The 115,343-nt window shown below is 39.1% G+C and carries 110 protein-coding genes, 2 pseudogenes and 3 other annotated features (2 of these 115 only partly in view); of the genes and pseudogenes, 22 read left to right on the plus strand and 90 right to left on the minus strand.

All coding sequences use genetic code 11. From position 1 onward, the window contains the following. The 3 genes from polX to zapA all read right to left on the minus strand — a co-directional run. Positions 1–1,592: the 5' portion of a DNA polymerase/3'-5' exonuclease PolX gene (polX, locus tag ACQKEV_RS10600; protein WP_427445213.1), read on the minus strand. Its footprint begins 109 nt before the window's first position; 1,592 of the gene's 1,701 nt are visible here — the first part of the coding sequence; it begins with the start codon at positions 1,590–1,592; its stop codon lies off the left edge, out of view. 157 nt (positions 1,593–1,749) lie between these two features. Beyond that, a complete protein-coding gene (locus tag ACQKEV_RS10605) occupies positions 1,750–2,289 on the minus strand; it encodes a CvpA family protein (RefSeq protein ID WP_427445210.1) in 540 nt (179 codons plus the stop codon). A gap of 4 nt (positions 2,290–2,293) precedes the next feature. Further along, the gene (gene zapA / locus ACQKEV_RS10610; protein ID WP_427445209.1) at positions 2,294–2,554 is read right to left on the minus strand and encodes a cell division protein ZapA; all 261 of its coding nucleotides are present in this window, start codon (positions 2,552–2,554) and stop codon (positions 2,294–2,296) included. Between the two features lie 90 nt (positions 2,555–2,644). On the opposite strand from zapA, the gene rnhC reads away from it, so the two are divergent. Next, positions 2,645–3,580 carry a ribonuclease HIII gene (rnhC, locus tag ACQKEV_RS10615; protein WP_427445208.1) on the plus strand — a complete coding sequence of 312 codons (936 nt, stop codon included), beginning with the start codon at positions 2,645–2,647 and terminating at the stop codon, positions 3,578–3,580. A gap of 173 nt (positions 3,581–3,753) precedes the next feature. On the opposite strand, the gene pheT is transcribed toward rnhC, so the two are convergent. The 3 genes from pheT to ACQKEV_RS10630 all read right to left on the minus strand — a co-directional run bounded on the left by pheT (position 3,754) and on the right by ACQKEV_RS10630 (position 8,320). Further along, complete coding sequence (gene pheT, locus ACQKEV_RS10620) at positions 3,754–6,165, minus strand: phenylalanine--tRNA ligase subunit beta (protein WP_427445205.1); 2,412 nt, start codon at positions 6,163–6,165, stop codon at positions 3,754–3,756. A gap of 12 nt (positions 6,166–6,177) precedes the next feature. Beyond that, entirely contained in the window at positions 6,178–7,215 is a 1,038-nt protein-coding gene (gene pheS / locus ACQKEV_RS10625; protein WP_427445203.1) for a phenylalanine--tRNA ligase subunit alpha, read from the minus strand. A gap of 42 nt (positions 7,216–7,257) precedes the next feature. After that, positions 7,258–7,499 (minus strand) — a binding site (T-box leader). A 50-nt stretch (positions 7,500–7,549) separates the two neighbouring features. Further along, entirely contained in the window at positions 7,550–8,320 is a 771-nt protein-coding gene (locus tag ACQKEV_RS10630; protein WP_427445201.1) for a TrmH family RNA methyltransferase, read from the minus strand. Positions 8,321–8,413: 93 nt separating this feature from the next. Here ACQKEV_RS10630 and sspI point away from each other — a divergent pair, with 93 nt between their 5' ends. After that, positions 8,414–8,623 carry a small acid-soluble spore protein SspI gene (gene sspI / locus ACQKEV_RS10635; RefSeq protein ID WP_424471273.1) on the plus strand — a complete coding sequence of 70 codons (210 nt, stop codon included), beginning with the start codon at positions 8,414–8,416 and terminating at the stop codon, positions 8,621–8,623. A 201-nt stretch (positions 8,624–8,824) separates the two neighbouring features. Here the strand turns inward: sspI and ACQKEV_RS10640 are convergent, their stop codons facing one another. From ACQKEV_RS10640 to ACQKEV_RS10680, 9 genes are all read right to left on the minus strand, one after another. Beyond that, positions 8,825–9,271, minus strand: a complete 447-nt coding sequence (locus tag ACQKEV_RS10640) for a small multi-drug export protein (RefSeq protein ID WP_427445198.1) — start codon at positions 9,269–9,271, stop codon at positions 8,825–8,827. Then, positions 9,271–9,768, minus strand: a complete 498-nt coding sequence (locus ACQKEV_RS10645; RefSeq protein ID WP_427445196.1) for a hypothetical protein — start codon at positions 9,766–9,768, stop codon at positions 9,271–9,273. The genes ACQKEV_RS10640 and ACQKEV_RS10645 overlap by 1 nt, the downstream gene beginning before the upstream one ends. Next, positions 9,768–9,974, minus strand: coding sequence for a helix-turn-helix transcriptional regulator (locus tag ACQKEV_RS10650; RefSeq protein ID WP_427445194.1), 207 nt, complete (start codon positions 9,972–9,974; stop codon positions 9,768–9,770). Before ACQKEV_RS10650 ends, ACQKEV_RS10645 begins: the two co-directional genes overlap by 1 nt. A gap of 131 nt (positions 9,975–10,105) precedes the next feature. Further along, positions 10,106–11,071, minus strand: coding sequence for an ornithine carbamoyltransferase (gene argF / locus ACQKEV_RS10655; protein WP_427445193.1), 966 nt, complete (start codon positions 11,069–11,071; stop codon positions 10,106–10,108). 142 nt (positions 11,072–11,213) lie between these two features. Next, positions 11,214–11,846, minus strand: a complete 633-nt coding sequence (locus ACQKEV_RS10660; protein WP_427445191.1) for a hypothetical protein — start codon at positions 11,844–11,846, stop codon at positions 11,214–11,216. Between the two features lie 542 nt (positions 11,847–12,388). Then, on the minus strand, positions 12,389–13,327 hold the full coding sequence (locus ACQKEV_RS10665; protein WP_427445189.1) for a hypothetical protein: 939 nt from the start codon (positions 13,325–13,327) through the stop codon (positions 12,389–12,391). Positions 13,328–14,149: 822 nt separating this feature from the next. Continuing rightward, the gene (locus tag ACQKEV_RS10670; RefSeq protein ID WP_427445187.1) at positions 14,150–14,887 is read right to left on the minus strand and encodes a CsxC family protein; all 738 of its coding nucleotides are present in this window, start codon (positions 14,885–14,887) and stop codon (positions 14,150–14,152) included. A 371-nt stretch (positions 14,888–15,258) separates the two neighbouring features. Beyond that, positions 15,259–15,396 carry a hypothetical protein gene (locus ACQKEV_RS10675; RefSeq protein WP_427445185.1) on the minus strand — a complete coding sequence of 46 codons (138 nt, stop codon included), beginning with the start codon at positions 15,394–15,396 and terminating at the stop codon, positions 15,259–15,261. A gap of 44 nt (positions 15,397–15,440) precedes the next feature. After that, entirely contained in the window at positions 15,441–15,734 is a 294-nt protein-coding gene (locus tag ACQKEV_RS10680) for a transposase (RefSeq protein ID WP_427445182.1), read from the minus strand. A 167-nt stretch (positions 15,735–15,901) separates the two neighbouring features. Between ACQKEV_RS10680 and ACQKEV_RS10685 the strand changes: the two genes are divergently transcribed. Further along, entirely contained in the window at positions 15,902–18,292 is a 2,391-nt protein-coding gene (locus tag ACQKEV_RS10685; protein WP_427445179.1) for a BC_2427 family protein, read from the plus strand. Positions 18,293–18,440: 148 nt separating this feature from the next. On the opposite strand, the pseudogene ACQKEV_RS10690 reads toward ACQKEV_RS10685, so the two are convergent. The 4 genes and pseudogenes from ACQKEV_RS10690 to ACQKEV_RS10705 form a co-directional block, all read right to left on the minus strand. After that, positions 18,441–18,644: pseudogene (locus ACQKEV_RS10690) on the minus strand (ornithine carbamoyltransferase); the annotation flags it as partial. Positions 18,645–18,821: 177 nt separating this feature from the next. Continuing rightward, positions 18,822–19,160, minus strand: a complete 339-nt coding sequence (locus ACQKEV_RS10695; RefSeq protein WP_427445176.1) for a hypothetical protein — start codon at positions 19,158–19,160, stop codon at positions 18,822–18,824. A gap of 410 nt (positions 19,161–19,570) precedes the next feature. After that, positions 19,571–19,882, minus strand: a complete 312-nt coding sequence (locus tag ACQKEV_RS10700) for a hypothetical protein (protein ID WP_427445174.1) — start codon at positions 19,880–19,882, stop codon at positions 19,571–19,573. Between the two features lie 139 nt (positions 19,883–20,021). Further along, positions 20,022–20,141 carry an IS3 family transposase gene (locus tag ACQKEV_RS10705; RefSeq protein ID WP_427457877.1) on the minus strand — a complete coding sequence of 40 codons (120 nt, stop codon included), beginning with the start codon at positions 20,139–20,141 and terminating at the stop codon, positions 20,022–20,024. On the opposite strand from ACQKEV_RS10705, the pseudogene ACQKEV_RS10710 reads away from it, so the two are divergent. Further along, positions 20,119–20,939: pseudogene (locus ACQKEV_RS10710) on the plus strand (transposase); the annotation flags it as partial. The gene ACQKEV_RS10705 and the pseudogene ACQKEV_RS10710 overlap by 23 nt on opposite strands. Positions 20,940–21,067: 128 nt before the next feature. On the opposite strand, the gene ACQKEV_RS10715 reads toward ACQKEV_RS10710, so the two are convergent. From ACQKEV_RS10715 to ACQKEV_RS10725, 3 genes are all read right to left on the minus strand, one after another. Then, positions 21,068–21,379, minus strand: a complete 312-nt coding sequence (locus ACQKEV_RS10715) for a hypothetical protein (RefSeq protein ID WP_427445168.1) — start codon at positions 21,377–21,379, stop codon at positions 21,068–21,070. Between the two features lie 300 nt (positions 21,380–21,679). Then, entirely contained in the window at positions 21,680–22,768 is a 1,089-nt protein-coding gene (locus tag ACQKEV_RS10720) for a M42 family metallopeptidase (protein ID WP_427445165.1), read from the minus strand. A gap of 71 nt (positions 22,769–22,839) precedes the next feature. Then, positions 22,840–23,325, minus strand: a complete 486-nt coding sequence (locus ACQKEV_RS10725; protein WP_427445162.1) for a dUTP diphosphatase — start codon at positions 23,323–23,325, stop codon at positions 22,840–22,842. Between the two features lie 98 nt (positions 23,326–23,423). Between ACQKEV_RS10725 and ACQKEV_RS10730 the strand changes: the two genes are divergently transcribed. Continuing rightward, positions 23,424–23,810: a sigma-w pathway protein ysdB gene (locus ACQKEV_RS10730; protein ID WP_427445160.1), complete on the plus strand. Its 387-nt coding sequence runs from the start codon at positions 23,424–23,426 to the stop codon at positions 23,808–23,810. Between the two features lie 251 nt (positions 23,811–24,061). Here the strand turns inward: ACQKEV_RS10730 and ACQKEV_RS10735 are convergent, their stop codons facing one another. From ACQKEV_RS10735 to citZ, 24 genes are all read right to left on the minus strand, one after another. After that, complete coding sequence (locus ACQKEV_RS10735; protein WP_427445157.1) at positions 24,062–24,343, minus strand: DUF1294 domain-containing protein; 282 nt, start codon at positions 24,341–24,343, stop codon at positions 24,062–24,064. A 292-nt stretch (positions 24,344–24,635) separates the two neighbouring features. Further along, entirely contained in the window at positions 24,636–24,995 is a 360-nt protein-coding gene (gene rplT, locus ACQKEV_RS10740) for a 50S ribosomal protein L20 (RefSeq protein WP_427445155.1), read from the minus strand. Between the two features lie 45 nt (positions 24,996–25,040). Next, on the minus strand, positions 25,041–25,241 hold the full coding sequence (rpmI, locus tag ACQKEV_RS10745) for a 50S ribosomal protein L35 (protein ID WP_016426709.1): 201 nt from the start codon (positions 25,239–25,241) through the stop codon (positions 25,041–25,043). Between the two features lie 29 nt (positions 25,242–25,270). Next, positions 25,271–25,777: a translation initiation factor IF-3 gene (infC, locus tag ACQKEV_RS10750; protein WP_269925484.1), complete on the minus strand. Its 507-nt coding sequence runs from the start codon at positions 25,775–25,777 to the stop codon at positions 25,271–25,273. Positions 25,778–26,093: 316 nt separating this feature from the next. After that, positions 26,094–28,016 (minus strand): threonine--tRNA ligase, encoded by a 1,923-nt coding sequence (gene thrS / locus ACQKEV_RS10755; RefSeq protein WP_427445151.1) that lies wholly within the window; start codon positions 28,014–28,016, stop codon positions 26,094–26,096. Positions 28,017–28,072: 56 nt separating this feature from the next. Continuing rightward, positions 28,073–28,306 (minus strand) — a binding site (T-box leader). 59 nt (positions 28,307–28,365) lie between these two features. Beyond that, positions 28,366–29,109: an ABC transporter ATP-binding protein gene (locus ACQKEV_RS10760; protein ID WP_427445148.1), complete on the minus strand. Its 744-nt coding sequence runs from the start codon at positions 29,107–29,109 to the stop codon at positions 28,366–28,368. 1 nt (position 29,110) lies between these two features. Beyond that, positions 29,111–30,742 (minus strand): ABC transporter permease, encoded by a 1,632-nt coding sequence (locus ACQKEV_RS10765; protein ID WP_427445145.1) that lies wholly within the window; start codon positions 30,740–30,742, stop codon positions 29,111–29,113. 73 nt (positions 30,743–30,815) lie between these two features. After that, a complete protein-coding gene (locus ACQKEV_RS10770; RefSeq protein WP_427445143.1) occupies positions 30,816–31,883 on the minus strand; it encodes an extracellular solute-binding protein in 1,068 nt (355 codons plus the stop codon). Positions 31,884–32,134: 251 nt separating this feature from the next. Further along, positions 32,135–33,076, minus strand: a complete 942-nt coding sequence (gene dnaI / locus ACQKEV_RS10775; protein ID WP_427445140.1) for a primosomal protein DnaI — start codon at positions 33,074–33,076, stop codon at positions 32,135–32,137. After that, positions 33,063–34,466 carry a replication initiation and membrane attachment family protein gene (locus ACQKEV_RS10780; RefSeq protein WP_427445137.1) on the minus strand — a complete coding sequence of 468 codons (1,404 nt, stop codon included), beginning with the start codon at positions 34,464–34,466 and terminating at the stop codon, positions 33,063–33,065. Before ACQKEV_RS10780 ends, dnaI begins: the two co-directional genes overlap by 14 nt. A gap of 21 nt (positions 34,467–34,487) precedes the next feature. Further along, positions 34,488–34,958 carry a transcriptional regulator NrdR gene (gene nrdR, locus ACQKEV_RS10785; RefSeq protein WP_427445135.1) on the minus strand — a complete coding sequence of 157 codons (471 nt, stop codon included), beginning with the start codon at positions 34,956–34,958 and terminating at the stop codon, positions 34,488–34,490. A 119-nt stretch (positions 34,959–35,077) separates the two neighbouring features. Next, on the minus strand, positions 35,078–35,461 hold the full coding sequence (gene speD, locus ACQKEV_RS10790; protein WP_016426700.1) for an adenosylmethionine decarboxylase: 384 nt from the start codon (positions 35,459–35,461) through the stop codon (positions 35,078–35,080). A 225-nt stretch (positions 35,462–35,686) separates the two neighbouring features. Then, positions 35,687–36,709 carry a glyceraldehyde-3-phosphate dehydrogenase gene (locus ACQKEV_RS10795; protein WP_427445131.1) on the minus strand — a complete coding sequence of 341 codons (1,023 nt, stop codon included), beginning with the start codon at positions 36,707–36,709 and terminating at the stop codon, positions 35,687–35,689. 126 nt (positions 36,710–36,835) lie between these two features. Next, the gene (gene coaE / locus ACQKEV_RS10800) at positions 36,836–37,426 is read right to left on the minus strand and encodes a dephospho-CoA kinase (protein ID WP_427445129.1); all 591 of its coding nucleotides are present in this window, start codon (positions 37,424–37,426) and stop codon (positions 36,836–36,838) included. Positions 37,427–37,441: 15 nt separating this feature from the next. Continuing rightward, positions 37,442–38,314, minus strand: a complete 873-nt coding sequence (gene mutM, locus ACQKEV_RS10805; protein ID WP_427445126.1) for a bifunctional DNA-formamidopyrimidine glycosylase/DNA-(apurinic or apyrimidinic site) lyase — start codon at positions 38,312–38,314, stop codon at positions 37,442–37,444. Positions 38,315–38,326: 12 nt separating this feature from the next. Beyond that, positions 38,327–40,951, minus strand: a complete 2,625-nt coding sequence (polA, locus tag ACQKEV_RS10810) for a DNA polymerase I (RefSeq protein WP_427445123.1) — start codon at positions 40,949–40,951, stop codon at positions 38,327–38,329. A 264-nt stretch (positions 40,952–41,215) separates the two neighbouring features. Next, positions 41,216–42,199 (minus strand): protease modulator HflC, encoded by a 984-nt coding sequence (gene hflC / locus ACQKEV_RS10815; protein ID WP_427445120.1) that lies wholly within the window; start codon positions 42,197–42,199, stop codon positions 41,216–41,218. Then, positions 42,199–43,158, minus strand: a complete 960-nt coding sequence (gene hflK / locus ACQKEV_RS10820) for an FtsH protease activity modulator HflK (RefSeq protein WP_427445118.1) — start codon at positions 43,156–43,158, stop codon at positions 42,199–42,201. The genes hflC and hflK overlap by 1 nt, the downstream gene beginning before the upstream one ends. Positions 43,159–43,420: 262 nt before the next feature. Then, positions 43,421–44,965 (minus strand): two-component system histidine kinase PnpS, encoded by a 1,545-nt coding sequence (pnpS, locus tag ACQKEV_RS10825; protein WP_427445115.1) that lies wholly within the window; start codon positions 44,963–44,965, stop codon positions 43,421–43,423. Continuing rightward, positions 44,962–45,675: a response regulator transcription factor gene (locus ACQKEV_RS10830; RefSeq protein ID WP_427445113.1), complete on the minus strand. Its 714-nt coding sequence runs from the start codon at positions 45,673–45,675 to the stop codon at positions 44,962–44,964. Before ACQKEV_RS10830 ends, pnpS begins: the two co-directional genes overlap by 4 nt. 54 nt (positions 45,676–45,729) lie before the next feature. Continuing rightward, positions 45,730–46,206, minus strand: a complete 477-nt coding sequence (locus tag ACQKEV_RS10835; protein WP_424472676.1) for a MaoC/PaaZ C-terminal domain-containing protein — start codon at positions 46,204–46,206, stop codon at positions 45,730–45,732. 109 nt (positions 46,207–46,315) lie between these two features. After that, a complete protein-coding gene (gene mdh, locus ACQKEV_RS10840; protein WP_427445109.1) occupies positions 46,316–47,254 on the minus strand; it encodes a malate dehydrogenase in 939 nt (312 codons plus the stop codon). Between the two features lie 138 nt (positions 47,255–47,392). Beyond that, on the minus strand, positions 47,393–48,661 hold the full coding sequence (icd, locus tag ACQKEV_RS10845) for an NADP-dependent isocitrate dehydrogenase (protein ID WP_427445106.1): 1,269 nt from the start codon (positions 48,659–48,661) through the stop codon (positions 47,393–47,395). Between the two features lie 133 nt (positions 48,662–48,794). Continuing rightward, complete coding sequence (gene citZ, locus ACQKEV_RS10850) at positions 48,795–49,910, minus strand: citrate synthase (RefSeq protein WP_427445104.1); 1,116 nt, start codon at positions 49,908–49,910, stop codon at positions 48,795–48,797. Between the two features lie 263 nt (positions 49,911–50,173). Between citZ and ACQKEV_RS10855 the strand changes: the two genes are divergently transcribed. Further along, positions 50,174–51,133, plus strand: a complete 960-nt coding sequence (locus tag ACQKEV_RS10855; RefSeq protein ID WP_427445101.1) for an AI-2E family transporter — start codon at positions 50,174–50,176, stop codon at positions 51,131–51,133. Here ACQKEV_RS10855 and ACQKEV_RS10860 read toward each other — a convergent pair. The 8 genes from ACQKEV_RS10860 to ACQKEV_RS10895 all read right to left on the minus strand — a co-directional run bounded on the left by ACQKEV_RS10860 (position 51,120) and on the right by ACQKEV_RS10895 (position 61,289). Continuing rightward, complete coding sequence (locus ACQKEV_RS10860; RefSeq protein WP_427445098.1) at positions 51,120–51,503, minus strand: FxsA family protein; 384 nt, start codon at positions 51,501–51,503, stop codon at positions 51,120–51,122. The genes ACQKEV_RS10855 and ACQKEV_RS10860 overlap by 14 nt on opposite strands. 98 nt (positions 51,504–51,601) lie before the next feature. Then, on the minus strand, positions 51,602–53,362 hold the full coding sequence (gene pyk / locus ACQKEV_RS10865) for a pyruvate kinase (protein ID WP_427445095.1): 1,761 nt from the start codon (positions 53,360–53,362) through the stop codon (positions 51,602–51,604). Between the two features lie 20 nt (positions 53,363–53,382). Further along, the gene (gene pfkA / locus ACQKEV_RS10870; protein ID WP_427445092.1) at positions 53,383–54,342 is read right to left on the minus strand and encodes a 6-phosphofructokinase; all 960 of its coding nucleotides are present in this window, start codon (positions 54,340–54,342) and stop codon (positions 53,383–53,385) included. Positions 54,343–54,437: 95 nt separating this feature from the next. After that, positions 54,438–55,391, minus strand: coding sequence for an acetyl-CoA carboxylase carboxyl transferase subunit alpha (gene accA / locus ACQKEV_RS10875; protein ID WP_427445090.1), 954 nt, complete (start codon positions 55,389–55,391; stop codon positions 54,438–54,440). A gap of 1 nt (position 55,392) precedes the next feature. Further along, entirely contained in the window at positions 55,393–56,253 is an 861-nt protein-coding gene (accD, locus tag ACQKEV_RS10880; RefSeq protein WP_427445088.1) for an acetyl-CoA carboxylase, carboxyltransferase subunit beta, read from the minus strand. Continuing rightward, entirely contained in the window at positions 56,250–56,897 is a 648-nt protein-coding gene (locus ACQKEV_RS10885; protein ID WP_427445085.1) for a FadR/GntR family transcriptional regulator, read from the minus strand. Before ACQKEV_RS10885 ends, accD begins: the two co-directional genes overlap by 4 nt. 358 nt (positions 56,898–57,255) lie before the next feature. Then, positions 57,256–60,333, minus strand: coding sequence for a DNA polymerase III subunit alpha (gene dnaE, locus ACQKEV_RS10890; protein WP_427445083.1), 3,078 nt, complete (start codon positions 60,331–60,333; stop codon positions 57,256–57,258). 20 nt (positions 60,334–60,353) lie between these two features. Further along, the gene (locus tag ACQKEV_RS10895; RefSeq protein ID WP_427445081.1) at positions 60,354–61,289 is read right to left on the minus strand and encodes a DHH family phosphoesterase; all 936 of its coding nucleotides are present in this window, start codon (positions 61,287–61,289) and stop codon (positions 60,354–60,356) included. Between the two features lie 94 nt (positions 61,290–61,383). Here ACQKEV_RS10895 and ACQKEV_RS10900 point away from each other — a divergent pair, with 94 nt between their 5' ends. Beyond that, the gene (locus tag ACQKEV_RS10900) at positions 61,384–61,692 is read left to right on the plus strand and encodes a YtpI family protein (protein WP_427445079.1); all 309 of its coding nucleotides are present in this window, start codon (positions 61,384–61,386) and stop codon (positions 61,690–61,692) included. Between the two features lie 35 nt (positions 61,693–61,727). On the opposite strand, the gene ACQKEV_RS10905 is transcribed toward ACQKEV_RS10900, so the two are convergent. Both ACQKEV_RS10905 and ACQKEV_RS10910 read right to left on the minus strand, forming a co-directional pair. Beyond that, on the minus strand, positions 61,728–63,035 hold the full coding sequence (locus tag ACQKEV_RS10905; RefSeq protein WP_427445077.1) for a DRTGG domain-containing protein: 1,308 nt from the start codon (positions 63,033–63,035) through the stop codon (positions 61,728–61,730). 108 nt (positions 63,036–63,143) lie between these two features. Continuing rightward, a complete protein-coding gene (locus ACQKEV_RS10910; protein ID WP_427445075.1) occupies positions 63,144–63,824 on the minus strand; it encodes a metal-dependent hydrolase in 681 nt (226 codons plus the stop codon). A gap of 106 nt (positions 63,825–63,930) precedes the next feature. Here ACQKEV_RS10910 and ACQKEV_RS10915 point away from each other — a divergent pair, with 106 nt between their 5' ends. Next, positions 63,931–65,028, plus strand: coding sequence for a M24 family metallopeptidase (locus ACQKEV_RS10915; RefSeq protein WP_427445073.1), 1,098 nt, complete (start codon positions 63,931–63,933; stop codon positions 65,026–65,028). A 121-nt stretch (positions 65,029–65,149) separates the two neighbouring features. Here ACQKEV_RS10915 and ACQKEV_RS10920 read toward each other — a convergent pair whose 3' ends face one another. Beyond that, positions 65,150–65,401, minus strand: coding sequence for a hypothetical protein (locus ACQKEV_RS10920; RefSeq protein ID WP_427445071.1), 252 nt, complete (start codon positions 65,399–65,401; stop codon positions 65,150–65,152). Between the two features lie 209 nt (positions 65,402–65,610). Continuing rightward, positions 65,611–66,729, minus strand: coding sequence for an alanine dehydrogenase (gene ald / locus ACQKEV_RS10925; protein WP_427445069.1), 1,119 nt, complete (start codon positions 66,727–66,729; stop codon positions 65,611–65,613). Positions 66,730–66,909: 180 nt separating this feature from the next. On the opposite strand from ald, the gene ACQKEV_RS10930 reads away from it, so the two are divergent. Together ACQKEV_RS10930 and ACQKEV_RS10935 are read left to right on the plus strand one after the other, a co-directional pair. Next, positions 66,910–68,217, plus strand: coding sequence for a purine-cytosine permease family protein (locus ACQKEV_RS10930; protein ID WP_427445067.1), 1,308 nt, complete (start codon positions 66,910–66,912; stop codon positions 68,215–68,217). Between the two features lie 94 nt (positions 68,218–68,311). Beyond that, positions 68,312–68,761, plus strand: a complete 450-nt coding sequence (locus ACQKEV_RS10935; protein WP_427445065.1) for a universal stress protein — start codon at positions 68,312–68,314, stop codon at positions 68,759–68,761. A gap of 177 nt (positions 68,762–68,938) precedes the next feature. Here ACQKEV_RS10935 and ACQKEV_RS10940 read toward each other — a convergent pair whose 3' ends face one another. The 6 genes from ACQKEV_RS10940 to sppA all read right to left on the minus strand — a co-directional run bounded on the left by ACQKEV_RS10940 (position 68,939) and on the right by sppA (position 73,928). Next, a complete protein-coding gene (locus ACQKEV_RS10940) occupies positions 68,939–69,088 on the minus strand; it encodes a hypothetical protein (RefSeq protein ID WP_093268153.1) in 150 nt (49 codons plus the stop codon). 373 nt (positions 69,089–69,461) lie between these two features. After that, positions 69,462–70,661, minus strand: a complete 1,200-nt coding sequence (locus ACQKEV_RS10945) for an acetate kinase (RefSeq protein WP_427445063.1) — start codon at positions 70,659–70,661, stop codon at positions 69,462–69,464. 63 nt (positions 70,662–70,724) lie between these two features. After that, positions 70,725–71,654 carry a class I SAM-dependent methyltransferase gene (locus tag ACQKEV_RS10950; RefSeq protein ID WP_427445061.1) on the minus strand — a complete coding sequence of 310 codons (930 nt, stop codon included), beginning with the start codon at positions 71,652–71,654 and terminating at the stop codon, positions 70,725–70,727. A gap of 109 nt (positions 71,655–71,763) precedes the next feature. Beyond that, positions 71,764–72,270, minus strand: a complete 507-nt coding sequence (tpx, locus tag ACQKEV_RS10955; RefSeq protein ID WP_427445059.1) for a thiol peroxidase — start codon at positions 72,268–72,270, stop codon at positions 71,764–71,766. 37 nt (positions 72,271–72,307) lie between these two features. Next, positions 72,308–72,901 (minus strand): RDD family protein, encoded by a 594-nt coding sequence (locus tag ACQKEV_RS10960; protein WP_427445057.1) that lies wholly within the window; start codon positions 72,899–72,901, stop codon positions 72,308–72,310. 13 nt (positions 72,902–72,914) lie between these two features. Beyond that, positions 72,915–73,928, minus strand: a complete 1,014-nt coding sequence (sppA, locus tag ACQKEV_RS10965; RefSeq protein WP_427445054.1) for a signal peptide peptidase SppA — start codon at positions 73,926–73,928, stop codon at positions 72,915–72,917. 108 nt (positions 73,929–74,036) lie between these two features. Here sppA and ACQKEV_RS10970 point away from each other — a divergent pair, with 108 nt between their 5' ends. Continuing rightward, positions 74,037–74,837, plus strand: coding sequence for an NAD kinase (locus ACQKEV_RS10970; RefSeq protein ID WP_427445051.1), 801 nt, complete (start codon positions 74,037–74,039; stop codon positions 74,835–74,837). A 196-nt stretch (positions 74,838–75,033) separates the two neighbouring features. On the opposite strand, the gene rarD is transcribed toward ACQKEV_RS10970, so the two are convergent. The 6 genes from rarD to ezrA form a co-directional block, all read right to left on the minus strand. Next, positions 75,034–75,948: an EamA family transporter RarD gene (gene rarD, locus ACQKEV_RS10975; RefSeq protein ID WP_427445046.1), complete on the minus strand. Its 915-nt coding sequence runs from the start codon at positions 75,946–75,948 to the stop codon at positions 75,034–75,036. A 129-nt stretch (positions 75,949–76,077) separates the two neighbouring features. Continuing rightward, positions 76,078–77,649: an acyl-CoA synthetase MbcS gene (gene mbcS / locus ACQKEV_RS10980; protein WP_427445044.1), complete on the minus strand. Its 1,572-nt coding sequence runs from the start codon at positions 77,647–77,649 to the stop codon at positions 76,078–76,080. A 282-nt stretch (positions 77,650–77,931) separates the two neighbouring features. Continuing rightward, positions 77,932–78,132: a small, acid-soluble spore protein, alpha/beta type gene (locus ACQKEV_RS10985; RefSeq protein WP_427445042.1), complete on the minus strand. Its 201-nt coding sequence runs from the start codon at positions 78,130–78,132 to the stop codon at positions 77,932–77,934. Positions 78,133–78,273: 141 nt separating this feature from the next. After that, the gene (gene thiI, locus ACQKEV_RS10990) at positions 78,274–79,476 is read right to left on the minus strand and encodes a tRNA uracil 4-sulfurtransferase ThiI (RefSeq protein WP_427446238.1); all 1,203 of its coding nucleotides are present in this window, start codon (positions 79,474–79,476) and stop codon (positions 78,274–78,276) included. A gap of 6 nt (positions 79,477–79,482) precedes the next feature. Further along, positions 79,483–80,616: a cysteine desulfurase family protein gene (locus ACQKEV_RS10995; RefSeq protein WP_427446236.1), complete on the minus strand. Its 1,134-nt coding sequence runs from the start codon at positions 80,614–80,616 to the stop codon at positions 79,483–79,485. Between the two features lie 128 nt (positions 80,617–80,744). Beyond that, complete coding sequence (gene ezrA / locus ACQKEV_RS11000) at positions 80,745–82,445, minus strand: septation ring formation regulator EzrA (RefSeq protein ID WP_427445040.1); 1,701 nt, start codon at positions 82,443–82,445, stop codon at positions 80,745–80,747. A gap of 147 nt (positions 82,446–82,592) precedes the next feature. On the opposite strand from ezrA, the gene hisJ reads away from it, so the two are divergent. Together hisJ and ACQKEV_RS11010 are read left to right on the plus strand one after the other, a co-directional pair. Next, entirely contained in the window at positions 82,593–83,390 is a 798-nt protein-coding gene (gene hisJ / locus ACQKEV_RS11005) for a histidinol-phosphatase HisJ (protein ID WP_427445037.1), read from the plus strand. A gap of 26 nt (positions 83,391–83,416) precedes the next feature. Then, positions 83,417–83,896: a GAF domain-containing protein gene (locus ACQKEV_RS11010; RefSeq protein WP_427445035.1), complete on the plus strand. Its 480-nt coding sequence runs from the start codon at positions 83,417–83,419 to the stop codon at positions 83,894–83,896. A 275-nt stretch (positions 83,897–84,171) separates the two neighbouring features. Here the strand turns inward: ACQKEV_RS11010 and megL are convergent, their stop codons facing one another. Beyond that, the gene (gene megL / locus ACQKEV_RS11015; protein WP_427445033.1) at positions 84,172–85,389 is read right to left on the minus strand and encodes a methionine gamma-lyase; all 1,218 of its coding nucleotides are present in this window, start codon (positions 85,387–85,389) and stop codon (positions 84,172–84,174) included. 344 nt (positions 85,390–85,733) lie between these two features. On the opposite strand from megL, the gene rpsD reads away from it, so the two are divergent. Then, positions 85,734–86,336 (plus strand): 30S ribosomal protein S4, encoded by a 603-nt coding sequence (gene rpsD, locus ACQKEV_RS11020; protein WP_427445031.1) that lies wholly within the window; start codon positions 85,734–85,736, stop codon positions 86,334–86,336. 108 nt (positions 86,337–86,444) lie between these two features. Here the strand turns inward: rpsD and ACQKEV_RS11025 are convergent, their stop codons facing one another. Continuing rightward, positions 86,445–87,536, minus strand: coding sequence for a serine hydrolase domain-containing protein (locus ACQKEV_RS11025; protein WP_427445029.1), 1,092 nt, complete (start codon positions 87,534–87,536; stop codon positions 86,445–86,447). Between the two features lie 743 nt (positions 87,537–88,279). Beyond that, the gene (locus ACQKEV_RS11030; protein WP_427457880.1) at positions 88,280–89,179 is read right to left on the minus strand and encodes a LysR family transcriptional regulator; all 900 of its coding nucleotides are present in this window, start codon (positions 89,177–89,179) and stop codon (positions 88,280–88,282) included. A gap of 378 nt (positions 89,180–89,557) precedes the next feature. Between ACQKEV_RS11030 and ACQKEV_RS11035 the strand changes: the two genes are divergently transcribed. From ACQKEV_RS11035 to ACQKEV_RS11045, 3 genes are all read left to right on the plus strand, one after another. Next, positions 89,558–90,103: a cysteine hydrolase family protein gene (locus ACQKEV_RS11035; protein WP_427446234.1), complete on the plus strand. Its 546-nt coding sequence runs from the start codon at positions 89,558–89,560 to the stop codon at positions 90,101–90,103. A 123-nt stretch (positions 90,104–90,226) separates the two neighbouring features. After that, complete coding sequence (locus ACQKEV_RS11040; RefSeq protein WP_427445027.1) at positions 90,227–91,042, plus strand: cobalamin-binding protein; 816 nt, start codon at positions 90,227–90,229, stop codon at positions 91,040–91,042. A 116-nt stretch (positions 91,043–91,158) separates the two neighbouring features. Next, complete coding sequence (locus ACQKEV_RS11045) at positions 91,159–91,302, plus strand: hypothetical protein (protein WP_427445025.1); 144 nt, start codon at positions 91,159–91,161, stop codon at positions 91,300–91,302. A 21-nt stretch (positions 91,303–91,323) separates the two neighbouring features. Here ACQKEV_RS11045 and tyrS read toward each other — a convergent pair whose 3' ends face one another. Further along, a complete protein-coding gene (tyrS, locus tag ACQKEV_RS11050) occupies positions 91,324–92,589 on the minus strand; it encodes a tyrosine--tRNA ligase (RefSeq protein ID WP_427445023.1) in 1,266 nt (421 codons plus the stop codon). Between the two features lie 51 nt (positions 92,590–92,640). After that, positions 92,641–92,839, minus strand: a binding site (T-box leader). 106 nt (positions 92,840–92,945) lie between these two features. On the opposite strand from tyrS, the gene ACQKEV_RS11055 reads away from it, so the two are divergent. Then, positions 92,946–95,882: a transglycosylase domain-containing protein gene (locus ACQKEV_RS11055; RefSeq protein ID WP_427445021.1), complete on the plus strand. Its 2,937-nt coding sequence runs from the start codon at positions 92,946–92,948 to the stop codon at positions 95,880–95,882. A 294-nt stretch (positions 95,883–96,176) separates the two neighbouring features. Here ACQKEV_RS11055 and acsA read toward each other — a convergent pair whose 3' ends face one another. Then, positions 96,177–97,895 carry an acetate--CoA ligase gene (gene acsA / locus ACQKEV_RS11060; RefSeq protein WP_427445019.1) on the minus strand — a complete coding sequence of 573 codons (1,719 nt, stop codon included), beginning with the start codon at positions 97,893–97,895 and terminating at the stop codon, positions 96,177–96,179. Between the two features lie 171 nt (positions 97,896–98,066). Here acsA and ACQKEV_RS11065 point away from each other — a divergent pair, with 171 nt between their 5' ends. From ACQKEV_RS11065 to ACQKEV_RS11075, 3 genes are read left to right on the plus strand one after another with little or no spacing between them, the layout of a single operon-like run. Continuing rightward, positions 98,067–98,699: a GNAT family N-acetyltransferase gene (locus ACQKEV_RS11065; protein WP_427445017.1), complete on the plus strand. Its 633-nt coding sequence runs from the start codon at positions 98,067–98,069 to the stop codon at positions 98,697–98,699. A gap of 22 nt (positions 98,700–98,721) precedes the next feature. After that, complete coding sequence (locus tag ACQKEV_RS11070; RefSeq protein WP_427445014.1) at positions 98,722–99,369, plus strand: acetoin utilization AcuB family protein; 648 nt, start codon at positions 98,722–98,724, stop codon at positions 99,367–99,369. Next, positions 99,339–100,520: an acetoin utilization protein AcuC gene (locus ACQKEV_RS11075; RefSeq protein WP_427445011.1), complete on the plus strand. Its 1,182-nt coding sequence runs from the start codon at positions 99,339–99,341 to the stop codon at positions 100,518–100,520. The genes ACQKEV_RS11070 and ACQKEV_RS11075 overlap by 31 nt, the downstream gene beginning before the upstream one ends. A gap of 40 nt (positions 100,521–100,560) precedes the next feature. Here ACQKEV_RS11075 and ccpA read toward each other — a convergent pair whose 3' ends face one another. From ccpA to ACQKEV_RS11135, 12 genes are all read right to left on the minus strand, one after another. Then, positions 100,561–101,559, minus strand: a complete 999-nt coding sequence (gene ccpA, locus ACQKEV_RS11080; protein WP_427445009.1) for a catabolite control protein A — start codon at positions 101,557–101,559, stop codon at positions 100,561–100,563. Positions 101,560–101,678: 119 nt separating this feature from the next. After that, a complete protein-coding gene (locus tag ACQKEV_RS11085; protein ID WP_427445006.1) occupies positions 101,679–102,764 on the minus strand; it encodes a bifunctional 3-deoxy-7-phosphoheptulonate synthase/chorismate mutase in 1,086 nt (361 codons plus the stop codon). A gap of 213 nt (positions 102,765–102,977) precedes the next feature. Beyond that, positions 102,978–103,544 carry a YtxH domain-containing protein gene (locus tag ACQKEV_RS11090; RefSeq protein ID WP_427445004.1) on the minus strand — a complete coding sequence of 189 codons (567 nt, stop codon included), beginning with the start codon at positions 103,542–103,544 and terminating at the stop codon, positions 102,978–102,980. A gap of 12 nt (positions 103,545–103,556) precedes the next feature. Next, positions 103,557–104,042, minus strand: a complete 486-nt coding sequence (locus tag ACQKEV_RS11095) for a DUF948 domain-containing protein (RefSeq protein WP_427445002.1) — start codon at positions 104,040–104,042, stop codon at positions 103,557–103,559. A 150-nt stretch (positions 104,043–104,192) separates the two neighbouring features. Continuing rightward, positions 104,193–105,488: a UDP-N-acetylmuramate--L-alanine ligase gene (murC, locus tag ACQKEV_RS11100; RefSeq protein ID WP_427444999.1), complete on the minus strand. Its 1,296-nt coding sequence runs from the start codon at positions 105,486–105,488 to the stop codon at positions 104,193–104,195. Between the two features lie 141 nt (positions 105,489–105,629). Further along, the gene (locus ACQKEV_RS11105) at positions 105,630–108,137 is read right to left on the minus strand and encodes a DNA translocase FtsK (protein WP_427444997.1); all 2,508 of its coding nucleotides are present in this window, start codon (positions 108,135–108,137) and stop codon (positions 105,630–105,632) included. Positions 108,138–108,253: 116 nt separating this feature from the next. Beyond that, positions 108,254–108,859 (minus strand): YtpR family tRNA-binding protein, encoded by a 606-nt coding sequence (gene ytpR, locus ACQKEV_RS11110; protein WP_427444995.1) that lies wholly within the window; start codon positions 108,857–108,859, stop codon positions 108,254–108,256. Continuing rightward, positions 108,856–109,671, minus strand: coding sequence for a DUF1444 family protein (locus ACQKEV_RS11115; RefSeq protein ID WP_427444992.1), 816 nt, complete (start codon positions 109,669–109,671; stop codon positions 108,856–108,858). The genes ytpR and ACQKEV_RS11115 overlap by 4 nt, the downstream gene beginning before the upstream one ends. Before the next feature lie 73 nt (positions 109,672–109,744). After that, complete coding sequence (locus ACQKEV_RS11120; RefSeq protein WP_427444989.1) at positions 109,745–110,059, minus strand: thioredoxin family protein; 315 nt, start codon at positions 110,057–110,059, stop codon at positions 109,745–109,747. A gap of 13 nt (positions 110,060–110,072) precedes the next feature. Beyond that, positions 110,073–110,591: a hypothetical protein gene (locus tag ACQKEV_RS11125; protein WP_427444986.1), complete on the minus strand. Its 519-nt coding sequence runs from the start codon at positions 110,589–110,591 to the stop codon at positions 110,073–110,075. Positions 110,592–110,656: 65 nt separating this feature from the next. Further along, positions 110,657–111,187 (minus strand): DUF84 family protein, encoded by a 531-nt coding sequence (locus tag ACQKEV_RS11130; protein ID WP_427444985.1) that lies wholly within the window; start codon positions 111,185–111,187, stop codon positions 110,657–110,659. Between the two features lie 66 nt (positions 111,188–111,253). Continuing rightward, entirely contained in the window at positions 111,254–112,327 is a 1,074-nt protein-coding gene (locus ACQKEV_RS11135; RefSeq protein ID WP_427444983.1) for a M42 family metallopeptidase, read from the minus strand. Positions 112,328–112,496: 169 nt separating this feature from the next. On the opposite strand from ACQKEV_RS11135, the gene ACQKEV_RS11140 reads away from it, so the two are divergent. Then, positions 112,497–112,811, plus strand: a complete 315-nt coding sequence (locus ACQKEV_RS11140; protein ID WP_269925431.1) for a hypothetical protein — start codon at positions 112,497–112,499, stop codon at positions 112,809–112,811. A gap of 228 nt (positions 112,812–113,039) precedes the next feature. Here ACQKEV_RS11140 and ACQKEV_RS11145 read toward each other — a convergent pair whose 3' ends face one another. From ACQKEV_RS11145 to ACQKEV_RS11155, 3 genes are all read right to left on the minus strand, one after another. Then, positions 113,040–113,888: a YtnP family quorum-quenching lactonase gene (locus ACQKEV_RS11145; protein ID WP_427444980.1), complete on the minus strand. Its 849-nt coding sequence runs from the start codon at positions 113,886–113,888 to the stop codon at positions 113,040–113,042. 83 nt (positions 113,889–113,971) lie between these two features. Further along, positions 113,972–114,628, minus strand: coding sequence for a tRNA (guanosine(46)-N7)-methyltransferase TrmB (trmB, locus tag ACQKEV_RS11150; RefSeq protein ID WP_427444977.1), 657 nt, complete (start codon positions 114,626–114,628; stop codon positions 113,972–113,974). Positions 114,629–114,697: 69 nt separating this feature from the next. After that, positions 114,698–115,343, minus strand: partial view of a diacylglycerol/lipid kinase family protein gene (locus tag ACQKEV_RS11155; protein ID WP_427444975.1) — the 3' portion only. The gene runs 275 nt beyond the window's last position; the window shows 646 of its 921 coding nt (coding positions 276–921); its start codon lies beyond the right edge, outside the window; its stop codon occupies positions 114,698–114,700.

A 115,343-nucleotide genomic window follows, 5' to 3' on the forward strand; every position in this document is an offset into this window, starting at 1 on the left:
TGATCCATGCTGTGTGCATCGGTATTAATGGCAATCGGTACATTCAGCTTTTGTGCTTCCTCTAAATATTCAGTCGCCAAATCCAAGCGATGAGGGTTTGCATTCAACTCAAGGATTTTCCCATATTCCGCAGCCCATTTAATTAGCTGATGGACATCAGGATCATAGCCGTTTCGTTGTCCGATGATACGACCCGTCGGATGCGCAATCATATCAACATGAGGATTTTTCATGGCCGTTAATAATCGTTCCATGATTTTTTCCTGCGGTTGGCTAAAGCTTGAATGAATGGAGGCAATAACAAAGTCCAGTTCCGCAAGTAATTCGTCATCAAAATCAAGGGAACCGTCAGGCAGGATATCCATTTCAGTTCCAGCCAATAATTTAATGTTCGGATATGTTTTTTGAATTTCTTTTATTTCAGCCATTTGCTGACGCAAGCGTTCAGGAGATAATCCGTTTGCGACACGCAAATAATGAGAGTGATCGGTGATGGCAATATGTGTGTACCCTTTAGCAAGGCAAGATTCGATCATTTCACTTAATGAATGCGCACCATCTGACCACGTTGTGTGCATATGCAAATCAGATTGAATGTCATTCACATCAATAAGTGTTTTCAATTCCTCTTGACGGTCAAACTCCCTAGAATCTTCTCGAACAGGTGGCGGAAAATAAGGAAGGCCAAAATGAGCGAAGAAATCTTTCTCAGACTCAAATGTTTGATTCGACCCATCTTCTTGTTCCACTCCATACTCACTGATTTTCTTTCCTTGCGCTTTCGCGATCTGACGCAACTTCACATTATGGTCTTTCGAGCCTGTAAAATGGTGCAAAGCTGTCGTGTATGCTGCGGGTTCAACCAGACGGAAATCTACATCAATTAATTCTTCATAATCAATCGTAACGGAAACTTTTGTGTCTCCAGCGGCAATAATTTCAGATACGGGCAATGCTTTCAATAAAGTTTCCCGAACCGTAACCACATCCTTGGTCGCGATAATGAAATCAAGATCTTTGCTCGTTTCTTTCACACGTCTGAAACTACCTGCCACAGAAAATCGATCTATTTCCTTGATTCCACTTAATACAGCTTCGATTATAGTTACAGCGGTTTCTAGACGCCATATCGGCAAACGGTCCGGTCTTGAATCGAATTGTTCCAATTCTTTTAGGATTTTTTCTTCCGTCTTAGCTCCGAAACCGGCAAGTGAACGAACTTTTCCTTCGTCACACGCTTGTTTCAACGACTCAGCAGAATCTACCCCTAGTTCCTGGTATAGCTTGGCTATTTTCTTCCCACCGAGACCAGGCAATTTCAACAAAGGCAATAGACCACTTGGTACTGACTCTTCCAATTCCTGCAAGACGGTTGATTTCCCCGATTCAATTAAGTCCTCGATTACCGCAGCCGTCCCTTTTCCGATGCCTTTAATTTTCGTGACATCATCCATTTCGGCAAGACTTCTTGCATCCAGTTCAAGTGCTTGAGCAGCTTTTCGGAATGCTGATACTTTAAAAGGATTTTCTCCTTTCAGTTCCATATATAAAGCAATTTTCTCTAAAGTTTTAATGATGATTTTTTTATTCATGTGTATCCCCTCGTCCCCTGTCAGATTGGTTCACAAACACGTATGCTTGTTCATGAAATAGCAGAATGAGTTTATTACAAATGTATAGATGATCGCTTGAAAACTATTTAAATAAGAAGGGCTTTAAAAAAACTTCTCTCAGGAAGAGAGAAGTCACTTATTCAGTATAGATATACCACCAGTTTTTAACCGTTTCTGATAAAAATGGTGTGTTTTTAAGCATAGATTCCGCTAAATTTGAATGCTCAATCAAATTCTGGAAAGGAGCAATTGGCAATAGAGCGACAACATAAATTAATATAAACAACAATATGTAAAATTCGATGAAGCCCAAAATTGCACCAGCAATTCTACTAATAAATCCTAGTACGGGTAAGTATGAAAGAAAATCAAACATGGATGCGACCAACTGTAATGCAAATTTCACAACAAAAAAGATGAGTGCAAATGCAATTAACTGATAAAACGTTTGATCCAGATCCAATTTGTCGATTGCAAATGTCAGCCTTGAACTTGAGTCGACAGTCGGATATGGAATCCACAGCACAAATTTTTCAGCGAGTGGTTTATAATAGGAGTAGGCCACGATGAGCGCAATTATGAATCCAGTCATATGGATCAATTGGACGATTAATCCTCGTTTTGCACCTACAAAAATTCCTGCTGCTAATAATACTAAAATAATTATATCTAACATGTATTCAACCCTTTAACGTTTTAATTTCTTCTTCCAGTTGTTCTACTTGTTCTTTTAATTTAACATATTCATGAACTGTGTTGACCGCAGTTAGTACCGCCAACTTAGAACTATCTAATGAGGGATTGTGCGAATTGATTTCTCGCATTTTATCGTTAACCATTGAGGCAATGAGACGCATATGACCGCTCGTTTCCGAACCAACCATTTTATACGTCTGTCCATATATATCTACTGAAACTCGTATTTTATGTTGCTCTGACAATGGTTACCCTCCCCATCAAAAATCCTATAAATTATCATACCATGAAATACCTGTACATGTGAATAAGTAGCCACAGAAAGGAAAGTGTTCATGTCCAACGAAGTTCTTCAACTATCTCCTACTCAATTAAAAGAAGTATTTTCCCACTATGCTAATAATAGAATCGAGCGTAACGCGCCAGGCGTCGTCTTCGCAGCTAAACTAGCAGACACTTCTATTACCGCCTATAAATCTGGAAAAGTTTTATTTCAAGGCAGTGGATCTACACGAGAAGCGATGCGCTGGGGGACATTAAATGAGAAAGCAGGTAAGAAAGTGAGTTCCGCAAAAGGAGACATATTGCCTGAAGGATTCGCATCGAAATCCGTGATTGGTTCTGATGAAACCGGAACCGGAGATTTCTTTGGACCGATGACGGTCGCTGCTTGTTACGTACCTGCCGATAAAATCGAGCTGATTCAGTTCCTTGGTGTGAAAGATTCAAAAATGCTGACGGATGACCTTATGCGTAAAATCGCTCCCGATTTAAAAAATGCTTTGACACATAGTATCTTGATTCTTGGCAACGAAAAATATAACACGGTACAGGCTAAAGGTTGGTCACAAGGGAAAATAAAAGCCTTGTTACATAACCAAGCGTTGAAGCATGTGCTTTCAAAAATTGCTCCTGAAAAACCAGAATACATCCTAATCGATCAGTTTGCCGAACGTGGAATTTACTACAATCACGTGAAAGCAGAAAAAGAAATCATCCGTGAAAATGTTCTCTTCTCAACTAAAGCGGAACAATTGCATGTTTCCGTAGCAGCAGCTTCCATATTGGCACGCGTCGCGTTTCTAGAAGAAATGGATAAACTCAGTGTCAAAGCTGGAGTGACCATTCCAAAAGGGGCAAGCTCCAAAGTGGATGAAGTCGCAGCCCGTATTTACTTGAGCAAAGGCGAGGAATTTCTGTCATCCATTACGAAAAAACATTTCGCGAATACGGGGAAAGCGATGGCGATTGCAAACAAGAAAAGATTTTAATCGGCTTGAAAGGTCTTTTAATCGGCATGGGGTGACTTTTAATCAGCATGCACGTCCGTTTAATCGGCATGAAATACCATATAATCGGTTTCACCCATTTTATTCCATTATCACATACGAAAAAGAGGTAGATTCTAAAGTGCCAAGCACTGTCGAATCTACCTCTTCTCTATTTATCCTCGAAGCTGTGCATTGCCTTCTTCTTCAAGTGCTTTAAGTACTTTCGAATGAGCTTTTACGACTTCTTCGTCTGTTAATGTACGTTCTGGATCTTCGTAAGTCAGTGAGAATGCCACGGATTTTTGACCCGCTTCCATTTTCTCTCCTTCGTATAAATCGAAGACGCGAACATCTTTCAGTAACTTGCCACCTGCTCTACGGATAATCTGTTGTAACTCACCTGCAGCTTGCGTGCGGCTTACCACTAATGCGATATCACGTGAGATGGATGGGAAACGCGGAACTGACGTATATAGTAATGGCTCTAATGAGAAATTCAGTAACTTCGCCAAGCTCATTTCCATTACATACGTTTCTTTCAAATCGCGTTTCTTTTGTTCGGTTGGATGTAATTGACCAACCACACCAACTACTTCATCAGCAAGTTTGATGGATGCTGTTCGCCCAGGATGTAATCCATCCTTTTGAGATTGTTCAAACGTAACAAGATGATCTAATCCAAGCTTCGCAAACAATCCTTCGATGATTCCTTTTAATACAAAGAAATCGACTGTTTTGCGTTCGCCTTGCCAGCTATGGTCAAGCCATTTGCCAGTCATGACTGCCGCTACGTGTTCTTCTTCGTGTGGAAGACCTTCAGACGTTTCACCAAGGAATACTGAACCCGTTTCAAACAAAGTCACGGAATCCGCTTTGCGCGCGACGTTGTAGCTTGCCGCTTCCAATAAATGCGGAATTAATGATTGACGTAATGTGCTGCGCTCTTCGCTCATTGGCATCAATAGTTCTGTTACAGGTGCTGTCTCAAGAGCAAAACGCTGTGCCAATTCTTTTGACGTCAGTGAGTACGTAATTGCTTGGTGCAAGCCTGCACCTTCCAGGAAGGTACGGACAATGCGACGTTGTGCTTGATAAGGTGTCAATCCACCCGGAGTCGATTCCCCTTCAGGAAGAGTCATCGGAATATCATCATAACCGTAAATACGGGCAATTTCTTCTATAATATCTTCTTCAATTTGAATATCTTGGCGACGCGTCGGAGCTTTAATATAAAGCAAGCCATTCGCTGCTTCGAAATCAAATTTCAAACGGCTTAAAATAGATGTCATTTCTTCCAGAGAAATTTTCATCCCTAAACGGTTGTTGATGAAGTCAGGTGATACGATGACTTCTTTTTGAGTTTTATCCAACTCATCAAACTTCACGCTTCCTTGCAGCACTTCTCCACCTGCAAGCTCCGCAATCAGTTGAGCCGCACGTTCTGCAGCTGCTTCCACGCGGTTTGGATCCACACCTTTTTCAAAGCGAGAACTCGCATCACTACGCAGGTTGTGATCTTTTGAAGTTTGACGGACAGAAGCGGGTTTGAAATAAGCGGACTCAATGACTACTGTTGTCGTGCCATCATGTACTTCTGAGTTAGCTCCACCCATGACGCCTGCGATTGCTACTGATTCTTGACCATTTGTGATGACTAAATGATGCGCTTGTAATTCGCGTTCCTGATCATCCAGTGTCGTTATTTTTTCGCCTGCACGAGCTGCTCTGACAACGATTTCTCCCGTTTGTAAACGGTCGTAATCAAATGCGTGAAGTGGTTGACCGTATTCCATTAGTACATAGTTCGTTACATCAACAACATTGTTATGAGGACGTACACCTGCAGCCATCAAACGTTGTTGTAACCATAATGGCGACTCACCGATGACAACGTTCTTCACGACTTTTGCCACGTACATAGGATTCGCATCCACGTCTTCCACGCGAAGTTTCAGAACGTTTTCAGCTACTTCATTTGAAGATGAATAGTTAATCTCAGGATACTTCATATCTTCAGAAAGAATAGCTCCGACTTCGTATGCCACGCCTAACATGCTCATCGCATCCGCGCGGTTAGGTGTCAAGCCTAATTCCAGAACTGTATCGTTTAAACCTAAAATTTCAAGTGCATCCGCGCCTGCTTGTGTATCTGCAGGTAAAACGTAAATGCCTTCAGCATATGCTTTTGGTACAAGCTTTCCTTCAATTGCAAGTTCCTGAAGGGAACAAATCATCCCGTTCGATTCTTGGCCACGAAGTTTCGCTTTTTTGATTTTCATGCCACCAGGTAAAACAGCTCCTGGGCGAGCGACAATGACTTTTTGACCTGCTGCGATATTCGATGCGCCACAAATAATTTGTGTCACTTCTTCTCCGACATTCACTTGGCAAATCGATAATTTATCTGCTTCTGGATGCTTACCGCATTCTAATACATGGCCTACTACTACGTTTGTCATGCCGTGGGAACGGTCGATAACTGCATCGACTTCGATTCCTGAACGTGTTATTTTTTCAGCGAGTTCAGCCGGAGCCAACCCTTTTGTATCAATATAATCTGCTAGCCATTTTGTAGAAACGAGCATGTGATCTCCTCCTTACACTTCCGTCCGGTGGAATTGCGAAACGAATCGCACATCATTTGTATAGAAATGACGAATGTCTTCCACTCCATATTTCAACATCGCAATACGTTCCGGTCCCATACCGAATGCAAATCCTGACAGACGCTTCGAATCATATCCTGCCATTTCCAATACATTCGGATGTACCATACCGGCACCTAAAATTTCGATCCAACCTGTCTTTTTACATACGTTACATCCACTGCCGCCGCATTTGAAACAAGAAATATCCATTTCAACCGAAGGCTCTGTGAATGGGAAGAAACTTGGACGTAAACGAATTTCACGATCGTCTCCAAACATTTTCTTCGCAAAAACGGATAACGTTCCTTTTAAATCACTCATGCGAATATTTTCACCAATAACAAGTCCTTCAATCTGAGTGAATTGATGAGAGTGTGTCGCATCGTCACTATCACGACGATACACTTTACCCGGACAAATAATTTTAATGGGTTCTCCACCTTTTGCTTCCATCGTGCGTGCTTGCACTGGGGATGTATGAGTACGTAGTAAAATATCTTCTGAAATGTAGAATGAATCTTGCATATCGCGAGCTGGATGTCCTTTTGGCAAGTTCAATGCTTCGAAGTTGTAGTAATCCTTTTCAACTTCAGGACCTTCTGCAATTTCATAGCCCATGTTGATGAACAGGTCTTCGATTTCTTCCACTACACGAGTTAATGGATGATGATTTCCTGTTTTTACAGGACGACCTGGTAATGTCACATCAATGGATTCATTTTCAAGTTGTTGTTGAATGGCAGCGTCTTCTAAAATAACGAGTCGCTCATCGAGTACTACCGTTACTTCTTCACGGACGACATTGACCAAAGCACCCATTTTTGGACGTTCTTCAGCTGGCAGTTTACCCATGCCTTTTAACAAATCGGTAATCGGCCCTTTTTTCCCTAAATACGCAACACGTACGTCTTGCAATTCTTTTACAGTTGAAGCGGCTTGGATTTTACTAATCGCTTCATCTTTCAATTGTTGTAATTGTTCTTGCATGTGTACATCTCCTTCCAAAAAATAAAAAAACCCCGCCCCTATAAAAGGGACGAGGAACATTTTCGCGGTACCACCCTGATTACTACGCTGAGTATCCAGACGTAATCACTTCATTGAATTAACGGCTCTTCACCGGCGCACCTTTACAGCATATAGCATATGCTGGTCCTGATGGCAGCTAACGGGGTGAACTTCGATGAATCTTTACTGTTTGCACTCACAGTCTTGATGCAAACTTCCTGAAATAAAGGATTTCATGTACTCTTCCCGATCACAGCTTTTACATGTATCGAATTAGTATCTATTATACGCACGATTTACTTTTTCATCAACTTCAATTTGCTTGAGGAATTAATGAATACAAAAGAATTCCGGTTGCAACTGCTACGTTTAAAGATTCTGCCTGTCCAAGCAGTGGGATTTTTAGGTTCGTATCTGTCTGAACAAGAAGCTCTGGCGACAGACCACTGCCTTCATTGCCCATGATTAAAGCAAATTGCCCTTGAGGTTGAACTTGGTTGTATAACACCGATTCGTCCAAGGAGGTGCCATAGACAGGAATTCCCTGATCTTTACATGTTTGAATCCACTGTGATAAATCACCTTTTACAATCGGAATATGGAAGTGCGAACCTTGACCGGAACGAACCGTTTTTGGATTATAAGCATCAGCAGAACCTTTCCCCAAAATGATGGCATCCATTCCAGCAGCATCTGCAGTCCGAATCATCGTACCGACATTACCTGGATCTTGGACAGCATCAACCAAAAGAAGTTTTTTCCAAGTTTGTTGTTGCTCCAACGTTGCCAGCTGTTGGCTGCAATGAGCGTAAATTCCTTGAGAGTGCTCTGTTTCGGCAATATCTTTCGCAATATCCATTGTGACTTCGATGATGTCTACATCATCGACATTCCAGTCAGTAGGAATCGTCGTACCTTCTCTAACAATAATTGCTAAAACATTTGCTTTATTTTTCAATGATTCTTCAACCAAATGGAAGCCTTCAACTAAAAACTCACCTGATTTATCACGTTCTTTTCGAACTGAAACGAGTTTTTTCCAATGTTTAACTTGTGTATTTTGTGATGATTCAATACGTTTCATCGATAGTTATACCGCCTTTTTCTTTTTAGTGTATCAAATTCATGTATAAGTGGCGATAGTAGCGGACAAAATGAGGTGTGAGGAGGAGAGATTATGAACTTTCAAATTCGAGATGCAATTACCGCCAACATGGTTGGCAATAGTGCTACTGAGATTCGTGAAGTCGTAGAAGATGCCATCAAACGAGGCGAAGAACATTTACTCCCGGGACTTGGTGTATTTTTCGAAAAATGGTGGAAAACAGCTGGTGAACCAGAAAAAGAATCAGTATTAAAAAACTTGGAACAATCTTTCCAAGGATAAGAAATTGGCAGGGACTGCCACTTCGCTTTCCGTGGGCTTGGCTTCAGCCACCTACGGGGGTCTTCAGCTCAAGCTATTCCCACAGGAGTCTACGTGGCGGTCCCTGCCTTACATTCATTATGAGTATGCGTTATTAAAAAAGTCTCCTTTATATATATAGGGAGATTTTTTATTTCGTAAAAGCATTTGAAACTAAGTCTTTCATATCTCACGGACAAAGAAATCAAAGCCCATGGCTGTCAACATTCCAAAGACCACTGCCCAGACTGCAATGCTGATTACTGACCAAATGGTAGTTTGTCGTTTGGTGGCACCGAGTGTCATGCCAATAAATGCCGCAATATGAGTCCCAATTAAAATGGGCCCAAGCATTAACATTTCAGGAAGACCATATTTATTCCATATTCTCTTCGCACGTTCACTGCGCTTGGACTCTTTCCCTTCTTTCCCTTCATTTCTTTTAGCCAGCCAACTCCTGAACTGATCATACCCAATAATTAAAGCCATCACTGTTACCATATTTCCGATGAAACCAATGACGACCACCCAAATAGGTTTTAATCCTGACATAATACCGAGCGGAATGACCAATGCCATTTCAAGCCAAGGAATTGCCGCTCCCAAAAACACTAAAAAATATTCCCACATCATTCTTCCTCCTCTAGGCGTTTTCGTACCTCCATGTAATAGATGAAGTATTGCATCAAGGCAAGAAACAAAATGCTGACAATCATCCAAAATCTAGATAGGTCAAATACTAGGAAAATCATCGCTATAAATGGTAGTGCCCAAGCAAAGAACGTATACACTTTTTGAGCAGCAATTCTCGTTATATGAACCATGCCTTCGTCTTGTTCCAAATATTCCAATGGACGAATCTGTAACAATGAGATTTTTTGCGTTGGGTTTTGTTTATTATGTTTGGAGATTTTCATGAAAAAAATAACCAATAAAAATAAGGTTAAGAAAAGTGTGCTAAACAAAGCTACTGACTCCAATGGAGGAAACTGTAGTGAGTAACTGAATTCATCAGGAGTATTAACTAGCTCGCTCGTAGCGCCTGTTAGACCGAATGCCATAATTCCAAACAACACAATAAACGCCATTTGCCATAATGGATATTGAACGCGAAAATCTTTTTTCATTATAATTTCTCCTCTTCCAACCAAAATAATTGGTCTACAGTTATTTGAAACTCTCTAGCGATTTTCAAGGACAACGTAATTGATGGGGAAAAATCTCCTTTTTCAATAAAACCAATCGTTTGTCTTGTTACCCCCACTCGTTCAGCAAGCTCCCCTTGCGAAAAACCAAATCGCGCACGAAGCTCTTTGACTCGGTTTTGTAGCATACCTTTCACCTCATCGTGTTATGTATTATATTCATAATGTAAACTATAGTTAACATTTAGTAAAGTATTATTAACATTATATATTTGTTCCACAAAAAAATTCCTGAACAATTATTCAGGAATTTTCTAAATTAAGATAAGATTGATGCCAAAATGGCTTTTTGTGCATGCAGTCGGTTTTCCGCTTGTTCAAATACTGCTGAATGCGGACCATCGATGATGGATGTTGCCACTTCTTCTTCACGATGTGCTGGCAAACAGTGTAAGAACAAATAATCCGATTTTGCATGCATCACAAGATCATCATTTATTTGATACCCTTTGAATGCTTGAAGTCGCGCAGTTGTTTCTTCTTCCTGGCCCATGCTAGTCCACACATCGGTATATATGACATCGGCGTTTTTAACAGCTACAATTGGATCGTTTGTTGTCATGATATTTGTGCCATTTGAAACTGCCAGTTTTTGAGCCTTTTTTAGAATATTTTCATCTATTTCAAAACCTTTAGGTGTTGCAATTGATACTTCAATCCCTAAATGAGCGCAGGCAATTAAAAGTGAATTCGCTACATTATTTCCATCTCCGACATAAGCAAGTTTTAGCCCTGGTAAATAGCCTTTCACTTCATGTATCGTCAGCACATCCGCTAACGCTTGACATGGATGGTAAAGATCTGTTAATCCATTAATGACAGGAATGTTTGCCGCATCCGCTAGTTCTTCGACCATTTTATGTGAGTGGGCACGAATCATAATGCCGTCCATGTAACCTGATAACACTTTTCCAGTATCCGATATAGGCTCCCCACGACCGATCTGCAAGTCTCTCGCATGCATATACATTGCATGACCACCTAACTGATTGATTCCAACTTCAAATGAAATACGCGTTCTAGTTGAGTGTTTTTCGAAGATGAGACCAACCGTTTTTCCATCAAGCAGTGGAGGATGTAAATTATTTTTAGCGAGACTCTTTAGGCTTGTTGCTAAATCTAACAATTGCTTTACTTCTATTGATGTAAAGTCGAGCCAAGTTAACAAATCTTTACCTTTCAAACTTTCCACCACTTCAAGATTTACGTATTCTAATAACTTCATAAATATTCACCTCTTATTATAATTATGTATACGTCATTATATGTTTGAATACTTATAAATACAAGTGAATATTTATTAGGGACTTAAATAAGAAAAAAGGCAACTTGATTACAAGTCACCTTTTTCTACATTATTGCTTTGATTAGCTATAACGTACAGCTGTTAAAGTACTTTGGCCAAAAAGGAAAATATCCACGAAGCCTTCTAGGCGTTGAATTCTCACCGTATAAGTCACGTTGCGAATGTCATTTGGTTCTACCACTACATGCGCAAATGGCTCTTGAGTAATATCGTTATTCCCTTCTTCATGGACTTCGAATAATTGTGTGTAGACGATGTTACTCAATCCATTTTCTCTTGTTCGAAGTATCGTGATTAACATTGTGACATCTTCATCTGAGTCATTATCCAGTCCAATAATACCACTTAAAGAAATTCTGTCTCCAGCCTTTACTTTATTGAATTCTGCCTGCAGCACTGCAATTGGATCTCCAAAGATTTCAACATTCAAGTTCGAGATATCAAACTGGAATTCCACTTTGTCGCCTTTATCTTTGTCATGCTTGTCGTCATGGTCCTTGCCTTTTCCATGGTCATCATCTTTTTTATCATTACCACAGTTAACATTGATATTGATATCTGAGCACTTGAAACAGTTACTCTCGTGCTTCTCATCCTCATGCTTTCCTTTGCAATCTACTTCAACTTCACGACAACGCCAACACTCACAGCCTTCTAGTTTTCTCCATTTTTTCTTGTTGTATCCCATATTCATTTTCACCTCCTGTCGTCCGAATGTCTAGAGAATCTCTCTCCTTCCAATTCGTAATTTGCCTTACATCTATAACTTATTAAGAGAGTGAAATATTCTCTAGGCAGCAGGGATTGATTGATTGTTTTTTTCTATTTTTTCGTTTTTTTATAAGAGTGATTTTGCAGTTATGACTGGCATTTACATAGTTTAATGGCTTAGTTTTAATGCAAGTGTGCATATTAAAAACCTGATTCGAAGAGTAATTAAAGTTATCAACTAAATCAATTTCATAATTCTGAGCCCATGCGGCTCTAAGTGTACTGTCGCTACTAAGAAAACTACGTTAGGTGTAGTTACTTTTAAGCTTAAAAAAAGTATTTGATATTATATGTTTGTATAAAAAAAGAAAACGTCTCATATTAAGACGCTTTCTCTCATACTTCAATTATTAAATAAAACTAATTTTAACGTCTGTCTCGCTAAAGATATGTCTGTTGAAAAAGATTCTAATTCAACTGTATAAATTATTTCACAACTATCATTCTTTTGCTACGTTTGATGTCTTAGTCCCGCTGCTTACCAAATCCAACAATATCGTCTAATCTAATAAAGTATTTTTGGAATTCTTCAAGTAAAATATCACTTGTATTACTAAATACTTGTACTGGTTCATATGTTGAATAATTCCTCGTTGGAACCAATACTACAAACTCCTTTTTCACATCTTGCACTGTTCCTTCAGTATGCGTTGTATCTTTTGTAAAGATGACCACACGTCTGCCGATAAAGTCATCTAACTTTTCATTCAATGCTCCGTGAAAGTGACAGTCATCTTGCCATTTCTTTTCGTGGCAGTTACATTTCTGTTCGTGGTAGTCATCTTTCCATTTCTCTTCGTGACAGTTCCATTTCTTTTCGTAATGGTCATCTTGACATTCTATTTTAAGCTCTACTTCACAACACTTGAAACATTTACATTCTTCTCTATTTTCCCATTTTTTTTCTGAACATTCTTTTTTCCAAGGATCTTTACATTCGATTTTAAGCTCTACTTCACAACACTTGAAACATTTACATCCTTCTCTTTTTTCCCATTTCTTGTCTGGACATTCTTTTTTCCAAGGATCTTTACATTCGATTTTAAGCTCTACTTCACAACACTTGGAACATTTACATCCTTCTCTTTTTTCCCATTTCTTTTCTGGACATTCTTTTTTCCAAGGATCTTTACATTCGATGTTAAGCTCTACTTCACAACACTTGAAACAATTACATCCTTCTCTTTTATCCCATTTTTTTTCTGGACATTCTTTTTTCCAAGGATCTTTACATTCGATTTTAAGTTCTACTTCACAACACTTGAAACATTTACAACCTTCTATTTTTTCCCATTTCTTGTCTGGACATTCTTTTTTCCAACTATCTTTTTTACGCTCTACTTCACAACACTTGAAACATTTACATCCTTCTCTTTTTCCACATTTCTTTGGGTAAAATCTCATATTTGATTGCACCTCCTTTCACTTGGGGTTTTTAGTAAACTCAACATTCTTGTTCACCTAAATCCGTAATTTGCCTTATATCTATAACATATTAAGTGAAAGGAAAAGACTCTAGGCAAATTGTAGTTTAATAGATTTTTTCTAATAATTAAGGTTTTCGGTGATTTATGGAAACAGTGGTTCCCGTATTTCATCATATTTTTGAGTGAGATTCCTTAAAAAAGTGCTTATTAAAAGCGTAGCCAGAAGACTACGCTTACTTGGTAAATGTAATTTTGACTCATTCTCTTAAAGGGTCCTTGGGCTGAAGGGAACAGATGATGTCTATGTTCAAGTTATTATGTTCAACCAAAATCTGTAGAGGCCCTTTGCCAAACTGGTTCTCTTGTACCGCTTTCAACTAAAAAGCCGGTTTATACGAAATGGTTCTATCTGACACGCTCTTCACATTTGGATTCGGCTCTAAGCGTTGTATTTGTTTTTCTGTTTATAGATTCTTTCCCATGCTGAACCCTCCGTCCAGGTCTTTTTCTTGATTAAATAGGGAATATAGAAAAATCCATAGAAAAACCCCGAACCAAGGACTTTTTTCAAAGTTCCCGAGATTCGGGGTACAGGTCAAGCTAGATAGTGGTCTATATTGAGGAATTGTAATTACAGTTATGAGAGGTATCGTCAACATTTCGGAAAATTCCCCCGTTAAGGAATTTTGGATCATTTTCAGTTGTGTTGTATCTGAAAAAGGTAATGTGTTGAACCAAATTACTCTTAACGTGGTTTTTTTCGACTTGCTGGCTAGTACCCCGATGAGGGATTTAAACTTTAGTCTAAAGAATTAATTCGAATTTGTCGTAATTGTAATACTTTTACAGTAAGGTCACATACAATTTTTTCGCGTAAATGACAAAACGTTTCATCCGTATCTACAGGACAAGGAGAAAAATCAAGTTCAAAGAATTTTGCACTAACTAACTCTCCATATGGTTGCTCATTATAATAAACACTATTTTCAAAGAAGTATTTATCTAGGCGTGGAATCTCGCTGTTATTAGGATTAACAAATCGAGATCTGCTTTCTGAGGATGCACCTAAAATTGGGAAAGTGATAAAATCGTGACACTTGAGGTCTGCATATCCAGAAAATGGAACATTAACAATTTTATCACGAATTACTCCATCACAACTCCCTGTTGCATATTCTATATCTTTACGAATAAATCCTGCTATAAATAATTTAGCCCTTGTTACATTACGGACACCTGGGCATAATTCTGTCTCATCAAAGTCTACAGGGACAAGTTTACATTGCGTTAGAAATACATCTTTGTACACTCTTTTAATTTCGCTTGCAGCTGGACTAAGTTCAAGATTTGTTTCTACACAGATTTGAATTGTAGTCTCTGCTATTACAGCTGGCACTTTAATAATTGGCTTATAACCACAGCCCAGGACACAAGGTTCTGCTTTTTCATCGGTAAAGGGTGTTAGTGGCGTTGCCGTTACCTGACATGGAATACCAATGGGACAATCCCCATTATTTGTATTATTTTGTTGACTCATCAAAACTTCCTCCGTTCATTCTTTTCAATTTTTTCACACATTACATTCTTAAAATATGTTGCAAAGGCATTAGTGAATGGACATATATAATAGGTATATCAATCATTTTTTGGTTTTGGTGCAGAAAGAAGTTGATGTATTAGGTCTTAATAGCATGTTAACCAAAGTAAACTAAGCTAATTAAGGGAATAGTTTTCTCAACGTAAAAGCCGGTTCTCATATTGAAATCCGGTTTTTTTGAGTGGGTGCTCAGTCTGACTTTTTTGCAATGACATCGGAAAAATGGAAGTTGACGTCTGAAAAATGCGGCGCCACGTCTGAAAAATGGGTCCCTAAGACTAAAACGACTAGAACTACCCTATAACGTCATACTATGGTTCCAGGAGGTGGCGTAAATAGCGATTCGGTTCTTTCAGGAAATCTGCTGTTAAACGAACATGCTCCACTTCATCAAAAGTAGTGGGTGTTAGTTCATTTTCGTTAATTAAATCTTGCCTGGAACAAATCAAGAAAACTTTCTCCATACGATCTCTTATCTAAGCCTTCATGTAATCTAAGAAAAAGCTTTTCGCCCCTTGAAGAAGTGTGATTGTTGGCGTGCAATCCGGGAAAGGTCTTTCTGCACATCTTTACGAATGAGTTGCAAGGCTTCTGTTTCGTACCAATTCACATGGAAATAATTAGCAATCCGAATGGCGGATGGATGGAACGCCTTGATGAAAATATGGTAGGCTTTTGCCAAACGAATGACAACAGCCACAGGTTGAAAATCCATGCAATGCGGGTGCTCTTGATAATAAGTTCGCAAATCTTCCAGCTTTCGACCAGGGATGACATGGGGTTTCAATTGATAAAGTTTTGTTTTTACAATTGCGATATCCTTTTTCTTTTCCTAGATTCCATTTAGTTTACATATCTACAGCTTGTAAGAATTTTCAGGATCATATAGTAACAAAATCGGAGCGAACTCATTTAATATATACAGGACCAATTCGTGTGGTTAAGGAGGGTATAATGAAAATTCCATGGGTCAACTATGAAGATGCACAGAAAATAAATTTTAAACAAAAAAATGTATTTACTTTTTCTGCTGCTCCCGATTTTCACCATATAAACGAGGAGGGTATAACTAAAACACCATGGATCAACTATGAAGATATGCAAAAAATAAATGTAAAACAAAAAAACGTATTTACTTTTTCTGTTTTTCCCGATTCTCACCATATAAAAGAAGAGAGTACTGAAAACAATGATGATATTTATGAATCAGATGCTAAGCCATGCTCTTTTGAAACAGTCGAAAAAAATGATTTAGGTGTAACTTTTAAAAGGAAGAAAAGATCTAAACTACGCAAAAAATGTAAACATTATAGAAAGACTACAGAAAACAGAGCTGATATTTACAAATCGGATACTAAACCAGGCTCTGTTGACACAGTCCAAAAAAATGATTTAGATGGAACTTTTAAAAGGAAGAAAAGGTCTAAATTACGCAAAAAATGTACTCTTTCTAGAAAAAATACAGAAAACAGAGATGATATTTGCGAATCAGATACTAAACCAGGCTCTGTTGACACAGTCCAAATAAATGATTTAGGTGTAACTTTTACATGGAAGAAAAGGTCTAAATTACGCAAAAAATGTACTCTTTCTAGAAAGAGTACGGAATACAGAGATGATATTTGCGAATCAGATACTAAACCAGGCTCTGTTGACACAGCCCCAATAAATGATTTAGGTGTAACTTTTACATGGAAGAAAAGGTCTAAATTACGCAAAAAATGTACTCTTCCTAGAAAGAGTACAGAATACAGAGATGATATTTGCGAATCACATACTAAACCAGGCTCTGTTGACACAGTCCCAATAAATGATTTAGGTGTAACTTTTATTTGGAAGAAAAGGTCTAAATTACGCAAAAAATGTACTCTTTCTAGAACGAGTATAGAAAACAGAGATGATATTTGCGAATCACATACTAAACCTGGCTCTGTTGACACAGTCCCAATGAATGATTTTGGTGTAACTTTTATTTGGAAGAAAAGGTCTAAATTACGCAAAAAATGTACTCTTTCTAGAAAGAGTATAGAAAACAGAGATGATATTTGCGAATCAGATACTAAACCTGGCTCTGTTGACACAGTCCCAATAAATGATTTAGGTGTTACTTTTATTTGGAAAAAAAGGTCTAAATTACGCAAAAAATATACTCTCTCTAGAAAGAGTATTTTATTCGAAAAATACAGTATCGGGAACGACCATACAGATGGCACACATGATGAACATGATGATGATTATGAAACCCATCATGATTATGGGCTTAATAAACATGCAGGTTTACGCCCAAAGACTATAAAAATTCCATTCTCCACTTTTGCAAAAACTCATAAATCCCCTCATCCTCCTATCTTTGGCAGCACAATTTCTGCTACTGCACTTGAGCATAATCTCCAAATAGATGATGTGTCAGAACGGGTGACTGCTCCACACCCTGATCATGATGACCAAACGGAAACTGTGTTAGGACGGGAGGTAGTGTCTCGGTCTGAGTACAATCTCCAAGTGGATGATGTTTCGAAAAGGGATGCTCCTGAAGATAATTTAGTTGATGGAATTAAAAATAATCTTGAAACCGAAAATGTAAATAAAAAAAGTTATGCTAATGATCATCATAGATATACAGGAGTACGCTCAAGGGCTATAAAAATTCCGATTTCCACATTTGCAGAAATTGATAATTTCCTTCATCCTCCTATCTTTGGCAGTACGACTCAAAATACATTTAAATTTAAAGTCCCATACAACAAACAAATTCCCCAATTAGATACAAAAATATTTGATACTATTACTTATTATCATGAACAGCCATATTGTCATTTAGTTGGCTTTAAATCACATGAGATCATATTTTTAACTGACCCTGATCATGCTTATCGTCCGAAGTCGAAAGTGGATACTGATAATAATCGATCAGTTGTGGTTCCGATACATGATTCACTTTCTATGAAAAATAATACTTGTCATTCTCATGCGGTCAGAGTCCCAGTTATAGTAGGAGAATATAACATTGAAATCTGTTTGGAAGAAGATGTTCTATTTGAAGAAAAAATCTATAAAGTAAAAGAAATTTCTAAAGAAGTGGTATTGACAAATTGCAAGTTTGTACCAGCTGATTTCTCTCATTCGACTGTTGATGGGGTAAGTAAAGCATTAAGAGGAAAACTATTTATAGAAGGATATATCTATCAAAATATTGAATATATTGTTGTTCAAAATGAAAATGAAAAATCCATGCCAAAGGAATTAGAAACTTTTTTTCATCCACTACATCAAAAAATTGTTTTAGATTTAATTGTACAATTACTTCAAGTACAAAAAGTTACAATGGGACAAAAAGAGATATAGGGACCCTATACGGAGGGTTTGGAGGTTAAATCATTTTATTACGATCCAACGGGGTACCGTTGGCTGATTTGGGCGATTGCCCGCGGTCTTAATCTTAGCCTCACAGAGCACATCTTTACGATCGTAAAGGTGTGCTCACTTGTTTGGCTATGCCTACTTCAAATGAAATGCGCGTAAGGGTTGAATGCTTTTCAAAAATGAGACCCACCGTTTTTCCTGCAAGCAATGGTGGATGCACGCCATTTCGGGCTAAACTCTTCAATTTCACTGCTAACTCTAACAATTTCTTTACTTCTTTAGATGAAAAATCAAACCAAGTTAATAAGTCTTTTCCTATCGAAATCAAATTCAATCAATCGTGATCAAGAGGTCTGTTTATCAATAAATCAACCATAAATTAACAAAATACCTTCCGAGTTAACAACTCGGAAGGTATTTTGTCTAAAGTCTGGACCGACACTAATAATTTAGTGTCGGTGCAAATTAGGTTAGTCTACTAGAACTAATCCCTCTTTCTTTTTGAAGATAGTTAACAGTTTGTAAGAGTGTAAGTGATTGTATCATCAGCATCCGTATCCGCTGTAAATGCAACAATTTTAAAGCCATCTTTAAAAAGGCAGTGTAGTGCAGTATTAGCATTTAAACCCGGTGTTAGCAAAGAAAAACACTCCACATTGCCGGCAGCTTGAAAGTACGAAATAGTGTAGAGCGGATTATTATTAATGGTTAAAGTAACCGTACCGCATTCAAAACAGTCATCTTTTTTTCTTTTTTCACTAAAGTCATCTTTTTTTCTTTTTTCACCACAGCAATCATGTTTTCTTTCATCACAGCAATCATGTTTTTTTGGAGAATAATAGTCAGACATTATAACACCTCCTTTCATTGTTTTTATAGTATATTAAGTTTTTCATAAAGAGAGAGGGCGAATGATTAGATATATACAAAACTTTTCTTATCTAGCTTGCAAGGTAGAGTGGGGTGCTAACTAGTATGTCAACACTAAATCATACAATATTGTTAAGGACTAATGCTCACTTTTGCTGCCATGAATCTAAAGAAGATGGCCACCTGGACTTGGGGAAGTCCAGAAATGGCACAAAACCTACCTCTAAGAGGTCTGTTTATCAATAAATCAACCATAAATTAACAAAATACCTTCCGAGTTAACAACTCAGAAGGTATTTTGTCTACAGTCTGGACCGACACTAATAATTTAGTGCCGGTCCAAATTAGGTTAGTCTACTAGAACTAATCCCTCTTACTTTTTGAAGATAGTTAACAGTTTGTAAGAGTGTAAGTGATTGTATCATCACCATCCGTATCCGCAGTAAATGCAACAATTTTAAAGCCGTCTTTAAAAAGGCAGTGTAGTGCAGTATTAGCATTTAAACCCGGTGTTAGCAAAGAAAAACACTCCACATTGCCGGCAGCTTGAAAGTACGAAATAGTGTAGAGCGGATTATTATTAATGGTTAAAGTAACCGTACCGCATTCACGACAGTGATCTTTTTTTCTTTTTTCACCACAGCAATCATGTTTTCTTTCATCAAAGCAATCATGTTTTTTTGGAGAATAATAGTCAGACATTATAACACCTCCTTTCATTGTTTTTATAGTATATTAAGATTTTCATAATGAGAGAGGGCAAATGATTAGATATATACAAAACTTTTCTTATCTAGCTTGCAAGGTAGAGTGGGGTGCTAACTAGTATGTCAACACTAATTCATACAATTTTGTTTAGAACTAAGTTTCTGTATGCAACTAGACTTGAATAGCTCAATGAGCTATTCGACCGTTTATTGTTGTACCAATTCACGTAAGAACATATATTTATTGATTCCACGCATGTAAAAGCAAGTGCCAATAAGCGTAAATGTTGTTCGCAAAGAAACGAAAGTCTATCAAGCTCGGCTAAAGGAAGAAATCAACGGGGACCGAGAAGAACATGGAAAAAAACCATTTCCACCCGATAAGTTCGAGAAGAAAGAATATAAGAAAATCAAAGAAAGCACGACGGATCCAGAGAGTGGTTATTATGTGAAAGATGAGCGAACGAAGCAGTTTGCGTATTCTTTCCATGCAGCCTCAGATCGGAATGGCTTTATATTGGGAACCATTGTTACTCCCGGCAATATTCATGACAGTACGATGTTTGAACCTTTACTTAATAAAGTCACTAATAACGATAGAAAACCTGTTGCTGTGTCCCGAAGGACAAGTGTTAAAATACAGCACAACTACAAAAGAAGGATATCGTCAGTACTTCTCTAATCCTGTTCAATGCATGGATTGCCCACTCTTGCCTCAATGCACACAAAGTCAAAAAAAGCAGAAGCTCATTCAACGACATGTCTGGGAAGATTACTTTGAAGAAGCTGAACACCCTCGGCATACAGAATTAAATAAAATGATTTATGCACAGCGCAAAGAAACGATTAAACGTGTTTTTGCGGATGCGAAAGAAAAGCATGAGATGCGTTGGACAACTTTAAGGGGACTTAAAAAATTGTCTATTCAGGCGATGCTCACTTTTGCTGCCATGAATCTAAAGAAGATGGCCACCTGGACTTGGGGAAGTCCAGAAATGGCACAAAACCTACCTCTAAGAGGTCTGTTTATCAATAAATCAACCATAAATTAACAAAATACCTTCCGAGTTAACAACTCAGAAGGTATTTTGTATACAGTCTGGACCGACACTAATAATTTAGTGCCGGTCCAAATTAGGTTAGTCTACTAGAACTAATCCCTCTTACTTTTTGAAGATAGTTAACAGTTTGTAAGAGTGTAAGTGATTGTATCATCACCATCCGTATCCGCAGTAAATGCAACAATTTTAAAGCCGTCTTTAAAAAGGCAGTGTAGTGCAGTATTAGCATTTAAACCCGGTGTTAGCAAAGGAAAACACTCCACATTGCCGGCAGCTTGAAAGTACGAAATAGTGTAGAGCGGATTATTATTAATGGTTAAAGTAACCGTACCGCATTCAAAACAGTCATCTTTTTTTCTTTTTTCACCACAGCAATCATGTTTTCTTTCATCAAAGCAATCATGTTTTTTTGGAGAATAATAGTCAGACATTATAACACCTCCTTTCATTGTTTTTATAGTATATTAAGATTTTCATAATGAGAGAGGGCGAATGATTAGATATATACAAAACTTTTCTTGTCCAGCTTGCAAGGTAGAGTGGGGTGCTAACTAGTATAAACACTAGTATTTCAACGAGACGGGTTTTGTTGATTACTTCTTGGATATTGTACTGTTTACGCAAGTTCTTATTCCATCTGAAACCGCACGCTTACTGCTTCATTAATTTAGGTAAATTGATAGTCAACATAAAAAAAGCACCGCCTAAGCGATGCTTTTTTGAACCCTAGTTTATTCAAATATAATTTTGTTCACTGTATCACGGTCAAGTTTTTTGATTACCGCTACAATTAATTTCACTGCATTTTCATAATCATCACGGTGTAAAATACCTGCATGAGAATGAATATAGCGAGTTGCAATTCCGATAGCTAATGAAGGAACACCGTTTGCTGTCAAATGAATCGCTCCTGCATCTGTTCCGCCTCCAGGAATAGATTCAAACTGATAGGGAATATTATTTTCTTCGGCAGTATCTACCACTAAATCTCGAAGTCCTTTGTGAGAAACCATGGAAGCATCAAACAATACCAATTGTGGACCTGCACCCATTTTGCTAGTCGATTCTTTTGATGTAATCCCTGGTGTGTCACCAGCAATACCAACATCAACTGCAAAACCGATATCCGGCTTGATTTTCGCTGCTGCTGTTCGTGCACCACGTAATCCAACTTCTTCTTGAGCAGCTCCTACACCATAGACAATGTTTGGATGCTTCTCATCCTTTAATGCTTTCAGAACATCAATTGCGATTGCACAACCAATACGATTATCCCAAGCTTTTGCCAAAAGCAATTTTTCGTTGTTCATTACAGAGAATTCGAAGTATGGGGTTACCATATCTCCCGGTAATACGCCCCACTCCATAGCTTCTTCTTTCGACGAAGCACCGATATCAATAAACATGTCTTTGATATCAGCCGGTTTATTGCGAGCTTCAGGTGATAAGATATGTGGTGGTTTCGATCCAATGACACCAGTAATAGATTCACCTTTACGCGTCACAATAGTTACACGCTGAGCAAGCATAACTTGTGACCACCAGCCACCAACCGTTTGGAATTTCAAGAAACCTTTATCATCAATTTGAGTGATCATGAACCCGACTTCATCTAAGTGACCGGCTACCATGATTTTCGGGCCGTCCGCGTCTCCTACTTTTTCAGCAATTAAACTGCCGAGGTTATCTGAATCCATTCGGTCAGCAAATGGCTCTATGTATTTTCTCATAACATCACGTGCTTCACGTTCATTCCCAGGTATTGCTTTTGCATCTGTTAAATCCTTCAGCATAGTAAGTGTTGCATCAAGTTTCGTCATTCTTTCGTCCTCCTAAATATGCTCTAACTATCTTATTATAATGGAAACGTATTCAGTTTTCAAAATATTCTTTAATAACCAGAACGCTGACGTTCGTAATTTTTTTCATTCTTATCAATATATGCTTGTACGATTTGAAGATGTGTAAAACCGAGTGATGCTCCAATAGCCCCATACCATTTCCACACATCTTCATATAGGGGTCTGGTTGGATCCTGCAGAAATTGTTGAATAGATGCATGTGTTTTTAAAAATAAATGAGTCAGGGAACCCGCTTTTTCCTCAATAGGCCATCTATCTAAATCATCCAATTGTTTTTCAATGCCGAGAGACAGTAAGAAATGAACGGAATCTACGTATTCTTCCAAAATCGTTTCCTTATCAGATGCCCCTTTTGCACTCCAAAATTTAAAGCAACGCGTTTCATTCGCCAATTCAGCGAGTTCGACTAATAACGCTAACCCTTTTTCAAGAAATACATCATGAGATATATTTTTCTCCGTTTGAATATATGTATCGAGTGCTTTTTGCATTGTAAATAACTGCTGTAATTCCATATCAAATACCTCCACAAAAAAATTTGAACAATCTTGAAACCAAAGTATTTGTTCATCCGTATACCATAGTAACACGTCTGCCCAAAGGGGGTTCCATTTTGATCATCTTATTGATTCGATTTCTGATTGTCGCACTTATTGTCTATTTGTTTTACCGTGGACTTGTTTACTTAATGGATCCTAAGCGAAAACTTGATGATGCGTACGAAAAAGGTGCTTACTATTTTTACGATGATGTGAAAAATGTGCGGAAAAATTTCTTTATCTCATTTAAAGGTGCTTTATTTGAAGGAGAGAAATATCTTGGTACTACGGGTGATGCCTTCGAGGTCGTGTCCATATTTGTGTGGGTTAAAGATTCAATGAAACTGCAAGGATTCACTCGGGACGATTTTTTATTTCTTGAAAAAGAAATTCTCATGAACTACCCAGAAGCAGATATCAGCTGGAAAAATCCAATCGAAAAATTGATAAAGAACCAATAAGAATGACCCGACATGAAAAATTCATGTCGGGTTTTTGTTTGGAACTTATTAAGTTAATTGTGGGTTGCACTGGTCTATTCTTTGTTCTAGTCGTTCTATTCGCGATTTCGTCTATTCGCGTTTCCAGCTATCCTATTCACGGTTGCAACTCAATTAGTGAATTCAGCTATTCTATTCGCAGTTCAAGTCCACTCATTCTATTCTCGGTTCTTGTGATCACTAGCATCCATTAACTTTCTATACTATAAATTTCACGACCACTCTTTCAAAAATTGCGCTGCCCAGATGAGCAATGCTACTTGTAAAATTGCTAGTAATGTAAAGCCAATACGGAAGGACATATGCTTGGTTTTGTGACGATAGAGGATCATACCAAGGTATGCGCCTACTCCTCCGCCAAATAATGCAAGATTCCACAAATTGCGTTCAGGAACTCGTCGGTTGCGTGCTTTTGCTGCAGCTTTATCATGGCCCATCGTGAAAAAAGCCACGATTGACATGACAATGAAAAATCCAATAAGAATGAAATACATGCTGATTCCCCTCCTGATGGCGATGCCACCTTAAATGTCTCTATGAATCTAGTTATCTTAATAAGTCTACTTGGTTATGAGACCTATTTGAGCGATAAATGCTCCAGTATGAGCGATAAATCCTTTATTTGAGCGACAAATGCCTCGATATGAGCGATAGAACTCTCTATATGAGCGATAAATTTTTCACAATCTATTTCCTATCAATTTAATTAAACTTAAAAATCACTATGTATTTATTAGTATAAAAAAAGGCTGATGGAAAATCCATCAGCCTTTTGAAAAAGTAAGATTACTTGTTCATTGATTTTTTAGCAGCTTCTGCTAATTGTGTGAATGCTGCTGCGTCTGTAACAGCTAGGTCAGCTAACATTTTACGGTTAACTTCGATACCAGCTAATTTCAAACCGTGCATTAAACGGCTATAAGAAAGACCGTTCATGCGAGCTGCTGCATTGATACGTGTGATCCATAATTTACGGAAGTCACGTTTTTTGTTACGACGGTCACGGTAAGCATAGTTACCTGATTTCATAACTGCTTGGTTTGCTACTTTATATAATAATTTTTTAGCTCCATAATAACCTTTTGCTAATTTTAAGACTTTCTTGCGACGTCTTTTTGTTACTGGTGTGCTTTTTACGCGTGGCATAATAATTACCTCCTGCTATTATTTCGTACGATTAAATTTTGAGTATTATTTCATGTAAGCGATTAGTGATTTGATACGTTTGTAGTCTCCTGAAGAAACTAGTCCACCTTTACGAAGTTTACGTTTAGCTTTAGTAGACTTATTAGCGAATAAGTGACTACGGTATGCAGATGCACGTCTAATTTTTCCAGAGCCAGTCTTTTTGAAACGCTTCGCTGCTCCGCGGTGAGTTTTCATTTTTGGCATGTCGAATTCCTCCTAAACTGTCGTCAATCTTACTTTTTCTCGTTCTTCGGTTGAAGAATCAAGAACATGCTACGGCCTTCCATTTTCGGTTTTTGTTCAACCGTGGCTACCTCAGCACAAGCTTCTGCAAATCGATCTAACACGCGTTGGCCAATTTCTTTGTGCGTAATTGCACGGCCTTTAAAGCGGATAGAAGCTTTAACTTTGTCCCCTTTTTCAAGGAACTTGATTGCATTTCGTAATTTCGTTTGGAAATCATGCTCATCGATTGTCGGGCTCAAACGAACCTCTTTCAATACGATAATCTTTTGATTTTTACGAGTTTCACGATCTTTCTTTTGATTCTCAAATTTGAATTTACCATAGTCCATGATACGAGCGACTGGTGGCTTGGCTTGAGGGGCCACAAGGACAAGATCCAAATTAACGTTAGCGGCAATTTCAAGCGCTTCAAAACGTGTCTTTACTCCTAATTGTTCACCATTTTGGTCGATAATTCGAAGTTCACGTGCGCGAATACCATCGTTTACATACATGTCTTTGCTAATAGTAATCCACCTCCAGGTAGTGTCGCGAATACATGGTTTGGGCATATCGTTTATCGATGTTCTCCAATAAATCGGTTACGCCGTTCCGGACCAATAAAAAAACGAGCGGACATTTACATAAGTAGATGTCCGCCCGCCGATATATGCAAGTACAACGCTGTACGTTACGTTCAATCGTGTGCCGACCTGTCAACTACATCTAGTGTCAATCAGGTGAGAAGCGGGCAGCCTCTTCTTATACCACAAACTTTGTATTCATTAACCTTAATAACAATATCACGTACAGCAACCACTGTCAACAACTTTAGTTAACTTCTTGTTGAATACGTGAAAGGAACTCGTCAAAAGGAATGCTTTCGGAATTTTGTTCTCCGTATTTACGTACATTGACAAATCCGCTTTCCACTTCTTTGTCGCCAAGTACCAACATATACGGGATTTTTTGCATTTGTGCTTCACGGATCTTATAGCCAAGTTTTTCGTCACGGTCATCCATGTCGATTCGTAAGCCAGCTGCCTGAAGTTTTTCAATAACACCTTTGGCATAATCAAAGTGAACTTCGTTCGATACAGGAATTACCTGAACTTGAACTGGTGCCAACCAAGTTGGGAATGCACCTTTGTATTCTTCGATTAGGAATGCAACAAAACGTTCCATTGTTGACACGACACCACGGTGAATAACGACCGGACGATGTTGCTTTCCGTCTTCGCCGATATATGATAAGTCAAAACGCTCTGGCAACAAGAAGTCCAGTTGAACAGTTGAAAGCGTTTCTTCTTTTCCTAATGCTGTTTTCACCATAACATCAAGCTTAGGACCGTAGAATGCCGCTTCGCCTTCTGCTTCGAAGTATGATAGACCAAGCTCATCCATTGCTTCTTTTAACATGGATTGTGCTTTATTCCACATATTATCATCATCATAATATTTCTCTTTATCTGCCGGGTCACGATATGACAGTCGGAATGAGTAATCGTTTAAGTTAAAGTCTTTGTAAACATCGATGACTAATTGCACCACGCGTTTAAATTCGTCTTTGATTTGATCTGGACGGACGAAGATATGTGCATCATTCAACGTCATTCCACGTACACGTTGAAGTCCAGTCAATGCGCCTGACAGTTCATAACGGTGCATTGTACCAAGTTCCGCAATACGCATTGGCAAGTTACGGTATGAGTGAATGCCATTTTTGAAAATCATCATATGATGCGGGCAGTTCATCGGACGAAGTACCAAGTCTTCGTTGTCCATGCTCATGACAGGGAACATGTTTTCTTGGTAGTGATCCCAGTGACCACTAGTTTTGTAAAGCTCAACGCTTCCCATAACCGGTGTGTAAACGTGATCGTAACCAAGCTTTACTTCTTTATCGACGATGTAACGTTCGATAATACGGCGAATAGTTGCGCCTTTAGGTAACCACATTGGTAATCCTTGACCAACTTTTTGTGAATTCATGAATAGGTCAAGCTCTTTCCCGATTTTACGGTGGTCACGTTCTTTTGCTTCTTCAAGCATTTTCAAGTGCGCAGCCAATTCTTCTTTAGTAAAGAAAGCTGTTCCGTAGATTCGTTGCAACATTTTATTGTCGCTGTTACCTCTCCAGTATGCACCGGCAATACTTAATAATTTAAATTCTTTTAATTTACCAGTCGACGGCACATGTACGCCACGGCATAAGTCGAAAAACTCACCTTGTTCATAAATGGATACTTGATCATCTTCAGCAATTGCTTCTAGTAATTCAATTTTGTATTCATCCTCTTTGAACTTTTCAAATGCTTCTGCACGAGAAACATTGTGGCGAACAATTTCAATATTTTCATTAATGATTTTTTTCATTTCTTTTTCAATGACCGGCAAATCTTCTGCAGTAATTGGTTCTGGTGAATCAATATCGTAGTAGAATCCATTTTCAATAACAGGACCCACGCCTAATTTCACATCTTTGAAAAGACGTTTAACTGCTTGAGCCAATAAGTGGGCTGAACTGTGACGCAATACTTCCAATGCCTCATCCGAACCTGGAGTGACAATGGCAATTTCTCCATCTTGCTCAAGTGGTGCTTTCAAGTCCACAAGCTGGTTATCCAGTTGACCCGCTAACGCTTTTTTGCGAAGGCCAGGACTAATCGATGCTGCAACGTCTTCGGTTGTTGTGCCTTTTGGGAACTCCTTTATCGCGCCGTCTGGAAATTTCAATTGAATTGTTTCTGACATTTTAGCCACTCCTTCTTTTTATCGTTAAAATTGAACACAAAAAAACCTCGTCCTATGAAAGGGACGAGGTTTGAGTTCGTGGTTCCACCCTTCTTCCTTCTCTTCAGTCCAAGACTAAAAAGATGAAGCTTTGAGCCGGCTAACGGGCCGTTACCGTCAACAGTTACTAATGACTTCACTGTTGCTGCTCCGAGGTGGTAAATTGAGTGTCGTACTTAAGAAGCTTTCAGCCATGGCTTCTCTCTCTAAAAAGTCGTACAGACAAATGTTGTCCTCTTCTTGGCATTTCATTATTCTTATGTTGACATTTTACTCTTGCATGAAATCAAATGCAACTCCAAATTTAATATTATACACTCACTAATTCACGGGTTTCTTGTATGGGTACGAATTGTGGGGCTGGATGGGGATGAAACCCAAGCAGATCACAAGGTCGGCCAATCATATCAATGCAGCCATCTTTTAATTTTACGATGCGGTCTGCTAACGCATGGGCATCATTTTCATCGTGCGTGACAAAAATTGACGTGATATTCGCTTTTTTAAGAATTTCACGTAGGTCCTTGCGAATTTTAACTTGCAGTTCGGCATCCAGGTTACTAAATGGTTCATCTAACAAAATTAAATGTGGGTTTGGCGCAATCGCTCTTGCAATTGCAACTCGCTGTTGCTGCCCTCCACTAAGTTGATGAGGATAACGTTTTTCATAATCCTGAAGTTCTACTAATTCAAGTACTTCTGCGAGCCGTTTTTTCTTTTCTGCTTTTTTCATTTGGAATAAACCAAAAAGAATATTCTCCCCAACCGTCATATGTGGAAACAACGCATAGTCCTGAAATACCATGCCAATGCCCCGCTTCTCCGGTTGAAGAAATGTTTTGCCGTCAAAAATGACTTCATTTTGAATCGTCAAAGTACCTTGAGTTGGTTTTTCCAGTCCAGCGAGGAGACGCAGTATCGTGCTTTTTCCACTGCCGCTTCTGCCTAATATAGAAATAACTTCACCTTTTTCAATATTCATTGAAAACTGGTCAAGTGCTGATCGGTCTGTATTTGGATATGAGAAACAAACATTTTGAATGGAAATAAACATGTCAATCTGGCTCCTTTTCGAGAAACTTATAGAAAATCACAATGGCAAGGGCACTAATACCGACAATTAGTAAGGAAGCTTGTGAAGCCTCCATGATTTTTTCATCACTGGCATATTGGAATGCCTTCGTAGATAGTGTATCAAAGTTAAATGGACGTAAAATTAAGGTTAATGGAATTTCTTTTAATATATCAATGAAAACCAAAATATATCCGCTAATGATTGCACCTTTCAGCATCGGTACATCCACTTTAAAGAATGTTTTTGTCAGGCCAACGCCGAGAAGTCTAGAAGCATCACGGAAATCCGTTCCAATTTTATCGTATCCAGATTCAATGGAATTATAACCAATCGCAAAGAATCGGATTATATAGGCAGATATTAACATCGTCAAACTTACACTTAGCACAAGTGTTGTCCCAACTCCTAGTATTTGATACAAAGGGGCGAGAAAACGATCTAGTGCAATAAATGCAGTAACAACTGCCACAGCGATTACGGCTCCTGGTATAGAATAACCGAGAATTGTTAGCTTAGGCAAAAGTTTCGCCACTTTGCCATGCACCAGTCGACTGAAGTTGCCGACAATCAAAGCGAACACAATAATTGCGAATGCACTTATGCCAGCCACTGCAACTGAGTTTTTTACGTAAGTCAGAAACTCCCCCATAGGAATGGTACCAAGTGTCAAGAACATCCAATCAATCAGCTGGATAATTGGTATGAAGAAACCAAGACTTAAAATAAGTAACCCGTAACCCGTTGCAATAATAGCTTTCCATCCCTTTAGTTGAATAAGAGGCAATGGACGCACTTTCGTGGTGGAATAACTGTATTGCCTTCTTCCACGCAATAATTTTTCGATCATGAGAATTAAGATGACAAACCCCATCAGGGATGCGGCAAGTTTAATTGATGATTCAATATCACCTAAACCAAACCAAGTTTGAAATATTGCCGTCGTAAATGTTTGGATACCGAAGTATTTCACTACGCCATAATCATTTAACACTTCCAGCACAACTAAACTTGCTCCACCAATAATGGAAACCCTGGAAATCGGAATGACGACTTGGAAAAAAGTGCGCCAAGGACCTTTCCCGAGCATTCTTGCACTTTCAATCAATGAAGCGGATTGTTGAGATAAGAAAATCCGCGTAATCGTATACACATATGGATATAAAAACATCGTATAAATAAAGATCGCACCCGGTAGATTCATAATGTCAAAAAACGAAGGATTCAGATCCATTTCAAACCGTTCTCTAAGAGTCGTTTGAATCACTCCAGTGTAATTGACAATTCCGTGATACGTATATGCTCCAATAAAAGGTGGAATAGACAGGGGCAAAATTAGAGCCCATTTCAAAAATTTTCTTAATGGAAATTGATACTGAGCGATTAACCATGCTAGGCTCAATCCTATAAATATTGTTAATAGAGCTGTAATGCTGATGAGAATCATTGAGGTTTTAATGAACGAACCTAAAACAAATTCTTTCATATGTGCCCAGTTTTCATTGGCTGCTGAAAAAATCCCCGTTACAATCGTTAAGTTAGGCAAAAACAGGAGAATCATAATGATTGCTGCTGATACCGTCCACATATTTACATTTGCCAATCTTCTTTGCACGTACCTGACACCTCATATCCAATCGCAAGAAATCCCTTGTTACGCATAAACGTAACAAGGGCTAATGATTTAATTATTTCCAACCAACTTCGTTGAAGATCAAAATTGATTTTGCATTGTTGTCACCTAGAACTGATAAAGGAATATCTTGTTCTTTGAACTCGCCCCATGATTTAAGTAATTCAGTCGGTTCAACTGATTCGTTCACTGGGTACTCATAGTTTGCTTCCGCAAATGTTCCTTGAGATTCTGGAGATGAAAGGAACTCAAGTAATTTAATTGCATTATCTTTATTTTTCGCTGTTTTAACGACACCAGCACCACTTATGTTCACATGTGTACCTGTTGTGTCTTGGTTAGGGAAGAAAATGCCTAAGCCTTCAGCTACTTTAACTTCTTCAGGATCTTCAGAGTTCAGCATTTGGCCAAAGTAGTACGTGTTCATAATCGCAACATCGCCAACACCAGCAGCAATTGCTTTTGCTTGGTCACGGTCTCCACCTTCAGGATCGCGTGCAAAGTTTGATACTAATCCTGCAGCCCACTCTTTTGCCTTCTCTTCACCATTGATTTCAATGAAAGAAGCTAACAAAGATTGATTATACACATTTTCCGAACCACGAATCAAGACGCGACCTTTCCATTGGTCTTCAGTTAATGCTTCATAAGTTGATAATTCTTCAGGTTTTACAGTTTCTTTATTATATACAATCACACGTGCACGTTTAGTTAAACCGTACCACATTTGGTCTTTATCTTGAAAATTAGCTGGCACTTGCTCATCCAGAACATCACTTGATACTGCTTGAAGTAAGCCATCATCTTTTGCACGGTATAGACGACCTGCATCGGCTGTAAGGAATAAATCAGCTTCCGTTGCATCGCCTTCACGTTTAATACGCTCAAGTAATTCGTCAGCTTCACCTTTAATTACGTTTACTTTGATGCCAGTTTCTTCTTCGAACTTTTTGTAAAGCTGGTCATCTACATCATAATGGCGAGCTGTGTATAGGTTTACTTCCTTACTTTCGGTTGTTTCATTCGTTTCTTTATTCTTTGTTTCTTTAGAAGGTGTATCGTTGCCACATGCCGACAATACGACTAAAGCAAAAGCTAAAACAAGAAATAATGCTTTTTTCACTGGATGTCTCTCCCTTTGATTATGTAGTGAATCATTGAAAACGATTCTCACTCTCAATTATAGATATGTAAATGAGAATGTCAACAGTTCTCCCGACTTCAATTTATATTCAAATAATTCATAAAAATTGAACAACTATAGTGTGTCTATAATTACTAGTTTTTTGTCATTTTCTAATAATAATTTTCGCTTTTGAGATTTTCCCCCAAAAAAACTACCCGACTTAAACAGTCAAGGTAGTCATTATCTATTTAGCCATCTCTTCTATTTTTCCCACTCAGACGCATCGGAATGGTTATAGAACGAATTCGTTCCATGATCCGGGCTGCTTTTACAAGTTCCCGTTCGCCTTTTCCTGAATAAGCTAGATGTTCTTCTAGTCCGTCATAATCAAAGTTTGAAGTTATGAACGTCGGTAAGTTCTCTGCCATTCGATAATGCAACACGGTTCCTAAGATTTCATCGCGCGTCCAGCTTGATAACGTCTCAGCACCTAAATCGTCCAGCATAAGAACGGGCGCTTTTTTGACATAATCCACTTTTTCCTGAAGTGATTGATCCTGAATGGCGTGTTTCATTTCACGTAAGAATTCCGGTACATACACAAGTACTGTTTTTATTTTCTGTTCTGCAAGTTCATTTGCCAGGGCACCCAATACATAGGATTTCCCAACGCCAAATTCACCGAATATATAAAAGCCTTTTGAAGGTAAACTACCTGTGGTTTTCACTTCTTCCATAAATGCATTCGCTGCTGTACCGAGATTCACACGTGTATTGTGATCGTATGTAACCGTAGCAAGTCTTGCCTGCAAAACATCCTTTGGCATATGCATACTCGAAATCATAGCAGAAACTTGGCGGCGTTCATCTTCAATCGTCTTTTGTCGGCATCTTGCATAATCGAGGTCAATTGAGCCACGTACAATCGTTAGATTCGGTACATAACCTTTCATAACATTATGACAGCTAGCCACATTTTCACAAGATTCACAGTCATGGTTTTGAGAAGTATATTCGTACAGTTTATGAAGTCCCCGGTCCACCATATCTTTATTGACCAAATCGGCGTTTTCCGCCAAAAAAGCTTGGACACCAGGATCCTCAAGAATTTCGGTTTTCATTTTTTCATAGCGCTTCGAAAATTCAGGTGCATTCACGACGCGTTTTAACGTTTCACTAATTGGTTCCATTCGTTTTCGCCTGCCCCTCTGTTACACCGAGTTTTTCAAGCAATTGCTGTTTTTTCGCTTCCCAGTCTTCTGTTACTTCATTTTCAATCGTTTGTTTGGTTGAGCGATTTTCTTTCGCTTTATAGAACCATTCCGGCACTTTTTCATCCCGGACATTTTTACGTTTGTAAGAAGTAGTGGAAGCGGTTTTGGCTGAATTCTGCCAATCCATATACTGGTCATGTTCCTTGCGTGATATTTCGATTGCCTGTTCACAAGTTTGTATATTTTCGCGTTGCCAGTGTGCTGCAATCTTGTGTACATAATTTTTGTTGAGTTTCATTTTCGCTCTGATCAACACAAATTGCAGAAGGACATTGACGACGGCTGGAGGAAAACCATATTTAAAAATCAGTTCATTGGCTAAATCTACTTCCACAGGAAGAGGTTCCTTGCCATTTGATAAATCCCTTAATACTTCCAAAGGTGGCGTCTCTTCAAGATATTTAATGAGAGACTGGTCTTTAGACATTTTCACTTCCTGCGAAACCGCTTCTCGTTGCACACCAGCTTTTGGCATGAGTCTTGGAGGTTTAGAAGAAATAGAAAGCTTGTAATAATCAGCTGCTGTTTTTTTCAAACGTTCTTCCGTAATGCGGTTTTGATCATCAATCGCCATCATTAACACTTTTTGCATATCAATTGCATTTAAGGAATAGAGGAAGGCTACTTTGGCAATCAGTTCCTTAACAGATAAAGTTAATACACTAGAAGGAATCATCACTTCAGACAATCCTGACTTCAATAGATCAAAGTCGAAATCCATTGAATAGAAAGGAAGTTTCTTCGGTCGCACGGAAGTTTGTTCACTCTGTCCCGGTTCAAAAATATGTCCGAGTTTATTGTAATCATGATTGCTTTTGAAAACGTCCTGCAGGTCACGCGATATATTTTCATACCCGCTTAAAATCGGTTGCTTCTTAATGAAACGTTCTCTTATTCGTATATACGCTTTTTCGTGTATGACACTATATAAGGACGTAGCTAAAATCGGTTCACTAAAGAAAGAAGTGGCATCCAGTGGCGCCACTACCTCGTAAATGAAGAGACGTTTATCGTCATCATCCTTTTTCCATGTTTTCATCAACCCAATAGCTTCGAGTGCCACACGTGCGTCAAATATCTTCTTTAAAGACATATTCAACACATCCATTAAATAATAGTGTGTCAATTGTTCTGTAGTTTCGCCTTCCGATTCGGCCCATAATGTACAGTACAGACTCATTGCATCGGAACCGATAATTGGTTTATACAACATGGTCACAAGCTGGCGATCCTTGTCCGTCAGTGTATGGGGCATTTGGATGATGAAGCTATCTACCGGCTGTAGTTCTTTGAATAATAGTTGCATGCCACATCGTCCTCCTGTCCCTTATTGTTTGTCTTCTGGACTTTTCTTTAATAAATCTTTTAATTCATCTATAAACACATTAATGTCTTTAAATTGACGATAAACAGATGCAAACCGAACATATGCCACTTCATCGATGGTTGCAAGACGATCCATGACCATTTCACCCACATCTTCCGATTTCACTTCGGAATTCCCAATTCTGCGTAATTCTTTTTCGATTGAAAATACGACTTCTTCCAATGCATCAAGTGAAACTGGACGTTTTTCGCACGCACGAATTAGGCCTCTTAACACTTTTTCATGGCTGAATTCTTCACGTGAGCCATCTTTTTTCACAACGATCAATGGCATTTCTTCTACTTTTTCAAATGTTGTAAAACGGAAACCACATTCTTCACATTCTCTTCTTCTGCGGATTGCTTTATTGTCGTCTACAGGTCTAGAATCGACGACACGCGTTCCATTAAATTGACAAGCTGGACATCTCATAGTTTTATCTCCTGAATTTCGTCATTCGTATAGTGTTCCTATTATATCAAAAAAAGTTCATTAAAATCGAAAAAGCAGAGGAATTTCTCCCTCTGCTTACTCAGTTTACAGTTTAATTGTTATGCATGCGCTGTTACGCGAGCTTTACCCGCAATAACAGGACCCATACCACGTGGAATTTCTGTCATTTCACGAGTTTGAGATCCAAGTGCATCAGCAATATATTTAGCAGCAATTGTTGGATCTAAATCACCACATGTATATACATCAATACTTGCGTAACCGTGTTCTGGGAAGCTGTGGATTGTTAAGTGTGATTCAGAGATAATCACGACTCCACTTACACCTTGAGGTGCAAATTTGTGGAATGCTACTTCACGAACTTCTGCTCCAGATTTAAGGGCTGCTTCTACAAATGTACGCTCGATATATGTCTCATCGTTCAATTTGTCAAATTCGCACTCCCATAGTTCAGCAATTACATGACGCCCCATTGTTTCCATGGTTCGTTTCCCCCTTTGATAGGTTTTTTTTAGTTTGGTGTATCATCAAAGTCGACTACCACGGGGGAAAGTTAGTCCAGAGAGGTCCTAACCCTTTAAGCAGTCAGTTGTATACAATAAAAGTACACGATTCACATTATATGGTTTAATGTCACACAATGCAAGTGTTCGAGAAAAAATAATACCTTCCTACATTTGAGAACAAGTAGGAAGGAATTATTTTATTTATGCAATTACTGTATCTTTCAGTGCAGCGCCAACTTTTTTAGTCAAATCTACCACGCGTGCTGAGTAACCCCATTCATTATCATACCAAGCGAGGACCTTCACTTTACGAGTTCCCATCACCATTGTTGTTAAACCGTCAATGATAGCTGAGTGTGGGTTTGAATTGAAGTCAATGGATACAAGCGGTTCTTCAGTGAATTCAAGAACACCTTTCATTGAACCTTTCGAAGCTTCAATAAATGCAGCATTTACTTCTTCAACCGTCACATCCGTTTGAAGGTCGACAACCAGGTCCACTAACGACACGTTTGGAGTCGGTACACGAAGAGACAAGCCATGAAGTTTACCTTTTAGCTCTGGTAAAACTAATGATAATGCTTTTGCAGCTCCTGTAGACGTAGGGATGATGGATTGAGCGCAAGCTCGTGCACGTCGCAAATCTTTATGCGGATTGTCTAAGTTCTTTTGATCATTCGTATACGCATGTACAGTCGTCATAAGACCATTTTCAATACCAAATGTATCGTTCAAAACTTTCGCAACTGGCGCAAGGCAGTTTGTTGTGCAGCTAGCATTTGAAATAATGTCATGTTTGTCGATATTTAATTGATGATCATTTACACCCATTACAATCGTTACGTCTTCGTTTTTCCCAGGAGCAGTCAAAATTACTTTTTTAGCTCCAGCTTGTAAATGCAATGCCGCTTTTTCGCGGTCGTTAAATTTTCCAGTTGCTTCGATAACAATATCAATGTTCATTTCTTTCCATGGCAATTTCAATGGATCACGATCACTAACTAGTTGTACACGTTTACCATTTACAATTAAAGCGCTTTCTTCAATGACAATGTCACCTGAAAACGTTCCATGATTTGTGTCATACTTAATCAAATGTGCTAACGTTTCGGCTGGATAACTTGCATTAATTGCCACCACGTTTAAATCATCTTGAAGAATTGCCTGACGAAATACCATACGACCAATACGGCCAAAACCATTAATTGCGATAGAAGCTGACATGAAAAATCCTCCTAGAAGTATGTTATACTGTTAATCTTTTACCTGAAATTAGTATAACACATTCTAAATTAAGTTAAACACTTTGTTGACAATGTAGAAATGTTCTATTTTTCAGAAAGTGGGACATTATACGTCCCACTCAACTAGTATACGCTCTAATTGAACTTTGGATTGTTCGATTGACCCATTATTATATATAACTGCATCGGCACCTTTTTCTTTTTCTGAAATTGGTAATTGCGATCGAATTCTTGCCTTTGATTCTTCCTCAGACAAAGAATTACGCTGCATCAGACGTTGCAACTGCATTTCTTCAGTGACAGATACCACCAATATTTTATCCACAAAATGTTGAAGGTGACTTTCAAAAAGAAGTGGAATATCCATAATCAACGTTTCTTCCCCACGTTCAAAAAGCTCATCTCTTTGACGAAGCATCTCCGCACGAATAGCCGGGTGCATCAAATCGTTCAGTTGCTTTCGTTTTGCCGGTTCATGAAATATGAGTTGGCCAAGCGCTTCACGATTCAATGTGCCATCCTTATTCATTACTTGATCACCAAATACGTGCTCAATTTCTGACAAGGTTGATGTTCCAGGTTCGACTACAAGACGGGCTACAAGATCAGCATCAATAATCGGATAGCCTTTTTCTTTCAACATCGCTGATATGGTACTTTTTCCACTCGCAATACTTCCTGTTAATCCAATAATCATCAATTGTTCATCCTTTTATCGTTGACAGGAAGGACAATACCATGAGTTTCGTCCTCCGAGCACAACTTGTTTTGTAGGAATCAAGCAAGCAGGGCATTGTTTCTTTCCATACATTTGCAATCGATCCTGCATGCCCCCTGCTTCCCCATTAATATTTCGATAATCTGAAATGGAGCTTCCACCAGCAGATATGCTTTCGTTCAACACATCGACAATCATTTGAAACAAAGGGATCAGCCGCTTCTGACTGATCCTTTTCACTTTCCTTCCCGGGTGTATATGCATACGATATAACGCTTCAGTTGCATAAATGTTTCCGCAACCGGAAATTACTTGTCCATCCATGATCGTTTCTTTAATGGACTTATTTTGATACTTTGCGAGCTTGGACATTTCTATAAAATGAGTTAAAGCTGACTCTGTAAAAGGTTCAGGTGCCATTAACAATAATGGAGGAAATTGATCCTCTGAAGTCATTAACCGCATTTCACCGAATCTCCGAATGTCTGCATAGACGAGCAACATGCCGTCATCCAATTTCCAGATGACATGAATATGTTTTCTGAACTTGTCTTCCGCAATGTCAGCTGTTTCCTGCACATAAAACCATGCACCGGTCATTCCGAGATGTGTAACTAATAAAAGTTCCTGTTGATTTTTAACTAAATGAAAATAAATATATTTGGACCTTCTGACAATTTGAGTGATTTTGGCATTTGCCAGTTGCTGCTTGAATGGTTCAAGCTCTGAGCCTTTAATGATCGCTTGCTTACCCGCTTGTCGAGAAATTTGAAGAACGGATGAGATTTCCACATGTTCAATGGTTTTCCCTGTTGCTACGGGCTTAAGGGAGTTAACAACTCCCTCCACTTCAGGTAGTTCAGGCATTTTTTTGCCCCCTTACTTCGTATCGTACCAAGTCGGACCAAACGCATAATCCACTTTTAGTGGCACTTTTAATTCAATCGCGTGTTCCATTACTTCAGGTACAATTTTTTCTAAAATCGCAATTTCTTCTTGAGGTGCTTCAAAAATTAATTCATCATGCACTTGGAGAAGCATTTTTGCTTGTAAATTTTCTTTTTCCAGGCGGTCCGCCATATCAATCATGGCTTTTTTGATGATATCAGCTGCACTACCTTGAATAGGTGTATTCATCGCTGTGCGCTCAGCAAAACCACGCAAGTTGAAATTGGAGCTCGTAATATCCGGTAAGTATCTTCTTCTATTTAAAATAGTTGTGACAAACCCTTTTTGCTTCGCCTCGCGGACAATCTCATCCATATACGTTTTTACACCTGGGAAGCTTTCAAGATATCGCTCGATAAACTCTGCCGCTTCTTTACGTGAAATCGACAAGCTTTGAGAAAGTCCATAATCACTGATCCCATAAACAATCCCGAAGTTAACAGCTTTTGCTGCTCGACGCATATCTGAAGTCACAGCATCTGCCTCCACATGGAAAACATCCATTGCTGTTTTAGTATGAATGTCCAAATCATTACGGAATGCTTCAATCAGCTCTTCATCATCGGACATATGTGCTAAAACCCGTAGTTCGATTTGAGAGTAATCAGCCGCAAATAAAATCCAATCCGGTTGGGACGGAACAAATGCTTTTCTGATTTTCCGGCCTTCTTCCAAACGCACCGGTATGTTCTGCAAGTTCGGATTCGTAGAACTCAAACGACCCGTTTGCGTCAGTGCTTGCTGGTATCTTGTATGGATTTTACCGTCATCTTTGTGAATTTCTTTTAACAATCCTTCAATATAAGTTGATTGCAATTTGCCCAACTGACGATATATAAGAATATGTGAGATGACTTCATGTTTACCTTCCAATTTTTCTAAAACGTCAGCGGCTGTCGAATAGCCCGTTTTCGTTTTTTTGATAGGAGGAAGTCCGAGTTTTTCAAACAAAATTACACCTAATTGTTTCGGCGAATTGATATTGAAGTTTTCACCTGCGGCATGATAAATGGTTTGTTCAATTTCTGTTAACTTCCCAGCCAAATCCTCACCAATGTCCACAAGTGTTTGACGGTCAACATTCACGCCATCTGATTCCATCTTCCCGAGAATTGTTGCCAGTGGTAACTCCAGATCATGGTAAAGTTCATATTGCTCGTTTTCTTTCAGTTTATCGTCCATCACTTTACGCAGTTTCCAAACTGCCATTGCTTTTCGGACGACATGTTCGCCAAGCTCCGCGTCAGCTGGAACCGATTTTTTGGCACCTTTGCCATACACTTGTTCATTTGTCAGCACTTCACTATATCCAAACTCCCGTGATAACACAGCGACATCGTCCGAAGTAATTCCTGGATTCACGATATAGGCAGCCAGTACAAAGTCGAATTCAACACCATCGAGCAATACACCATTGCGATGGAATGCAGCCAGTGCAGCTTTAGAATCTACCAGCTGTTTCTTTTTAGACTCGTCTGCCAGCCACGTACGGAATGATTCACAAGCAAACGCATCATCCACTTTCATGAAAAAAGCATTTTTGTCATCGACAAGTGCAACACCCAACATATCTGCTGTATGATACTGCTCGTCATATAATTCCAAGTGAACGGCCATTTCGTCTGAAAGTTGCTCTGCAGTAATTTCGTTTAAGTGAGTGAATGAAACTTCCGCTTTTGTCTCTTCCACTTGTGAATAGGTCGTTTTCTCAAGTAAAGATTTGAAGGCGAGTTCCTGCCAAATTTTAATGACTTCGTCCATATCAGGACCTTTATAAGTCAAATCATCCATAGAGATAGTGATTGGTGCTTTTGTTTCAATCGTTGCCAATACCTTACTCATTTTAGCCTGTTCTTCATTAGCCTCTAGTTTTTCTTTTAATTTCCCTTTGATTTGCTCAAGTCCTTCATAAACGCCATCTACCGTTTTATGTTCAAGTAATAGTTTGATGGCTGTCTTTTCTCCTACACCAGGAACTCCTGGTATATTATCGGATGCGTCTCCCATCAAACCTTTCATATCGATGATTTGATCTGGAGATAGACCATACTTCTCCTGAATGTGCTCAGGCGTATATTTCTCGATATCCGTCATACCTTTACGCGTAATATAAACTGTTGTCGATTCAGAAGAAAGCTGCGTAAGATCTTTATCTCCTGACACAATGATGACTTCTTCCCCTTTTTCTTCAGCCTGTTTACTCAAAGTTCCGATAATGTCATCCGCTTCATACATTGGAAGCTCGTATTGAGGGATTTGGTAGGCGGTCAACAGCTTACGAAGGTATGGGAACTGTTCAGAAAGCTCTGGCGGCGTTTTTTGACGACCACCTTTATATTCTCCGAAAGTTGTATGTCTGAACGTGGTTTTCCCAGCGTCAAACGCCACCAGCATATGCGTCGGTTGTTCTTCATCTAATATTTTTTGTAGCATCATTGTAAAACCATATACCGAATTTGTGTGAATCCCATGTTCATTCGTCAGTAATGGGAGCGCGAAAAATGCCCGATACGCTAAGCTATTTCCATCTAGTAATAATACTTTGTTTTTGCTCACAGATTTTCCACTCCTCTACGTTATAAAAAAACGTCATCTTCCTTCATTTTACCATGTAGGTAAGATGAAAGGAAAATGACGCACATATGTTTCAAAGAGTTATCAGCAGTTCATTGCATTGACGCGATTCTTTTTTCGCTTGGTCTTACTCTTGGTTGTAATAATCGACGTTGACGTAGGAAAAATCGATGTTCACGTAGGAAAATTTGGCGTTGACGTTGTAAAAGCATCATTTGGCCTGTTAAAAACGCTTCTTTAAGCTTTTTATTCTAGATATCCTGAAAGGATTTTTGCATAAGGAGAATCCGATGGCAAAATAATCATTGTGTCCTCACCTATTGTTTTCTTGTACGATTCCAAAGTTCGATACAAGGCATAAAATTCAGGGTCTTTTGAAAAAGATTGATTATAAATCTTGGCAGCTTCCGATTCCCCTGAGGCCGCAATTATAGATGCTTCTTTTTGTGCGATTGCCACCATTTCCTGTACTTTGCGGTCAGTAGACGCCTCAATCGTCCTCTTATCGGCATCCCCTTCTGACAAGTACTTCTGCGCAATGGATTGACGTTCCGAAATCATACGTGTGTAGACGGATTGTTCATTTTCAGGTGGAAGGTCCGTACGTTTCATGCGGACATCGATTACTTCCACTCCGTAATTATCCTCCTTCAGCAACTCGTTGACGCGAGCAGTTACACGGTCATTCAAGCTACCTCTCGACGTATTCTCATCATTGATAATTTCATCATAGTTCAGCTGACCTAGTTCACTTCGAACGACAGAATAAATGAATTCTTCCATACGTGCTTCAGCGTTTAATAAGGTCCCCGCATTCGTGATCATCGCTTTAGGCTGCGTAATGCGCCAAACGGCATAATTATCGATAATAATCCGCTTTTTGTCCTTTGTGTTAATTTCAGCTTCGGAAACATTATAAGTCATTTGATATCGGGGTAAAGAAGAGACACTTTGGACAAATGGGATTTTCATATAAATACCCGGCTCGTCTCGCAAATCAACCACTTCACCAAATTGGCGAACCACACGGTATTCATTTTCTTTCACCACGTAGACATTGGCTAACAAAATAATCAGTGTCGCAAACACGATTGTTAATGTAATGATGGCTTTCATATGTTTCTTAAGATTTAACGGTTCGCGTGTTTTCGGTATTTTGTTTTTATTTTTGAATTGTTCATTGAACTTTTGTTCCAGACTTGCGAAAGGATTTGGATTGTTTTGATCCATTAATTGCCGCCTCCTTGCTCAGTTGTGACTCCTGGAACTTGTGAAGGTTGTTGTAACGGTAAATACTTCACTGTCTCGCCTGAGTCATTCATAATATAAATTTGAGCATTCGGAAGGACCGATTCCAAGGTCTCTATCACTAAACGTTGTCTAGTAATCTCCTGATTGTTCCGATACTCAGCATAAAGTTTATCGAATACAGCGACTTCCCCACGCGCTTGCTCAATACGTGCTGTACGTTGACCTTCAGCACGAGATTTAATGGCAGCAATTTCACCAATTGCTTCGCTTTCACGTTGATTTTGATATTTCTTCGCTTCGTTCGTTTTTGTATTTTTCGTTTCACGCGCATCTGTTACTGCCGTAAAAGCGGAACGTACTTCTGCATTAGGCAATTCCACATCTTGCAGCTTTACACCTAATATCGAAATACCAATATCGTATTTTTCGATAAGAGTAGCTAGTAAATCTCGTGTTTGTGCTTCAATATCCGCTTTTCCAGATGTCAGAGCTTCGTCAATCAATGAACTGCCGATAATGGAGCGGATAGATGCCGAAGTGGCATCATGCAGAATTTCTTGTGGCGCCTCTGCATTGAATAAATACTTTCCAGGGTCAGTGATTTTCCATTGGACAACTAAATCCGTTAATACAATGTTTTCATCCCCTGTAATCATCTTAGTTTCGTTATCGAAAGAAACGATTTCTCCATCTGCCGATTGCTTATAACCAAATTGCAGACTGAATGTTTCTTTCGAAAGAATTTCCACTTTCTGCATTGGCCAAGGCAATTTGAAATGCAAACCGGAATCCAAAATAGGTTCCTCGGCTTTCCCAAAAGTTATAACGACTGCCTGCTCTGATTCATCCACTGTGTACCATGAAGTAAATAAGACAATAAGTGCTATGATTCCTGTCAAAGCCAAAGCTGTCGTCGTTAAAATGCGCTTCACACTCATTTATATATCCCTCTTTCCTAATCTCTCTTTATTTCTACGGCTATCTTCATATTAAGTTTCAAAAAGTTACTTTTCACTTAGCATCTCTCAGACAGAGCGACGTCGCTTAACTATTAAAACTTAGAGAATCATTATTATAATACATGAAAAAAGAACCCTTGAATAAAGGATTCTTTTTCCTGCCAAATGCGGTTGTAGGGGGTTTCATAAGTATCTTATCAAAGCACTGTGAACCCTCTGTGAAGAGCGTGTAAAGAACATGTTAAGATGACTGTTTTTTCGGAATGAGAATTTTAAATTGTGTCCCTTTCCCAGGCTCGCTTTCTACAAAAATTCGTCCATGATGTGCTTCGATTAGATGCTTCACGATCGCAAGACCTAGCCCCGTCCCACCAGAATTTCGACTTCTCGCACGATCAATGCGATAGAATCGTTCAAAAATACGGGGAATTTCTTTTTTATCCATCCCGATCCCTTCGTCTCGGATAATAATGATTCCATGAGTTTCACTTTCATGAAGGGACAAATAAACAGATGTGTTTTCTGGTGAATAGGTAATGGCGTTTGTCAGTAAATTCATGACCACTTGAATTAGTCGGTTCATGTCTCCATCCACTATAACGTCACGGTTCAGATTCGAGATAAACGTCATGTCTTTTTCACCTAGACGAGGACTCGTCATTTCTGCCGCACGCTTCATAACCTCACGCAGACTTGTTTTGGCAAACTCTACAGAAAAGCCATGTTGTTCAATTTTCGAAAGTTCAAGTAAGTCCTGGATTAACATTTGCAGACGATTACTTTCTTTGTGGATTATTTCTAAAAACGAATGCAAGGTCTTTTCATCTTTCATCGCACCATCCAGCAATGTTTCAGAAAATCCTTTTATCGATGTAATAGGCGTACGAAGTTCGTGGGAAACATTTGCAACAAAATCTTTCCTGATTTGCTCAAGTCGCACAAGGTCAGAGATATCGTGCATCACAAAGACAACTCCGAGCCAACGTCCATGTTCACCAATTACGGGCGCTCCATATACTTCCATATGGTGGATTTCTTGCTGTATGACGATGGTCATTTGCGTTCGAGCGGAAGATTCCATTAAAAATACGTAATCAATGAACTTTTTCAATTCTTCCGGTAACCCTACACTTTTGAATAATTTATCCTGAACATCCTGTGCGCTGAATTCAAACTGATCCACAAAGGTTTTATTGACGATACTGATTTTCCCGTCACGGTCAATCATCATCAAGGCACTGCCCATATTTTCAATAAGTGTTTTTAATCGTTCTTTTTCCATTTCACGCACTTTGAACAATTCCTGCAAATTCCTCGCTAAGACATTGATTGAAGTGCTAAGTTGCGCCGTAGTTGACGTGTCGTCCTCATAGGCTCTCGCTCGATAATTGCCTTTAGCAAGTTCTATGGCTACTTCGGTTACATTGTCGATTGGTTGTGCGTAGCGCTTTGTTAATCGATACGTAAATAGGATAGCGATGACAAATGCACCAAGCAAAACAATTACAATTGTTTTCCAAAGTTGTTTACGGGTATCGATAAAGTCGCTACCTGTGCGATCATTTGAAAGAACGTCTGTAATTTCAGCCTTTTGGTTGTCGTTGATTTCCACATTCGATTGTTCAACAATCTGTGAAATTTCCTCCACTTTTTCAACCGCATTTGACCTTACTGATTCTTCCACATAAACAGGAAAAAGCTGACTTATGATAATACCCAAGCCAGCTAAAATCGTTCCTACCAGTAACGTAAAGGATAAGACTATTTTTCCTTGGAGCGACTTCATACTTTTTTTGGCTCCTCGAATTTGTACCCGAGCCCCCGAATGGTCTTAATGAAAATCGGTTTACGGCTGTTGTCTTCAATTTTATCCCGTAAATGACTGATATGAACGTCAACGATGCGGGTATCACCTGCAAAGTCATAATTCCAGACAGCACTTAATAATTGGTCACGTGTCAGAACTCGATTCTTATTTTCCATCAGGTAGACGAGCAATTCGAATTCTTTCGGTGTAAAGTCCAAAGTTTCCTCACGTAAAAACACTTCAAACCGTTCTGGATAAACGCGTAATGGACCAAATTCGAAACCTTGATCTTGTTCTTTTACAGGCACTTCTTCAACAGACGCGGTAAACCTTCTCAAAACGGCTTTTACGCGTGCAGTTACTTCCCTTGGGCTGAATGGCTTCGTCATATAATCGTCTGCGCCTAATTCAAGTCCCAGTACTTTATCAAACTCGTCATCTTTTGCTGTCAGCATGATGATCGGTGTATTAATTTTTTGAAGACGCAAGGCTTTGCAAACTTCCATGCCATCCATTTTGGGCAACATTAAATCAAGTATTATCAAATCAGGTTTTTTCTCTAAAACTGCGTCATAGCCTTCCTGTCCATCACTGGCTGTTTCCACAATAAAACCTGCTTGCTCCAAATTATACTGAAGTAAAGTTGCAATTGAACTTTCATCATCGACTACGAGAATTTTCTTTGACATGATTTTTGCCTCCACCTTCGATTTAAAACCCCCATCTTAAACCGAAAGAGCTATTTAGAAATTATCCATGGCTTGAGATGTTAATTTGTTTTCCAATCTTGGAGGTGTCGAAGTAATTTTACCTACAATCACCGTTTCACCATCTTCATTCGTTGCATTTACTTCTATTTCCACTAAGTTTTTCTCGACATTTACAGAAACCACTTGCAGTAAGAAATCAATTGTTGCGTAATGGTATACAGGTTTTGGGAATGATAATTGTTGTTCAACAATATGTGAACCTGGACCAGGCAAATACTTGGAAACGGCCGAGGTAACAATTCCCGTTAACATAATTGCGGGAACAATCGGTTTTTCATAAACTGTTTGTGAAGCAAAATCATGTTGAATGTATAATGGATTTCCATCATTTGTTAAACCTAAATATAGTAGTAAATCTTTATCTTCGATTTTTTCTGTCAGCTTTAACTTTTCTCCAACTGACATTTCTTCCACTTTTCTTCCGAGTTTGCGTTTCTTGCCTAATAACATCAGATGTCCCCCTCTGTTTGTGTTATCTCTACAATTATATAGTATCAATACCCATGAAAAAAATCGAGCGGGGATTTCCCGCTCGATTGATGTTCGAAGCTTTTTATCCTTACGCAAGGATATCCATAACGTTTCGGACAGAAGCGGCTGATTTTTCTAACTCCGCTTTTTCCGATTCCGTTAAATCAAGTTCGATAATTTGTTCAATTCCACCAGCGCCTAAAATTGTCGGTACACCAAGGTAGATACCTTTTAAGCCATATTCGCCTTCGAGGTAAGCAATCGAAGGCAATACACGACGTTGATCTTTTAGGATTGCTTCAGCCATTTCAACGATAGAAGCTGCTGGTGCGTAGTATGCTGATCCATTTCCAAGAAGGTTAACGATTTCTGCTCCACCTTTACGAGTGCGTTCCACGATTTCAGCTAAACGATCTGCTGGAATCAGTGTTTCCAATGGAATTCCTCCAGCGTAAGAGTAGCGAACCAATGGAACCATGTCGTCACCGTGGCCTCCAAGAACAAAACCTGTGATGTCTTTAACAGACAAGTTTAATTCCTGTGCTACGAATGTACGGAAACGTGCAGAATCAAGTACACCTGATTGACCGATTACTCGCTCTTTAGGGAAACCAGATTCTTTATATACTGTGTATGTCATTGCATCAACGGGATTTGTCAAAACAATGATTGTTGTGTTTGGAGAATGTTTAACGATTTCACCTGTAACGCTTTTCATTACTTTTTGGTTTGTTTGAACCAAATCGTCACGGCTCATACCAGGCTTACGAGCAATACCAGCAGTGATGATTACGATATCCGAGTCTTTCGTATCTTCATAGTTAGAAGTACCAATTATGTTTGCATCAAATCCTTGAACAGGACCTGCTTCCAACATATCTAACGCCTTCCCTTTAGTCGGGTTTTCCATTTGTGGAATATCAACTAATACTACGTCCCCCAGTTCTTTTTGAGCTAGAAGAAATGCTGTTGTTGCACCTGTAAATCCGGAACCGATTACTGAAATCTTTTTACGTTTCAATGTCATCAGAAAACTCTCCCTTTGTTCGTATGTAAAGAGGGTCGAAACCCTCTCTCTGAAAAAAGTATTCGTTTTACTAATTGCCTATGTGACGAGTTAGCCCATTTGTAAGGTCGAACTTACGCAGACTTCCACGCTTTTTTATTAAAGATTTTTGATTAGTTCGTTAGCGAACTCAGAACATTTCACTTCAGTAGCACCATCCATTAAACGAGCGAAGTCATAAGTTACAACTTTAGATGAAATTGTTTTTTCCATAGAGTCCATAACTAATTTAGCCGCTTCGTTCCATCCAAGGTGTTCAAGCATTAATACACCAGAAAGGATTACTGAAGATGGGTTTACTTTATCAAGACCTGCGTATTTAGGAGCTGTACCGTGAGTAGCTTCGAAAATAGCATGGCCAGTCAAGTAGTTAATGTTTGCTCCTGGAGCAATACCAATACCACCAACTTGTGCAGCAAGTGCATCAGAAATGTAGTCACCGTTCAAGTTCATTGTTGCAACAACATCAAATTCACTTGGACGAGTCAAGATTTGTTGTAAGAAGATATCAGCGATTGAATCTTTCACAAGAATTTTACCAGCAGCTAATGCTTCTTCTTGTGCTTTGTTCGCAGCTTCTGTACCTTGATCTGCTTTAATTTGATCATATTGGTTCCATGTGAACGTTTTATCAGCGAACTCTTGTTCAGCAACTTCGTAGCCCCAAGTTTTGAAAGCTCCTTCAGTGAACTTCATGATGTTCCCTTTGTGAACAAGTGTTAATGATTCACGGCCTTCTTTGATGATGTAGTTTAATGCAGCACGCACTAAACGCTTCGTTCCTTCTTCAGATACTGGTTTGATCCCGATACCAGAAGTTTCAGGGAAACGGATATTTTTTGTACCCATTTCATTTTGTAAGAACTCAATGATTTTTTTAACTTCATCAGAACCTTTTGCGAACTCGATACCTGCGTAGATATCTTCTGTGTTTTCACGGAAAATAACCATATCTGTATCTTCTGGACGTTTTACCGGTGAAGGTACTCCGTCAAAATAACGTACTGGACGTAGGCAAGTGTATAGATCCAATTCTTGACGTAATGCAACGTTTAAAGAACGAATTCCGCCACCAACTGGTGTTGTAAGAGGTCCTTTGATTGCGATTAGGTATTCACGAATTAGGTCTAAAGTTTCTTCTGGTAACCATTCACCAGTTTGGTCGAATGCTTTTTGTCCAGCCAATACTTCTTTCCAGACGATTGATTTTTCACCGTTATAAGCTTTTTCTACTGCTGCTTCCAATACACGTTCAGATGCTGCCCAGATATCAGGACCGATTCCGTCACCTTCGATATAAGGAATGATTGGGTTGTTAGGTACGTTTAAAACACCATTTTCAACTGTAATTTTGCCACCGTTTGTCATAATAATTTTCCTCCTATAGGCATAATCATAGGGCTAGTACTTTTTAAAGTGCTATTCACAAAGAAGCTCGAATGCCACTTCTGAACGCAACCTCTATATAAAGTACAGCCCTACATATGTGTAATTTTAAAAATTAACGCTCGTTCACTGGTACATATTTTTGCATACCAGGCCCTATATAATCAGCACGTGGACGGATTAGACGGTTATTAGAATATTGTTCTAAAATGTGAGCTAACCAGCCTGAAACACGTGATACAGCAAAGATTGGTGTAAATAAGTCATGATCGATTTTCAATGAATGGTAAACAGACGCTGAATAGAAATCAACATTTGGTGGAAGATTTTTTTGACCTGATACAATATCGTCAATTTTAATGGACATTTCGTACCATTTTTCTTCTCCACGAAGTTTTGTTAACTTTTGAGACATTTCACGTAAGTGTTTCGCACGTGGATCACCTTTGCGATATACGCGGTGGCCGAAGCCCATGATTTTTTCTTTGTTTGCAAGTTTCTCGTTGATATATGAATCAACATTTTCAACTGACTCAATTTCCATCAGCATTTTCATTACTTGCTCGTTCGCTCCACCATGTAGAGGTCCTTTAAGAGCACCAAGCGCTGCAACAACACCAGAATATACATCTGAAAGTGTAGCAACACAAACGCGAGCTGTAAATGTTGAAGCATTTAATTCATGGTCAGCATGCAGTACTAATGCTTTGTTGAAAGCTTCTTCTTCGATTGCTTCAGGTTCTTCGCCATTAAGCATGTACAAGAAGTTAGCTGCAAAACTTAAGTCACTCTTAGGAGCGATTGGTTCTTGTCCTTTGCGAACACGAGCAAATGCTGTTACTAAAGTCGACATTTTTGCCTGAAGCTGAATAGCTTTCAAGTAGTTAGCCTCTTCAGACATATCTTCTGCTTTTTCATCATACAATCCAAGCATAGATACAGCTGTACGAAGAGCTGTCATTGGATGAACTTGATCAATTGGATATGTTTTAAAATGGTTTAATACCTCTTGTGGTACAGCCATATTATCTGCTAATTGTTGTTTAAGTTCAGCTAATTCTTCTGCTTTTGGCAGGCGTTGATGCCAAAGCAAGTAAATTACTTCCTCGAAACTTGCGTGATCTGCCAAGTCATCAATATCATAGCCAACGTATGTAAGAGTATCATCAATGATTGAACTGATAGCTGATTGAGTAGCTACTACTCCTTCAAGACCTTTTGTAGATGTCATGTATATCGCTCCTTCTTCTTTTTGAAATTCATCGTTCCACACAAAAAAACGCAGAATGATGGCTCATCTGCTCAATATGAACCTTTTATTTAAATCGCTTACATTGACATTATAATCAATTTTGACTTCTTTGTGAATGAAAACGCTCGATTTTCGAAAACTTTCGCAAAATTCATGATATCTTGTCGCAAAGCAGAAATATTCTGTCTAAACGATGTAATACCCATCTAACATACAATAACAAAAGTTTTGGAGGTGAAAAAGTGTATGAAAACATAGTAGCATTTATAAAGAAATGGGTGCCTGTAGCGCTCATATTACTCATTACCTGGCTGATTTATCCTGTTACTATTGCCATATTACTCGCTTATTTTCTACACCCTATTGTAAAGTGGATACATAAAATTACCCGTTTACCACGCTGGATAGCCGTTTTGTTATTTGAAAGTGCCTTGCTTGGATCAATTATCTTGGGTTGTACACTGATGATAAGAGAACTTCTTGAAATACTCTATCCCTTTAGATTTCACTTGGAAGAACTTCAAGTACTGATGAAGGCTAATAGAACAAACTGGCAATCAGTTATTGAAGCTTTATCGATGGTCAGTGAAAACTTATTGAAAAAAATATCTTTATTTATTCAGCATCTTCCAGCTCAATTTGTAGAAACCTTTGTATTTTTAGTAGCACTGTTTTTTGCTTTACAAGAATCATTAAAATCCAGAACCTGGTTCTTCATCTATATCCCCTCCAAGACGAGACAAACCATCAAGCCATTGTTTTTAAAAGCAACAAAGCTATTTGAAAAATTTACGATTGTGGAGATTAAGTTATTCCTTATGACCTTCGCCCAATTAATGATCGGGTTTTATGTACTGGATTTTTCGTCTCCAATCGGACTAGCCTTCTTAATATCTTTTGCTGACTTAATGCCATTTTTAGGGACAGGCATAATTTTAATCCCGATGGCTGCTTTCTTCATATTAACGAAGCAAACGACCCTCGGGATTATCATTCTCTTACTCTATACATTTATATTGTTGACACGTCAATTATTCGAGTCTTACTTGTGGGCAAATACCATGCACATACGAGCCGTTCATGTATTTTTCATCAGTGCATGTTCTTTACTGCTTTTCGGCATTCCAGGCATTTTGCTAAGTCCTTTTCTGCTGCTCGCAGCCGTTCATTTTAGTAAACATCATTGGTTTACATCACAATAATTTGCCCTTTTTTCATTTTGGACCGAATCCATTTATAAACGATTGGCTTAAATAACTGTCTTGTCGGTGAAAACAAAAACAAAAATCCAAACAAATCTGTAACAAATCCAGGAGATAATAACAAAAGTCCACCGGCAAAGACGAATAAAGCATTGACCATCGCATCACCTGGGGCCTGAAAATTCTTCATTTGCATTTGAACGTCCCGAATCGCTTTTAAACCTTGTTTTTTGGCAAGAAACGCTCCTAGTATTCCAGTGCTGAGAATAATGATGATGGTAGGAATTAAACCAAATGTTTTACCAGACCATAACAAAAGCGCAATTTCCAAAGCGGGAACTACAATAAAGATTAATGCCAACCATTTCATTTCGAACATCCCCTTTATTTTTCTATCTTCAAAATAAACAATATGAAAAAAATGGCCCCAACACTCCAGTGTTGAGGCTTTTTTTATGAAAGGTTTACTTAAAGAACGCTCGCATGTCCATGATAGATGACACCAGATTCAGCATCCATCGTGACATCCTGACCGCTTACAATCAATTTCGTAACATCTTTAACTCCAACGATTACTGGAATCCCAAGACTCAAGCCTACTACAGCCGCATGACTTGTTAAGCCACCTTCTTCCGTAATAAGCCCTGCACATTTTTGAATGGCCGGCATCATATCCCGGTCAGAACCAATGGTTACGATAATAGAATCAGTTGTATCGATATTCTCTAAGTCATAAGCATTATTGGCAACGACAGTCTTTCCGAATGCAACCGATTTTCCAATACCTTGCCCTTTTGCAACGATATCGCCAATCACGTGAACTTTCATCAAGTTCGTCGTACCAGCTTCACCAACTGGTACACCAGCCGTAATTATGACAAGATCACCATGCTTAACATAATTATGTTTTAAACTTTCTTCTACTGAAAGATCCAGAATTTCATCTGTTGAACCTACTTTTTCTCCGACGATCGGATAAACACCCCAAACTAGGGTCAATTTACGTGAAGGTCGTTCAGTTGAAGTGACAGCAATGATTGATGCGCCTTGACGATACTTTGAAATCATTTTCGCAGTATGTCCACTTTCAGTAGGAGCGATAATCGCTTTTGCTTTTAAGTTGATAGATGTATGAGCAACTGCTTGACCAATCGCATCTGTCATTGTGACTTCTTTGCTTTTACTCTTTGCAGAAACGATTGCACGGTAATCCAATGCATCTTCCGTACGAATTGCAATTTTATCCATTGTTTTTACAGATTCAACAGGATACATTCCAGCTGCTGTTTCACCTGAAAGCATGATTGCATCTGTACCATCAAAGATTGCGTTTGCTACATCACTCGCTTCGGCACGGGTCGGACGTGGATTACGTTGCATAGAGTCCAACATCTGTGTTGCAGTTATGACAGGTTTGCCCGCTTCATTACATTTACCGATTAAGCTTTTTTGGACCAATGGCACTTCTTCGGCAGGAATTTCTACTCCTAGATCCCCACGAGCGACCATTAAGCCATCTGATACCAACAGGATGTCATCAATATTATCGACACCTTCCTGGTTCTCGATTTTCGGGATAATTTGAATATGCCCACCATCATTTTTCTCGAGCAATTCACGAATTTCCATGACATCTTTTGCACGACGTACAAATGAAGCAGCAATAAAATCTACGTCCTGCTCAATCCCAAATAATATATCCTGTGCATCTTTGTCCGTCATCCCTGGCAGTTGCACGGAAACACCTGGTACATTTACGCCTTTTTTGTTTTTCAACGTTCCAGCATTATAGACAACTGTATGAATCAAACCTTCAGTTAAATCTACATTGGAAACACGAAGTTCGATTAATCCATCATCCAATAAAATGACAGAGCCTTCACTTACATCTTCAATCAAACGGTCATACGAGATTGAAAACATATCTTTCGTCCCTAAAACTTCAGTCATGGAAATTGCTAACGCTTGACCTGACTCCAATTCAATGGCATCGTTTTCCATTTGATGCGTGCGGATTTCTGGACCTTTTGTATCCAAAAGAATACCGACGATTTTCCCGGTTTTTTTAGATGCTTCACGAATACGTTTAATGCGTTCTCCGTGTTCCTCATGATTTCCATGTGAAAAGTTCAAGCGAGCGACATTCATCCCTGCTTCGATTAATTTTTCAAGCATTTCTGGTGATTCACTGGCAGGGCCAATTGTACATACGATTTTTGTTTTTCTCATTTTTATATCCTCTCCATACACTAAATGGCTAATTCTTTTGATAATTTATACATAGTTAAATCCGCTTCATGCTTTCCATCGAAAGCCTCAGTCATTGAATAGTCTACCACTTGATGATTGCGCATGCCAATGGCAAGTCCACCTTGACCTTCCATTAACTTCTCAACAGCCCTTGCACCGAATAGACTCGCTAATACACGGTCCCTTGCTGAAGGAGTGCCTCCTCGCTGGATATGTCCGAGAACAGAAACACGTGTTTCAATTTGGGCATGCTCTTTCAATAGGTCTGCAAATTGATTGGCATTCATAACACCCTCAGAGACAATGATAATGCTATGTTTTTTCCCACGTTCATGACCACTGCGAAGTCTTGATAAAATGTCTTCCAAATCAAATGGTTCTTCCGGAATCACGATAGTTTCAGCTCCACCTGCCAAACCTGCCCACAAAGCCAAATCGCCTGCATCCCTGCCCATGACTTCAATAATAAAAGTTCGTTCATGTGATGTTGCCGTATCACGGATTTTATCAATTGCTTCTATGACAGTATTTAGTGCTGTGTCGAAGCCAATTGTGAAATCCGTACCTGGAATGTCATTATCGATGGTGCCTGGCACCCCGATACAAGGAAAACCTTTAGATGTTAAAGCCATTGCACCACGATAAGAACCATCGCCTCCAATGACGACTAGACCTTCAATCCCATGTTTTTTCATTTGTTCAATCGCTTTTAATTGCCCTTCTTCGGTTTTAAATTCCAGGCATCGGGCAGAGTGTAACTTCGTACCGCCTCTTTGAATAATATCCCCAACTGAACCCAAGTCCAATGGGACAATTTTCCCGTCAATTAAACCTTGGTAACCATTATAGATCCCCATTACTTCCATTTCATGATAAATCGCTTTTCTGACAACTGCACGTAAAGCTGCATTCATCCCCGGTGCATCTCCACCACTAGTTAAAACACCTATTTTTTTCAATTGGATGTTCCTCCTTTGCCAATCCCTATATTCACATTACCATGTTTGATCGCTTATTGTCAGTGAAAAAAAACAAGGATGCGGCATACGCATCCTCATTCTGCAAATTCCCCAATAGATTTAAACTTCTCATAACGATTGTTCACCAATTCTTCTTTACTCATTTTGCTGAGTGTATCGATTGAACGTTGCAATGCTTCTTTCATATAGATGGCTTGTTGCTTTGTATCGCGATGAGCTCCTCCAGTGGCTTCTTGAATGATTTCATCTACAATGCCCATTTGCTTTAAGTCTGGTGCGGTAATTTTCATCGCTTCTGCAGCTTGTTGTGCGAGTGATGAATCTTTCCATAAAATCGATGCTGCTCCTTCTGGTGAAATTACAGAGTATGTGGAGTTTTCCAGCATATGAACGTGGTTGGCAACGCCTAGAGCAAGTGCCCCACCACTTCCACCTTCACCTATTACCACACTGATGACAGGAACTTTGAGACCAGCCATTTCAACAAGGTTTCGGGCAATCGCTTCACTCTGTCCACGCTCTTCAGCAGCTTTCCCAGGATAAGCTCCTTTTGTATCAATAAAACAGACAATCGCACGATTGAACTTTTCAGCTTGTTTCATCAATCGTAATGCTTTGCGGTAACCTTCAGGATGTGGCATCCCAAAATTGCGACGAATATTTTCTTTCGTATCTTTGCCCCGTTGATGGCCAATTATTGTTATCGGGCAACCATTGAATGCAGCGATACCACCAACTATGGCTTCATCATCTCCATACGAACGGTCACCGTGAAGCTCAATAAAGTCTGTAAATATTTCACGAATGTAATCAAGTGTCGTTGGACGTTCTGGATGTCTCGCAACTTGAACACGGTCCCAAGGTTGCATATTGTCATAAATATCTGTTTCCAGTTTTTGAAGACGATCTTCTAATTGTTGAATTTCTGTCGATAAATCAACGTCAGCATTAGAAGTGAAGTCTTTTAACTCAGTAATTTTATCACGTAACTGAATAACTGGTTCTTCAAAAGGAAGAGTTTTCACCATATTAGTTGCCTCCTTTCGAATGAAGCTTCACAAGTGTAGATACGGTTTCTTTCATCGAAGAACGGTGTACGACCGCATCCAGCTGTCCATGTGCCAATAAAAACTCGGCCGTCTGGAAGTTTTCCGGTAGTTTTTCCCGTACAGTTTGTTCAATAACGCGTCTGCCTGCAAAGCCAATTAATGCTTTTGGTTCAGCTAAATTGATATCACCAATTGAGGCGAAACTTGCTGAAACTCCTCCTGTCGTAGGATGGGTCAGAATTGAAATAAATAGTTGTCCTCTTTCACTGTGGCGATTTAGTGCCACGCTTGTTTTCGCCATTTGCATTAGCGAAAGCACTCCTTCTTGCATGCGTGCTCCACCGCTGGCTGTGAAAATAATGAAAGGAACTTCTTGCTTCGTCGCTTCTTCAACGGCGCGGGTAATTTTTTCACCAACCACAGACCCCATCGACCCCATGCGGAAATGGGCATCCATAATAGCTACCACGACTTTGCGTCCATTTAGTAATCCAGTTCCAGTCAGGACCGCTTCATTTAATCCGGTTTTCGCACTATCTGACTTAATTTTATCCGTATATCCTGGGAAATTAAGTGGATTAACAGTACTTAAATGATCGTCCATCGATTCAAATGTGCCCTCATCCATAAAAATAGACACACGTTCATGTGCCGTCATTTTGTAATGATGATCACAAGCCGGACAAACTTTTTTGTTTTTGATTAAGTCTTTCGTTAAACCGATATGTTTACATTCCGGACATTTTGTCATTATGCCTTCTGGAACATCTGTTTTTGATGCATTTGATGGAATCGTCGCGTATTTATTTTTACGATTTCTTGAAAAGATTTCTCGTATCATGTGGTCTCTCTCCCTTGTGTTAACCATTTAGTCCAAGCGGTATATGAGCGAATCGCCAGTTCAATTTCTCCATCCATAATGGCTGTCAATAATTGTTGAATAGCATGGTTTTCTTCAGTTTCCGAGTGTCCTTGGTATGGTTCTTCTCCATATTGTTTTAAAAGAAACCACATTTTCAGTGACAATCGATTGTTACTCGATATCAGAATTTCTCGAATCAAATCTTCTCTTACAATGGTTCCTTCTTCTTGTAATTGCTTGAGTAAACTCGCCCATACGGGAAGTTGATTGAGGGATGTAGATCCTGCCACAATGCGGATGGCTTCTTTTTCGTGGATTTCACGTGTGATATGTACATCTTCTATCGTTTTCGTATCTTGTAGAATAAAAGTTGATAATACTTCGACTAATTTGTGCTTGCGAAAATCTGTGAGAAACGTACCTTCTCCACGTTTAGTTTCAATTAGGCCTAAAAGTTCCAGACTGCGCAGTGCTTCCCGAACGGTCGATCTCCCTACTTGAAGTCGCTCCGCTAATTCACGTTCAGATGGAAGTTTCCCTCCTGGTCGTATGTTTTCCGATTGAATAAGAAGTCGAAGTTCACGAACAATTTGCAAATACATTTTTGTCGTTTGATTTGTCATAGCACGCCTCGACCTTCCAAATTTTTCAAAGTGGTCTGACCACTCAATGAACCTATCATACAAAAAATTTGACTGAGTTGCAATGGAAAATTCGAAAAAGAAAGACTGAAAACATCTGTTGCAGTAAGGACCTGTCATCAATAATAAAATGCGGGTCAATACCTGTTTTATCGACAAAAACGGACAGCTGCCCTTAACTAATTAGCTCTATTCTCGGTATTCCTTATAATGGCGGGTCTATTCGCGTTCGTGGAGGTTCTATTCGCGTAAGCAGAAGTTCTAATTGTTTAAACGAGAAATTTATATTACTTTCAGATCTACCAAAAACAACCCAACAAAAGGATTTGTTGGGTCGTCATTAAGACAGTGTCTTTATATTTTTGACAATGATTTGTGGCTTACCTTGTCGCCATTCAATCATGCCTTCGATTTTTATGACATGCTGTTCTTTAATTACCAGATTATGATGGGCATAGTCTTTCGGGAATATGGTACACGAAATATCAGAGGTCTCATCTTGTACGGTAATGAATGCCATCGATTCACCTTTTTTGGTACGAATTCTACGAATCTCTTCAATCATTCCGACAATGGCAATGGATTGACCAGTACGTGCGTAACGGATTTCCTGAATAGAAGAAACTTGCAGCTGCAACTCTTTCTTCAAACGTTCTACAGGGTGGTTAGACATGTATAACCCAAGTGTTTCCCGTTCAAATTGTAGTTTCAGCATGTCAGGCATGTCCGAGTTCTTCACGTACTTCGGCTTTCCGAAAGTCTTGATGTCCCCGTCAAATAGATCCTGCTCCGAATTTGGTCTGACGAGTTCTGCGTATTGAACGGCTGCATCAAGTGTCGCAAGCAATGTCGCACGGTCTTGACCAAAATCATCAAGAGCACCAGCTTTAATCAACGGTTCGATTTGCTTCCGAGAAAATTGTTCTGCCGACAGACTGGCTGCCAGTTCAAAAATATCCTGCCAAAGTGGATGAGAGTTCTTGCGTTTTACCAATAGTTCTCTTAAGAAAACATTGGAAACTCCTTTAACTGCCGATAAGCCAAACCGGATTGCACCATTTTCTACCCGGAATGTCAGTCCGCTTTTATGTATAGATGGTGGCAAGAGTTTAATGTTATGCTGTTTGACTTCCTGTATCAGGCGCATGATTTTTTCCTGATTCCCCATGGCAGCAGTCAATAATGAAGCGTAGAAGTACGCCGGATATTGAACTTTTAAGTAAGCCATCTGATAGGAAATCAAACTGTAGGCTACAGCATGGCTTTTCGGAAAACCATAGTCAGCAAATCTGACAATTAGATCATACACTTCATTTGCTTCTTGCTTGGTAAAATGATTTCTCTGTGCACGTTCTACAAAATGCTGGCGCTGCTCATCTAACACTTGTCGGTTTTTCTTGCTTACGGCACGTCTTAAAATATCCGATTCACCAAAAGTAAAACCAGCCATTCTTGAAGAAATTTGCATAATTTGTTCTTGGTAAACAATAACGCCGTAAGTTTCTTTCAAGATTGGCTCAAGCATTGGGTGGACATATGTTGTTTTCTCTTCCATATGTTTCCTGCGTTTATATGTAGGAATATTATCCATCGGACCGGGACGGTATAAGGCGTTGACTGCCACAATATCCAGGAAATGCGTAGGTCGGATATCACGAAGAGCTTGTCTCATTCCATCTGATTCCAATTGGAAAACCCCGGTTGTATCCCCCTGTTGAAGTAGTTTGAAAGTTCCTTCGTGACTTAAGGAGATTTTTTCGAAATCGAGCCACTTGCTCTGATCGAACCAAATCATTGTGCGTATTCTTTCCAGAATGGTCAAATTTCTTAAACCAAGAAAATCCATTTTAAGTAATCCGCTCTGTTCCACTTCTTTCATGGGCCACTGGGTTAAATAAATGCCGTCCTGTCCTTCTTCTATTGGCAGAAGCTCGACTAGGGGAACAGGTGATAAAACAACTCCTGCGGCATGGGTCGATGCATTTCTCGGCAACCCTTCCAACTCTTTGACAGTTTCGAACCACTTGTGATGTGCAGTATCCATCTCAATCCATTTTTTCAGGTTCTCAGAGCTGTTCACTGCTTCTTCAAATGAAATGCCAGGTTTATTCGGAAGTTGTTTGGATATCATCTCGAGAACAGAACTATCAAACCCAAAGACCCGAGCCACATCTCTGGCTGCTGCCTTTGCAGATAATGTACCAAAGGTGACAATTTGAGCTACATGGGTGGTGCCATATTTTTTTGCCACATACTGAATGACTTCTTGACGGCGATGGTCAGCAAAATCAATATCAATATCGGGCATCGTAATTCGTTCAGGATTTAAGAAACGTTCGAATAACAGACCATACTCCAGGGGATCAACATGAGTAATGTATAACGAATACGCGACAAGGGAGCTGGCAGAAGAGCCACGTCCGGGACCTGTCAGAATTTGATTGTTTTTCGCGTATTCCATAAAGTCAGCCACAATTAGAAAATAATCGGCATAACCCATTTGATTAATCACGTTTAGTTCCATCTCAAGTCGTTTTTTATATGGTTCATTGAATATCAATAACCGCTGTTGAAGTCCGGCGATACATTTTTCTCGCAAAACATCCTGCACCGAGACATTTTCCGGTACTGGAAATTTAGGCATATGGTATTGATCGGTGACAAGTTCAACATGACAACTCTCAAGAAGTCGTGATGTTTCCTCCGACCACTCCGGCTGGTCTGCAAACCATTCAATCCATTGTTCCCGAGTAGGCAAATAGTGATGCTCATGCTGAGGTTTAACCCTGTTATAATCGCTCAGCTTCACTCCGTTAGCAATAGCTTGAGCCACTTCATAGGCAAATGCATCTTTTGAAGATACATAGTTTGCCTGATGAGTTGCCATTAATGAAATTTGCCTTTCCCTGCAGTTTGCGACAAAGGCACTTTCGTCATCAGAAATGAACCCTCCTGCTCTTTCAACTCCACCAAACAACTCAGAACCCATAATTTCTTTTAAAGCATCCAAATTCGATTCAATGGTTTGCATTGTTTCAAGCTTGGCTAGTGGGACAACCACCATACAACCTTCTTTATAGGCACGTAACCATTTAATTGGGAGAGCGGACAGCCCTTTCACTTCCAGTGCACTACTGATTTTCAATAAGTTCTGGTACCCCAGGTTATTTTTCGCATATAGCTGGACCTCTACGAGAGTCTCGTCCAATAGTTCAATATGACAAGTTAAACCAATGACGGGATTCAAACCAGCTTTCCTGACAGCCTGATAAAACGGCAACACGCCGTATAAACGTCTATTTGTAAGGGCTACTGAAGTGGCCTGTTGATTTTGAAGGAAAGGAATCAATGCTTCTAAGCGAATCGTACTATTTAGTAAATCTGCTGAAGTCCCTACTTGTGGATACACTGGATTCATTGGTTCCTTCCCCCTCTTTCTTACTTACATAATGTGTTTAGTTTAGCGATGACTTCATCTGCATCATTCCAGTTATAGACGGAAGCTCCTGAAGCAAGTGGATGACCACCGCCACCATACTGTTTAGCCAGTTCATTGATCACTGGACCTTTTGAACGCAGTCTAACGCGTATTTGATCTTCTTCTTCAATAAATATAATCCACGCCTTGATGCCTTTTACATTGCCAAGCGAGCCGACCAATAACGACGTTTCGCTTGCAGTCACTCCGAATTCTTTCAACGTTTCAAGTGGTAATTTAACATAAGCAGCTCCATCTTCATTCATCACGAAATGCTGATAAATATGTCCTTGTAAATTCAATAAATTACGTTCTACTTCATACATTCCATTGAATAATTCGGTACGATCGAAATTGTATTTAATTAAATCGCCTGCTGTGTCAAAAGTCTTTTGACTAGTGCTTGAAAACATAAACCGTCCAGTATCTCCGACGATGCCTGCAAATAGAACCCGAGCACCAGCGTCAGACATTTGCCAATTTGCACTTGACTGGCCTTCTTCGAATAAGTCATAAATCATTTCACTGGCAGAACTGGCTTGTGTATTAACCCATAATAAGTCACCGTAAGCATCATCGTTCGGGTGATGGTCTATTTTGATTAAAAATGCGCCTGATTTGTATCGTTGATCGTCGATGCGTTCTGTATTTGCTGTATCCGTAACGATAATTAGCGCACCTTCAAATTGTGAGTCACTTACTTGATCAGGGTGAGCAAGGAAGCTTAACGTATCTTCATGTTCACCTGTTACGTAAACATTTTTGTCCGGATAACTTGCCTTTAAAATTTCTTTCAACCCAAATGAAGATCCATATGCATCGGGATCTGGTCGTACATGCCGATGGATAATGATTGTTTCGTAAGCAGATATTGTGTCTATGATTTGACGTTTCATGATTTTCCCTCCGACCTTTCGTGAATACCATTCGCAATTCTGTAAAAATGTCGATACAATAATGACAGTTTCATTTATTAACAGGAGGTTTACGATGATAAATGCTGTATTTATATTTCTAATTGTTATTTCTTTTGCGTTTTATTTCTATTTTAAAACGAAGCAATTTCGCAGTGAGTTACCAATTGCCAAGAAGTGGTATGCGAATCGCGCTTTAATGGCACTTGGCAGTTTGTTATTTTTCTTCGGACTTAACCAATTATTTTTATTCCCGACTACCTTAACGTATGTGATCTCCGGGCTGTTTATCGTTATTGGATTGTTTACCGTGATTAATTATTACCGGGTCGCTAAACACTATGGTCAATTCGTTGAAGAAGAATTCAATCTGAACAAAAAGTGATGCTTACTAGCATCACTTTTTTCATGGGAATAATCTTATCTCTCTAGCAATTGGAACATCATCATCGCTTTCCCAACTAGAAGAGTACCATGGAAGACGTCAAACTCCATCTTTACAAACTTCCGGCTCATATCTAATATGCGGGGACGTACGGTCAATACACTATCCATTTGAACAGGTTTTATGAAGTAGATCGTCATATTCTCAGCAACACTATCTCCACGTTTTCTATTTTTTAACGCGTAATTACCCGCTTCAGCCAACAACGTAGTAAATGCCCCATAAGATATTGCCCCAAATTGGTTCGTCATTTGAGGGGTCACCGTAAACTCGACGGCTAGTTCATCTTCTTGCAGGACTTTCATTTGATTTTTCACAATATCATCGATTGTTTCGCCATGTTGCGGCTGCCTTTGTGCTAGTTGCAAGGCTTTCAATACATCCTGGCGACTGATGACGCCTTCAAGAATGCCGGCATCATTGACTACAGGCATTAAATCGATACCCTCCCAGATCATCCGATGTCCGGCAGTAGCTACACTCGTTTTCATCGTGACTGTAATTGGATTTTTAGTCATGACTTTTTCGATTGATTCGCCATGATTCTTCCCGATTACATCCCTCGCAGTAACGATTCCAACAATCTTTTGGTTTGCATCTACTACGGGGAAGCCACCATGCTTGGTTTGCGCATTTTTGTCATGATAAGCCTTCACATTCTCACTTACACGTAAGAAATCGGTTTCCTGGTAAGGGACGTAAATATCTTCAATGAATAAAATTTCTTTTTTGATTAATTGATCATAGATGGCACGATTAATCATCGTGGCCACTGTAAATGTGTCATAACTTGTCGAGATAATCGGCAACTCGAATTCATCCGCCACTTTTTTCAAAGACTCCGATGCCTCAAACCCACCAGTAATCAAGACGGCCGCTCCAGCTTTCAATGCAGTGAAATGCGCCTTCGCACGGTTTCCGACGATCAACAAACTACCTGCATCGGTGTAACGCATCATGTCTTCTAATTGCATTGCCCCAATTACAAACTTGGTTAGCGTTTTATGTAGTCCACTTTTGCCACCCAATACTTGACCATCCACAATGTTTACAACTTCTGCAAAAGTCAGACGTTCGATATTTTCTTTCTTTTTCTTTTCAATACGAATCGTTCCAACCCGTTCAATCGTGCTGACATAACGCTGGGTTTCAGCCTCTTTAATTGCCCTGTAGGCAGTGCCTTCACTCACTTGCAGTTCTTTCGCTATCCGACGGACGGAGATTTTGTCTCCAACGGGTAAAGACTCAATATATTGTAATATTTGTTCGTGTTTTGTAGCCATGTATTCACCTATTCCCCAAACAATCGTTCTGTTATTAGTGTATCACAAAGCCGCTCTTTTAATTAAATAAAAAAACACGGAAAGTCAGTGACTTCCGTGTTTTGGTCATTACAATTCCACTCCGTCGCCCGCGTTAAGGACATGAACCTTTGCACCTTCAACTGCAGCTTTGAAATCTAGAGGATTTTGTTGAATTGGAGGAAACGTATTGTAGTGTATCGGAACCACGGCTTTTGGTTTCAATAACTCAACCGCATAGGCAGCATCCTCAATACCCATAGTGAAGTTATCTCCAATTGGTAAAAATGCCAAATCAATGGGGTGTCTTTCACCGATTAATTTCATATCTCCAAATAATGCAGTATCACCTGCATGGTAAACTGTTTTTCCTTCAGCCATAAACAAAATTCCTGCTGGCATCCCGGTATAAATTATTTCATTCTTTTCCGTTACATAGGAAGATCCGTGGAAAGCCTGCGTGAATTTCACTTTTCCAAAATCGAATTGATATGCTCCGCCAATATGCATTCCATGTGTTTTTACCCCTTGCCACGACAAATACTCTGCAAGCTCAAATGGTGCAATGACTAAGGTGTCATTCGCTTGTGTGAGAGCAATCGTGTCTCCTACATGATCGTTATGTCCGTGCGTTAGTAATATGACATCTGGCTTTTCATTTTCTGCAACTAAATCAGTCAAGTCGTTCCCTGTAATAAATGGGTCAATCAATATCGTATAATCACCCGTTTTGATTTTGACAACTGAATGCCCGTGAAAAGATACATACATATTCTTGAACCTCCTATATTTGTTATTTGATAAGTATACGATATAAATGTCGAATCTCCTGTTTTTTGATATGCTAAGAGAGAGAAAGTTATAAAGGAGTGCTTATATGAGCAAAATCAATCAAATCTCTTCGTATTTAAAACAACAAAATATAGAAGCTGCGTTTATCACGACACCTGACAATGTATTTTACGTATCCGGTTTCCGCAGCAATCCCCATGAACGGTTATTAGGTGTTGTGGTATTCCAGGATGCTGAACCATTGATGATTTGTCCGAAAATGGAAGTTCCAGATGCACAAGCTGCCGGCTGGTCATTTGAAGTTGTAGGACATCAGGATACGGACAATCCATGGCAGTTATTAAAAGAAGCGATTGAAAAGAAATCGACTGTTTCTCGACTTGCCATTGAAAAGTCCCATATGACAGTTGAACGATTGGAAGCCCTTCAAGAGTTGTTCCCTGATGCTACATTTGATCGCTTGGACGACCAATTAAATGCGATGCGTGTAGTGAAAGACGAACAGGAACTAGAAATTCTTCGTCAAGCAGCCGCTTATGCGGATTATGCAATCGAAGTAGGTGTCAGTGAAATCGCTGAAGGCAAGACCGAGCTTGAAGTTCTGACAGCAATCGAACTTGCTTTGAAGAAAAAAGGAATTTCCCATATGTCATTTGATACGATGGTATTAAGTGGCCCTAAAACGGCATCCCCTCATGGAAAGCCAGGCGACCGAAAAATCCAAAAAGGTGATTTCGTCTTATTCGACTTAGGAGTAATCTACAAAGGATACTGCTCGGATATTACGCGTACAGTCTCGTTTGGCGAGCCAACTGAAGCTCAAAAAGACGTATATGAAACCGTAAGAAAAGCAGAGCAGGATGCCGTCGATGCTGTAAAACCAGGTGTACGTGCGATGGATCTGGATAAAATTGCACGTGATGTGATTACGGAAGCGGGATATGGTGAATTCTTCACCCATCGTCTTGGTCATGGTCTCGGTATTTCCGTACATGAATTCCCTTCAGTAACAGGGAACAATGAAATGGAATTGATCGAAGGCATGGTCTTTACAATCGAACCTGGGATTTATGATCCGAATATTACAGGTGTTCGTATTGAAGACGATGTAGTTGTCACAAAAGACGGTGTCGAAGTCTTAACGAAGTACCCGAAAGAATTAGTTATTATTCCAACTGCATAATGCTGATGGAAACGAACTTTAAAAGACCTGTATCGCAATGAATGCGATACAGGTCTTTTTCATTAATAGCTTAAATCATACAGTCTAACTTTTTAGGTTCACTTCAAGTTAAGGAGTCTTCTTAAACATTAATATCTGGTAAAGGAGGTGTAGGTGTCCATGAAACAATAGCAAGGGCAATCAGAGATATTGTCATAATGATCATAGCAACTACGCTTCCAATTCTAATGAACTTAATTTGAATCGCTGATAATTCAGGAGTTTCTTTGTATCTCCAACGATCCAAAAATAAAAAGCTTTCTACCGGTTTAAACAGACTCCAAATGCAATAACCATATACCGGAATTAATAATATTATAATAATAAATAACAATAAATCACCTCCGATTAACTATAAATACTTATACGTTTCATCTTATTTTAAGATTCATTTTTGTTCAATGGAGTGGAGGCGTAGAAAACATATGTACTACGGTTACTCGTCGCAAAGGAAATCAACATTTTAATCACTTTTATATTGTTTGTTTACAGAATAAGACCCTTTCCACTTTAGCCGTGGAAAGGGTCTTATTCTTTACTTAATTATTTAGTTAAAAGTTGTTCAACTGCAACGTATGGAAGTCCTTGTGCATCAGCAACTGCTTGATATGTTACATGTCCTTCAAGAGTGTTGATACCTTTTAGAAGTGCACTGTTGTCTAAACTAGCTTGTGCATAGCCTTTATTCGCAATTTGAACAGCATAAGGAACTGTTACGTTCGTCAAAGCCATTGTCGATGTACGTGGAACTGCACCCGGCATATTCGCAACTGCGTAATGAACAACACCATGTTTTTCATAAGTTGGTTGGTCATGCGTTGTAATACGGTCAGAACTTTCAAAAATTCCACCTTGGTCTATTGCGATGTCGACAACAACAGAACCTGGTTTCATTGATTTAATCATTTCTTCTGTTACAAGTTTCGGCGCCTTAGCTCCTGGAATTAATACTGCACCAATTACAAGATCAGAATCTTTTACTGATTCAGCAATGTTGAATGGATTTGAGATTAATGTCTGTACATCACGACCGAATAAATCTTCCAATTGGCGAAGACGATCTGGACTTAAATCGATGATTGTTACATCTGCCCCCATACCGATTGCAACACGTGCAGCATTTGTTCCTGCAATACCGCCACCGATGATTGTAACTTTACCACGAGCTACACCTGGTACGCCGCCTAGTAAGATCCCCATACCACCATGGATTTTCTCCAAGAATTGAGCACCAATTTGAGTAGACATGCGACCAGCTACTTCACTCATCGGTGTTAACAATGGCAATGAGTTGTTAGGAAGTTGAACTGTTTCGTATGCAATTCCAACTACTTTATTAGCGACCAAAGCTTGAGTCAATTCTGGTTCAGGTGCTAAATGTAAGTAAGTGAACAAGATCAACCCTTCACGGAAGTAACCGTATTCAGAAGCAATCGGTTCTTTAACTTTCATGACCATTTCTTGAGACCATGCTTCTGCTGCCGTAGCTACAATAGTTGCTCCTGCATCTGCGTATGCTTCGTCTGTGAATCCTGAACCAAGTCCAGCTCCAGCTTCAATAAATACTTCATGTCCGAAAACAGATAAGTTAACAACACCTGCTGGCGTCATAGCTACACGATTTTCATTATTTTTTATTTCTGTTGGCACTCCAATTCTCATTGAAAAACCCTCCTGTGTCATTTATGTAAAATGAATAATGTAATAAGTCGAATGAATCGACATTTTTAAAATTGTTGAAAGCAAATCCATTCTATCAGATATAATTGAAATTGGCTTTAAAAATATTTTGTAATCATACTATTAGATTAATCTGATAATTGGAAGATGGTGTAAATACATATGGCACGAACGAATACTGTCAATTTCGAACAATATGGACTTGAAGCAGTCCCCTCTTCCCTCAAAATGTCGACTTGGAAAGAGTACGCAATCATCACTTTTGCTTTTTCCGTCAATGCAGGGAATTTTCTTGTTCCTGCACTGGCAGTTACACAAGGAAATCTTCCATGGTTGGCTGCGTTTCTCGCCGTTTGGATTGGTGCTTTATTTGCTTTCCTTTGTGTATCTGCTTTATCGATCCCAGGGGCTCTTTACGGTCTTCCTGGACAATACATATTGCGCACGTTTGTTGGATCTTGGCTTGCAACAAAAATTGCTTCTCCTATACGTGTCCTCACTTCATTATATTGGTTCAGTGTTCAAACCATCGGGGGAACTTTCATTTTACAAGCCGCGATATCGAATTTTGTGGATATCCATATTCCATTTGTCGTACTGGCTAGTTTGACTGCTAGCTTAATGGCTTATTTAGCCCTTGTTGGATACGATGCTGTAAAAAAAGTGACACGGATGTTTCTTCCCTTATTATTAGTCGGTCAAGGTCTCATGCTTTTTGTCATTTTCAAGGAAATGTCCGTTGTAAACGTAATAGGTACTGCGCAATCCACTATGAATTGGGGAGTATTCTTCTTTTATATGAGTCTGGCCTTTGTGCAATTTGTTTCGGGTGTCAGCGCTTCAAGTGATATGACACGCTATGCCAAAACTGCTCGCCAAGGGTTTATCGGTATGTTTGTTGGAAACACCGCAGGTTATTTTATGACGGCTCTAATCGGAACATTGGTCGCTGCTTATTTCCACTCCACTAATCCGTTCGTTACACTTAGTGATCAAGCGCCGAGTTTTTATGTAGGACTTTTCATCACTTTTAGCGGTTTGCTCGCCATGATTTCCATCAATATTGGTAATGCTTATACCGGGGGCTTCAGCCTTCTTAATACGTGGCCTTCGCTTGGAAGAATTAAAAGTGCATTATTATTTGGAGGTACTGGCGTTTTTCTGAGTTGCTTCCCTCGTCTTTCTGCAGAAGCTGCAGCTATTATTTCACTTTTAGGAGCGGGAATCGTCCCTTTATCAGCCATTATTGTCATCGATTATTTATGGTTTAAAAGAGGCATCATATCAGAGGAAGAATTGATACGGGTCGTCAGTGGCTCTTACAAAATAAACTTAGCAGTTATTATTACTTTTGTAACGATGAGCATAGCTTACTTGATCATTCCAAAAGAACTTTCTCCTGGCATGTTGGTTTTTATTGTCAGTTCTATTATCTATCTCATACTTAAAAAAACGCTTGTAACCAAATAGACAATTATGGCAACAATCTTTAATAATAAGGAGGAATTCTTGTTCCTTTACAGAACTATATTAATTAAGAGACAAATTTGTAGGAGGAATTGACATGACACTTTCATACAATCACATCTTAGTTGCAGTGGATGGTTCCAAAGAAGCGGCATGGGCTTTCAAAAAATCAATTGGAGTAGCAAAACGCAATGATGCGACCTTGAATTTAGTAAATGTTATTGATACACGCTCATTTGCTGCCATTGAAGCATATGACCGATCAATTGCTGACCGTGCGCAATCATTCGCGGAAGAATTGCTAGGCAACTATAAGAAGGAAGCGGAAGCGGCTGGTGTGACAAAAGTAAATGTGTTTGTGGATTACGGTTCCCCTAAAACATTAATCGCAAGAGAAGTTGCAGCCAAAGTTAAAGCAGATTTGATTATTTGCGGAGCGACAGGCTTGAGCACAGTTGAGCGATTCCTAATCGGTAGCGTATCAGGACATATCGTACGTGCAGCGAAGTGTGACGTACTCGTCGTTCGTACTGAAGAACATGAATAATTAATAAAACCCAAAGGCTCTTTGCAGGAGTCTTTGGGTTTTTGTATTATTGATTTGAGATTGTGAAAAATTTATCAATCAAAATGAGCAGTTTATCAATCAGAATCGAACATTTATCGATCATCCTTAGGATTTATCGCTCAAACTTCAACATTTATCAATATGTTTTCATTCATATTATTTATCTGTTTGTTTTTGCTTTTTTTTCAAATACTCCGCACGTATTTTTTCAAGTTGCTGCTTTTTATCAAATTTGGCAGGCTTGTGTTTTTCATGATACTTTGCCACAGCCATCTGACCTTTGGTATCCAATTGATATTTCCCCACTTTGTTCACCTACTTTTCTTGTCTTTAAAGAGAATCTATTCAACAAATATAATATACCTTATTTTACTGAAGTAAACCTTTTTACTTTATTAGTGTACTGACTAACCGTGCATATATCAGTAAAAACTTAGTAAAATATTCATAGCCAAATGGTATTCATTATACCTATCTTTACGACCTTAAATTTGCTGATTCATTTTAAAGTCATCAATCAAGTCGCTAATTTTAACTAACTTTCGTGGAGCCATAAAAATAACCTTCCTTCACGTTGGATTAGAACATGAAGAAAGGTCAATATCAGCGTAGTTTAAATAAAATTTCGGTTATGGTTTCACATCGAAGTCAAAGGTAACGACTTTTTCAGTTTAGTGTATCAAAAACCTTGTAATCCAGATAATCTCACCGTATCCCTCGCAATCATCACTTCTTCGTTCGTAGGGATGACGATGACTTTAACCGGAGAATGCGGGAAGCTGATAAATGCTTCTTTTCCACGTATTTTATTTAGATCCGGGTCCATGTAAACGCCCATGAACTGAAGACCTGCCAATACTTTTGCACGAATAATATCGCTGTTTTCTCCGATACCTACCGTGAAAATGATAGCGTCTACTCCGTTCATCCGCGCTGCGTATGACCCAATATATTTATGGATTCGATTTGCAAACACATCGAGTGCCAATTGAGCACGTGGGTTGTTTTTTGACGCTTCGACTTCAATGTCACGCAAATCACTTGAGAATCCTGATACCCCTAGCATCCCGGATTTCTTATTCAAGATATCTAGTACTTCCTCTGCGGATTTTTCAGTCTTTTCCATCAAGAATGGAATAAGTGCCGGATCCAGATTCCCTGAACGTGTCCCCATCGTGACGCCAGCTAAAGGCGTGAACCCCATGGAAGTATCGATTGAACGTCCTCCATCAATAGCTGCAATACTTGCCCCGTTACCAAGATGGCACGAGATCAGACGAATCGATTCTACTGGACGGTTTAATAATTCGGCCGCTCGTCCGGTTACATATTTGTGTGAAGTGCCGTGGAAGCCATATTTCCGGATACCATACTTCTTGTAGTAGTCATATGGAATGGAATATAAAAAAGAACTTTCCGGCATGGTTTGATGAAATGCCGTATCAAACACAGCGACTGCCGGTACGTGCGGCAAAGCTTTTTTGAATTCAATGATTCCTGTGATATTAGCTGGATTATGGAGCGGTGCCAAGTCGGATAGTTTTTCGAAAGCTGCAATTGCTTCATCATCGATTAACACTGAATCGCTAAATTCCTCACCACCATGGACTAAGCGATGTCCGATTCCATCTAAATCTTGTAGGGATGTCACTGCCTGTTGTTCCACCAGATGATGCAGAAGTAATTGAACTGCGTCCTCATGGTTTGTAATTTTTTCGATCAATTCTACTTTTTTTCCATTCGTCGTCATTGAAAAGATCGGTTCTTTTAACCCGATACGCTCGATTAACCCTTTAGCTACAACATGTTCTTGAGGCATCTGAAGCAATTGAAATTTTAACGATGAGCTTCCTGCATTGATTGCCAATATATTAATCATAAAAAAACGCCCCTTTTCCACTTATACAGTCATTGTACAGGTGAAAAATGAGGCGAACAACTCTCAGTTCGTATTTTCTTGGCGCCATATTTTAACTTTTTCAAAGAACAAAGCCATGGCTTCCTTATTTGACATATTTGGAACTTTTGCAAGTAACACTTCTTTAGGTTGTTTCAATTCAGGTGATTTCTTTTGAAGCACTAATAAACTCTTCGCATGAGCTTCATTTTTAAATAAATTCACGGGTAATTGCACAACCGCTTGAATCCAAGCATGGTTGGCAAAGTAAGCGTGTAACTCCTTCGCTTGAGGTGATTCAAAAATCCCTTGAGGAACTAGGAACACCAAGTGTCCCCCATCCACTGTATGACGAATGGATTGCTCAATCATCAAATGATGCGCGAAAGACATGCCTTCTTTTGCTTTTAATTCATAACCAGCAGCGGTTTTATCATCTGGATAAAAACCTACCGGCAAATCACTAATAACAACATCTGCAGGGTCAATTAGTAAAGGTTGCAAAGCATCCTGACGATATAAAGTTACAGGTTGTTGCAACAAATCACCAGTTGAAGCTGCTAGTCGGATCAACATATCATCAATTTCAACCGCTGTTGCTGTTGCTTTATCTTCTAAGAAGTTTAATACGGTAAACAATAAATTTCCCGTACCTGCTGCAGGATCCAAAATGGATATTTGCTGTTTGTCTTTCGTCAGTTGATCCACGAAATAACCAACAAGCAGACCAAGTGAATCTGGGGTCATCTGGTGATGCGCCTGTACATGTTCTTTCATACCTTTTAAAATAGCAAGTTGTATAGATTTTCGGATATCTTCCTTTTGGAGGTTCTGGATATTCGGTTCAACATCGCCATCCAACCACATCTCTGTCGTTTCCAAAACACCCTCGATATAGGTCAAGTCTTCCGCGCTTTGCATTTTTTTTGCATGGTTATCGATAAATGTAAATAATTGTTCCATCGAACTGTTCATAAAGTTCTCCTTTTAAACAAACATTTCCTGCACTTGCTAAAGCACAGGATTATCAGATTTCTTTTGTGCAAGGGGAAACCCACTCCAAAATCGAGTGGGTTTCTGAATTTTACTTTTGTGCTGCTTTTACAGCTGAGATTGCTTGTTCATAATCAGGATGTTCTGTAGCTTCAGAAACATACTCTACATAAGTAACTTTGTCACTGCTGTCCACTACAAAAATGGCACGAGCAAGCAATCTTAATTCTTTGATTGCTACTCCGTATGCTTCACCGAATGATAAATCGCGGTGATCTGAAAGTGTTTGTACTGAATCGATTCCAGCAGCTGCACACCAGCGTTTTTGAGCGAATGGTAAATCATTCGATATCGTTAAAATGACTACGTCTTCACCTAGTTCAGCAGCACTTTCGTTGAATTTACGAGTTTGTGCATCACATGTACCTGTATCCAATGATGGAACCACACTGATCAATCTTGTTTTTCCTTTTGAGTTCTCTAATGTAACCGGGCTAAGATCATTAGCTAATACTGTGAAATTTGGCGCCGTGTCACCTACTGTTACTTCTTTGCCAAGTAATGTTACTGGGTTTTGCTTAAATGTAATTTGTGCCATGATAACGCCTTCCTTTCCTTCATCTTCCTACATCTTACTAGAATGCTTTTGGCTGATGCAACTGACTTGATTCGGAAACTGGCTGATAAGTCGTGATAATCTTCTTTTCATACGTTTGTTCATGGATCACCATTGTATCAGCAATGAAGTCATGCAACCCTTGTTTTTTTGGTGTAAAGCCGATTACCCAATACAAAGGCAAGATCGTTGCCGAGAAAAAGCGGCCAATCCACTCCCTGAATAGAATCGTACTTAAAGACATTGAATCCTCTTTCAATCCGATGACGCGTAATCCAAAAACCATTTTGCCTACCGTTTGTTTGAAGAACTTCGTCATAAGTACGAAATATAAATAGAAAATGAAGCCTGTAATAAATCCAATCGGTGCATACCAAGTTGTCCCTTGTAAGTCCCATCCGAAAATACGAAATAATGGATAGATGACAATTGAAGTAATAGAAGAAATGACAAGTAAATCTAATAAATATGCCCAGAAACGTACCCAGAACCCTGCTGGTTTTAAGACATACTGTTCATTATTGAGAGCTGTATAATTTGGTTTCGGTGCCACTGGAGCAGCTACTTTTCCGATAGGAGTTTCTTGTTCATTTAGATCTTGGCGATCAGTCATTTACTGTTCCTCCTCACTTCTCACCGTATAAATACATCATACGAGGGGCGTTATAATCTGAAAGTAAACGACCAACCAATTGCGTTTCCACGTCTCCACCCATTAATGATTGTGCTTTCATGGAAAATAGGCTGGTGAAGCCTGAAGGATATTCATATTGCATGACTTCTGCATTCTCTAAATCAAAGTCTTTACGAACAGCTGCAATTACATCTTCCAGATATCCATAATCGTCTGCAAGACCAGCTTCGATCGCTTGACGCCCATTCATAATGCGCCCATCCGCCACTTTTTTCACTTCCGCTTCCGTCATACCACGGCCTTCTTCGATAATATCTACAAATGACTCATACGATTCATTAATCATGTCCTGTAACATCGCACGCTCATCTTCAGTCATTTCACGAGTTGGACTCATGATATCTTTATACGGTCCTGTTTTGATAGTTACGAAATCAACACCATATTTTTCAGCGAGTTTTCCGTAGTTAACACTCTCCATAATTACCCCGATGGAACCTGTCAGTGTTTCTTTGTTCAAGAAAATTTTCTCTGCAGGTGCTGCGATATAATATCCGCCAGATGCTGCCATACTGCCCATCGACACATAAAATGGCACGCCAACTTCTTCTTGTACTTCTTTTATCTTATCGTAAATTTGTGCAGACTCGACAACACCGCCACCTGGTGAGTTTACTTGCAAAACCACAGCTTTGATTGAATCGTCTTCTTTAATCATTTCGAGTTGATCCATAAAAAACTGGTGATCGTAACCGACCGCTCCAAATAGTGAAGTTGCGCCGCCTGTATCCTGGATTACGCCGTCCACTGTCAATACAGCGATACGTTCAGACAGATCGCCTGCTTCCAATACGCTTTCGGTATATTCACTTTCTGGCACAGCCAGCATGTTTTCAAAATTAGATGTCCAATCATTACTAAAAGCAAATGACGCAATATTAACGATGATAGACAAGCCGAATAATAGTACAGAAGCACCTAAAGCAATCCAACGTTTTGCATTCAATTCAATGATCCCCCTTTTTCTACTCTTAACGTAATACGAATAAAATGTCGAAATGTTTCAGAACATGCTAAAATAACGACAAGTATCCACGGAAAGGTCGTGACAGTATTGTCCGAACGTACACACATATTTATTTACTCCAAACATGATGAAAACTCCTTACAAAAAAAATCAATTCTGACAGAAATGATTTTGAAACATGGATTTAATACGGTAGATCATGCAGATAACGCAAATATCATTGTCAGCTTGGGTGGAGATGGTTCTTTCCTTCAAGCCGTCCGCAAAACCGGTTTCCGTCAAGATTGTCTTTATGCAGGGATCTCTACTACTGGTTCGCTGGGTATGTATTGTGATTTTCATTTCCACGACATGGAGACAGTGATTCAGGCAGTTCAACATGCAGAAATTGAAGTACGTCGTTACCCTATTTTACAAGTTATAGTGGATGACAATCCACCTTTTTATTGCTTGAATGAATTTAGTATCCGTTCCAATATAATCAAGACATTTGTTCTTGATGTCGAGATTGATGGATTACATTTCGAAACATTCCGTGGTGATGGCATGATCATTGCAACACCTACAGGTAGCACAGCTTATAATAAGTCTGTTAATGGAGCAGTGGTAGACCCTCTCCTCCCTTGTTTCCAAGTCTCTGAACTTGCATCTGTGAACAGTAATAAATACCGTACACTCGGCTCTTCATTCATTTTAAGCGGTCAACGTCAATTAACATTACGCTTGCAGCAAGACGGCAATGACTTCCCGACCATGGGCATGGACAATGAATCATTAAGTATTCAACATGTGGAATCAGTTAAGATTGAATTAAGTGACCGTATCGTAAAGACCGTCAAGCTAAAAAACAATTCCTTCTGGGAAAAAGTGAAACGTACGTATCTATGATTTGTAAAAGCGCATTAAAAAAGGTGAATGGACATAAATTGGTCGTAACTGGACATAAATTGGTCGCGATTGGACGGAAACTAACTCTGACTGGTCAAAAACTCATGACGAGTGGACAGAAACCTCTAATAACTGGACAAAACAAAAAATTGATGCCATGAAAAAAGCAGACGAGATTCCCCATCTCGCCTGCTTTTTATATTTTAGCCAATTTAATTTTTCTAGCTCTTGCTTCCATTACCTTCGATACAGTAAAGAGAACCAACGCGAGCCAGATTAGGGAAAATGACAGTAAATCAATGGCATTGAATGTTTCTCCATAAATAATGACTCCAAGAAACAACATACAAGTCGGTGCAATGTATTGTAAAAAGCCGATCATGTATAAAGGAATTTGTTGAGCTCCTTTTGCGAATAGCACTAAAGGTACTGCAGTTGCGGCACCAGTAAGAATCAACAATAAATCCGTTTGGAATGAATCATGAAAAAGGACAGCCTGATCAGTAAGAAATAAATAAAGGTAATAAATAAAAGCGAATGGCACAATAAACATGGTTTCGATTGTCAGCCCGCGAACAGCATCTAACGGGATTGTTTTTTTCATCAAGCCGTATATGGCGAAACTGATTGCCAAAGTAAAAGCAAGCCATGGGAAACGTCCATAGGAAATGGTCAGGATCAGTACACCAATCGAAGCAATAACAAAGGCAAGTTTTTGCGCTGTCGTCAAACGTTCCTTCAAGAAAATAATCCCGAGTAAAACCGAAATCAATGGATTAATATAGTAACCTAAACTCGTTTCTACAAGATGGTTACTGTTAACGGCCCAAATATATAAAAACCAGTTTCCTGAGATTAGTGCAGAAGCAAGAAACAGGCTCCAAAAGGCTTTCTGATTCAGCCACAATGTTTTTAAGTCTTCGATCAGCAGTCTACTGTTTCTCATTATTACAACGAATAGCAATGTAAATATAAATGCCCAAAGGACACGGCTTGTTAAGATTTCATCACTCGGCACATGGTTCAGCCACTTCCAATAGATTGGGAGAACTCCCCAAACGAGATACGCACCGATCGCCCAAATGACACCTTGACGTTCATTCTCTAACATAGCTTCACCTCATTAGTTTGACTCTCGAAATATATCTCATTATAGAATCCTTTTGAGGGAAAGTAAACGACAAAAAACTATTCTTATAAACCTTTTTAGTAAAGGCTATAAGAATAGTTTTTGTCGTACTTATTTAGATTGTTCTTGATTTCTAAGTTCAATTCGTCGAATTTTACCAGAAGCAGTTTTTGGCAACTCTTCGATAAATGTTATATCACGAGGATACTTATACGGCGCAGTTAAAGTTTTTACATGGTCCTGCAAATCCTTTACAAGCTCTGACGATGCCTGTTTTGAATCTACTAATACGACATATGCCTTGACGATATGACCACGAATTTCATCTGGACTTCCCACAACAGCACATTCTTTAACCATCGGATGTTTAACTAATGCGTCTTCAACTTCAAACGGCCCGATTGTGTATCCAGAGCTGATGATAATATCATCTCCACGACCTTCAAACCAGAAGTACCCGTCCTCATCTTTAGAAGCTTTGTCTCCAGTTATATAGTAAGTTCCTCTGAATTGCATTTTTGTGCGCTCAGGATCTTTTAAATACGATTTAAATAATGCTGGTGTATCTACATGAACTGCAATATCACCGACTTCTCCAGGTGCACAAACCTCTCCAAATTCATTAATGATATCTACTTGGTTTCCAGGTGTTGGTTTCCCCATCGATCCTGGACGTGCTTCCATGCCTTTCATTGTTCCGACCAATAATGTATTCTCCGTCTGTCCATATCCGTCACGTACTTCTAAACCGAATTCCCGATTGAATGTATCAATGACTTCACGATTTAACGGTTCGCCGGCAGACACTGCACTATGCAGCGAAGATAGATTATACGCTGATAGTCCCTCCACTTTCGCCATAATTCGGTATTCTGTTGGTGTACAGCAAAGGACATTTACCTGATATTCCTCAAGTAAAGTTAAATAAGTTTTCGGTTCGAATTTTCCATGATAAACAAAACCAGTTGCGCCACTACCAAGAGTTGCGACAAAAGGACTCCAAATCCACTTTTGCCACCCTGGACTTGCTGTCGCCCAAACAACATCACCTTCATGAATTCCCAACCAATGTTCAGCAGATGTACGTAAATGTGCAAATGCCCAGCCGTGTGTATGTACAACACCTTTTGGGTTCCCTGTCGTACCACTTGTGTATGACAAAAATGCCATGTCTGAGTTTTTAGTGGCAGCTCCCTTAAATTCAGTAGAAGCTTTTTGTAGTTCTTCAGTCAAAGATACCCAGCTTCCGGTTCCTTCTCCAATGACAAATTGAGTCAGTCCAGTTAAATTTTCAACTTGTTCAAATTGGCTGATGAATGGCTCGTATGCCACAATTGCTTTCGCTTCGCTATGTATTAAACGGTAATCAATATCTTTTGCTCTCAGCATTTCAGAACTTGGGATAACAACCAGTCCAGCTTTTAAGGCACCTATGTATGTCACATAAGCTTCAATCAATCTTGGTACCATGACCAAAACAACATCACCTTGCGTCAACCCACTATTCGTAAAGACATTGGCAGCTTGATTCGCAAGTTGCATCAATTCTTTGTATGTAATTTCTTTAGTTTCACCAGTCTCACTTTTCCATATCAAGGCTAAACGACTTTCGTCCGTTGCATACTTTTCGAATTCCTGAACCAAGTTATAGCTTGTAGGTGCCAATAAATTTTCACGATTCACATTATTTCCCCCTTGTTGAGTGAGTGATCCATCCATCTACATTATAGCTATATAATACTGATTTTTCAAAAAGAACATTATAATCAGTTAATTTAACGAAGATATGTCGTAAAAGAGTTGTTTTCAGACGTCGTTGCCCTTTTCTCAGACGTGAAGCCTCATTTTTCAGACGTCACAAGCAATTTTTCAGACGTCACAGCCAAAAACTCAGACTGAGCATGACCACTCCATTCAAAACACCAAAAAACCGGCAGCTTTCGCTACCGGTTCGTTATACTTTAATTATTTTTTGTAACCGTTTAATTGTTGCTCTGCCATTTGCACTAAACGCTTAGTAATTTCTCCGCCAACGGAACCGTTAGCACGCGCTGTAGCATCTGGTCCAAGCTGTACACCGAACTCTTGTGCAATTTCATATTTCATTTGGTCTAAAGCTTGTTTTACACCTGGAACGACTAGTTGATTTGAACTTTGATTTGCCATGTCTGTGTCACCTCCTTGTTGAATATAGAATGTGCCGGATGGACGAATTCATGCATTCACAAGAAGTAGTAATTTATGGGTATTATCATTGATCAAGAATTGCCGAACCTACGTTTATAATACTACGGTGTTTAAGGCTTTTTAAAGAAGATCGGAGAATTTATCTTGTTTCTTTTTAGGGAACATGATGATTTCACGTTCACTTACCGCTTCTGCAATCATTTCATCAAATGTTTTAAAGCTTTCATAATACTCCACTTTTTCAAGCTTTGGTTTTGTTTTTGGGCTGGCAGGGGTGAAAATTGTGCAACAATCTTCATACGGTCTGATGGAAACATCGTACGTATCGATTTGTTGGGCAATTTCAATAATATCTTGCTTGTCATACGAAATAAGTGGACGTAATACTGGCGTGCTCGTCACAGCATTGATTGCCGTTAAGCTTTCCAGTGTCTGACTTGCCACTTGTCCAAGACTTTCACCCGTGATAATCGCTAAAGCCTTTGTTTCTTCACGCACTAAATCCGTAATCTTTAACATCATTCTCCTAGTCGTTGTCATTGAAACATTGTCTGGGATTTGTTTTTGAATTTCTTGCTGAATCGCAGTGAACGGAATGATATGCAATTTAACTGACGCACCAAAACGACTTAGTTTATCAGCTAATTCCATTACTTTTTCCTTCGACTGTTCACTTGTGAATGGAGGACTATGAAAATGAATAGCATCCAGACGAACGCCACGTTTTAACATTTGGTAACCAGCCACTGGACTATCGATACCACCTGAAAGCATCAGTATGGATTTCCCGTTCGATCCAATCGGCAATCCACCTGCACCTGGAATGACTTCTGCCATCATATAAACTGCATCTCTTCGGACTTCTACACGCAGTTCAATATCTGGTTTTTTCATCTGAACCTGAATTTCAGGGAATGTGCGCAACACGTTGGAGCCAACAAACTGTTGCAGTTCATTTGTTTCCATTTCAAAAGGTTTGTAAGAACGTTTTACGGTTACTTTAAATGTTTTATCTGTGCGATCAATTGATTCTACAATTTTGATGGCTGTTTGTTTAATATCTTCCAGATCGTGACTACAAGACGCAACGGGACTGAAAGACTGGATGCCGAAAATACGCGGCAGTCGCTCGATGATTTGATTCATGGTTTCTTGTTCATTAGCTCGAAGGAACATACGATCACGTTCTGTCACAATTTGAATTTTTGGCAAATCAGCAAATGCGTAACGGATATTATCACGTAGTCTTCCCGTAAACGAACTTCTATTTCTTCCTTTTGTAGATAATTCACCATATCTGATTAATATTTCTTTCCATTCCAACATGTTTTAATCTCCTTTAACTTGCTTGATAATTGCAGTGAAATTTTCAATAAGATGATCAATTTGCTCATCGCTATTGCTCGTACCAAGACTAATGCGAATAACGCCTTTTGTGTAATCATCCGGTAAACCGATTGCTTTTATTACATGACTAATTTTTGTTTGTTTTGAAGAACAAGCACTTGATGTCGATACAATGATTCCCTTTGCTTGCAACGCATTGACTAGAACTTCCCCTTTTATATTTCGGACGCTAACGGTCAAGATGTGTGCTGCGGCATCTTCTGGGGATAATATTCGTATATCCTTAAAATTACGAATGAAGTTTCTTAACTTTAGGCTCCATTGAATATATTTTGTTTGCATGGCAGCTTGATTTTCAAATGCAATACGCATCGCTTTCGCAAAAGCAACAGCTTGTGGAACAGGGACAGTTCCACTTCTTAAGCCAAACTCTTGTCCTCCACCTACAATGATCGGTTCAAATGAAACATGACCTGTCCATGCCACAATCCCCGTTCCTTTTAAACCATTGAATTTATGTCCTGACAGTGTCAGTACATCCGCTCCAATTAAGGGAAAAGTGATTGGATATTTGCCAAAACTTTGTACCGCATCTACATGAAAAATTGCACGGCTATGTTCGTGAATGACTTCTGAGAGTTGTTTAATTGGTTGAATGCTGCCAAGCTCGTTATTGATATGCATAACACTAACCAAAATTGTATCTTTTCGCAATCGTTCTTTCACATCATCAATTGATATGACGCCTTTTTCATTTACAGGCAAAATGTCTATTTCAAAGCCTTGATTCGCCAACTGTTTCATTGATTCAAGAACAGAAGGATGTTCAATACTTGAAGTTATGATATGTCTTCCTCTTCCTTGTAGAGTCCTTGCAAGTCCATTAATGGCGAAATGATTGGATTCTGTTCCACCTGATGTGAATATAACTTTACTATCATCCGTTTTCAGCATGTCGGCAACTTGCTTTCGAGCACGCGAAAGCAACGAATTTGAATCGACTCCCATTTCATGCAAAGAGGCGGGGTTTGCATAAAACGTCTCGTTTACCTTTACAAATGTATCTAACACTTCTTTATGTGGTTTAGTCGTTGCACTATGATCGAAATAATACACGGTTGTACTCCTTTTCATTAGAAAACCACCAGCACAAGTTGTGCGGTGGTTTCAATTGCCTTATTATCTAGCTTTAATCACAGCACCTGAGTTTTAAGCTAGAGTGGCACAATACGCTTTTCTTATGATCAACGCCAAGCGTCTTCTTTGACAAGAACTTCGATTCGTTTCATTGCACCTGGCTCGACTTCTTCCACTGCAGTCGCTGCTTCTTCAAGTGCTTTAGCATATCGAAGTTGACGGAATGCCGCTTCGGCCTCCAATAGTCGTTGATTCATACGTGGATGACTTGCACGATAACGATTACCATATTGAATAATCCGTTCAATCAACAAGACATTTTCAAGCATTTCTTTCGCTTTAGCATGTACTTCATGAATACATTTATCCGCTTTAGCCAAATAATTATCCACCAATTTCATATTGAGTGGTACTTCCTGCAAGCTTTGAATGACTAGGTAAATATGTTCTTCCGCTTCTTCCAAACGAACATCCATTTCTTCTGGAATTCCTGGCATATTCGCTTTATGTACCATACGATCGGTTTCATGCAACAAACGTTTCAGTTCATCTAAGTTTTTTCGAGCTCGGTTCTCATCAATACGTAGGTTTTTTAAGCTATTAGAGAAACGATCTTGTTCTTCATATAAACTCTCCAAATCCGTAGAAATCAGAGTAAGTTCGTCTTGAAGACTTGAATACGCCAATTGATCCTCGCTTGCACGTTGTTCAAGTAAATCATAACGCTTCTGCAAAGTTTCAATTTGTTTCAGACACACAAGAGGAATTCCCGCTTCTTTCTCAGGTAAGCGATAACTTTGTTGAACATAAGCTGCTTCATCGCTTGTTTGTCGGGTAATGGTTGTTACTTCAGCTAAGCGACGTTCAGTCGGTTGACGATGTTTATCAACATAGCGTTTTGCCATTACTTCTTTTTCTAGCATGTCATAGAAAGCTTCGATTTCATCTTTCATTTGCTCGACACGAATTTTTACGTCTTCAATTTCAAGTTGAATGATTGATTCTTTCATAAGTACCAATTCTTCATCCAGTTTGTCCAATTGTTCCGTCATTTCAAGATGATCTAAATAATAGGATTGCTCTTCCATTTCACGTTGTCCACTACGGAGATCATGAATACTTGAGGGAATCTTATTTTGTACTTCCGTTAATAGCGAAGGAATCTCTTGCAGTAAATCGAATAAGTGCTGAGCTTTCTCGTCCAGTCCGATTACAATTTCACGAGCCTGCAAATAGTTACCGTTTTCAGTAAGGCGATCGTATTCTTCAAATTGAGGACCAAATTGTTCCAGTTTTTTCTCAAGTGGTACAGCCGCTGCTCCGAAAGAATGTTGGTGAGCAAGTAAAGTTTTACGAGCTACGCGATACTGTTCTTTTAAGCTGTCCATTTCCACGCGATTTTTCTCTTCACTGCCAATCAGTTGCTCGAGCTCTTTCAAAATTAGTGACATTTGTTCATCACTTTGCTTAATGCGTTCTTCGATTTCTAGTTCAATCGCTGTGGCACGCTTAAAACGGAATCTATCAATACTTTCCTCTGCATCAAATAGTAGTGAATCGATTTTCGGCATGTGGACATCCATTACCTGCGTCCAACTGTTGCGCCAGCTTTCAAACATTTCTTCTGTTTGCCCATTCATATTCAATTGTTTAACTTTCGTCATTTCTTCTAATATCGGTTTGTTTTGTATTTGATGTTTTTCATGTTCAAGTCTTTCAATTTCACTGTTATGTTTACGACGGAAGATAAATCCGACTACGAGTAATGCAATTAGTACGATGATTGCAATGATGATATACTTAGTCATCGTAAGCCCCCTGTTCCAAAATCACGGTCTATGCCAGTTTATATATGTAATACTACCATGAAACAAACGAATATGTTGACGAAAATAGAAGAATTTTGCCGAATTTATGTAAAATGTCCGATTTACACGTAGGAGGTGCTTGTATTAATGAAAAGAGATGCTCATATTCACAGTCCTTTTTGTCCTCACGGTACAAAGGATGCTTTTGAACTATATATTGAAAAAGCGATAAAAAATGGCTTTACCGATATTTCATTTACAGAGCACGCACCTGCTCCAGAAGGATTTATCGACACCGTTCCTACTAGGGATAGTTTTCTGAATCCGAATTTACTTGAACCTTATTTAGTTAAACTTCAACAATTAAAAAAACAATACATTTCCGATATATCAATTCACGTAGGACTGGAATTCGATTATATAGAAGGTTACGAAAAAGAAACTGCCGATTTGCTCAATGAAATTGGTCCTACCTTAGATGATTCTATTTTATCTGTCCATTTCCTGCTTTTTGAAAAAAAATATACTTGTATAGATTTTTCAGCAGAATCGTTTCTAAATTTCTCTGAGCAAGTTGGTTCTATTGAAAATGCCTATAATCTTTATTATAAATCTCTCCAAAAATCAATTTTAGCTGATTTAGGGCCATATAAACCAAACCGCATTGGTCATCCTACTTTAATTCATAAGTTTCAACATGCACATGAAATGAAGATCGATGACCATGCTTCCATTATGGACACACTGCAATTAATGAAAGAACATCGGTATGAACTTGACGTCAACAGTGCAGGTTTAGCCAAGGAATATTGCCGAGAACCTTATCCCCCAGAGCGCTATATTACTGTAGCAAAAGAATTAGACATCCCTCTAGTATTTGGTTCCGATGCACACAGTGTCCAAGATTTGCATCAATATTACGAGAAAGTTTATACTGATTCGTAAGTTTCTAATTTTAAGAGGTGATTTTGATGTTTGAAAAAGCAGCATATGTTGGAAATACAGAACAACAATACAACATGCTAGGTAAACAACTGGACGCTTTGTTAAGCGGTGAATCCAATGTGATGGCCAACTTGAGTAATGCTTCTGCATTATTGAACCAATTTTTCGATCGCATCAACTGGGTTGGGTTTTATATGATGGACGGCGGTGAACTGGTTTTAGGACCATTTCAAGGATTGCCTGCGTGTGTCAGAATTCCTGTTGGACGAGGCGTTTGTGGAACAACTGTCGCGAAAAAAGAAACGATGGTTGTACCAGATGTACATGCTTTTCCAGGTCATATCGCTTGTGACGCTGCTTCCCAATCGGAAATCGTTGTGCCAATAATTAAAAATGGTGAAGTCATCGGTGTTCTTGACATCGACAGCCCCGAAAAAGATCGTTTCCATGAAGAAGATCGACAAGGACTTGAACATTTTGTATCTATATTAATGAAACACATTTAAAAGGGGCTGTCTAATAAGTCCCCTAAGATAAAACAGGTGGATACATTTTTAAAGTTACGTTGTATATAATTTTTTATTTTTCAACAGTTAATTGATTGTAGTGGAAGGCGGCGACTCCAGCGGGAAAAACGTGTCCAGGTGAGACCCCGCAGTCGCTTGCGACGAGGAGGCTCACGGACCGCCCGCGGAAAGCGTCCGCCTGAAACGTCATTATTAATTTGAAAAGGGGGCTGCCCATAAAAGTCTATTTAATTGACTTTTGGGACAGCCCCTTTTTATTTTTGAACCGATTGTGCAAAGTGAGTTTCCACTTTTGCAAATGCCTGCTGCAAATCTCCCATAATATCGTCAGAATGCTCTAGTCCTACAGACAAGCGCAACAATGAATGAGTAATCCCCATTTTTTCGCGTTCCATTTCAGGAATGACCGAATGAGTCATGGTTGCAGGGTGCTGAATCAGCGTTTCTGCGTCACCAAGACTGACAGCAATTTTAATGAGCTCCAAGGAATTCATTAAATATTGAGCAACTTCTTTTCCTCCGTGGATTGTAAAAGAAATTAACCCACTACCGGCTTTCATTTGCTTTTTGGCAATCTCGTATTGTGGATGATCAGGATCAAAAGGATAGTAAATTTTATTTACAATTGGTGAAGACTTTAAAAATGAAACCAGTTTTGACGCATTTTCGGAATGGCGATCCATTCTCACATGAAGCGTTTTTAAGCCTCTTATAATTAGCCAAGCATCAAATGGTGAGATAATACCGCCTACGTCTTTCTGAACCGTCATGCGAAGGTTCATCATATCCTCTGCATCATTACCTACCAGTAATCCAGCTATTACATCACCATGACCATTGATATATTTAGTTGCGCTGTGCAAAACATAATCCACACCGAAATCGATTGGATTCTGCAGATATGGTGATGAGAAAGTATTATCAACAATTACTTTCAAGCCATGTTTGCGTGCAACTCGACAAACGAGTTCCAAATCCACAATTTCCATTGTAGGATTGATCGGTGTCTCCACATATAAACATACCGTTTCTGGACGAATCGCTGCTTCTATTTCCTGTTCATTCGACATCGAACTGAAACTGTGCGATATATTATATTTTTCATCCATCATTCCAAGTAAACCAAATGTACAGCCGTAAATCCCTCTCGAGCAAAGGATATGATCTCCTGTTTTCGTCACATGAATCAACACTGCACTGACTGCGGCCATCCCCGACCCAAATGCCAATGCACTTTGTCCATTCTCCAGTTCCGCCATACGCTCTTCAAGAACTCGAACAGTGGGATTTCCTAACCGCGAATAAATATTGCCCCCTTCTTCTCCTGCGAACCGTTTTTCTCCTTGTTCAGCATTTGAAAAAGCAAAGGTGGATGTTTGATATAAAGGCACGGACAAACTGTCGTGATGAACGGATGAATCGTATCCTTTATGAACGACTGCCGTTTCTTTTTTTATCTGTTTGTTTTTCATGATAGCACCCCTTTTATGTAAACGCTTCCATTCTATTCATTACTATATTACTCGATTCAATCTTTTTTGAAAAGGTCAACTTCCCTAGTCATATTACTCAATAGTCAAGGTAACGTCTTGACATAGGCAAAGTAAATCGATACAATGGAGGATGTGTAAAATAAAAGCAGCAGTTGTATGGTCTTATTCGTTTCATTTTATTCCTCCAATTTTTTGTATTGGATGGGGTATCGTGTAACCCTTGGCTGCGAGGGCGAGGATACATGAAAATAAAATGGCAGTTTGATTGATACATCTGGTCTTATTTTACAACAAAATAAAACCACTTAAAGGAGGAGTCTCTCATGGCTCGTTATACAGGTCCAGCATGGAAACTGTCTCGTCGTCTTGGTTTATCACTAAGCGGCACAGGTAAAGAATTAGAAAAACGCCCTTACGCACCAGGACAACACGGTCCTAACCAACGCAAAAAAATCTCGGAATACGGTTTACAATTACAAGAGAAGCAAAAGCTTCGTCACATGTATGGTGTAAACGAACGTCAATTCCGTACACTATTCGATAAAGCTGCTAAAATGCCTGGTAAATCTGGTGAAAACTTCATGATTCTTCTTGAAACTCGCCTTGATAACGTAGTATACCGTTTAGGTCTTTCACGCACTCGTCGTGGAGCTCGTCAATTAGTTAACCACGGTCACGTAATGGTTGATGGAAAACGCGTTGATATTCCTTCATTCCGTCTTAAAGCAGGTCAAGAGATTTCACTTCGTGAAAAATCTCAAAACCTTGATATCGTTAATGAGTCTATGGAAGTTAACAACTTCGTTCCAGAATACTTATCTTTCGATGCAGACAAAAAAGTTGGTCAATTTGTTCGCCTTCCAGAGCGTAGCGAATTATCAGCTGAAATCAACGAATCATTAATCGTTGAATTCTACTCTCGTTAATCGAGATACTAATATTAATAAAAGCCATAAAACCCTTGGTAATACAAGGATTTTATGGCTTTTTCTTTTTTCTAAATTGTAGTGTAAAGCATATAGGCAGCAGGATATTTAGTCGATTTTCAGTTTAGATAATGTACGTAGGGTATTAAAGATAAATCGAATACTTTTTGCTACATACCCTGTTTTATTAAAATTCCCAATGATATAAACGTCCATAATAGGATTGTAAAGCATGAAGGACCCTATTGATCCTAGATGTCCCCATACATTATATTTTTGTATAATTGGAAGCATCCTAACTCTCATTAGTCCTGAACCATAATCTACACCTATCCATAATTTATTCCATTGCATCATTTCTGAAAGAGATTCTTTGGAAATGAGTTGATTTCCTACTAAAGCTTTCATAAATTTCAACAAATCATCTGATGTGCTCACCGCTTGCCCCCCAGCATAAATGCTACTGAAACTACGGTGGTCTTCAACTCTGATTTTATTATTTTTTAAATTAATATTCGCAACAGCAAATTTATTTTGTTCTGCTGGTTCTGAGTATTGAGACAAATAAGTGTTATTCATATGCAGTGGTTGGAAAATGTATTCATGAAGTACTTGATGATAAGTCTTCGAAGTAATATTTTCTATAAGCAGTCCTAAAAGGTTATAGCCCGTATTAGTGTAATGGCACTTTTCCCCTGGTGGAAAACGAGGAACCAAATTCTCTTTAGTCCATTGAATCGTTTCTTGAGGTGTCCAGTAACGCGAAGGTTCTTCAAGCAGAAGATCTAAAAAGGATTTTCCTTGCTTAGGCTTATCCTCATAAAAATCCGGTAATCCGGATGTGCATCTTACTAAATGTTCGATACGGATATCTTTTGTATAGTCTTTCCCTTTATATATGTGTAAGCCTTTTAATATATCTTCGGTCAGATATTTTGCAATTGGATCACTATAGCTAATTTTTCCTTCCTCAACTAACATGGCAATAATCACGGCTGTGAAAGTTTTGGCAATACTTGCAGTATGGTAAGGCTGATCTGCATTTGTAGGTATATCATCCGTTTCCCCATGAACCATATTCCAATGAATATTAAGTTTATCTGAATGGATTAGAAAAAAAGCATTAAAAAGGTTGGGGTCGGTGTCCACTAGTCCCTTCAACTTTTTTTCAATCGATGTTTTAGCTTCTCTTATTTCCACACATTTCCTCCTTCAATAAAAATACATTTTATAAAATTAGTAATATAGCATTAATTATTTGGATAATACCATAATTCAATCTAGTTTAATAGGTAATTTTATATAGTTCGTTTATACCATAAGTCTTAAATGAGATAGTTAACGACGGTCATTATTTGGTTTCGACAATATGCGAGGAAAATACATTATCTCTTCAGAGTATGGAATTTTTACAGCATGGATTAGTGTCATATTTCTATGTAAAACGCTCTTCCTTTAATTCACAACTCATTTTACTACAGGCATTAATTATTATAGGAAAACAAAAAAAATCACACTACGTGTTTTGTGGTGATCACATAATGTTATGATGTACCATTTTGCATTATTACACTTTCCTAAATCACATTACTACAATCATCATGGGCTACCCTAAGACTACAGAAACTGTAAGCATCCTTATAATTTACGCGTAGTTTAACAGCTTTTCAATTTACTCGAAACTGTTGTCTTTAAGAGTCAATCCGTTTTCATATGAAGTAGCATTTTTTAGCAAGTAGATTTAACCTGCTGGCTTTGATGAAGTTACAACCATTTAACATTGAATGACGAAAAAGAAATAGCCACCACGCAGTCCATGCTACAGTGACTATCTCTCCAAAAAATAATGGTTAGCCGCCATTCCTGCGGCAAGTGTGTACTAGTGATCAGGTGTTTGAGCACCTGAACTTTTCTTTTATACAACTAGTTGAAATTAAACCTATCTATTTGTCTTCCAAAACCATATCAATAAACAGCTTGTGAGCTTCAGACAACCATTTATTTTTGTGATAGGATATTTGCGCATAGAACATCAGATTCTCGCTAGAAGACTCAATGACTTTTATTTTTTCTTCTAGCAATAGGGATTCTACACTTATGTATGGCACCAAGCTAATCCCCAACCCACTTACAACACACTGTTTTATAGCCTCCATACTCGATAACTCCAAATGATTATTAGTATTGATTCCATTCTCAACCAAAAATCCTTCGAATAATTGTCTTAGCACACAATTATTCGCACTAAAAATAATACACTCTCCATCCGCTTCCTCAATTGTCTTGATGGAATGGTTTCTTTCCCCAACAAATACTAATGATTCTTTCGACCAAATTTCTGTAATTAACTGTGGGTCACTTACCTTTGGTTCTAGTGTAATCGCAATATCTAATTCCCCCGAATGGAGTCTCTCACGTAGTTGCATACAATTATCATTAATGAGCGAAAAAGTAACCTCCGGATAATTCTTCTTATACTTTGTTAAAACTGTTCCCAACTTGTACACGGTCATGGTTTCGGATGCACCAATGCGGATTTCACCTTTCAATGTCTTATCGTTTGGTGAAATATGTTTGATCTTTGAATATATCGTTAGTAATTCTACTACATAAAGATACATTTCCTTCCCCATCATGGTTAATTGAATTTGTTTTCCTAAACGGTCAAATAAGGGAAACCCAATCTCATCCTCAAGCTGCTGAATATGAGCAGTGATGGATGCTTGTGAGTACTGTAATGTTTGAGCAGCCTTTGTAAAGCTGTTTAACTCGGCCACTGTTTTAAAAGATTGAAGTTGACGGATTTCTATTTTAGACCCCTCCTTGATAAAGTTTATTATCAGAAAACCTGAACATACTGTTTAGTTATTTCAATTTTACTAATAAGTGATTCTAGCATACAATTTTTGTAAGCAGCTGACTTATCTGCAATATAGTTTGTTTACTTTTACCGAATGAATCTAAATCAAGTTGGTTTACTGATGGAATAAGGAGAAGGAGAATGCGACGGATTCACTGAACTCGTTACAATCGGTACTCGTAAAGATTCATAATTCACCTGGAATTCATCAGTCATATCGGAGCGTATACTTTCAGAGATAAGGGTCGAGGGGTTGAAGAGTTTGAATTACTGACATCAGCAGAAAATGTAAACGACGTAATAAAGGCTCACGGAATTTAGTTCTTCAATTTAAAAACACTTAGGAGGAATTTTTATGAGAATATCAACAAACACAGCTTTAATTTTAATCGATGTTCAAAATCACTTTGATAGCCCAGAAAATGGTGTGAGAAATAATTTAAATGCTGAAGAGAATATGGCCACATTATTAAACATATGGAGGAAAACAAATCGTCCAATCATTCACATACAACACATTAGTAACCCTTCCCTCCCGCATCATCCTGGACGCGATATAAAAGAAATTGTCGCTCCTCTACCAGGAGAACCTGTGATGATAAAAAATGTAAACAGTTCGTTTATTGGTACTAACCTTGAAAATCATTTACATGAAGCTAGAATTGAAACCCTTGTTATTGTAGGTTTAACAACTGATCATTGTGTTTCCACGACGACAAGAATGGCAAAAAACCTTGGCTTCACTCCATTCATTGTATCTGATGCTACCGCTACTTTTGAACGGATTAGCTTTGACGGAAAGTTGTACAGTGCTGAAGAAATTCATAACTTGGCTCTTGTCAGTTTATCCGACGAATTTGCTACAGTCATTGATACGAAAGGTGTTCTTGAATTACTAGAGTTGTAATTACGTGGAGTGATTTCGACTTGTATTGGTATTTTTCAATTCTCGTTCATTTTAAAAGAGTCCCATTGGGGCTCTTTTTAGTCTCTATGTTAAACTGATATAAAAAATACAAGGAGTTTTTGTATGAGACTCATTTCAATATGCCCCAGCAATACCGAGATTCTTGCATATTTAGGCTTAACAAATCTGTTGGTTGGACTCGACGACTTTTCAGATTGGCCATCATCTGTTCAACATTTACCTCGGTTAGGTCCGGATTTATCAATTGATATCGATGCACTCGAAGCGTTAAATCCAGATCTTGTGTTAGCTTCTCTCAGTGTCCCAGGGATGGAGAAGAATGTGAACGAGTTAGTGGCTCGTGGTATTCCTCATCTTGTGTTGGATCCTCAAAGTTTAAACGATATTGCAGATGATTTATTGACTGTCGGTCATGCATGTGGGATTTCTGAAAAGGCTAAAATGATTGTCATGGAATATAAAAGATTTGTTGATGAAATGAAAACTCGCGCGAGAACGGTTTCCAATTGCCCCGAATTATATTGGGAGTGGTGGCCGAAACCGATATTCACACCCGGTCAGGTAAATTGGTTAACAGAAGTCAGTGAAATTTCCGGAGGACGCAATATATTTCGCGATGTCGAATTGGCCAGTGTCCAAACAGACTGGGATGATGTCATGCGACGCAATCCTGAATACATATTCCTCGCATGGGTTGGTGTTCAACAATCCAAGGTTAATAAAAAAGTAATTGAAAAACGTCAGGGATTTGAAAATCTGTCGGATAACCAAAAGAAACATATCTATATAATGGAAGAAGAATTATATTGCCGTCCCTCTCCCCGATTGCTCGAAGGTGCGTTTAAACTCTCTAATATTTTGCATCCAGACATTTATGGTGACTTGGATTTGCCTAATTGGATAACTGACAACAAATAAATTCTATACAAGTAAAAGGCTGCCTTAATGACGTAAAAAGTCATCAGGCAGCTTTTCTATTTAATAAATAGCAGAATTTAAATCTATTAATAACAAAGTCTTTTTGGCTTTTTTAGATGGCGAACGATGATTTCGTTGGACAATTCGAGATGTTAGTTGGACCATTTGACGATTTCGTTGGACAAATTCACCATTTCGTTGGACAAAATGGATTTTTCGTTGGAAACACGATTCAAGGCAAAAAGAAGAGGCCGTTTTAAAAACGGCCTCCCCCTTAAATGTTATATGAACTTCACCATATGGTATTTCTTTTTGCCTCTGCGAACGATTGAGAATGAATCATCTAAACGATTTTCCGCTGAAACAATGTGATCGACAGCCGTCAATTTCTCACCATTGATTGAAATCGCCCCACTTGTAACGTCTTCACGTGCTTGACGTTTTGATGGCGAGACTCCTGCTTCCACCAATAAGTCCACAATGTTTTTGTCTTCTTTAGGCAATTCAATAGAAGGAACATCTTTAAAAACTTCCTTCATTTCATTGGCAGATAATGCTTTTAAATCTCCACTGAATAAAGCTTGAGTAATTCGAAGAGCATTATCTAAAGCGTCTTGACCATGAATCATACGCGTCATTTCTTCAGCAAGCGCTTTTTGTGCTTTACGTAAATGTGGCTCTTCCGCAACCGTCACTTCAAATGCCTCAATTTCTTCACGAGTCAAGAAAGTAAAGATTTTCATGTATTTGATAACATCAGCATCTGCGGTATTCAACCAGAACTGGTAGAACTCATACGGCGTTGTTTTTTCAGCATCCAACCAAACTGCTCCTGAAGCAGATTTACCAAACTTCGTACCATCTGATTTAGTAACAAGTGGAATGGTCATACCGTAAGCTTTTGACTCTTCACTGTGTGTTTTTCGGATCATTTCAAGTCCAGTTGTAATATTGCCCCATTGGTCTGATCCCCCTACTTGAATTCGGCAGTTGTGAGAATCGTATAAGTGATTGTAATCAATCGCCTGAATCAACATGTATGAGAACTCAGTAAAAGAGATTCCGCCTTCCAAGCGAGAAGCAACCGTATCTTTAGCCAACATGTAATTGACCCCAATGTATTTCCCGTAGTCACGCAAAAATTCGATTACATTCATCGAGCCGATCCAGTCACGGTTGTTAACTAAAACAGCTCCGTTCTCTGAACCAAAATCGAAAATGCGTTCCATTTGAACTTTAAGTCCTTTTACATTTTCATCAATTTGTTCAGTTGTCTGAAGTTGACGCTCTTCACTGCGACCAGATGGATCCCCGATCATTCCAGTTGCTCCACCAATTAATAGAATTGGTTGATGGCCATGTAATTGGAAACGACGCAATGTTAACAACGGCACAATATGACCGATATGCATACTATCTGCTGTTGGATCTACTCCACAATATAAAGATATTGATTCTTTATTCAAAAGCTCAACCATACCAGCTTCGTCAGTTAACTGGTAGGCAAGGCCTCTCCATTTTAAGTCTTCGATTAATGCGTTTGACATATCCATTCCTCCTTATAAATAAAAAAGTCCCTGCACGATTAATTAAAATCATGCAGGGACGCTAAATACACTTTGCGCGGTACCACCCAGCTTGAAGGAAAAGTCCTTCCGCTCATCAGACACAGTATCGTTGTGTAGACGTTAAGCTCCCAGCCTGTAATTCATGTATGCACACTGACCAGCTTGCACCACCCGCTGGCTCTCTAAACAGTTCTTGCATTCATTACTTCGGACTTTTCATCACTCAAAACATTATATTTTTTCATTGTACGCCTTAATTCTAACTTGTCAATAAATATATTAGGATTCATACATTTTGTGATATAATAGGACAAGATTTTAGGAGGTCGATTCGGTTGAATGATCAAGTAAAAAACTGGTTGAAAAAAATAGACGAAACATGGATTAGATTGACGAATACCAAGTGGGCTAAAGGTTTGCGCATTACCTCTGGAGTCATCTGGAATCTCGCATTAATCTTGTTAATCGTCCTATTAGTAGGCGGAGCATTTGCGGGATCGGTTGGCGCAGGATATTTCGCTTCACTAGTCGATCAAGAACCTCTTCGAGAAGAGGCTGAATTGCGGTCATCCATCTTCAGTTATGAAGAGACGTCGGAAGTATATTTTGCAAACAATGTTTACTTAGGAAAGTTAAGAACAGATTTACAGCGCCGTGAAACTAAGCTTAAAGAAGTTTCTCCTTATGTCCTTGATGCAGTGTATGCAACGGAAGATGAATATTTCAAAGTGCATGATGGGATTGTTCCAAAGGCTATTTTCCGCGGTCTATTACAGGATGTCACGAATTCCGATAGCCAAACAGGCGGATCAACGCTTACACAACAATTAATCAAAAACCAGATTCTCACAAATGAAGTTTCCTATGAACGCAAAGCAAAAGAAATACTTTTAGCGATGCGCCTTGAGAAATTCATGGAAAAAGATGAAATTTTGGAAGCTTATTTAAATATTATTCCATACGGCCGCAACGCTGCTGGTGCCAATATTGCTGGGATTGAAACCGCAGCTGAAGGAATTTTCAATGTCAAAGCAAAAGATTTAAATTTACCTCAAGCTGCTTTTATCGCGGGGATTCCGCAAGCACCTTTTGCACATACCCCTTTCACTTCTGACGGTTTACTGAAGGATGAAGATGGTCTGAAACCAGGCATTGATCGGATGCTGACAGTTCTCTATCGTATGAAAGAAACTGGCTACATAACGGAACAAGAATATAATGGAGCGATTGCTTATGATATTAAAAAAGATTTCCGTTCTCCTGAATTGTTACCTCAGGAAAGATACCCTTTTTTAACATATGAATTGGAACGTCAAGCAAAACAGATTATAGCGGAATTATTAGCTGAAAAAGATGGCATTGATCCTACTCGTCTAATAGATGAAGAAAAATTAAATGAAAAATATACTATTATGGCTGATCGTTCCATGCGTAACAACGGCTACCGTATACATTCTACCATTGACAAAAAAATGTATGACGCTCATCAAAAAGTAAAAGATGAGTTCAAAAATTATGGCCCTTCGATTAAGGTTGAAAAATACAATGCTGAATTACAAAAAAACGAATGGGTTGAAGAACCAGTTCAAGTGGGCAGTGTGTTGATGGAAAATAGTACGGGTAAAATTTTAAGTTTTATCGGCGGTCGTAGTTATGATATTGAAGCTTCAAATCATGCTACACAAAGATATCGTCAAAACGGTTCGACTATGAAGCCTCTGTTAATTTATGGTCCTGCCATTGAGTATGGCTTGATCGGTGCTGGCAGTCCTGTAGTGGATGTAGCATTTAAAGATTATGTAGACGGTACTGGAAAACCTTATTCACCAAGAAACTTCACAAAAGACCAAGAACTTGGTATCATTCCTGCACGCCAAGCACTGGCATCTTCACAGAACTTAGCAGCTCTAAGATTGTATAATCAAATTGTTGAAAAACGTCCTGCTGAATTTTTAAAGAAAATCGGTTTCTCTCGTTTAATTGAGGAAGATTATGTAAACCTCTCTGCTTCAATCGGAGGAATTAGAAACGGTGTCACCATTGAAGAAAACACAACTGCATACGCAACTTTGGCGAATGGTGGCCAGATGATCGATTCTTATATGATTGAAAAAATTGAGGATGCTGATGGAAAGATTATTTTCCAACATAAATCTGAAGCTGTACCAGTTTACTCTCCTCAAACCTCATATATCGTAACGGATATGCTACGTGATGTATTATCAGAAGGTACAGGTAGACGAGCTCAATCAGAATTGAAATTCAAGTCTGATTTTGCAGCTAAAACAGGAACAACAAATAATGCTCACGATGTATGGTTTATGGGTTATAATCCATCCATTACACTTGGTGTATGGTTAGGTTATGATACTCCAACCAATTTAAATATTTCGAATGGCACTTATCTACAACCCGGAACCCGTGTCAATATGTTATGGGCAAAATTGATGAACAGTTCATATGAAGTAAATGCTGAACTGATAGACCCAGCGACCGAATTCAAAGCACCGAAAGGCGTCGTTTCTCAATCGTTTTGTGCCATTTCAGGAATGACTCCATCTGAAGAATGTTCACGCGCAGGTTTAGTGAAATCTGATTTATTTAACGCGAATACTTATGTACCTAGCAAAGCAGATGATAGCTTTGTGTCATCATCATACGTCATGATAGGTGGGAAACGTTTTCGCGCACTTCCTACAACACCAAGTGAGTTTGTAGTCAGCGGTGGAGTTGGGGTAAACAAAGACTTTATAGATCGTATGTTTGGCAATATCAAGGGAGAAGCGAGTAAACTTTTCCCTCAAGATTCTAGTTTTGCAAATCGTGTTGTGTCTGAAGACACATTCGAAGCAGACGGCGCTTCACCAGGATCGGTTTCTGCCTCCCTTTCAGGAAGCACGCTTTCCTGGTCTAAATCGCCTTCGAATGATGTCGTTGGATATCGAGTGTTCAGAAGCTCCGGCGGTGGTAATGAGTTACTTTCTTCTGTTAAAGAAGCGAGTGGTAATTCTTATCAAGTGAACAGTCCAGGTACGTACTTCGTTGTCGCTGTGGATATTACAGGACAACAATCACCTGCATCCAATATGACTGTTGTGGAAGCTCCTAAAGCGGAGCCGACTCCGGAACCTAAACCGACTCCAACACCAGAGCCGAAACCAGGAACTGAGCCAAAGCCAAAGCCGAAGCCAGAACCTAAACCTGATCCAAAACCAGAACCTAAACCGGAACCACCTCCAGAAGAACCACCTGGAGATGGAGAAGGAGAATAATAACTAAAAGCAGTGAAACTTATCCAGACCGATAAGTTTCACTGCTTTTTTGGTTGTGTAAATTAATAAGAAAGGATAGCTGAGGTTGAAGTTATCCTTAACTCATTAGCTCTATTCTCGGTTTTCCTTATAATGAGAGGTCCTTTCGCGTTCGCAGGAGTTCTACTCGCGGTCGTGGGACGGTCTATTCGCGTTCGCAGTAGATCTATTCGTGTTAACGAAACATTTATATACTTTCTCATACTAAAAACAAAAGCTTGCACGAATTTCGCGCAAGCTTTGTCTTTCGTTCTATTAATCTTCCATTGTCGATAAATCACCAGTCGGTAAATCAAGTTCCCATGCTTTTAATACACGTCTCATGATTTTCCCGCTACGCGTTTTCGGAAGTTTGTCTTTGAACTCAATTTCACGAGGTGCCGCATGTGCAGCCAACCCTTTTTTCACGAATTGTTGAATTTCAGCAATCAATTCATCCGAAGGTTCAACACCTTCTTTTAAAGCTACAAATGCTTTAATGATTTCTCCACGAACGGGATCCGGTTTGCCGATTACACCAGCTTCGACAATCGATGGATGCTCAAGTAATTTGCTTTCCACTTCAAACGGTCCTACGCGTTCTCCAGAAGTCATGATGACATCATCAATCCGTCCTTGGAACCAGAAGTATCCATCCTCGTCCATGTAAGCAGAATCCCCTGATACATACCATTCGTCATTCAGGAAATACGATTGATATTTTTCAGGATTATTCCAGATTTGACGCATCATTGACGGCCAACCTTTTTTCAATGCCAAGTTCCCCATTTGGTATGGAGGTAACTCAACGCCGCGATCGTCGACGATTGCTGCCTGGATACCTGGAAGTGGTTTACCCATGGAGCCTGGACGTATTGGCAAGCATGCGTAATTACAAATCATTTGGGCACCAGTCTCTGTCATCCACCATGTATCATGAATGCGGTGGCGGAATACTTCTGCTCCCCATCTGATTACTTCAGGATTCAATGGTTCGCCGACAGATAATACATGACGCAGTGAAGATAAATCATGTGCCTTCACCAAAGCATCCCCCGCTCCCATTAACATACGGAAAGCTGTTGGGGCACTATACCAAACTGTGACACCGAAGTCCTCAATCGCTTGATACCATGCATCAGGAGAGAAACGTCCTCCTAAAACAACCATAGTTGTGCCAGTTAACCATGGACCAAAAATTCCGTAAGAAGTTCCCGTTACCCATCCTGGATCTGCTGTACACCAGTAAATATCTTGTTCTTTTAAATCTAACACCCATTTTGCAGTCTGATAATGCTGAACCATAGCTTCCTGCACATGCAATACACCTTTAGGTTTACCAGTAGAACCAGACGTATAATGAAGAACTAACCCATCCTCTTTATCCAGCCACTCCACTTGAAAATAAGGAGAAGCCGTTTTCATATGTTTCATGAAATCTACTGTTCTATTATTTTCTACCACGTTTTCGCCGACTAATAGGATTGTCTCCAAGTGAGGTAATTTATCAACTGGAATACGATTTAGCAATTCAGGGGTCGTCACAATCGCTTTTGCTTCACTGTCTGCAAGACGATCGTAAACTGCACCTTCCATAAATGCTTCAAACAATGGTCCGACAATGACGCCCATTTTAAGAGCACCAATTAAAGCGAAATACAATTCAGGTGAACGTGGCATGAAAATAAATAAACGGTCGCCTTTTTCAAGATTTGTATGGGCTTTCAATACATTTGCCGCTTTGTTTGTACTTTTTTTCATTTCATTAAACGTATAAGATTCTTTACGAGTTGCATCTTTATAATAAAGTGCAATTTTGTTTTTTCTATCCGAATTTGCATGACGGTCTATTGCTTCGTGCGCAACATTCATGCGACCTGTCTCATGCCAACTAAACGCCTTTTCTGCCTCTTTCCAATCGAAATTGGCTGCAGTTTCGTCGTAGTTTTGGAGTAAATAATCTCCTTGAACGACCGGAAGTGCCTCAAGTTTCATTTCTACCACCCTCTCAGTTACGATACAAATACTAGTTTACATTAAATTGAAAGTAAATGGCGAATAATTTTACTTTTTTGACTATGACTCTGTGAATAATATTGAAAACGTTTTCCTTACGTTTTTTTCATGTATAATGGAACTACGTAATTCTTTTCAGGTGGTGTACACATGGAACATAAAAAAATTTATAATGCCATGGAATTGAAAACAAAACATGGCCATTTAATTATCGAAGGTCCTATTTCATCAGCAGATATTGCCCGTTATGACTTTCATGAAGATTTGGTGGCATTCCGACCTCCTGCTCAGCAACATAAGGCAATCATTGAAATTGCCAAATTGCCAGAAGGAAGAATTCTGATAGCACGAGATAACATGACCATTGTGGGCTATGTAACTTTCTTATATCCTGACCCATTGGAACGCTGGTCAAAAGGACAAATGAGCAATCTAATTGAACTGGGTGCCATTGAAGTTATTCCGAAGTTCCGAGGAACAGGTGTTGGCAAAAGCTTACTTCGTGTCTCAATGATGGACGATGCAATGGAAGATTACATCACCATTACGACAGAATATTATTGGCATTGGGATTTAAAAGGCACGGGCCTAAATGTTTGGGAGTACCGAAAAGTGATGGAAAAAATGATGAATGCAGGTGGATTGGAATACTTTGCAACCGATGATCCAGAAATCAGCTCCCATCCGGCAAACTGTCTGATGGCCAAAATTGGTTCGCGTATTGATAATGAATCCATCCAACGCTTTGATCAGTTGCGATTTATGAATCGCTTTATGTATTAAACCGCAAAGGAGTTTTTGACCTATGATTGTGGAACAAATGATGACAACTACTGTCGTGACCTTACAACCATCACATACGATTAAGGATGCGATAAACCTCCTTCGTGAAAAGAAAATCCGACACCTGCCGATTACGGATCTTGAAGGGCATGTTGTAGGGATCGTGTCTGATCGGGATATTAAAGAAGCCACTCCTTCCAATTTATTAGAAGGCCAGCATCAGGATATATATGCGACTGCGCTTGAAGAGATTATGACGAAAAACCCGGTCATCGGACACCCTCTTGATTTCGTAGAAGAAGTTGCCACTATTTTTTATGATCAGCAGATTGGATGTCTGCCTATTGTCAGTGGAGGCAAATTAGTAGGAATCGTTTCCGAAACAGATTTATTATATAAATATATTGAACTGACAGGTGCACACCAACCGGGTTCTCAAATTGAAGTCCGTGTCCCGAATAAGCCGGGCATACTTTTTGAAGTATCCAAAGTTTTTCATGATCATCATTCAAATGTCTTAAGTGTTCTTGTGTATCCAGATAAACAAAATGACGACAACAAAATCTTAGTATTCCGTGTGAAGACGATGAACCCTCTCGGGATTATTGAAGATATACGTAAAGAAGGTTTCGATGTGCTATGGCCGAACATGCCGGGAATGACAAACTAAAAAAACATGCGGTTTACATATATTCGGATGATCAATTAGGTTATAAGTTTTCTGAGAAACATCCGTTCAATCAGAAGCGACTGACGTTGACCACCGATTTATTGCAAAAAATGAATGCGCTTACAGATGATGATATCGTTGCACCACGTATTGCTACGGATGACGAGTTACTACTTGCACATGACGGACGGTATATAGATATTGTCAAAAAAGCGAGTCAAGGACTTGTTACAGCTGCTGAAACCGAAAGTTTTGGAATCGGCACGGACGATACACCTATTTTCCCTAATATGCACGAAGCCAGTGCACGACTAGTTGGTGGCACTTTAACGGCCGTGGATTATGTTATGGAGAATAAAGCTTCCCATGCGCTAAATCTTGGTGGAGGACTTCATCATGGCTTCCATGGTCGTGCATCAGGCTTTTGTGTCTACAATGACAGTTCGGTGGCAATCAAATACATACAGCAAAAGTATAAAGCACGTGTTCTCTATATTGATACGGATGCTCACCATGGAGACGGTGTACAATGGAGCTTTTATGAAGATCCTGATGTTTGCACCATCTCCATTCATGAAACAGGAAGGTATTTGTTCCCGGGAACTGGCAATGTCACGGAAAGAGGAACAGGTCAAGGTTACGGAACTTCATTCAATTTACCAATCGATGCATTCACCGAAGATGAATCATTTTTGGAGCTATATATGACCGCTTTCCGCGAGATCGCTACTTACTTCAAACCCGACGTAATCATCAGTCAGAATGGGGCGGATGCACATTACTTTGATCCGTTGACTCATCTTTATGGAACAATGAAAATCTATCATGAAATTCCTAAACTTGCCCATCAACTAGCTCATGAATTTTGTGATGGTAAATGGATTGCCGTCGGTGGCGGAGGTTATGATATCTGGAGAGTTGTACCAAGAGCTTGGTCATTATTGTGGATGGAGATGAATGATATTCCATTGCCCGAAGGCAATCTACCGAAGGATTGGCTTGAAAAATGGCAACCGGAATCACCAGTACCTTTAATCCCTACCTGGTTGGATCCAGAGAACTTATATGAACCCATTCCGCGTAAAGAAGAAATTACCGAAAAGAACAAGCAAGTGCTAAATAAAGCACTGTATCTGATACGCCAGCATTAAAAAAGGAGTGGACTACAATAACTGTAGTTCACTCCTTTTCCTATTTCACTGAATCTCTTTCTTCAATTCGGTGTGGCAAAATTACTGTTTTCTCATCAATTTGTTCTTTGTTCATATATTTAGTCAGCAAACGCATGGAAACTGCTCCAATATCGTAAAGAGGCAACACTATACTTGTTAACTCTGGTCGCACCATTCTTGCTAATTTGGAGTTTTCAAAACTAATGACTTCTACATCCTTAGGAACATGAAACCCGGAATCTTGCGCTCCATGGATTAACCCAATAGCCAATTCATCATTCCCCGCAAAGAAAGCTGTTGGGGCATCTTGCAAGTCCTTCAATTCACTGAATGCCGCATATCCTGCATCATACGTAGCTTCACTTTCCACCACAAGATCTTCATTCATTTGAAGACCTGCATCTCCCAAAGCTTTTTCATAGCCTGTAAATTTAAATGCACGATTGATGGTGGAGGATAATGAGCCTGAAACGTAGGCTATTCGTTTATGATTATTTTGAAGCAAGCGATTTACCGCTTCATAGGCAGCCTGGTGATAATCGATGTTAACAGAAGGCATTTTCCCAGAAGGATCGATTGTCCCTGCCAAAACGATTGGTACTGGCGATCTCTCCATCATGTTTAATAATTCTTTCGATACATGTTCACTCATGAACACAATTCCATCAACTTGTTTTCCAAACATCGTTTCAAGGAGTTGTAATTCTTTATCTTCACGTTGATCGGAGTTCGATAAAATAATATTGTAACTATACATGGTCGCAATATCTTCTATCCCTCGTGCAAGTTCTGCGTAGAATATGTTTGATATATCTGGAATAATAACGCCAACTGTCGTTGTCTTTTTGCTTGCAAGTCCTCTAGCAACAGCATTTGGACGATATTGCAACCGTTCAATAACATCCAGCACTTTTTTTCGAGTTGCCGGTTTAACATTCGGATTGCCGTTAACTACACGTGAAACCGTTGCCATCGATACATTGGCTTCACGTGCGACGTCATAAATTGTAATTGTCATGTGATACACTCCCTGCTCGGTCCCTATCTCATACCATCATATAATAGTTTTCAGGCGTTTTCCATCGTTACGTTAAACGAAATAAAAATACCGGTTCAGTAATTGAACCGGCATTAGTCTTATACTTGGATTTCGTATTGTTTCATAAACTTTTGAAGTGAATCGTAAAACTCATCAAATTGTTGCAAATTCATTTGTTGAGCAGCATCTGATAAAGCGACTGCTGGATCTGGATGTACTTCAGCCATAACACCATCCGCCCCAATAGCAATAGCTGCTTTCGCTGTCGGTAATAGTAAATCGCGACGTCCTGTTGAGTGAGTTACATCCACAAATACAGGTAAGTGTGTTTCTTGTTTTAAGATTGGAACCGCTGAAATATCAAGTGTATTACGTGTCGCTTTTTCGTATGTTCGAATTCCACGTTCACATAAAATAATTTGATCATTTCCTTGTGAAATAATATACTCGGCAGCATTGATGAATTCATCAATCGTTGCAGCCATTCCGCGTTTCAATAACACCGGTTTATTAATAGAACCTGCTGCTTTTAATAACTCGAAATTTTGCATGTTACGCGCACCGATTTGAACAACATCAATGTAATCTAATGCTTCTTCTAAATGGTGAGGTGTTACAATTTCAGAGACAACAGCAAGATTATATTGCTGCGAGACACGTTTAAGAATTTTTAATCCTTCAAGTCCAAGACCTTGGAAATCATAAGGTGAAGTACGAGGTTTGTATGCTCCTCCTCGAATCATTCTCAATCCTTTTTGTTGAATGGCATCTGCTACTGCTGCAACTTGATCAAATGATTCAACTGCACATGGACCAAAGACAAATGATGGCTTGCCTTCACCAATGCGTTCACCATTGACAACTACGATTGTATCTTCCGCTTTCTTTTTACGCGAAACTAGAAGCGCTTTACGATGATCGTCTTCCTGAAGTTCCAAAGCCGTTTTAAATAATTCCTTGAAAATGTGATCCACAGTTGATTGTGGTAGTGGACCTCTATTGTTTTCTTTTATTAAGTTCAACATATGACGTTCGCGAAGAGGATCATATCGGTTGACACCTTGCTTTTCTTTTACTTTTCCAATTTCTTGTACGACTGCAGCCCGCTCATTGATTAGACGAAGTATTTCTAAGTTCAATTCGTCTACATTTGTGCGTAAGCTATCTAATTCTTGATGGCTCATACCTTGATCTCCTCTCTTACCCATACGAAATTCACGATATTTAAACTGAAGATGTATGGTGCTTTTTTTGATAATAGAATCATTATAGTATGTGGATATCTAAAAGTCACGTAAAATATCTTTAACGCTTCAACGCGCGAAAGTTTAACTACTTATTTTAATGGCTTTTTTGACAAAAGAAAGCCCACATATCAACGATGTGGGCTTTTGATTTTATAAGTTTTTCTTTTCTCCAACTGCTTCTTTCAAAGCTTGTGCAGTTGATGTTTCATTTGAGCTTTCACCAGTAACTTCTTCCACTGTATTTGTTACAGTTTCCATGAAATCGATTGGCTCTTCACCTTCTGATGAAACAGTGCCGTCATCCATCAAAGTCGGCGTTTTTGATTTAATAGACTTAACCTTATCAACCAAAGGACCTGATTTTTCTTTTAATTGTGTTGATAATTGAGATGTCTTTTCTTTAGCTGTTGATGATAAATCTGCCGTTTTTTCTCGTAATTGAGATGCTTGAGTTGTTACATCTCCACGAAGTTCAGCACCAGATTTAGGTGCAAGGAATAAAGCAGTTGCTGCTCCAATAATTCCTCCAACCAATGCGCCGATTAAGAAATCTTTAGAATTCATTTCATCACTTGCATAAATCGGATCGCGGTATTGTCCATTTCCATTTGAATACTCATACGATTGAGGAAGGTAAGCTTCCGTTTGATTCGATTTATTTGTGTAGAATTCGTGGTTATACTTCGCTTCGTTGTAGTTAGGTTTATATTGTGTCATGTTAGTTCCTCCTTATTTTTGGGTTTCTCTATATGATTTAACAGGTTCATCTTGATAAATTGTGTAACCTGCTCTTGCTTCTTCAATTGCTTTTCTTTCTTTCCATTTGTCTCGGATCCCTAGTGCAACATTGCTCCATTGCACTACTTGAGCGATTTTATCTTCATTTCGTTCTACTTCAGTCGTAATCGATGAAGTAATTCGTCGCACTGATGTATTCAAGCCATTTACTGACTCTCCTACATTTTTCACTGCATCAACAACACTGTTAAGTTTTTCAGATTTATATAGAATATCTGAAGCCAAAGCATTCGTCTTATGCAATAATTGCGTTGTTTCACTTGTAACACCTTGTAATTGACCTTCTAATCCGGCCATTGTTCCTGAAACCTCGTTAAGCGTCTTCTTTAACGATGTTAATGTCATCGCTAAACTTACGCAAAGAACAAGAAAACCTATAGCTGCAACCAACGCTGCTATGTATAATATTATTTCCATTCGTGTTCCTCCTCTAGATTGTTCATACTACCTATCTTCCCACACATGGCAGTAAATAAACGTCTATTGTTATCTTTATTCCACAAAAACATTTCATTTCCTGCACAAAAATAAAAACTCTGATCAAAAATGACCAGAGTTTTCATAAACTTATATTTTTTGTTCAAAAGCGGCCTGGAATTTCTGTACATCTCCGGCACCCATGAATAAGTAAACAGCATTTTGGTGTTTCAATAATACGTCAATTTCTTCGGTTTTAAGGACTACACAATTCTCAACCAAATCACATAAATCATCAATCGTTAAGTCACCAGCATTTTCACGTGCAGAACCGAAAATATCACATAAGTAGACATAATCGGCCGTTTCCAAGCTCTCGGCAAATTCTTTTAGGAAAGTGCGTGTGCGGGAAAACGTGTGAGGTTGGAAAATCGCAATGACTTCACGATCGGGATATTTTTGACGTGCTGACTGGATGGTCACTTTGATTTCAGTCGGATGATGCGCGTAGTCGTCAATTAAAATTCGATCGCCTTTTCTGCTTTCTGAAAAACGTCGCTTAACACCACCGAATGTATGCAACTGCTGTTGAATGATTTCGGCAGGAATTCCTTCATAATTACATAATGAAATGACTGCCAGTGCGTTCAATACAGCATGATCTCCGAAAGTAGGAATTTCGAACGTACTGAAGAATTCATTTCGAATGAAAACATCGAATGTAGAGCCTGTAGTCGTTTTTATCACATTACGTGCTTCAAAGTCATTCTCTGAACCGAAGCCATAAAATACGACCGGTACATTGGCATGTAGTTTTTGAAGATGTTCATCATCCCCACATGCAATAATCGCCTTATTCACCTGAAGCGCCATCGATTGAAAAGCCTCAACTACATCATCGATACCACCAAAGTAATCCGGGTGGTCAAAATCGATATTTGTCATGATCATATAATCTGGATGATACGCTAAGAAGTGACGACGGTATTCACAAGCTTCAAATGCAAAGTATTGTGCTTGTGATTCACCATGACCAGTTCCATCTCCAATTAAATATGAAGTTGGTGCAAAGCCACTCAATACATGAGACATTAAACCCGTTGTAGAGGTTTTACCATGAGATCCTGTAATTCCTACAGAAATGTACTGACCCATTAAGTTCCCTAAAAACTTGTGGTATCGGATGACATCGATTCCTAATTCATTAGCGCGAATTAGTTCTTCATGATTATCTTTATATGCATTCCCTGCGATAACGGTCATGCCTTTTTCAATATTATCTGCGTTGAATGGCAAGATTTTGATGCCACGTTTACGAAGTGGATCTTCTGTAAAGAAATGTTTCTCTATATCAGAGCCTTGAACCTGGTTCCCTGCATCGTGCAAAATTTGCGCAAGCGAACTCATGCCAGACCCTTTAATTCCTGTAAAATGAAACACTGTCATTTGTATAAACCTCCTGGGAAAGGTGCCCGTACTTTTTATCTATCTTCCTTACCCCATTATATCATCATTTAATCTTGCCTAGAAATGAACGATTTTTCCCACAATTATAAGGATTGGGTGGGGTTATTCTCACTTCTATTGTCAATCATTGAAGAGTAACTGTAAATCATTTTCTGTAATAAACACTTCTCTTGCTTTACTTCCTCTGGATTCCGAAACATAACCATGCTGTTCCATTAAGTCTACGAGTCTCGCTGCACGGTTATATCCTATATGGAACTTGCGTTGAAGCAAGGAAGTAGATGCTGAACCTTGTTCCAAAATAAATCGGCAAGCTTCTTCAAATAACTCATCCTGGTCTTCTGCCACTTCCAGTCGACGGACTAATTCTTCTTGTTCGAATAAATAGGATGGTTCTCCCTGACTACGTGCATGGTCAATAATCTCTTCCATCTCTTCATCTGTTACATAGGTACCTTGAATACGAATTGGCGCAGACATACCGTTGCCAAGATAGAGCATATCCCCTCGACCTAGTAATCTCTCAGCACCTTGGACGTCCAGAATCGTACGAGAATCGATTTGAGAAGAAACTGAAAACGCAATTCGTGTCGGGATATTTGCCTTAATCAGTCCTGTGATTACATCTACAGAAGGTCGTTGAGTAGCGACTACTAAATGAATACCGCAAGCGCGTGCTTTTTGGGCAATTCGACAAATGGATTCTTCCACTTCTGTTGGTGCCATCATCATTAGATCGGCCAACTCATCAATAACAATCAGCAAGTAAGGCATCTTTTGTGCAAATTGTCTTTTCTCTTCTGCCATTGCATTATAACGCGTGATATCCCGGACGCCTGTATGAGCAAACAACTGATATCGACGTTCCATCTCTTCAACTGCCCATTTTAGAGCAGCTGTTGCAGCCTTAACATCAGTAATTACAGGACTGACGAGATGAGGGATATGATTGAAGGGTGCTAGTTCTACCATTTTAGGATCGATTAGGAGTAAATTCAATTCTTTCGGTGTGGCTTTGTATAATAAACTGATCAATAAAGAATTTATACATACTGACTTACCAGATCCTGTTGCCCCGGCAATCAACCCATGTGGCATTTTACGCAAATCAATAGTAACTGGTGTTCCAGTCAAATCCAATCCTAGTGCCGCTTCAAGTGGTGAGTCCGAGTCCGTGAAGTTTGAACTACCGACAACTTCTGATAAACGCACAGGTCGAGAAGTTTGGTTCGGTATTTCAATCCCAATCGAGCTCTTTCCTGGAATAGGTGCTTGAATTCGTATATCTTTAGCCGCTAATGCTAATTTAAGATCGTCTGCGAGATTGCGTATTTTGCTTACCTTCGTTCCTTGACCGACTGTCATTTCAAATTGAGTAACAGCAGGACCCTGAACCATGTTGACAATTTCCGCTTTCACTTGGAAATAAGACAATGATTCAATTAACCTTGCCGCTTGCATGCTCATCCAGTCATCATCTTGTGTCTTTTGTTCAGGAGGAACCAAATATCGCTCTTTCGGGAATATATAGCCAGGATGAAGTTCTTCAGCAACTGATATATCTTGCTGCAGATTCAAATCATTCGACTTTTCTACCGTGGTATCCACTTGCTTTGGCTCTAGTGCTTTACTTGGAATCTCTTCCTTTGGCATCCCTGGATGTTTCATACCTGTTAGTGTTTTGGCTTGTTGATATTTCGCCTTATCCGAATTAAGCATCATCACATTAAAAGGCAATGATTTCTTTTTCTTTTCTGTCGAAGTGATGTCGGATACCTGCTCTGTATTATTCGTAGTTGAATCAACTACCGGTAAAGCACTGATTACTGGAGTTTCCTCACCCACTACATTTTCAATTACCGGTTGTTGTTCGATAATTACTGTTTCAATTTGCTTTTCAGAAACAGTCTCAGTTTTAGTTAACTCTATTGGTTCATTTTCTGAAATCTGTTCAACCATCGTTTGTTCAACGACTTCATTCGCATTCTTTTTAGCCAGCAACTCATCAATCGGAGATATTTTTGCCTGGTTAGTTATTTCCAAAACAGGTGCTTTTTCAGTAACCAGTTGTTGATTTCCTATGATCGGCTCAGTTTGCTTGTTACTAGATCCAGCGGGTTTTATCATCACAGTTTCTCTTGCAACGATTGTAGTCGCTGCTGTTTCTTTACGCACTTCATCCACATTTTTTTTAGCTAACAAATCATCAATCGGAGATATTTTTGGTCGATTGAACCCATGGATGGGCGACGGTACTTCGGTAGGTACGAACGGTTTCGATTGAACAGGTACCTTGGTTATTCTAGGTTTAGCTTCTTGTAAGCTCTCTCTCGGCGACGATTTAATAGTGTGTTCAATGTTTGATTTTGCTGCTTGATGCACAACGGTATTCTGCCGCTGATTTTGCCATTGTTTATGCATATACAAAGGTCGGTATTCTTCTTCTTTTTCATCCACTTCTGAATCATCATCTTCTGGACGCTCTCGTTCTTCGTCGCTAATCAGCGGGAAACGGAAAGGTGTTTTGGACTCTCTATATGTAGGCTGTTCAAGTTCTTCGATTAAATCTTCTTTTTCTATTGTTTCTTCTGAAAATACTTTTTTAAATGCTTTGGTCAACCAATTCAATACAAACCCTCTTTTCGTCTCAATGCTTCCATTTTAGCAGGTTTGTTGGTCAAATCAAACGGCTATAAAAAAACTCTGCGCACCAAAATCCTTGAGTACACAGAGTTTTACCTAGTTTATGCTTGAAAAGCTGATCCTATTTCAGCAGAGTCGTCTAATACTAAAATCCCTTTTTCGGCTGGGGCATCTGGTAATGCCAATTCTTTTGCCGAACAAATCATTCCACTTGAAGCAACACCTCGTAGTTCTGCGTCACGAATGACCAAACCACTTGGCATAACAGCGCCAACCTTAGCCACCACTACTTTTTGACCCGCTTCAACATTTGGAGCTCCGCATACAATTTGCAACGTTTCTTCGCCTACTTCAACTTGGCAAACGTTCAGTTTATCTGCATTAGGGTGTTTTTCTTTCGAAGATACATAACCAACAACAAATTTAGGTGTAAAGTCGACCTCTAATTTTAAATCCACATCATTGTCGTTTAGCATTTGTTGTAATGATTCCACGATTTCTTGTGTCACTTCAACTGAACCTTGGTCAGTCAATTGTAGATGCTTACTTGCACCGAATACATTCAATGCTCCAACTTCGCCAGTCTTTGAATCTTTAATCAAGGTAATGTCGCCCTTAGTTTCAGTTGTCACTTCTTCAAATGCATTTGGTAACAATTGAACTAAAAGTACGTCACCTACACCTTTTGTATTGTAAAATATATTCATTTGTCTTTGTTCTCCTTTTGTATACGATTTTTGGCCATAATAAAGATCGGTTCTAATTCACCATCTTCGTAAATGAAAGATAAAGAGGTAATTGGCACTTTCCCTACTGTAAAGAAATGCATCGTTAACTGGGCAAGTACATCGTAGCCAGCCTCATTTCGAACATCTCCGATGATTAACACATCCTGATGAGGCACTGATAAGGTCATATCACCTTCAATTTTTGATTGCATCTCTTTCAAAAATTGTTCATTCAATATTCGACTGGCGTCATAGCCATCGTTCACATTCACGAAATAAAAAATATTGCCAGCCACATGGTCTTCTTTCATGGTAGTAGACAGCTTTCTCACTTGAAAACGTGCAGCTTCTTTCATCTCTGAATCTGTAATATTTAATTGGCCCAACATATGTTCATCTAGCAATCGGTAAGTGTTTCCGAGGTCCAGTGCATAATAGATTCGCGTTTCAGCTGTATGTTCTGTCACTACAAATGAATGACCTTCATTCGATTTCAAAGGGAATGAAGTTGAACGAATAACGGGATAAATATGTGTGGTCGATTTTGCTAAGCCTTTTTGTTCTTGTTCCATCGCGTCGAAAGTCTGACTAATCGTATAGACAACTTCACGGATAGCCTGATCCTTTTTCATTTCATACTTAGCCAATATTTCTGGAAGTGAAATTTCCATCCCTTTATCTAGGCCGGTATGATTTAGACGCAACCGATCCGTTTTTTTATCATGCAGCCATGTGAAAAAAGGGTTTGGTAACTCCTGTTTTAATCGTGTAACTAATTGTTCTGGTTTCAAAAATCCCACTTCCTTTACACAAGGAAGCGGTTCCTCCGATGGGGCGGAACCGCTCACTTTACATTGTAACATCCTATAGAAGTTCTGTTAGGAATTGTTCAATTTCCTCTTTTGTTTTACGGTCTTTGCTAACAAAACGACCTGCTTCCAGTCCATTTTTAAAGACTAAGAAACTTGGAATTCCATATATATCGTGTTCTGCACATAAATCAATAAATTGATCACGGTTAACAGATATAAAAGTGAAGAATTCAAATTTTTCTTCCACTTCCGGTATGAACGGATCAATAAAATGACAATCCGGACACCAGGCTGCGGTAAATAAAAACACTACGTCTTCCGTTACTTTAAGCGCTTGGAATTCTTCAACAGATTGTAAATCTCTCATTCGAATTCCTCCTTTAGTCAGCAATTTTTACAGAACGAACAATTTTCATCATTTGCTCCATATTCTTCGAAATGTTAGCTTTATCTGAAATGGTCGTTAACTTCACGCCACCGATACTTGCCATTATTTCAAATTGTTCCTCACCTGATGGTAAAACAGCTATGAAACCAAAGCGACCATTTTGCTCAAAAGTTTCTTGAGCTAAAACGACATCTTTTTTCTCTGCTTGTAGTAAATCATAAAATAAATGGCTATCTTGTTGTTCATTCGGGTTTACAAACAACACATATGATTCGTCGTTATCCTTCATGACGATGTTCGTTTCGTCCGAATCTTCCTCTATAGAAAAGCCTCTTGGAACAAATAACTCAACGTTTTCAATTTGTTCGTTCGGCTCAGCTGATTCATTTTGAAAAGCTTCTTTTGCAGCTTTAATTCCTTCTCCCATTTGTTCTCCGGGGGAGGCTGAACAAGCAGCTAAAGATACTAATAAGAAAGGTGCGATTGCAAGCCGCATCCATTTTCGTCTCATGTTTTTCCCTCCATTCCATGAAAGCACTCTGCTTTATTTTAATATGGTTCCCATATCGTTGCAACTTAAGTCGTTTTTTGCGTTTGATTAGCATTAAAGTATTGTCCAATCAATAGTTTGACGATGTGTTCAAACATATCTCCTCGATTGACAATTCCATTTGTGAATACACCGACAGCACCTTCTTTATGACGTATGCCTACTTGTTTCGTGTATGCATCCATTACAGGACCGAGCTCTTCCCCTTTTCGAATTGCTGCCGCCACTTCTTCCGGCAATGGGATTTGTGCGCCACCAGCGATAAATTGCTGACCTTTTTTCGTATGAAGTATTCCCCAATTACATACAAATAATTGGCCATTTAATTCTTTAACTCCTCCTTCAAGTCCGAAAGACATGTCTGCTTGCGATTCCTTTAATGCAAGCAATGCCCTGTTCTTTGCACCGAGTAAGGTTTCTTCATCTCCAATTGGTTGGTCCGAAACATTTGAGGGTACAGCAAGTGCTAGGAAATCGTAAGTTTCCAGGTACATAGAGCATACCTTTTCAACTGCTTGCACTTTAGCCTGATTTTTTGTTCCAATAGTAATTTTCATAATTACCTCCTTGTTTGCACACAAAAAAAGCACCTTTTCAGGCACTTTTTGCTAAATTTATATTTTCTAAACGTTTTGACGGATTGTTTCGAGTGTTGTTTTGTCAGCAGAACGGACTAGTTTCACAATCAGTTCTTTTGCCGCAGCATAGTCATCCGTGTGAATGATGGAGCCCGATGTATGAATATAACGCGAACATATTCCAACTACTGCACTCGGAACACCCTCATTAGACATATGCACACGCCCAGCATCTGTTCCACCTTGAGAAATGAAATATTGATATGGAATATTATGAGTTTCAGCAGTATCCAAAACAAATTCGCGCATTCCACGATGTGTAATCATGGATTTGTCAAAAATACGAAGTAAAGTACCTTTCCCAAGTTGGCCGAATTCTGTTTTTGAGCCTGACATATCATTTGCAGGGCTGGCATCAAGTGCAAAGAACAAGTCAGGTTTGATTAAGCTGGCAGCAGTTTGTGCTCCTCTTAGACCCACTTCTTCCATAACATTAGCACCAGAATACAATGTATTTGGTAATTTTTCATCTTTGAGTTCTTTTAATAATTCGATTGCAAGTCCACAACCATAACGGTTATCCCAAGCCTTGGCTAATATTTTTTTATTATTTGCCATCGGCGTAAACGCACAGACCGGCACAATTTGTTGACCAGGTTTGATCCCAATTTTCTTGGCATCTTCCAAATCATCTGCACCAATATCAATAAGCATGTTTTTAATATCCATTGGTTTGTTGCGAACAGCATCGCTTAATAAATGTGGGGGAATCGATCCGATCACTCCTACAACAGGCCCATTATCTGTGATAATTTCGACGCGTTGTGCAAGTAAGACCTGGCTCCACCATCCACCTAGTGGCTGGAATCGCAGCATGCCGTTTTCTGTAATTTGCGTCACCATGAAGCCGACTTCATCCATATGTCCAGCAACCATGATACGAGGGCCTTGGTCATCCCCTTTTTTCAAGCCAAAAATACCACCTAAATGGTCTTGGACAATTTCATCAGAGTATTTTTCAAGTTCGCTTCTCATAAACTTTCTCATAGCGTGTTCATTACCTGGAGCGCCTGGAAGTTCAGTTAATGTTTTAAATAATTGCAGTGTTTCTGAGTTCAATGTCTTATCCCCCTAAGTACATACAGTCCTTCATATTGTAGTTGATTTATCTGAACATTTCCATCTTTTTTCTTCGACCTTCGAATTATTCTTATGTATGGCTTAATATCTGTTTATGGAACTCAATTATGATACACTGAAAAAAATGGTTATATTAGGAGGTTTTTTAATGAGAACAAGAGATTTACTTCTTGGTTTTTCCACGGGTATTGCAGCAGGGTTCTTAATTCGCGAAGCTGCCCATCGAATTGACCCTACAAAGCCGGCCGAACTCGTTTTACATGGTATCAAACAATCATTTAAAGCTGAAGGACCCATTGATGGTTCATGGATTTATATGAAAACGGAACCTTTCAAACGTCAAGCGATTTCAACAGATGTTTACAGAGGTGGCATTTCACGCGTGCGGGAAGGCGAAATCGAGCAATTTGAATTCTTTGCTGATGCACGAACAGGTACTGTCGTTGAGTTAATTAAAATATAAGACAAAAGCGATCCCGTTTTTTTGAGGGATTGCTTTTTTATAAACTCGATTAAACTATATTGTTGATTTCCGTTACTGAGAACGCCTAACGTAGACTTGTCGAAGGAATTCTCTGTAATTACAGGGGGAGATGTAATCAAGTCACATCTCCCCTTGTTTATATATTTAGGTCAGGTACCAGTCAATAATTCTTTCTAAATCTTTTCTATGACCTTTGAAGTAAAAGGATTAATTGTTAGACCGTTCTAATTTTTCGATGATTTCTTTCCCTGTTTCATCCCACTTAATCAAACGGTAGTAGGCGTCATGGTAGAAAATGAATGAATGCCCGTTAGCCAATGCCTCTGCCATGATTTTTTCTTTGGCAAAGACAGAAGTCATCGGGTAATCGTCAAAAGCGAGAACCCAAAGCGGATTTTGATGGGCATGAGTCGGCATGATATCCGCCATGTGGATGATCGTTTCGCCATTTTGTTCGAGCTTGATGATGCTATGCCCTTCACTGTGACCCCCTGTATGAATCATGCGGACTCCAGGAAGAACCTCCAGTTCGCCTTCGAATATTTCTACCTGACTTTGGATAGCTTCCCAATTTTCTTTCCAATATGTATTTCTTGAACGAATGTTAGGATTACGTACTTCGTTCCACTCAATAGCAGATAAATGAATTTTCGCATTCGGGAAAGTAGAAACAAGTTGATCGTTTTCTCTTTTTGTCAGACCAGATGCATGATCTGCATGCATATGTGTCATAAGAACATAATCAATATCCTCAGACAATAACCCTAACGAAGCCAATGAATCCTCAAGTTGAGACTGAGCTTGTACACCATTATTACGTAATTGTCGCTCGTCCATTTTATTGAAACCTACACCGGTATCAATTAATAAGTTTTTCCCATCTACTTGAATTAGAATTGGGTCAGTACTCATACCAATTTGGTTTGAATCGTTTGCTGGATATTTTTTTGACCAGAGCATTTTTGGGACCACACCAAACATAGAGCCCCCGTCCAAATTTGTGAAGCCACCTTTTAACCATGATAAAGTCATTTTGTGAAATATGTATTGATCCATTTGGAACCCTCCTTTGTACTGTTTTCAGTGTATCAAAAAACGCCACGACAATCTCTTGATTGCGTGGCGAGCATGTTTGATTTTTAATCAGCCTTTTTCGTCATAAATTGTGATTCAAGGCGATAGATAGGTTGTCCTTTTGCAGAAAACTTTTCTTCGTATTCCGTCATAATATTATCTTCTGGCATGTTTACGTGTAAATCCAGAGAAACATATTTTAATAACATGCCATATGCGGACATACTCATTAACGAGAATTCAAAAAGTCCACGGTTGTCTGTTTTGAAATGTACTTCTCCATTATCAACCAAAATTGATTCGTATAACTTCAAGAAGTCCCCGTGAGATAATCTTCTTTTCTCATGTCTCGTTTTTGGCCAAGGATCCGAGAAGTTTAAATAAACACGACTGACATCATTCTTTTCAAAGAATTTAGCCAAATGTGCCCCATTCACCTTTAATAGTTTCAAGTTTGGCAATGTACCAGCTTCCAACGCATTTTCAAGAGCTGAAACGATGACACTATCATATAACTCGATCCCCATATAATTAATATTCGGATTGGCTTTCGCCATTCCTGTTACAAATTGTCCTTTTCCTGTACCTACTTCAATATGCAAAGGATTGTCATTTTGAAAGACTTCTCCCCATTTTCCTTTATGATCTTCCGGATTTGGAATCACTATATGTGGGTTTGCAGCGATAAAATCTTCTGCCCACGGTTTATTACGTAATCTCATAATCTATTCCTACTTTCATTCGTGCTTTTCGACTATAAATTATCATCCAAGATTCTACTATCGTCAAGCTTATGCCAATTTTGTTATTTTCCATCGATTAGGTAGTACGGAAAATTCATCTGCAAGATGTGGTGACGTCTTCCCCGCGTACTCTCCATCTGTGTGACGATACATAGTATCATTTGTTGTTAAAGTAAAAGATGTAGCTGACATTTGATGGACTTCTTTAAACGAAGTATGCTTCCCGAAAAATACGGAAACAAACACGAGTAACAGTTTAATTCGTGATAAATGATGGACAACGGTTAATTCAATTTGACCATCAGCTGGATTGGACTGAGGCGAAATTTTCATGCCACCTCCAAAATACGGCTGATTACTTACAGTGGCAAACCACACCTTCTCAAGCTTTTTGGTATGATTCGGCATATCTACTGTTAAGTCAAAGTGTTTAAATGTCACCAATGTCTTAATCAAATAGAAAGTATAAGCTAGTTTACCGAGATTGAATTTATTCAATATTTTTTTGACTGGTGATTTGTTCACTTGGTAGGCAATGTATGCATCAAAACCGATTCCTGCATTGTTGACGAAGTAGTACGCTTTATCTTGATTGTTCATTAAACCAACATCCATTTCAATTGCCGACCTTTGGGACTGCACATAGTTATTTACCTCGTGTGCGTGTCTAAAAGATAAAAATCCTCGTCCAAAA

It is taken from the genome of Paenisporosarcina sp. NPDC076907, from assembly GCF_050269735.1.
Lineage (GTDB): Bacteria > Bacillota > Bacilli > Bacillales_A > Planococcaceae > Paenisporosarcina.

Excerpts from the sequence above, each read along its gene's own strand:
- ACQKEV_RS10605 (WP_427445210.1), bottom strand. The coding sequence starts at position 2,289 with ATGTTAGATATAATTATTTTAGTATTATTAGCAGCAGGAATTTTTGTA.
- ACQKEV_RS10910 (WP_427445075.1), bottom strand. The coding sequence starts at position 63,824 with ATGTATGTATCTTTTCACGGGCATTCAGTTGTCAAAATCAAAACGGGT.
- argF (WP_427445193.1), bottom strand. The coding sequence starts at position 11,071 with ATGAAGTTATTAGAATACGTAAATCTTGAAGTGGTGGAAAGTTTGAAA.
- ACQKEV_RS11070 (WP_427445014.1), top strand. The coding sequence starts at position 98,722 with ATGATTGTGGAACAAATGATGACAACTACTGTCGTGACCTTACAACCA.
- ACQKEV_RS10985 (WP_427445042.1), bottom strand. The coding sequence starts at position 78,132 with ATGGCAAATCAAAGTTCAAATCAACTAGTCGTTCCAGGTGTAAAACAA.
- ACQKEV_RS10630 (WP_427445201.1), bottom strand. The coding sequence starts at position 8,320 with ATGAAACGTATTGAATCATCACAAAATACACAAGTTAAACATTGGAAA.
- ACQKEV_RS10915 (WP_427445073.1), top strand. The coding sequence starts at position 63,931 with ATGAGCAAAATCAATCAAATCTCTTCGTATTTAAAACAACAAAATATA.
- ACQKEV_RS11125 (WP_427444986.1), bottom strand. The coding sequence starts at position 110,591 with ATGAGACGAAAATGGATGCGGCTTGCAATCGCACCTTTCTTATTAGTA.
- ACQKEV_RS11095 (WP_427445002.1), bottom strand. The coding sequence starts at position 104,042 with ATGGAAATAATATTATACATAGCAGCGTTGGTTGCAGCTATAGGTTTT.
- coaE (WP_427445129.1), bottom strand. The coding sequence starts at position 37,426 with ATGATTATTGGATTAACAGGAAGTATTGCGAGTGGAAAAAGTACCATA.
- pyk (WP_427445095.1), bottom strand. The coding sequence starts at position 53,362 with ATGAGAAAAACAAAAATCGTATGTACAATTGGCCCTGCCAGTGAATCA.
- rplT (WP_427445155.1), bottom strand. The coding sequence starts at position 24,995 with ATGCCACGCGTAAAAAGCACACCAGTAACAAAAAGACGTCGCAAGAAA.
- ACQKEV_RS10780 (WP_427445137.1), bottom strand. The coding sequence starts at position 34,466 with ATGCAACTATTATTCAAAGAACTACAGCCGGTAGATAGCTTCATCATC.
- murC (WP_427444999.1), bottom strand. The coding sequence starts at position 105,488 with ATGACAGTGTTTCATTTTACAGGAATTAAAGGGTCTGGCATGAGTTCG.
- ACQKEV_RS10760 (WP_427445148.1), bottom strand. The coding sequence starts at position 29,109 with ATGTTTATTTCCATTCAAAATGTTTGTTTCTCATATCCAAATACAGAC.
- ACQKEV_RS10650 (WP_427445194.1), bottom strand. The coding sequence starts at position 9,974 with ATGCTACAAAACCGAGTCAAAGAGCTTCGTGCGCGATTTGGTTTTTCG.
- ACQKEV_RS10945 (WP_427445063.1), bottom strand. The coding sequence starts at position 70,661 with ATGATTAATATATTGGCAATCAATGCAGGAAGCTCATCGTTAAAATTT.
- accD (WP_427445088.1), bottom strand. The coding sequence starts at position 56,253 with ATGATACGAGAAATCTTTTCAAGAAATCGTAAAAATAAATACGCGACG.
- ccpA (WP_427445009.1), bottom strand. The coding sequence starts at position 101,559 with ATGACAATTACAATTTATGACGTCGCACGTGAAGCCAATGTATCGATG.
- ACQKEV_RS11130 (WP_427444985.1), bottom strand. The coding sequence starts at position 111,187 with ATGAAAATTACTATTGGAACAAAAAATCAGGCTAAAGTGCAAGCAGTT.
- sspI (WP_424471273.1), top strand. The coding sequence starts at position 8,414 with ATGAACTTTCAAATTCGAGATGCAATTACCGCCAACATGGTTGGCAAT.
- tyrS (WP_427445023.1), bottom strand. The coding sequence starts at position 92,589 with ATGTCAAACGCATTAATCGAAGACTTAAAATGGAGAGGCCTTGCCTAC.
- infC (WP_269925484.1), bottom strand. The coding sequence starts at position 25,777 with ATGTATGTAAACGATGGTATTCGCGCACGTGAACTTCGAATTATCGAC.
- ACQKEV_RS11120 (WP_427444989.1), bottom strand. The coding sequence starts at position 110,059 with ATGAGAGATTTACAATCTGTTGAAGAATTCCAAGCGCTTAAAGTAACG.
- speD (WP_016426700.1), bottom strand. The coding sequence starts at position 35,461 with ATGGAAACAATGGGGCGTCATGTAATTGCTGAACTATGGGAGTGCGAA.
- ACQKEV_RS11090 (WP_427445004.1), bottom strand. The coding sequence starts at position 103,544 with ATGACACAATATAAACCTAACTACAACGAAGCGAAGTATAACCACGAA.
- ACQKEV_RS10645 (WP_427445196.1), bottom strand. The coding sequence starts at position 9,768 with ATGAAAAAAGATTTTCGCGTTCAATATCCATTATGGCAAATGGCGTTT.
- dnaE (WP_427445083.1), bottom strand. The coding sequence starts at position 60,333 with ATGAATCCAGTGTATCCACAAGTAGGGACTTCAGCAGATTTACTAAAT.
- ACQKEV_RS10720 (WP_427445165.1), bottom strand. The coding sequence starts at position 22,768 with ATGACGAAACTTGATGCAACACTTACTATGCTGAAGGATTTAACAGAT.
- mdh (WP_427445109.1), bottom strand. The coding sequence starts at position 47,254 with ATGACATTGAAACGTAAAAAGATTTCAGTAATCGGTTCCGGATTTACA.
- ACQKEV_RS10685 (WP_427445179.1), top strand. The coding sequence starts at position 15,902 with ATGAAAATTCCATGGGTCAACTATGAAGATGCACAGAAAATAAATTTT.
- rpsD (WP_427445031.1), top strand. The coding sequence starts at position 85,734 with ATGGCTCGTTATACAGGTCCAGCATGGAAACTGTCTCGTCGTCTTGGT.
- ACQKEV_RS10795 (WP_427445131.1), bottom strand. The coding sequence starts at position 36,709 with ATGTCAGCTTCTATCGCAATTAATGGTTTTGGCCGTATTGGTCGTATG.
- ACQKEV_RS10900 (WP_427445079.1), top strand. The coding sequence starts at position 61,384 with ATGATAAATGCTGTATTTATATTTCTAATTGTTATTTCTTTTGCGTTT.
- ACQKEV_RS10660 (WP_427445191.1), bottom strand. The coding sequence starts at position 11,846 with ATGAATATGGGATACAACAAGAAAAAATGGAGAAAACTAGAAGGCTGT.
- ACQKEV_RS10835 (WP_424472676.1), bottom strand. The coding sequence starts at position 46,206 with ATGTTATTAGGCAAGAAACGCAAACTCGGAAGAAAAGTGGAAGAAATG.
- ACQKEV_RS11010 (WP_427445035.1), top strand. The coding sequence starts at position 83,417 with ATGTTTGAAAAAGCAGCATATGTTGGAAATACAGAACAACAATACAAC.
- pheS (WP_427445203.1), bottom strand. The coding sequence starts at position 7,215 with ATGCAAGAACAATTACAACAATTGAAAGATGAAGCGATTAGTAAAATC.
- ACQKEV_RS11065 (WP_427445017.1), top strand. The coding sequence starts at position 98,067 with ATGGAACATAAAAAAATTTATAATGCCATGGAATTGAAAACAAAACAT.
- ACQKEV_RS10830 (WP_427445113.1), bottom strand. The coding sequence starts at position 45,675 with ATGTCAAAGAAAATTCTCGTAGTCGATGATGAAAGTTCAATTGCAACT.
- hisJ (WP_427445037.1), top strand. The coding sequence starts at position 82,593 with ATGAAAAGAGATGCTCATATTCACAGTCCTTTTTGTCCTCACGGTACA.
- rarD (WP_427445046.1), bottom strand. The coding sequence starts at position 75,948 with ATGTTAGAGAATGAACGTCAAGGTGTCATTTGGGCGATCGGTGCGTAT.
- rnhC (WP_427445208.1), top strand. The coding sequence starts at position 2,645 with ATGTCCAACGAAGTTCTTCAACTATCTCCTACTCAATTAAAAGAAGTA.
- ezrA (WP_427445040.1), bottom strand. The coding sequence starts at position 82,445 with ATGACTAAGTATATCATCATTGCAATCATCGTACTAATTGCATTACTC.
- megL (WP_427445033.1), bottom strand. The coding sequence starts at position 85,389 with ATGAAAAACAAACAGATAAAAAAAGAAACGGCAGTCGTTCATAAAGGA.
- ACQKEV_RS10665 (WP_427445189.1), bottom strand. The coding sequence starts at position 13,327 with ATGAGATTTTACCCAAAGAAATGTGGAAAAAGAGAAGGATGTAAATGT.
- ACQKEV_RS10735 (WP_427445157.1), bottom strand. The coding sequence starts at position 24,343 with ATGTATTTCATTCTTATTGGATTTTTCATTGTCATGTCAATCGTGGCT.
- ACQKEV_RS10930 (WP_427445067.1), top strand. The coding sequence starts at position 66,910 with ATGGCACGAACGAATACTGTCAATTTCGAACAATATGGACTTGAAGCA.
- thrS (WP_427445151.1), bottom strand. The coding sequence starts at position 28,016 with ATGTCAGAAACAATTCAATTGAAATTTCCAGACGGCGCGATAAAGGAG.
- accA (WP_427445090.1), bottom strand. The coding sequence starts at position 55,391 with ATGGTGAAAACTCTTCCTTTTGAAGAACCAGTTATTCAGTTACGTGAT.
- citZ (WP_427445104.1), bottom strand. The coding sequence starts at position 49,910 with ATGACATCTACAAAAGGTCTTGAAGGAGTAGTAGCTACTCAATCAGCT.
- ACQKEV_RS10640 (WP_427445198.1), bottom strand. The coding sequence starts at position 9,271 with ATGTGGGAATATTTTTTAGTGTTTTTGGGAGCGGCAATTCCTTGGCTT.
- ytpR (WP_427444995.1), bottom strand. The coding sequence starts at position 108,859 with ATGAATATATTTTACAATACAAAAGGTGTAGGTGACGTACTTTTAGTT.
- acsA (WP_427445019.1), bottom strand. The coding sequence starts at position 97,895 with ATGAAACTTGAGGCACTTCCGGTCGTTCAAGGAGATTATTTACTCCAA.
- ACQKEV_RS10670 (WP_427445187.1), bottom strand. The coding sequence starts at position 14,887 with ATGAGTCAACAAAATAATACAAATAATGGGGATTGTCCCATTGGTATT.
- ACQKEV_RS11045 (WP_427445025.1), top strand. The coding sequence starts at position 91,159 with ATGGCGAACGATGATTTCGTTGGACAATTCGAGATGTTAGTTGGACCA.
- ACQKEV_RS11145 (WP_427444980.1), bottom strand. The coding sequence starts at position 113,888 with ATGGATCAATACATATTTCACAAAATGACTTTATCATGGTTAAAAGGT.
- hflK (WP_427445118.1), bottom strand. The coding sequence starts at position 43,158 with ATGAGTGTGAAGCGCATTTTAACGACGACAGCTTTGGCTTTGACAGGA.
- ald (WP_427445069.1), bottom strand. The coding sequence starts at position 66,729 with ATGAGAATTGGAGTGCCAACAGAAATAAAAAATAATGAAAATCGTGTA.
- ACQKEV_RS11085 (WP_427445006.1), bottom strand. The coding sequence starts at position 102,764 with ATGAGCCATCAAGAATTAGATAGCTTACGCACAAATGTAGACGAATTG.
- tpx (WP_427445059.1), bottom strand. The coding sequence starts at position 72,270 with ATGGCACAAATTACATTTAAGCAAAACCCAGTAACATTACTTGGCAAA.
- ACQKEV_RS10905 (WP_427445077.1), bottom strand. The coding sequence starts at position 63,035 with ATGGCTACAAAACACGAACAAATATTACAATATATTGAGTCTTTACCC.
- ACQKEV_RS10725 (WP_427445162.1), bottom strand. The coding sequence starts at position 23,325 with ATGGAATTACAGCAGTTATTTACAATGCAAAAAGCACTCGATACATAT.
- ACQKEV_RS10950 (WP_427445061.1), bottom strand. The coding sequence starts at position 71,654 with ATGAACAGTTCGATGGAACAATTATTTACATTTATCGATAACCATGCA.
- pheT (WP_427445205.1), bottom strand. The coding sequence starts at position 6,165 with ATGCTCGTTTCTACAAAATGGCTAGCAGATTATATTGATACAAAAGGG.
- ACQKEV_RS11040 (WP_427445027.1), top strand. The coding sequence starts at position 90,227 with ATGAGACTCATTTCAATATGCCCCAGCAATACCGAGATTCTTGCATAT.
- hflC (WP_427445120.1), bottom strand. The coding sequence starts at position 42,199 with ATGGATCAAAACAATCCAAATCCTTTCGCAAGTCTGGAACAAAAGTTC.
- ACQKEV_RS10715 (WP_427445168.1), bottom strand. The coding sequence starts at position 21,379 with ATGTCTGACTATTATTCTCCAAAAAAACATGATTGCTTTGATGAAAGA.
- ACQKEV_RS11075 (WP_427445011.1), top strand. The coding sequence starts at position 99,339 with ATGGCCGAACATGCCGGGAATGACAAACTAAAAAAACATGCGGTTTAC.
- pnpS (WP_427445115.1), bottom strand. The coding sequence starts at position 44,965 with ATGAAGTCGCTCCAAGGAAAAATAGTCTTATCCTTTACGTTACTGGTA.
- icd (WP_427445106.1), bottom strand. The coding sequence starts at position 48,661 with ATGACAAACGGTGGCAAAATTACAGTTGAAAATGGTGTTTTAAACGTA.
- ACQKEV_RS10895 (WP_427445081.1), bottom strand. The coding sequence starts at position 61,289 with ATGAAACGTCAAATCATAGACACAATATCTGCTTACGAAACAATCATT.
- ACQKEV_RS10860 (WP_427445098.1), bottom strand. The coding sequence starts at position 51,503 with ATGAAATGGTTGGCATTAATCTTTATTGTAGTTCCCGCTTTGGAAATT.
- ACQKEV_RS10700 (WP_427445174.1), bottom strand. The coding sequence starts at position 19,882 with ATGTCTGACTATTATTCTCCAAAAAAACATGATTGCTTTGATGAAAGA.
- mutM (WP_427445126.1), bottom strand. The coding sequence starts at position 38,314 with ATGCCTGAACTACCTGAAGTGGAGGGAGTTGTTAACTCCCTTAAGCCC.
- ACQKEV_RS10695 (WP_427445176.1), bottom strand. The coding sequence starts at position 19,160 with ATGTCTGACTATTATTCTCCAAAAAAACATGATTGCTGTGATGAAAGA.
- ACQKEV_RS10960 (WP_427445057.1), bottom strand. The coding sequence starts at position 72,901 with ATGACTGATCGCCAAGATCTAAATGAACAAGAAACTCCTATCGGAAAA.
- rpmI (WP_016426709.1), bottom strand. The coding sequence starts at position 25,241 with ATGCCAAAAATGAAAACTCACCGCGGAGCAGCGAAGCGTTTCAAAAAG.
- ACQKEV_RS10885 (WP_427445085.1), bottom strand. The coding sequence starts at position 56,897 with ATGACAAATCAAACGACAAAAATGTATTTGCAAATTGTTCGTGAACTT.
- nrdR (WP_427445135.1), bottom strand. The coding sequence starts at position 34,958 with ATGAGATGTCCAGCTTGTCAATTTAATGGAACGCGTGTCGTCGATTCT.
- ACQKEV_RS10935 (WP_427445065.1), top strand. The coding sequence starts at position 68,312 with ATGACACTTTCATACAATCACATCTTAGTTGCAGTGGATGGTTCCAAA.
- ACQKEV_RS11140 (WP_269925431.1), top strand. The coding sequence starts at position 112,497 with ATGAGAACAAGAGATTTACTTCTTGGTTTTTCCACGGGTATTGCAGCA.
- dnaI (WP_427445140.1), bottom strand. The coding sequence starts at position 33,076 with ATGGAACCAATTAGTGAAACGTTAAAACGCGTCGTGAATGCACCTGAA.
- trmB (WP_427444977.1), bottom strand. The coding sequence starts at position 114,628 with ATGAGATTACGTAATAAACCGTGGGCAGAAGATTTTATCGCTGCAAAC.